Annotated in this window: 83 protein-coding genes and 1 riboswitch (1 of these 84 only partly in view); of the genes, 39 read left to right on the top strand and 44 right to left on the bottom strand. The window is 68.4% G+C overall.

Annotation, left to right across the window (positions count from 1 at the left end; translation table 11 throughout):
* The 5 genes from ACFFN1_RS05475 to ACFFN1_RS05455 all read right to left on the bottom strand — a co-directional run.
* Positions 1-130 (bottom strand): transposase (locus ACFFN1_RS05475; protein ID WP_376839373.1); only part of this gene is annotated, 130 nt, incomplete at its 3' end.
* A gap of 123 nt (positions 131-253) precedes the next feature.
* Positions 254-1,486, bottom strand: a complete 1,233-nt coding sequence (locus ACFFN1_RS05470) for a molybdopterin molybdotransferase MoeA (protein ID WP_376839364.1) — start codon at positions 1,484-1,486, stop codon at positions 254-256.
* Between the two features lie 83 nt (positions 1,487-1,569).
* The gene (locus tag ACFFN1_RS05465) at positions 1,570-1,884 is read right to left on the bottom strand and encodes a MoaD/ThiS family protein (RefSeq protein WP_376839362.1); all 315 of its coding nucleotides are present in this window, start codon (positions 1,882-1,884) and stop codon (positions 1,570-1,572) included.
* 2 nt (positions 1,885-1,886) lie between these two features.
* Positions 1,887-3,023 (bottom strand): GTP 3',8-cyclase MoaA, encoded by a 1,137-nt coding sequence (gene moaA / locus ACFFN1_RS05460; RefSeq protein ID WP_376839360.1) that lies wholly within the window; start codon positions 3,021-3,023, stop codon positions 1,887-1,889.
* Between the two features lie 166 nt (positions 3,024-3,189).
* On the bottom strand, positions 3,190-4,002 hold the full coding sequence (locus ACFFN1_RS05455; RefSeq protein WP_376839372.1) for an MT-A70 family methyltransferase: 813 nt from the start codon (positions 4,000-4,002) through the stop codon (positions 3,190-3,192).
* Positions 4,003-4,118: 116 nt separating this feature from the next.
* Here ACFFN1_RS05455 and ACFFN1_RS05450 point away from each other — a divergent pair, with 116 nt between their 5' ends.
* The 7 genes from ACFFN1_RS05450 (at position 4,119) to ACFFN1_RS05420 (ending at position 10,300) form a co-directional block, all read left to right on the top strand.
* Positions 4,119-5,036, top strand: coding sequence for a BglII/BstYI family type II restriction endonuclease (locus tag ACFFN1_RS05450; RefSeq protein ID WP_376839371.1), 918 nt, complete (start codon positions 4,119-4,121; stop codon positions 5,034-5,036).
* Between the two features lie 80 nt (positions 5,037-5,116).
* Entirely contained in the window at positions 5,117-6,406 is a 1,290-nt protein-coding gene (locus ACFFN1_RS05445) for a molybdopterin molybdotransferase MoeA (RefSeq protein WP_376839358.1), read from the top strand.
* On the top strand, positions 6,399-6,893 hold the full coding sequence (moaC, locus tag ACFFN1_RS05440; RefSeq protein ID WP_376839356.1) for a cyclic pyranopterin monophosphate synthase MoaC: 495 nt from the start codon (positions 6,399-6,401) through the stop codon (positions 6,891-6,893). Before ACFFN1_RS05445 ends, moaC begins: the two co-directional genes overlap by 8 nt.
* Positions 6,890-7,930, top strand: a complete 1,041-nt coding sequence (locus ACFFN1_RS05435; RefSeq protein ID WP_376839355.1) for a molybdenum cofactor biosynthesis protein MoaE — start codon at positions 6,890-6,892, stop codon at positions 7,928-7,930. The genes moaC and ACFFN1_RS05435 overlap by 4 nt, the downstream gene beginning before the upstream one ends.
* Entirely contained in the window at positions 7,927-9,036 is a 1,110-nt protein-coding gene (locus ACFFN1_RS05430; protein WP_376839354.1) for a ThiF family adenylyltransferase, read from the top strand. Before ACFFN1_RS05435 ends, ACFFN1_RS05430 begins: the two co-directional genes overlap by 4 nt.
* Positions 9,036-9,896, top strand: coding sequence for a formate dehydrogenase accessory sulfurtransferase FdhD (gene fdhD, locus ACFFN1_RS05425; protein ID WP_376839352.1), 861 nt, complete (start codon positions 9,036-9,038; stop codon positions 9,894-9,896). Before ACFFN1_RS05430 ends, fdhD begins: the two co-directional genes overlap by 1 nt.
* Positions 9,896-10,300 (top strand): VOC family protein, encoded by a 405-nt coding sequence (locus ACFFN1_RS05420; RefSeq protein WP_376839369.1) that lies wholly within the window; start codon positions 9,896-9,898, stop codon positions 10,298-10,300. Before fdhD ends, ACFFN1_RS05420 begins: the two co-directional genes overlap by 1 nt.
* Before the next feature lie 165 nt (positions 10,301-10,465).
* Here ACFFN1_RS05420 and nadC read toward each other — a convergent pair whose 3' ends face one another.
* The 3 genes from nadC to ACFFN1_RS05405 form a co-directional block, all read right to left on the bottom strand.
* Entirely contained in the window at positions 10,466-11,326 is an 861-nt protein-coding gene (nadC, locus tag ACFFN1_RS05415; protein WP_376839350.1) for a carboxylating nicotinate-nucleotide diphosphorylase, read from the bottom strand.
* On the bottom strand, positions 11,323-12,300 hold the full coding sequence (gene nadA / locus ACFFN1_RS05410; RefSeq protein ID WP_376839348.1) for a quinolinate synthase NadA: 978 nt from the start codon (positions 12,298-12,300) through the stop codon (positions 11,323-11,325). Before nadA ends, nadC begins: the two co-directional genes overlap by 4 nt.
* A gap of 98 nt (positions 12,301-12,398) precedes the next feature.
* Entirely contained in the window at positions 12,399-13,307 is a 909-nt protein-coding gene (locus ACFFN1_RS05405) for an NUDIX hydrolase (protein ID WP_376839347.1), read from the bottom strand.
* A gap of 131 nt (positions 13,308-13,438) precedes the next feature.
* Here ACFFN1_RS05405 and ACFFN1_RS05400 point away from each other — a divergent pair, with 131 nt between their 5' ends.
* A complete protein-coding gene (locus tag ACFFN1_RS05400) occupies positions 13,439-13,993 on the top strand; it encodes a flavodoxin domain-containing protein (RefSeq protein WP_376839345.1) in 555 nt (184 codons plus the stop codon).
* Here ACFFN1_RS05400 and ACFFN1_RS05395 read toward each other — a convergent pair whose 3' ends face one another.
* The 3 genes from ACFFN1_RS05395 to ACFFN1_RS05385 form a co-directional block, all read right to left on the bottom strand.
* The gene (locus tag ACFFN1_RS05395) at positions 13,994-15,550 is read right to left on the bottom strand and encodes an L-lactate MFS transporter (RefSeq protein ID WP_376839343.1); all 1,557 of its coding nucleotides are present in this window, start codon (positions 15,548-15,550) and stop codon (positions 13,994-13,996) included.
* Positions 15,551-15,764: 214 nt separating this feature from the next.
* Positions 15,765-16,673 carry a glutamate racemase gene (locus tag ACFFN1_RS05390; protein WP_376839342.1) on the bottom strand — a complete coding sequence of 303 codons (909 nt, stop codon included), beginning with the start codon at positions 16,671-16,673 and terminating at the stop codon, positions 15,765-15,767.
* A gap of 1 nt (position 16,674) precedes the next feature.
* Positions 16,675-17,433: an HAD domain-containing protein gene (locus tag ACFFN1_RS05385; protein WP_376839340.1), complete on the bottom strand. Its 759-nt coding sequence runs from the start codon at positions 17,431-17,433 to the stop codon at positions 16,675-16,677.
* A gap of 89 nt (positions 17,434-17,522) precedes the next feature.
* Here ACFFN1_RS05385 and ACFFN1_RS05380 point away from each other — a divergent pair, with 89 nt between their 5' ends.
* Positions 17,523-19,004: an amidase gene (locus ACFFN1_RS05380; RefSeq protein WP_376839338.1), complete on the top strand. Its 1,482-nt coding sequence runs from the start codon at positions 17,523-17,525 to the stop codon at positions 19,002-19,004.
* A 19-nt stretch (positions 19,005-19,023) separates the two neighbouring features.
* On the opposite strand, the gene ACFFN1_RS05375 is transcribed toward ACFFN1_RS05380, so the two are convergent.
* Complete coding sequence (locus ACFFN1_RS05375) at positions 19,024-20,493, bottom strand: APC family permease (RefSeq protein WP_376839336.1); 1,470 nt, start codon at positions 20,491-20,493, stop codon at positions 19,024-19,026.
* A gap of 151 nt (positions 20,494-20,644) precedes the next feature.
* On the opposite strand from ACFFN1_RS05375, the gene ACFFN1_RS05370 reads away from it, so the two are divergent.
* From ACFFN1_RS05370 to ACFFN1_RS05360, 3 genes are read left to right on the top strand one after another with little or no spacing between them, the layout of a single operon-like run.
* Positions 20,645-21,088, top strand: coding sequence for a potassium transporter TrkG (locus tag ACFFN1_RS05370; protein WP_376839334.1), 444 nt, complete (start codon positions 20,645-20,647; stop codon positions 21,086-21,088).
* Complete coding sequence (locus ACFFN1_RS05365) at positions 20,994-21,791, top strand: potassium transporter TrkG (RefSeq protein ID WP_376839332.1); 798 nt, start codon at positions 20,994-20,996, stop codon at positions 21,789-21,791. Before ACFFN1_RS05370 ends, ACFFN1_RS05365 begins: the two co-directional genes overlap by 95 nt.
* A 40-nt stretch (positions 21,792-21,831) precedes the next feature.
* Positions 21,832-22,026, top strand: coding sequence for a hypothetical protein (locus ACFFN1_RS05360; protein WP_376839329.1), 195 nt, complete (start codon positions 21,832-21,834; stop codon positions 22,024-22,026).
* Between the two features lie 72 nt (positions 22,027-22,098).
* Here ACFFN1_RS05360 and ACFFN1_RS05355 read toward each other — a convergent pair whose 3' ends face one another.
* Positions 22,099-22,881, bottom strand: coding sequence for a DUF4352 domain-containing protein (locus ACFFN1_RS05355; RefSeq protein ID WP_376839326.1), 783 nt, complete (start codon positions 22,879-22,881; stop codon positions 22,099-22,101).
* On the opposite strand from ACFFN1_RS05355, the gene ACFFN1_RS05350 reads away from it, so the two are divergent.
* Complete coding sequence (locus ACFFN1_RS05350; protein WP_376839323.1) at positions 22,880-24,568, top strand: sensor histidine kinase; 1,689 nt, start codon at positions 22,880-22,882, stop codon at positions 24,566-24,568. The genes ACFFN1_RS05355 and ACFFN1_RS05350 overlap by 2 nt on opposite strands.
* A 73-nt stretch (positions 24,569-24,641) precedes the next feature.
* Positions 24,642-25,355, top strand: a complete 714-nt coding sequence (locus ACFFN1_RS05345; RefSeq protein ID WP_259854934.1) for a response regulator — start codon at positions 24,642-24,644, stop codon at positions 25,353-25,355.
* On the opposite strand, the gene ACFFN1_RS05340 is transcribed toward ACFFN1_RS05345, so the two are convergent.
* Together ACFFN1_RS05340 and ACFFN1_RS05335 are read right to left on the bottom strand one after the other, a co-directional pair.
* Positions 25,282-26,700 carry a site-specific DNA-methyltransferase gene (locus tag ACFFN1_RS05340; protein ID WP_376839319.1) on the bottom strand — a complete coding sequence of 473 codons (1,419 nt, stop codon included), beginning with the start codon at positions 26,698-26,700 and terminating at the stop codon, positions 25,282-25,284. The two genes, ACFFN1_RS05345 and ACFFN1_RS05340, sit on opposite strands and share 74 nt — an antisense overlap.
* 200 nt (positions 26,701-26,900) lie before the next feature.
* The gene (locus ACFFN1_RS05335; protein WP_376839316.1) at positions 26,901-28,544 is read right to left on the bottom strand and encodes an HNH endonuclease signature motif containing protein; all 1,644 of its coding nucleotides are present in this window, start codon (positions 28,542-28,544) and stop codon (positions 26,901-26,903) included.
* Positions 28,545-29,065: 521 nt separating this feature from the next.
* Here ACFFN1_RS05335 and lhgD point away from each other — a divergent pair.
* Positions 29,066-30,298: an L-2-hydroxyglutarate dehydrogenase gene (gene lhgD / locus ACFFN1_RS05330; RefSeq protein WP_376839314.1), complete on the top strand. Its 1,233-nt coding sequence runs from the start codon at positions 29,066-29,068 to the stop codon at positions 30,296-30,298.
* An 80-nt stretch (positions 30,299-30,378) separates the two neighbouring features.
* A complete protein-coding gene (locus ACFFN1_RS05325; RefSeq protein WP_376839311.1) occupies positions 30,379-30,708 on the top strand; it encodes a transposase in 330 nt (109 codons plus the stop codon).
* 76 nt (positions 30,709-30,784) lie between these two features.
* On the opposite strand, the gene ACFFN1_RS05320 is transcribed toward ACFFN1_RS05325, so the two are convergent.
* The 3 genes from ACFFN1_RS05320 to ACFFN1_RS05310 form a co-directional block, all read right to left on the bottom strand.
* Complete coding sequence (locus ACFFN1_RS05320) at positions 30,785-31,348, bottom strand: DUF4333 domain-containing protein (protein WP_376839308.1); 564 nt, start codon at positions 31,346-31,348, stop codon at positions 30,785-30,787.
* Positions 31,349-31,502: 154 nt separating this feature from the next.
* The gene (locus ACFFN1_RS05315; protein WP_376839307.1) at positions 31,503-32,138 is read right to left on the bottom strand and encodes a class I SAM-dependent methyltransferase; all 636 of its coding nucleotides are present in this window, start codon (positions 32,136-32,138) and stop codon (positions 31,503-31,505) included.
* Positions 32,139-32,235: 97 nt separating this feature from the next.
* A complete protein-coding gene (locus ACFFN1_RS05310; RefSeq protein ID WP_376839305.1) occupies positions 32,236-33,711 on the bottom strand; it encodes a helix-turn-helix domain-containing protein in 1,476 nt (491 codons plus the stop codon).
* 221 nt (positions 33,712-33,932) lie between these two features.
* Between ACFFN1_RS05310 and aceA the strand changes: the two genes are divergently transcribed.
* Both aceA and aceB read left to right on the top strand, forming a co-directional pair.
* Entirely contained in the window at positions 33,933-35,222 is a 1,290-nt protein-coding gene (gene aceA, locus ACFFN1_RS05305) for an isocitrate lyase (RefSeq protein WP_376839302.1), read from the top strand.
* Positions 35,223-35,373: 151 nt separating this feature from the next.
* Positions 35,374-37,011 carry a malate synthase A gene (aceB, locus tag ACFFN1_RS05300; RefSeq protein ID WP_376839300.1) on the top strand — a complete coding sequence of 546 codons (1,638 nt, stop codon included), beginning with the start codon at positions 35,374-35,376 and terminating at the stop codon, positions 37,009-37,011.
* A gap of 124 nt (positions 37,012-37,135) precedes the next feature.
* On the opposite strand, the gene ACFFN1_RS05295 is transcribed toward aceB, so the two are convergent.
* The 5 genes from ACFFN1_RS05295 to ACFFN1_RS05275 form a co-directional block, all read right to left on the bottom strand.
* Positions 37,136-38,101, bottom strand: coding sequence for a siderophore-interacting protein (locus tag ACFFN1_RS05295; RefSeq protein ID WP_376839298.1), 966 nt, complete (start codon positions 38,099-38,101; stop codon positions 37,136-37,138).
* Complete coding sequence (locus ACFFN1_RS05290; RefSeq protein ID WP_376839295.1) at positions 38,098-40,281, bottom strand: iron ABC transporter permease; 2,184 nt, start codon at positions 40,279-40,281, stop codon at positions 38,098-38,100. The genes ACFFN1_RS05295 and ACFFN1_RS05290 overlap by 4 nt, the downstream gene beginning before the upstream one ends.
* A complete protein-coding gene (locus ACFFN1_RS05285) occupies positions 40,278-41,255 on the bottom strand; it encodes an ABC transporter substrate-binding protein (protein WP_376839294.1) in 978 nt (325 codons plus the stop codon). The genes ACFFN1_RS05290 and ACFFN1_RS05285 overlap by 4 nt, the downstream gene beginning before the upstream one ends.
* Positions 41,252-42,142 carry an ABC transporter ATP-binding protein gene (locus ACFFN1_RS05280; protein ID WP_376839291.1) on the bottom strand — a complete coding sequence of 297 codons (891 nt, stop codon included), beginning with the start codon at positions 42,140-42,142 and terminating at the stop codon, positions 41,252-41,254. The genes ACFFN1_RS05285 and ACFFN1_RS05280 overlap by 4 nt, the downstream gene beginning before the upstream one ends.
* Before the next feature lie 251 nt (positions 42,143-42,393).
* A complete protein-coding gene (locus ACFFN1_RS05275; RefSeq protein WP_376839288.1) occupies positions 42,394-43,227 on the bottom strand; it encodes a carbon-nitrogen hydrolase family protein in 834 nt (277 codons plus the stop codon).
* A 188-nt stretch (positions 43,228-43,415) separates the two neighbouring features.
* Here ACFFN1_RS05275 and ACFFN1_RS05270 point away from each other — a divergent pair, with 188 nt between their 5' ends.
* A complete protein-coding gene (locus tag ACFFN1_RS05270; RefSeq protein WP_376839286.1) occupies positions 43,416-43,805 on the top strand; it encodes a universal stress protein in 390 nt (129 codons plus the stop codon).
* Positions 43,806-43,820: 15 nt separating this feature from the next.
* Here the strand turns inward: ACFFN1_RS05270 and ACFFN1_RS05265 are convergent, their stop codons facing one another.
* Positions 43,821-46,808 carry an FAD-binding and (Fe-S)-binding domain-containing protein gene (locus tag ACFFN1_RS05265; RefSeq protein WP_376839284.1) on the bottom strand — a complete coding sequence of 996 codons (2,988 nt, stop codon included), beginning with the start codon at positions 46,806-46,808 and terminating at the stop codon, positions 43,821-43,823.
* A gap of 346 nt (positions 46,809-47,154) precedes the next feature.
* Between ACFFN1_RS05265 and ACFFN1_RS05260 the strand changes: the two genes are divergently transcribed.
* From ACFFN1_RS05260 to ACFFN1_RS05240, 5 genes are all read left to right on the top strand, one after another.
* Complete coding sequence (locus ACFFN1_RS05260; RefSeq protein WP_376839283.1) at positions 47,155-47,391, top strand: hypothetical protein; 237 nt, start codon at positions 47,155-47,157, stop codon at positions 47,389-47,391.
* 35 nt (positions 47,392-47,426) lie between these two features.
* Entirely contained in the window at positions 47,427-48,419 is a 993-nt protein-coding gene (locus tag ACFFN1_RS05255; protein WP_376839281.1) for an inositol monophosphatase family protein, read from the top strand.
* A gap of 146 nt (positions 48,420-48,565) precedes the next feature.
* Positions 48,566-49,318 (top strand): amidohydrolase, encoded by a 753-nt coding sequence (locus ACFFN1_RS05250; protein ID WP_376839278.1) that lies wholly within the window; start codon positions 48,566-48,568, stop codon positions 49,316-49,318.
* Complete coding sequence (locus ACFFN1_RS05245; RefSeq protein WP_376839276.1) at positions 49,306-50,232, top strand: amidohydrolase; 927 nt, start codon at positions 49,306-49,308, stop codon at positions 50,230-50,232. Before ACFFN1_RS05250 ends, ACFFN1_RS05245 begins: the two co-directional genes overlap by 13 nt.
* A gap of 213 nt (positions 50,233-50,445) precedes the next feature.
* The gene (locus ACFFN1_RS05240) at positions 50,446-50,985 is read left to right on the top strand and encodes a phospholipase A2 (RefSeq protein ID WP_376839274.1); all 540 of its coding nucleotides are present in this window, start codon (positions 50,446-50,448) and stop codon (positions 50,983-50,985) included.
* Between the two features lie 417 nt (positions 50,986-51,402).
* Here ACFFN1_RS05240 and ACFFN1_RS05235 read toward each other — a convergent pair whose 3' ends face one another.
* The 3 genes from ACFFN1_RS05235 to ACFFN1_RS05225 all read right to left on the bottom strand — a co-directional run bounded on the left by ACFFN1_RS05235 (position 51,403) and on the right by ACFFN1_RS05225 (position 56,929).
* Positions 51,403-52,371 carry an FkbM family methyltransferase gene (locus tag ACFFN1_RS05235; RefSeq protein ID WP_376839272.1) on the bottom strand — a complete coding sequence of 323 codons (969 nt, stop codon included), beginning with the start codon at positions 52,369-52,371 and terminating at the stop codon, positions 51,403-51,405.
* Positions 52,372-52,591: 220 nt separating this feature from the next.
* Positions 52,592-53,986 (bottom strand): MBL fold metallo-hydrolase, encoded by a 1,395-nt coding sequence (locus tag ACFFN1_RS05230; RefSeq protein ID WP_376839270.1) that lies wholly within the window; start codon positions 53,984-53,986, stop codon positions 52,592-52,594.
* A gap of 276 nt (positions 53,987-54,262) precedes the next feature.
* Positions 54,263-56,929 (bottom strand): choice-of-anchor M domain-containing protein, encoded by a 2,667-nt coding sequence (locus ACFFN1_RS05225; RefSeq protein WP_376839268.1) that lies wholly within the window; start codon positions 56,927-56,929, stop codon positions 54,263-54,265.
* A 249-nt stretch (positions 56,930-57,178) separates the two neighbouring features.
* Positions 57,179-57,268, top strand: a riboswitch (glycine riboswitch).
* 142 nt (positions 57,269-57,410) lie between these two features.
* On the opposite strand from ACFFN1_RS05225, the gene gcvP reads away from it, so the two are divergent.
* The 4 genes from gcvP to ACFFN1_RS05205 all read left to right on the top strand — a co-directional run bounded on the left by gcvP (position 57,411) and on the right by ACFFN1_RS05205 (position 63,704).
* Entirely contained in the window at positions 57,411-60,437 is a 3,027-nt protein-coding gene (gene gcvP / locus ACFFN1_RS05220) for an aminomethyl-transferring glycine dehydrogenase (protein WP_376839265.1), read from the top strand.
* Positions 60,434-61,582 (top strand): glycine cleavage system aminomethyltransferase GcvT, encoded by a 1,149-nt coding sequence (gene gcvT, locus ACFFN1_RS05215; RefSeq protein ID WP_376839263.1) that lies wholly within the window; start codon positions 60,434-60,436, stop codon positions 61,580-61,582. The genes gcvP and gcvT overlap by 4 nt, the downstream gene beginning before the upstream one ends.
* A gap of 85 nt (positions 61,583-61,667) precedes the next feature.
* Complete coding sequence (gcvH, locus tag ACFFN1_RS05210; RefSeq protein ID WP_376839262.1) at positions 61,668-62,066, top strand: glycine cleavage system protein GcvH; 399 nt, start codon at positions 61,668-61,670, stop codon at positions 62,064-62,066.
* Positions 62,067-62,243: 177 nt separating this feature from the next.
* Positions 62,244-63,704 carry an L-serine ammonia-lyase gene (locus tag ACFFN1_RS05205; RefSeq protein ID WP_376839260.1) on the top strand — a complete coding sequence of 487 codons (1,461 nt, stop codon included), beginning with the start codon at positions 62,244-62,246 and terminating at the stop codon, positions 63,702-63,704.
* A 3-nt stretch (positions 63,705-63,707) separates the two neighbouring features.
* Here ACFFN1_RS05205 and ACFFN1_RS05200 read toward each other — a convergent pair whose 3' ends face one another.
* On the bottom strand, positions 63,708-64,310 hold the full coding sequence (locus ACFFN1_RS05200; RefSeq protein ID WP_376839259.1) for a DUF3267 domain-containing protein: 603 nt from the start codon (positions 64,308-64,310) through the stop codon (positions 63,708-63,710).
* 40 nt (positions 64,311-64,350) lie between these two features.
* Entirely contained in the window at positions 64,351-64,857 is a 507-nt protein-coding gene (locus ACFFN1_RS05195; RefSeq protein ID WP_376839257.1) for a VOC family protein, read from the bottom strand.
* Positions 64,858-64,946: 89 nt separating this feature from the next.
* Here ACFFN1_RS05195 and ACFFN1_RS05190 point away from each other — a divergent pair, with 89 nt between their 5' ends.
* Positions 64,947-65,732, top strand: coding sequence for an AraC family transcriptional regulator (locus ACFFN1_RS05190; RefSeq protein WP_376839255.1), 786 nt, complete (start codon positions 64,947-64,949; stop codon positions 65,730-65,732).
* A 25-nt stretch (positions 65,733-65,757) separates the two neighbouring features.
* Here ACFFN1_RS05190 and ACFFN1_RS05185 read toward each other — a convergent pair whose 3' ends face one another.
* Positions 65,758-66,969 (bottom strand): aminotransferase-like domain-containing protein, encoded by a 1,212-nt coding sequence (locus tag ACFFN1_RS05185; RefSeq protein ID WP_376839253.1) that lies wholly within the window; start codon positions 66,967-66,969, stop codon positions 65,758-65,760.
* Positions 66,970-67,286: 317 nt separating this feature from the next.
* On the opposite strand from ACFFN1_RS05185, the gene ACFFN1_RS05180 reads away from it, so the two are divergent.
* From ACFFN1_RS05180 to ACFFN1_RS05165, 4 genes are all read left to right on the top strand, one after another.
* Positions 67,287-68,759: an APC family permease gene (locus tag ACFFN1_RS05180; protein WP_376839251.1), complete on the top strand. Its 1,473-nt coding sequence runs from the start codon at positions 67,287-67,289 to the stop codon at positions 68,757-68,759.
* Positions 68,756-70,465 (top strand): serine hydrolase domain-containing protein, encoded by a 1,710-nt coding sequence (locus tag ACFFN1_RS05175; protein ID WP_376839250.1) that lies wholly within the window; start codon positions 68,756-68,758, stop codon positions 70,463-70,465. Before ACFFN1_RS05180 ends, ACFFN1_RS05175 begins: the two co-directional genes overlap by 4 nt.
* Before the next feature lie 5 nt (positions 70,466-70,470).
* Positions 70,471-71,259: an ABC transporter permease gene (locus ACFFN1_RS05170; RefSeq protein WP_376839248.1), complete on the top strand. Its 789-nt coding sequence runs from the start codon at positions 70,471-70,473 to the stop codon at positions 71,257-71,259.
* 139 nt (positions 71,260-71,398) lie between these two features.
* Positions 71,399-74,266 (top strand): immunoglobulin-like domain-containing protein, encoded by a 2,868-nt coding sequence (locus tag ACFFN1_RS05165; RefSeq protein WP_376839246.1) that lies wholly within the window; start codon positions 71,399-71,401, stop codon positions 74,264-74,266.
* A 32-nt stretch (positions 74,267-74,298) separates the two neighbouring features.
* Here ACFFN1_RS05165 and ACFFN1_RS05160 read toward each other — a convergent pair whose 3' ends face one another.
* From ACFFN1_RS05160 to ACFFN1_RS05150, 3 genes are read right to left on the bottom strand one after another with little or no spacing between them, the layout of a single operon-like run.
* Positions 74,299-74,439, bottom strand: a complete 141-nt coding sequence (locus ACFFN1_RS05160) for a hypothetical protein (RefSeq protein WP_376839244.1) — start codon at positions 74,437-74,439, stop codon at positions 74,299-74,301.
* On the bottom strand, positions 74,436-75,011 hold the full coding sequence (locus ACFFN1_RS05155; RefSeq protein ID WP_376839242.1) for a CDP-alcohol phosphatidyltransferase family protein: 576 nt from the start codon (positions 75,009-75,011) through the stop codon (positions 74,436-74,438). Before ACFFN1_RS05155 ends, ACFFN1_RS05160 begins: the two co-directional genes overlap by 4 nt.
* Complete coding sequence (locus tag ACFFN1_RS05150) at positions 75,008-75,946, bottom strand: ABC transporter substrate-binding protein (protein ID WP_376839240.1); 939 nt, start codon at positions 75,944-75,946, stop codon at positions 75,008-75,010. The genes ACFFN1_RS05155 and ACFFN1_RS05150 overlap by 4 nt, the downstream gene beginning before the upstream one ends.
* Positions 75,947-76,447: 501 nt before the next feature.
* Here ACFFN1_RS05150 and ACFFN1_RS05145 point away from each other — a divergent pair.
* Together ACFFN1_RS05145 and ACFFN1_RS05140 are read left to right on the top strand one after the other, a co-directional pair.
* Positions 76,448-77,830, top strand: coding sequence for a C45 family autoproteolytic acyltransferase/hydrolase (locus tag ACFFN1_RS05145; protein ID WP_376839239.1), 1,383 nt, complete (start codon positions 76,448-76,450; stop codon positions 77,828-77,830).
* An 84-nt stretch (positions 77,831-77,914) separates the two neighbouring features.
* Positions 77,915-80,242, top strand: coding sequence for a thioredoxin domain-containing protein (locus tag ACFFN1_RS05140; RefSeq protein WP_376839237.1), 2,328 nt, complete (start codon positions 77,915-77,917; stop codon positions 80,240-80,242).
* Between the two features lie 56 nt (positions 80,243-80,298).
* Here ACFFN1_RS05140 and ACFFN1_RS05135 read toward each other — a convergent pair whose 3' ends face one another.
* From ACFFN1_RS05135 to ACFFN1_RS05105, 7 genes are all read right to left on the bottom strand, one after another.
* Positions 80,299-81,099, bottom strand: coding sequence for a VOC family protein (locus ACFFN1_RS05135; RefSeq protein ID WP_376839235.1), 801 nt, complete (start codon positions 81,097-81,099; stop codon positions 80,299-80,301).
* Between the two features lie 11 nt (positions 81,100-81,110).
* The gene (locus tag ACFFN1_RS05130) at positions 81,111-81,590 is read right to left on the bottom strand and encodes a VOC family protein (RefSeq protein ID WP_376839233.1); all 480 of its coding nucleotides are present in this window, start codon (positions 81,588-81,590) and stop codon (positions 81,111-81,113) included.
* Positions 81,591-81,632: 42 nt separating this feature from the next.
* The gene (locus ACFFN1_RS05125; RefSeq protein WP_376839231.1) at positions 81,633-82,436 is read right to left on the bottom strand and encodes a VOC family protein; all 804 of its coding nucleotides are present in this window, start codon (positions 82,434-82,436) and stop codon (positions 81,633-81,635) included.
* 112 nt (positions 82,437-82,548) lie between these two features.
* On the bottom strand, positions 82,549-83,274 hold the full coding sequence (locus tag ACFFN1_RS05120; RefSeq protein WP_376839230.1) for a helix-turn-helix transcriptional regulator: 726 nt from the start codon (positions 83,272-83,274) through the stop codon (positions 82,549-82,551).
* A 167-nt stretch (positions 83,275-83,441) separates the two neighbouring features.
* Positions 83,442-83,990, bottom strand: coding sequence for an endonuclease domain-containing protein (locus ACFFN1_RS05115; RefSeq protein ID WP_376839228.1), 549 nt, complete (start codon positions 83,988-83,990; stop codon positions 83,442-83,444).
* A 614-nt stretch (positions 83,991-84,604) separates the two neighbouring features.
* Positions 84,605-85,525: a class I SAM-dependent methyltransferase gene (locus ACFFN1_RS05110; protein WP_376839226.1), complete on the bottom strand. Its 921-nt coding sequence runs from the start codon at positions 85,523-85,525 to the stop codon at positions 84,605-84,607.
* Between the two features lie 98 nt (positions 85,526-85,623).
* Positions 85,624-87,078, bottom strand: a complete 1,455-nt coding sequence (locus ACFFN1_RS05105; protein WP_376839224.1) for a M18 family aminopeptidase — start codon at positions 87,076-87,078, stop codon at positions 85,624-85,626.
* A gap of 20 nt (positions 87,079-87,098) precedes the next feature.
* Here ACFFN1_RS05105 and ACFFN1_RS05100 point away from each other — a divergent pair, with 20 nt between their 5' ends.
* Both ACFFN1_RS05100 and ACFFN1_RS05095 read left to right on the top strand, forming a co-directional pair.
* Positions 87,099-88,454 carry an MFS transporter gene (locus tag ACFFN1_RS05100; protein WP_376839222.1) on the top strand — a complete coding sequence of 452 codons (1,356 nt, stop codon included), beginning with the start codon at positions 87,099-87,101 and terminating at the stop codon, positions 88,452-88,454.
* 58 nt (positions 88,455-88,512) lie between these two features.
* Positions 88,513-90,015, top strand: coding sequence for a DUF1684 domain-containing protein (locus ACFFN1_RS05095; protein ID WP_376839220.1), 1,503 nt, complete (start codon positions 88,513-88,515; stop codon positions 90,013-90,015).
* A gap of 192 nt (positions 90,016-90,207) precedes the next feature.
* Here the strand turns inward: ACFFN1_RS05095 and ACFFN1_RS05090 are convergent, their stop codons facing one another.
* Positions 90,208-92,166, bottom strand: coding sequence for a M13 family metallopeptidase (locus tag ACFFN1_RS05090; RefSeq protein ID WP_376839218.1), 1,959 nt, complete (start codon positions 92,164-92,166; stop codon positions 90,208-90,210).
* A 157-nt stretch (positions 92,167-92,323) separates the two neighbouring features.
* Entirely contained in the window at positions 92,324-92,839 is a 516-nt protein-coding gene (locus tag ACFFN1_RS05085; protein ID WP_376839216.1) for a mycothiol transferase, read from the bottom strand.
* A 141-nt stretch (positions 92,840-92,980) separates the two neighbouring features.
* Between ACFFN1_RS05085 and ACFFN1_RS05080 the strand changes: the two genes are divergently transcribed.
* Together ACFFN1_RS05080 and ACFFN1_RS05075 are read left to right on the top strand one after the other, a co-directional pair.
* A complete protein-coding gene (locus ACFFN1_RS05080; protein ID WP_376839214.1) occupies positions 92,981-93,511 on the top strand; it encodes a low molecular weight protein-tyrosine-phosphatase in 531 nt (176 codons plus the stop codon).
* Between the two features lie 126 nt (positions 93,512-93,637).
* Positions 93,638-94,276 carry a copper resistance CopC family protein gene (locus ACFFN1_RS05075; RefSeq protein ID WP_376839212.1) on the top strand — a complete coding sequence of 213 codons (639 nt, stop codon included), beginning with the start codon at positions 93,638-93,640 and terminating at the stop codon, positions 94,274-94,276.
* A gap of 79 nt (positions 94,277-94,355) precedes the next feature.
* Here ACFFN1_RS05075 and ACFFN1_RS05070 read toward each other — a convergent pair whose 3' ends face one another.
* Positions 94,356-95,501: a glycerate kinase gene (locus ACFFN1_RS05070; protein ID WP_376839210.1), complete on the bottom strand. Its 1,146-nt coding sequence runs from the start codon at positions 95,499-95,501 to the stop codon at positions 94,356-94,358.
* Positions 95,502-95,785: 284 nt separating this feature from the next.
* Positions 95,786-96,072, bottom strand: the final stretch of a protein-coding gene (locus ACFFN1_RS05065; RefSeq protein ID WP_376839208.1) for an MFS transporter. Its footprint extends 1,033 nt past the window's final position; 287 of the gene's 1,320 nt are visible here — the last part of the coding sequence; its start codon lies beyond the right edge, outside the window; the stop codon is at positions 95,786-95,788.

Here is a 96,072-nt window from a genome sequence, read left to right as displayed (position 1 = left end):
CGATGCCGGTGCGGTAGCGGTAGATGATGCCTTCGATCATCTGCCTGGGATCGGAGAAGGGGCGTCCGCGCTTGCCTGTTGGTGCTGGCAGGTAGTCAGCGATGACAGCCCATTGGTCATCAGTGAGCAGCTAAAATCGAGACATGACTCAAGAGTTTCAGAAACCAACCGTAAAATTTGTCAGACACGCCCTAGGCCTGAGGCTGCTGCAGCGGTGCGGGCAGCGGAAGCTCAGCGTCACCGCTGCTGACCGTCACCGCTGCGGCCACGGCAGGTCGAGCAACTGCGCCGGCTGACCTGCTGACAGCCCGGCCTTCGGGACGGTGAGGAACCCATCGGCCTCGGTGAGCCCGCGGAGCATATTGGCTCCGCGGGCATCGCAGGGCTCCCAGCGCCCGTCGGCGCGCCGGCGCGCCGGCATGATCGTGCTCATGCGCACCGGCCGCACCGCGACGGCCACCTCCACCTCGTGTGCGGCCCGCAGCGGCATCCCGAGCATCCCGCCGAGCAGCGGTTCGACGACGACGCGCAGCGCTGTCATCGCCGCCAGCGGATTGCCCGGCAGCCCGACATGCCAGGCCCCCGGGTGCCCGCCGAGCTGCGCGAACGTCGTCGGATGTCCTGGCCGCATCGCCAACTCCGGGAACAGCAGCTCACAGGCCAATCGTGCAGACACCCGCTTGACATGATCGGCATCCGAATGTCCTGTCCCGCCGGTGGTGAGCACGACATCCGCGGCAGCCAGCGCCTCGCGGAGCGCGACCCGGGTCTCCTGCGCATCATCACCGATCCGCCGCACATCGACGACCGTGCCGCCCAAACCTGCGACGAGCCCCGGAAGTGCGGGTCCGAAGGTGTCGCGCACCTGTCCGGGACCGGGCTGACCTGCGGTGATGACCTCATCGCCGGTCATGAGCAGCGCGACCCGCGGCCGCGTGCGCACCGGCAGCGCATCGAGCCCGGCAACGGCCGCATAGGCCAGATCCGCCGGCGAGAGCACACGCCCGCCCTCCAGCAGCACCTCACCGGCGCGGGTCTCCCGACCGGCTTTCCGGATATTGCGCGCCGGCGACAGATCGGACTCCGGGGCATCAGCGCGCAGCTGCAGCACGGCCTGCCCGGCCGCACCGGCTCCCACCACCTCGGCGTGTTCGCTGCGCACGATGCTCGTGGTGCCTGCCGGCACCGTGCCGCCGGTGAGGATCGGCCGCGCCCACCCTGCCTTCAGCGGACGGGCGCCGGATGCGGCGTGGACATCCGCTCCCGAGGCGGTGGCCGCCTCGAGCTGCCAGGGGGGTGGGCCGGACACGGCGAAGCCATCCATCGCCGAGGAGTCGAAATGCGGGATGTCACGGCCTGCTGTCAGCGTGTGGGCGAGCACCCGGCCCAGGCAGTCGGCCAGCGGCAGCGACGTGGCCGGCTGCAGCGTGGCAGCGCCGGCGCGTGCGGCGATGTCGATCGCCTCGGCCCAGTCGGGGTGCGTCATGGCCTCATTCTCACATGACCGCGGCCAGGCGCAGGCGAAGCCGGCCGGGCGCAGGCGAACCGGCCAGGCGCATCGGCTGCCCGTCACCCGCCAGCGAACGGCGGCAGCACATCGACCCGCTGACCAGGATTGATGAGGGTGCCGTCGAGCACGACGAACCCATCGACGAAGCTCGAACTCTCCGCCAGCACCGTCGAAAGCGCAGGCTCCCCAGCCGGCGGATCCGGGTGCCGGTCTGCCAGCAGCGCGAAGAGCTGCGCCTCGGTCACCGGCTCAGCCAGCGGCACCTGCTCCTCGGCGATCCCACCGGTGGCAGCGCGGGCGGCGGCGAAGTACCGGACGGTGACCTCCCCGCCGGCCCCGGGCCCCGCCTCGGGTGCGGCGTGCTGCTCATCCATCCTCACCCTCCGATCGCGCTCATCGAACGCTCCGGCTGGACATAGTCATCGCTGTCAAGGCCCGGCCGGCCCATCCCGTGGGCGCGCGGTTTGAGCCACATCGCCTGCCGCCACGCCTGCCCGACGGCCGCGTCATCGGCGTCCGAGCGCAGCAGCAGCGAGAGGTCGAACTCCTCATGCGAGAACAGGCACGAGCGGATCTTGCCCTCGGCGGTGATGCGGGTGCGGGTGCAGTCGCCGCAGAACGGTTCGGTCACCGAGGCGATGATCCCCACCCGGCCCAGCGGCTCACCGGCCGCGTCCGGGCCCGAGGCGGTGGTGCCGTGCGGATAGACCCGCCACCGCTGTGCCGGGGCGCCGCCGCGCGGGACGTCATCGGCGACGAGATCCCAGCGGGCGCTCAGCTGCGTGCGGATCTGGGCGGCGGTGACCATATTCGCCCGCGTCCAGCCGTGGTCGCCGTCGAGCGGCATCTGCTCGATGAACCGCAGCTCAAGCCCGCGGGCGAGTGCGAAGTCGAGGAGCTCTGCGGCCTGGTCGTCATTGACTCCGCGCATGAGCACCGCGTTGATCTTCACCGGTGCGAGCCCTGCCGCCTGCGCGGCGTCGATGCCTGCGAGCACCTGGGTGAGCCGGTCGCGGCGGGCCAGCTGCGCATAGGTCTGCGCGTCGATGGTGTCGAGGGAGACGTTGATCCGCGACAGACCGGCCGCAGCGAGCCGCCCGGCGCGGGCGGCTAAGCCGATCCCGTTGGTGGTGATGGCGATCGGCAGCTCGGGATGCTCGGTGCGGATCGCGGCGATGATCGCCTCCAGATCCGGGCGGATGAGCGGTTCGCCGCCGGTGAGCCGCAGCTTCTCGACCCCGAGGTCGCGCACGGCGATGCGCACGAGCCGCACCACCTCGGCGGCGGTGAGCAGGGAGTCCTGCGGCATCCAGTCCATGCCCTCAGCAGGCATGCAGTAGGTGCAGCGCAGATTGCATTTGTCTGTCAGAGACACGCGCAGATCTGTGCCGGCCCTGCCGAACTGGTCGAGCAGCGGCCCGGACGCAGGGGCATCGGCGGCCCGGCGTGCCAGCGATGCGGCGACGCTGCCGGCAGTGGGCCTGACGGTGGGAAGTCCCAGCTCAACAGACATGCATCAAGTCTAGCAACGGCGCATGTGTCGCGGCTAGCAACGACCAGACCGTGACATGGTGACGGTCCCGCGTCGACCCACAACACTTTGACGGGCCGGGGTGCAAGGCCGGCTCTCTGTCGGACTCCGACCTCGGTTCGATGGTTAGCGGGTCATTGTGAATGAACTAGATTGCTTCTTCAGGCGCCGCCGTGCGCGCACGACCTCGCCTCCGGAGTACAGTCCCGGCCTCTTGTAGCAGACCGCGAACCCGGGACTCAGTCAGTCCGTGCTGGTCTACGAGATCTTTGAGGCTCGCACCCAATTCGTACTCTGACCGCAGTTGCTGGCCGAGTGCTTTCCGAGTTCGGGACGTGAGTCGCTCATGTGGTTTGAGTTCGATGGAACCTCCTGCATAACCGCGATGAACGATTCCGCGGGGTGTTGTCTCAGGATCGGATTCGTCGCCCCAAACAGTCCAACCTGGATGGGGGTGTCGCGCAAACATCTCAAGTCGAGGACCGGGGCTGCAGTCTTCGATGAGTGCGTACTGCTCATCTGGCTTCCGCGAATGTTCACGCTTGCGGGTTTCAATGATGTTAACCTGGCGGCGGGCCGGTGGAAGGGTGCGCATTGAACCTTTCACACCAAACAAGATCAGCTCGGTCGTATTTCGAAAATAGAACCCGACCCCACGGCCGTCTGGACCACCGTCTTTGCGACGCTTTGCCCAGACTAGATTCGAGACATACCGAAATCCCCAAGCCTTCATTACGTCGAGACCGTCCGGGAGTAGTGCGTTCGGCACCCAGAGGTACAAGTGTGCGTTAGGCGCGGTGACATCGTCGACGGGCAGTTCTTTAATGTCCTGCAGGCTCATCGTCGAGTATCGGTCGAGTCGGCGGTGCTCGGGAGCCACTTTGCCTGTACGGTTGGCGAAGCGCCACGGGGGATCGGCCAAGACCGTTTGAAACCCACCCGCGACCGTCGGGAGAGGCATGATGGGCGAGTCGGGGCGTAGAGGCTGCACTGTCATAGAGCGATCATACATCAAGTGGATCTTTGAGTGGATCTTTTTAAGCGTGCGTGGCGAGTGAGGTGGAGCACGTGTCTTGTATGCTCGGCTACATGGTAGAAGCTTCCGACGATTCGCACGATGTTGTTGAACCGGTTGACGCACCCGAGGGCGGCACAGTCAACATTGCGGGTGAGGTTCGTGAACTCACAACGGAGGGTTGGCCGACTGGGTACCAGTATGGAGCCACGAGGTATGCTGACGTAATTCTCAGGCAGTCTTTTCCTGATCGGTTTTCCGACCTGGTCAAGGCCCTCAAAGAGTTTTCTCCAACCTTAGACGAGCTTCGAGCAGGGGGCGGTGGCCGCACTGTGTTTGTTGCGCGTTTCGACAAGTCGTTAGAGGACATGGTGTCACCTGAGGGTGAGCAAGTGTGGGGTAAGCAGAATATTACTATCGAGAAATCCGTCAGCCTCGACGGAAAGAACCTTCGAACCGCTCGCACCCGCGGTCATGAAATCGACATGTTTGGTAAGGGGTCTTCTGACGACCCGATACCGGGCATTGCTGTAGAGATGGAATGGAATAATAAGGATCCGTTCTATGATCGGGATTTGATTAACTTCCAGGCGCTGCACTATGAAGGCGCCATTGCGGTTGGAGTGATCGTGACGCGCGGGCCTAGGCTGCAAGCGCTCATTGGCCCTAATATTCGCTCGAAGGATAATGGGTACAAGTTTGGTCCATCGACGACGCATTGGGACAAGCTCATTCCCAAGGTGAATCTCGGCGGAGGCGGAGAATGCCCTCTGATTCTAATTGGAATCGAGCCTGAGCGGATCGCCGATCGAGAGCTCCTAGAGAGGTCTGAAGAACTCCGACAACTGGCGGAGGGCTTTCGTAGTAATTGGCGCAATGATGACTCGTTCGAGCGCTGGGCCGATGCGAGACCAGTTTATGATCAGTTGAAGAAAGACTGGGAAGACGCGCTTCCTCCAGTGAAGGACTCGAAATCCTAGAACATTCTGCCTGACGTGGTCTCCCACCCCACACCCGCACACCCACCGGGCGTGGAGCTTCGGGCACTAGGCTTGAGTCCATGATCACGACTGCAGACGGCTGGCCGGCGACGGGTGCACGCTCGATCACCGCCCACACCCGTGCCGTCGCCGAGGCGGTGGCCGCCCAGGCCACATCCCGCACCGACGGCGGGGAGCGCGTGCGCACCGAAACCCTGCCGCTGGCGGCGGCCGCCGGCCGGGTGCTCGCCGCTGATGTCACCGCCAACCGCGATCTGCCCGGTTTCGACAACTCCCAGATGGACGGCTTCGCCGTCTGTGCAGCCGACACGCCTGCCACCCTGCCGCTGGCTCCGATGATCCCGGCCGGCCACTGGCCCGACCCGCTGCCGGAAGGCCACGCCGCCCCGATCATGACCGGCGCGCCGGTCCCCGCCGGGGCCGATGCGATCATCCCGATCGAAGACACCGACGCGGCGAGCTTCGATGCCGCCGTGAGGGCCGGTCAGATCACCATGCCCGAGGTGTCAGCTGGGACATTCGTGCGGCCCGCCGGTTCCGATGCCCGCACCGGGGATCTGCTGCTGGCCGCCGGCACCCGCCTGACCGTTCCGGGCCTCGGCACCATCGCCGCCCTCGGCCAGACCGACGTGAGCGTCCACGCCCAGCCGCGGGCGGTCATCTACACCGGCGGTGATGAGGTGACAGCCCCGGGCACCGAACCGCTGCCGCCGGGTGCCCTGTACGACGCGAACCTCACGATGCTCGCCGCCTGGCTGGACCGCAACGGCGTCGCCGTCGTTACCTCCCGGCTCATCTCCGACACCGTCGCCGACTTCGCTGCCGTCCTCGAAGCCGATGTCGCCGCCCACGCGCCTGATCTCATCATCACCTCCGGCGGGATCAGCGCCGGCCGCTACGAAGTCATCCGCCAGGCACTCGAAGGCTGCGCTGACTTCGGATCGGTGACTATGCAGCCCGGCGGCCCGCAGGGGCTCGGAACCCACACCTCGGGCGCGGTCATCATCTGCTTCCCCGGCAACCCCGTGAGCACCTGGGTGTCAGCCGAGATGTTCCTGCGGCCAGCGCTCGCCGCAGCATACCGGTGCACGTCGGCCCACCGCTGGCAGCCGGCCGCACTGACCGAAGACGTCACACCGCTGGCCCGTCGCGAGCAGATCCGGCGCGGCACCTGGCACACCGACGAGACCGGCAACACCACCGCGACGACGTTCTCCGGCACCAGCTCCCACCTGCTCGCCGGTGCGGCCCAGGCCACCGCCCTCATCCGCATCCCCGCTGGTGACGAGGTCGTCCCGGCCGGATCCACCGTCCAGATTCTGCCGCTTGAGGAGGCCCACGGTGAGTGAGCTCAGCCATGTCCGCGCCGACGGCACCGCCCATATGGTCGACGTGTCGGCTAAGCCGGTGACCGCCCGCAGCGCCACCGCCGAGGCGGTCGTCGCCACCACCGGGGAGGTCGTCGAGCAGATCTTCGCCGGCACCGCCCCGAAGGGCGATGTGCTCGCCGTCGCCCGGGTCGCCGGGATCATGGCGGCGAAGAGGACCCCGGAGCTCGTGCCGCTGTGCCACCCGCTGCCCATCAGCGGGGTCACTGTCGACTTCGCCCGGCTGCCGGCCGGCGTGCACATCCGCACCCGCGTGAAGACCACTGCTGTGACCGGGGTGGAGATGGAGGCGCTGACCGCCGCCTCGGTCGCGGCACTGACCGTCTACGACATGATCAAGGCCCTCGACAAGGCCGCCGAGATCACCACCACCCGCGTTGTGGCCAAGACCGGCGGCAAGAGCGGCGACTACCACCGCGCAGCTGATGAGGAGAGAGGTCGCGCATGAGCAGGGCTGATGCGTTCGCTTTCCAGCCTGGCCGTCGCGTCAAGCGCAGGCCGGACTTCGGGGCCGGTGACTGGGCTGCCGTCATCGTCGTCTCGACCGCCGCCGCCGAAGGTCGCGCCGCTGATACGACCGGGCCGCTGCTGGCCGAGTGGCTCACCGGCCACGGCTACCGCGTGCCCGCGCCGATCGTCGTCGCCGACGGCAACCCGGTGCGCACGGCACTGCACCGCCTGCTCGTCGACCTGCCGGCAGACGAGCGCCCGCGGTTCATCTTCACGACCGGCGGGACCGGCACCAACAGCGACGACACCACCCCCGAGGCGACGGCTGAGTTCATCGACCGGCCCGCCCCTGGGATCATGCACGCGCTGTGGGCCTACGGTCTGCAGAAGCTCGACGAGGCGATGATGAGCCGCGGGAGGGCGGGGCTGTGCGGGCAGACCTTCATCTGCAATCTGCCCGGCTCACCCGGCGGGGTGCGCGACGGCATCACCGTCCTCGACTCCGTCCTCCACCACCTGCAGGCACAGCTGGCCGACGTCCGCGACCACGACGACTCCCACCGCCACCCACCCCAGCCGGCCCCCGCCTCGGGACCGGCGACCGGGGTCGTCCACACGAGCATCACCGAGGACCCGCTCACGGTCGACGCCGCCGCGGCGGTGCTGAGCCCGCAGATGGGTGCGGTTGCGAGCTTCCGCGGGGTCATCCGCAACCACGACTCCGGCCGCGCCGACGTCACCGGCCTCGACTACACCGCCCACCCGCAGGCCGGCGAGATCCTCGCCGCCACCTGTACGGCCGTCGCTGAGGAGTTCGCGGCTGCCCCCGGTGGGGTGCGGATCTGGGCCGCCCACCGGATCGGCAGCCTCGCCGTCGGCGAGGACGCGCTCTTAGTCGCGGTTGCCGCCGCCCACCGGCGTGAGGCGTTCGCCTGCTGCGCGGCACTCGTCGACCGGATCAAGGCCGAGGTGCCGATCTGGAAGCAGCAGCACTACGCGACCGGCGACCACGATTGGGTGGGGATCGGCTCATGAGCCACCCCCGCTATGCGCGGCAGATCACCGTCCCCGGCGTCGGGGTGGCAGGCCAGCATGCGCTCGGCCGGGCACGCGTGCTCATCATCGGCGCCGGTGGGCTCGGCTCGCCGGCAGCCCTGTATCTCGCTGCCGCCGGTGTCGGCACGATCGGCATTGTCGATGACGATGAGGTGGAGCTGTCGAATCTGCACCGGCAGATCCTGCACACCACCGCCGACGTCGGCGTCGAGAAGACCGTCTCGGCTGCCGCGACCGTCAATGCGCTCAACCCCAACGTCACCGTCGAGATGCACCCGATCCGCCTCGACGCCGGCAACGCGTACGAGATCATCAGCGGTTACGACATCGTCATCGACGGGGCGGACAACTTCGACACCCGCTACCTCGTCTCCGATGCCGCCACGGTCGCCGACATCCCGCACGTATGGGCGTCAGTGCTGACGACCGGCGGGCAGCTGAGCGTCTTCCACGCCTCCCGCGGGCCCATCTACCGCGACCTGCTGCCCAGCCAGCCGGCCCCCGGCGCGATCCCCAGCTGCGCAGAAGCCGGCGTGCTCGGCGTGGTCCCCGGCATCCTCGGCGTCGCCCAGGCCGGCGAAGCGCTCAAACTCATCCTCGACTTCGGTCAGCCGCTCATCGGCACTGTGCTCATCTACGATATGCGCACCGCCGGCTGGGAGCGGCTGCCGCTGCGCGCCAACCCGGCCGTCCGCCGCCCGGCCACCGCCGCCGAGGTGGGTTTCGACCTCGTGCCCGCGCTCAACTGCACCCAGCTGCAGGAGGAGGTCGATGCCCTTGAAGTGCAGGGACGGCCGCTTGTGCTCGTCGATGTGCGCGAACCCTATGAGACCGAGACCGGGATCATCCCCGGTGCCCGCCTCATCCCGGTCGGTGAGTTCACCGAGAATCCTCCCGCCGGCAGCGGGGCGGTTGCTGACCTCATCGACGAGGCGAAGACCTCTGACGCCGAGGTGGTGCTGTACTGCAAGTCCGGCGCCCGCTCCCAGGCCGCCGCCCGCGTCCTCCTGCAGTCCGGCGCCCAGGTCAAGCACCTCACCGGCGGGATCGACGCCTGGTACAAGCACCTCGACGAGGGGCTGTGATGCGCCGGGTCGTCCGCTCCCGCGTCCATCGCTTCGACGCCTCCGGCGAGGTGCGCGCCCGCGCCGACGCACTTGCCGGTGAGGAGCCGCTGGAAGTCCGCCTCGACGGTGAGCAGTTCACCGTCACCATGCGCACCCCCGGCGACGACGTCGAGCTCGTCGCCGGCTTCCTGCTGACCGAAGGCGTCATCACGTCGATGGCTGACATCGTCGAGATCGACTTCGCCTCCGGACTCGACCCCGATGGCAGCCGCAACTACAACGTCGCCGCCATCCGCCTGCAGCCCGGCGTGTGGGACCGCAAGACCTTCCGAGCCCGCCAGGTCTACACCTCGAGTGCCTGCGGCATCTGCGGCACCGCCTCGATCGAAGCCGTCCGCAAGGAATCCGCCTACCCTGTCGCCGCGCCGGAACCCGGGTTCATCAGTCCATCCGCGGTGCTCGCGCTGCCCGAGCTGCTGCGGTCGCACCAGGGTCTGTTCGATTCCACCGGCGGGGTGCATGCGGCAGCCCTGTTCGCCGCTCCCGAGGCGGGGGAGGATGGCAGGGAACCGGACCTGCTGGTTCTGCGAGAGGACGTCGGCCGGCACAATGCCGTCGACAAGGTCCTCGGCTGGGCACTGGAGCAGAAGCTGCTGCCGGCTGACCGGGCTGTCCTGCAGGTCTCGGGCCGGGCCTCCTTCGAACTCGTGCAGAAGGCCGCGATGGCCGGCATCCCGATGCTCTCGGCAGTCTCGGCCCCGTCAGCACTCGCCGTCGACCTCGGGCGAGAACTCGGTGTCACCGTCATCGGCTTCAACCGCGGTTCCACCTTCAACGCCTACTCCCACGAACAGCGCCTGAAGGAGGGACGGCCGTGATGTCCTCACCCGTCGGCGGCATCCACCACAGAGAGCTCTGGGTTCCCGATGTGGAACGAGCCGCCCGGCAATGGGGATGGCTGCTCACGCAGCTGGGATATCGTGACTACCAGCAGTGGGAATACGGCCGGAGCTGGCAGTGCCGAGACGTGTACATCGTCATCGAACAGTCACCAGCCATGCGTGGGCTCTCCCACGACCGGCTGCGGCCGGGCCTCAACCACCTTGCCTTCCACGCAGGCGCCCCGACCGCTGTCGAAGCGATCACCACATCAGCTGCCGAGCACGGGTGGACGCTCATGTCCGCTGACAAGCACCCGCACGCCGGCGGCGAGCACACCAACGCTGCCTACCTCGTCAACGACGACGGTTTCGAGGTCGAGCTGCAAGCTCATGATCGTTGACTGCCGCATCCAGGACTCTGAACTTTGCAGTCAACGACTATGAATCGGCCGATTCATAGTCGTTGACTGCAAAATCCGTGAGCGTCGATTCGGCACTCAACGTCGACGGCGCCTCACACGTGGACGTCGAGCCTGCACCTCATACCTGGATGTCGAGTCCGCACCTTAGATCTGGATGTCCAGCCCGATGTCGAGTACCGCAGCCGAGTGGGTCAGCCACCCGGCGGAGATGAGATCAACGCCGGTCTCAGCGATCGCCGGTGCCGTCTCGACTGTGATCCGCCCTGAGGCCTCTGCTGTCAGGCGGCCGTCGATGAGCTCCACGGCTTCTCGCAGCTGAGCTGGCTCCATATTATCCAGCAGCACCGCGTCAACACCATCGGAGACCTCCAGTAGCTCGCGCAGCTGATCGAGCGTGTCGACTTCAACTTCGATGGCGACGAGATGTCCGACCTGGGCGAGCACCTGCTCGACTGCGGCCGTCACGCCGCCGGCCAGCGCGATGTGGTTGTCCTTGATGAGGATCGCATCGTCGAGCCCGGTGCGGTGGTTCATTCCGCCGCCGCAGCGCACTGCATACTTCTCAACCGCCCGCAGTCCCGGCGTCGTCTTCCGCGTGCAGGTGACAGCACACTTCCCGGCGACCGCATCGACGAGTGTGGCCGTGGCAGTGGCGATTCCCGACAGATGTCCGAGGAAGTTCAGCGCCACTCGTTCACCGCTCAGCAGCGCGCGGGCATCGGCGGTGATCGTGGCGATCTCCTCACCAGCACCCACCCGGCAGCCGTCGCCTTTGGCGACCACCACCTCGGCGGCGGGGTCGAGCAGCGTGAAGGCGAGAGCGGCGAGGTCGAGACCGGCGACCGTCCCGGGCTGGCGGGCGTTAAGGACAGCGCTCGCCTGCATCCCGGCAGGCACCGTCGCGGTCGTCGTCAGGTCACCCGCGCGGCCGAAGTCCTCCAACAGCGCCTGACGGACGAGGCCTTCGAACATGATCTTCGGCAGCGCGGCCAGCTCACCGGTCATGCGATCGCAAGCATCCGGTCGACGGCGGTGCGGGCGCGGTCGGCGACCTCGGGGTCGATCCTCACCTCGTGCTGCATGCCTTCGAGCGCGGCCCGGATGTTGGCCAGCGAATTGCGCTTCATGTGCGGGCACAGGTTGCACGGGCGGATCATCTCGACGTCGCGGATCTCGGCGGCGATGTTGTCGCTCATCGAGCATTCGGTGATGAGCGCGACGCGCTTGGGCCGCTGCTGCGCGACGTGGGCGAGCATCTGCGCGGTCGAACCGGCCATGTCGCTCGCGGCCACGACATCCGGCGGGCACTCCGGGTGGGCCATGACGAGTACGCCCTCGTGGTCGCGGCGCACCTGTTCGATGTCGGCGGCGGTGAACCGGTCGTGGACCTCGCAGCGGCCCGGCCACGTGATGACCTCGACGCCGCAGTCGCGGGCGATGTTCGCCGCCAGGTGTTCGTCCGGGATCATGATGACCCGGTCGGTGCCGAGGGACTCGATGACTGCTTTCGCATTACCCGAAGTGCAGCAGATGTCCGATTCTGCCTTCACCGCCGCCGATGTGTTGACGTAGGTGACGACGGGAACGCCGGGATTGTCCGCCTTGAGCTGCCGGACGTCGGCTGCGGTGATCGATTCGGCCAGCGAGCAGCCGGCGCGCAGGTCGGGGACGAGGACGGTCTTCTCCGGATTCAGCAGCTTGGCGGTCTCGGCCATGAAGTGCACACCGGCGAGCACGATGACATCGGCATCGGCTCTCTCGGCCTCGCGGGCCAGTGCCAGGGAGTCGCCGACGATGTCGGCAACCCCGTGGAAGATCTCCGGGGTCTGGTAGTTGTGGGCGAGGATGACGGCGTTGCGCTCTTCCTTGAGTCGCCAGATGGCGGCGATGTCGTCTTCCATCGTCGCCCACTCGATGCGGGGGATGACGGAGTCGACGCGCTGGTACAGGGCATCGGTGTCAATCGTCACGGTCGGCATGCGGCTCCTTCGCTCGGGCTGCCGGAACTTATTATGCTCAGTATGAGCATAAAGGTGTGAGGGAGCAAACCGGCTGGTCAGCGTGGGTGGGCTGACGGTTACTTCACGCGGGGGATCGGCAGCTTGGTGCCGGCTGCGGCGCGCTCATCGAGGACGCTGCGGCGGAACCGGACGAGTTTGGCGGGCCTGCCGCCGGTGCTGGAGGCGACCTGACCGGAGTCCTCGACGAGCTGCTGCTGGGCCACGAGCCGGCGGAAGTTCTGCGTGTGCAGCTCCTGGCCGGCGATCGCCTCGACAGCGGTCTGCAGCCCGGTGAGGGTGAAGGTCTTCGGGAGGAGTTCGAAGATCACCGGCTGATACTGGATCTTCGAACGCAGCCGAGCGATCCCGCTGGCGAGGATCCGGCGATGATGTGGCGTCATGGACCGGCCCGGCACCAGCGAAGCGGCCTCTGCAGGGGACTCTGCCTCGGGAATGAGGCCGGCTTCGTACAGCAGCTCATAGCGGGCTAAGGTCATGTCCGGATGCCAGGGCCTGCCGGCCAGCCCGAATGCCGCCTCGCAGCGGGACCGCCGATGCTCCTGAGCGGCTGCATCATGACCGGCTGATGCCACCCAGTCCTGCAGGGCCGGGGCGATGATCTCGTCGACGACCACAGTGCCGTCCCGGCGGTCCTCCCAGGGGAAGAACTCATACCAGCTCAGCCACGCCTCGGCTCCGGGCTGCATGGTCGTCAGACCCAGATAGGAGACTTCGAGCGCGGGGCCGGCGCCGCGGTTGCGGTCGGCGAAGGTGTAGAGCTGTTCGATGTAGCCGAGCTCGCAGCCGGTCTGGCGCAGCACCCAGGCGCGCATGCCCTCCTGCATCGAGCGGTGGCTGCGCTGCAGCGGACCGGCCGGCAGGGTGGTGCCGCCGCCGGTGGTGAGGACGAAGGGGACGCCGTCGCGCACGGCGGTGATGACGGCGACGAGGTTGCCGCTGACGAGGTAGGACCCTCCTGCGCTCACAGTGTCATCTCCTCTGCGTGGTGCGGCCGATCCGGTTCGGCAGGCGTTCACCAGTGATTCTACGGGCGGACGGCCGGCGACCCTTTGATGAGGATGACAGCTGCTGCTTCAGCCTGAAATGAGGACGTGCGGTGAGCAAGGGGATCGTCGTCTACCGCTCGAAATATGGTGCCGCCGAAAGCTACGCCGGCTGGCTGGCGGAGGCCGTCGGCTTCGATCTGGCCGATGTGAAGAAGGCGAATCCCCGCACGCTCAGCGGCTGCGACACGATCGTGCACTGCGGTGCCGTCTACGCCACGGGAATCTCAGGTCTGCGCTTCCTGCGCACCGCCCTCGAGCATGCTCGGGATGCCCGCGCGGCGACCCTCGCGGTCGGTGCCTCCCCGCCGAGCGATGAGGGCTGCGATGCTCTGCGCGAGCGCAATCTGACCGGGCCGCTGGCCGAACTGCCGCTGTTCTATGCCCGCGGGACCTGGGATCTCAGCCGCATGTCGTTCATCGACCGGACGCTGTGCCGGACCTGCTGCGCTCGGTGGCGAAGAAGGATCCGGCCAACCGCGAGCCGTGGGAGGACGCGCTCGCCGGTGCCGGTGACGAAGACGGCGACTGGACCGACCCCAATGCGCTCATTCCGCTCATCGACTGGGTGGAAGCCGGCCAAGCCTGAACAGATCAGACAATCCTGATCAGAACAGTGCGGCGGCCTTGATAACCGTCTGCACGAGCCCGTAGAGCAACCCAGCGCAGACGACACCGGCCAGCGCCAGCGCGGCGACAGTGTGGAGGCCGCCGTTCGCACCGGCCGCCGCAGCAGGCGCAGCACCACCAGCGCCAGCACCTGCCTCAGCCGGTTCAGCCGCTGTACCCGCACGTTCTGTGGCATCTTCGCTGCCCACCTGCGCTGCGGCGACGGTCTCCTCGGGTTCGTGGTGCTTCGCGTCGATCGGGCGGACGAGCGCATTGGCGATGAAGCCCATGGCCAGCACGCCGACCATGATGTACAGCGACAGGCTGTACAGGTCCTCGCCGGTCTTGCCGGCAGCGGCCTGCGACTCAACCACGAGGTTGACGATGAGCGGGCCGGCGACACCGGCAGCCGCCCACGCGGTCAGCAGCCGGCCGTGGATCGCACCCACCTGGTAGACGCCGAACAGGTCGCGCAGATACGCCGGGACGGTGGCGAAGCCGCCGCCGTAGAACGACAGGATGACGAGCGTGGCCAGCAGGAACAGCAGCAGCGAACCGCCGCCGACGACGGCCACCGCGAGGTACAGCAGCAGTCCGAGCCCTAGGTAGAGGATGTAGATGTTCTTCCGGCCGATGTAGTCCGACAGACTCGACCATACGAATCGGCCGCCCATGTTCGTCAGCGACAGCATGCCGACGAAGCCGGCTGCGGCAGCGGCGGTGATCTCCGGGAAGTAGTCCTGAATCATCGGCGCGGCGTTCTCCAGGATGCCGATGCCGGCGGTGACGTTGGTGAACAGCACGATCCACAGGAACCAGAACTGCGGGGTCCTGATGGCGTTGTTGGCCGAGACGTTGTTCGTCGTCTGCAGCGGCTTGGCCTTCACCTGCGAAGGATCCCAGCTCTCGGGCTTCCAGTCCGGGTGCGGCACCCGGATGCAGTAGGCGCCCACGGCGATGACGACGGCGTAGACGGCCGCCAGGGTGATGAAGGTCGGGATGATGCCGTTGACGAGGTTCTCCGGCTCCGGCCCGCCGCCGTAGGCTGCCATGAGCGAGTTCGACGCCGGACTGGCGATGAGCGCACCGCCGCCGAAACCCATGATCGCCAGGCCGGTCGCCAGTCCCGGCCGGTCGGGGAACCACTTGATGAGCGTGGAGACCGGGGAGATGTAGCCGATGCCCAGCCCGATCCCGCCGATGAAGCCATAGCCCACATAGACGAGCCACAGCTGCCCGGTGGCGATGCCGAGCGTGGCGACGAAGAAGCCTGCAACCCAGCAGGAGCCGGCGACGACCATCGACTTGCGCGGCCCGGCCTTCTCCACCCAGGTGCCGCCGAAGGCCGCCGAGAGCCCGAGCATGAGGATGCTGAGCGAGAAGATCCAGCCGACAGCCACCTCGCGCACCCCGAAATGGTCCATGAGCGGAGCCTTGAACACGGAGAACGCGTACACCTGGCCGATGCACAGGTGGATCGCCAGCGCGGCGGCAGGGATGAGCCACCGGTTGAACTGCGGAGGAGCGACGATGGCTTCGCGGTCGAGAACTCCCATGAGACGAACCTTTCGAAAGCAGGCGGAACGCGCGCAAGCGCCGCCATCTCACAACGCTGTGACAGACGCCGGCTGAGGCGCTGAGTGGACCCTATCCAGACTCTCGGAAATCGCTCACCAGGTCAATGATCCCTGTGGTTACGAATCGGCAACCGCGCCAGCTGACCCGCCGCGCAGCCTGACCAACCGCGCAGCCTGACCAGCCGCGCAACCCTCAGTTCTCGATGGCGCGCAGCCGCACGCCGGCCGGGTAAGCGTCGAGCGTATCGGGCAGGCCCGCGCGCCGACCGGACATATAGGTTGCGAGCACCCGTCCCTCGCTGGGGCGCAGCCGGGCCCCGGCCGTACCTGCCGTTCCCGAGGTGCCGGGCGCCTGGGCGGCCTCCGGAACCGGGGACAGGCCGAGACGGGCGAGGGTCTGGCGGGCTACCGCGTGCGGGGAGTCGAACAGGGCGCTCGTGCCCGGGCGCTGCTGCAGGATCCGGTCGGCGACCAGCCCGAAGTGCGTGCACCCGAGCACGATGCCCGAGACGGCCGGGGGAGTGGCGGCCACTGCAGCGGCGATCGTCTCGTCGATGCGCTGCTCATCAGCGGCGTCGATGGCATCGGCGAGCCCATAGCAGGGCACCTGGTGGACGGTGGCATCGCCGGCGAACTCGGTGATGAGGCTCTCCTGGTAGGCCGAGCGGGTCGTCGCCCGGGTCGCCCAGACGGCGAACTCCTCGCCGGTGGCTGCCGCGGTCTTGATCGCCGGGACGGTGCCGATGATCGGGGTGCGCGGCTCATAGGCCTCGCGCAGCCGCTCGAGTGCGTGGACCGAGGCGGTGTTGCAGGCCACGACGATCGCATCCGGCTCCCACGGGCTGAGCGCATTGGCCGAGCTCAGCGCCCGCTCCGCCACCACCTCGGGATCGAGGGAGCCATAGGGCATCCAATCCGGATCCATCGCCAGCACCAGGTCCGCCTCCGGGTACTGGTGGTGCAGCGCATCGGCATAGCTCACGAGCCCGAGTCCCGAGTCGATGAGGCCGATGACCGGGCGCGTGCGGCTGCCGGGATGGGCAGAGCTCTCAGCGCGGGCGGGGTTCTCAGAGCGGTCGGGGGTGCCGGGGCTGGACGTCATATCAGGCCTTTCCGTGGTAGGTCGTGCCGATGCCGGCCGGGAAGTCGTTGTCGACGCTGTCGCGGGAGTCGGCGATCGAGTCGGTGCTCGTCTTCCCGGCAGGCGGGGCGGCCACCGCCTCGGGCGCGGCCCCGGCCCCAGCGGCGGCATCCTGCTGGGAGGCGAGGCGCGCGCGCCGGATCTTCTGCGGGACCGCGCGCCGGTAGGTGAAGTCGCGGATGAGCTCGAAGTGCTTCTCGTTGAGCCCGTGGGTGAACTCCGGGGCGATCATGAGCAGCCGAGAGCCGTACTTCTTGCTGAAGTACTCGCGGGTGGCCGGATGCGTGAGGTCGTCGTCGATCCAGATCGCCCGCCCCTCGTCATTGTCGGCGAACCAGGCGTCGACGGCGCGGGCCTTCCACCATTCGTGCGGGTCGTTGGCGAAGCGATTGTAGGAGGCGTCAGGCATCGGGATGATCTCGAAGGTCGAGCGGAACCCGAGCTTCGGTTCGATCTCCGTGCGGCAGCGCTGTGACCAGGTCGAAAGCCAGACGATGTCGACGAGCCGACGGCGGGTGAGCCGGTCGAGGAAGCGGACCACGCGCGGCCGGAAATGCAGCTCATAGTGCCATGCGCGGACCTTCTTGCGGCCCTCCCGGAGGAACCGCAGACCCGTGACGGGAAAGGAGTTGAGCACCCCGTCGACGTCGAGGAACAGGGTGACATGGCGGGTGGCACGGCGCGCTGAGGCACCGGGCCTGCTCATCTGCGTCTCAGTCACCGCACTCCCTCCTCACCACTAGGGTAGTCGGCGCCGCAGACATCGCTGCACACCTGCCCACACCGCGCCGAGTGTGTCAGACTGCAGTCATGACGATCGACGCTGCTCGCCTCCACACCCTGACCCTCACCGAGGTGCTGGCCGTCTTCCGCACCGGAGACCTCACCCCGACGACGTATATGGAGGCGTGCATCGCGCGCATCCACGCCCTCGACCCCACCTACAACGCGGTCATGGACATCATGGAGGAGCCGGCCCGGCAGGCCGCGGCAGCCGCGACCGAGGCATACCGCCGTTCCAGCACCAGCGCCCCCTCTGCAGGCGCCTCCGCCGGGGACCTGCCGCCGCTGCTCGGCATTCCGCTGCTCGTCAAAGAGCAGCACGATGTCGCCGGCTGCTCGGCCACCCGCGGCTCACGCGCCCGCGCCGGTCAGGTCGCTGCCGCCGACCACCCGTTCGTCGCCCGCCTGCGGGCCGCCGGCGCGATCCCCTTCGCCCGCACCACCACACCTGAGTCCTCATGTGCGACCTTCACCCAGACCGAGGAGTGGGGCACCTCGCGCAATCCCTTCAACCTCAAGCGCACCCCCGGCGGGTCCTCCGGCGGCTCCGGTGCCGCCGTGGCGCTGGGGTATGCGCCGCTGGCCACCGCCAGCGACATCGCCGGCTCGACCCGGATCCCGGCGGCCTTCTGCGGACTGCCCGGCTTCAAGACGCCCTTCGGCCGCACCCCAGCGGTGCCGCCGCTCAACCAGGACTGGTACCGCGGCGACCACATCCTCGCCCGCACCGTCGCCGACACCGCCTTCGCCACCGGCATCAGCTGCGGCATCCACCCTGCCGATCATGCGACGACCCCGACCCCGCAGCCCTATCTCGCCGACCCCGAGGTGTTCTCCGGTGACCTCACCGGCCTGCGGGTGGGGGTGAGCCCGGACCTGGGCTGCTATGCCGTCGACCCGGAGGTCGCGGCCGGCCTGCAGCGGGCCGCCGAGGCACTCGCCGCCGCGGGTGCCGAGGTCGTCGAGGCCGATGTGGCACTCAGCCTGGAGGAGATCACGGCGGCGTCGATGTCCCATTACGGACACTTCATCGCCGGCAACATCCGCCGGATGTGCGATGGCCGCATCGACCTTCTCGAACCGTACACGCAGCTCTTCCTGCAGCTGACCGAGCAGTGGGCACAGCGCATCCCGGTCATCGAATCGCTCGTGCTCGAGAACCGCATCCAGACGACCCTGGCCACGGCACTGGATGCTGTCGATGTGCTGCTCACCCCCACCTCGGCGGTGGCGAGTCTCGCCGCTGACGACCACCACCTCGACGGGCTCGACGGGTGCGAGTTCTACTGGCAGCGGCATATGACGGTGCCCTTCAACATCGCCAACCGGCTGCCGGTGATGGCGATGCCCACCGGTGTCGCCGATGGCAGCCACGGCGGCTCCGCCCACGGAGTGCCGACGAGCGTGCAGATCGTCGGGCGCGCCTATGACGATGAGACGGTCTTCCGGGTCGCTGCCGCCCTGGAGTCCCGGTTGCCGGCGCCGGTGGCCCCGGCCATGCAGGACTGAGCAACCACCTCGGCGGCGGTCACCGCAGGTAGTCGTCGCCGCGGCGGGCGCGGATCTTCTCCAGCAGCCGCTCCTCGGCGTCCGGGCCCGGGTGGACGCCGCTGGGCACGAACAGCATGAGCACGATGCCTGCGAGCATCCACACCCCGAACATGAGGTACGACTGCCATTCGAGGGTGACCGACAGCGGCGTGAGCTTCGGGATGTAGAGAATGAACAGCACGGCGGTGAGCACCACGGAGATGACGCCGATGACGATGCCGCCGCTGCCCGCACCGCCGATGCGCATCGGCCGCTCCATGTTCGGCTCGCGGCGGCGCAGGATGAGGAAGGTGATCGAGACCATGCAATAGGTCAGCACGATCATCGGCGAGCCGGCGTCGACAGCCCAGCCGAGCATCGCGGTGCCGAGGAACGGCGCGACGGCGGAGAGCACGCCGATGAACAGCAGCGCGTTGACCGGGGTGCCGTACTTCGGATGCAGCACGGCGAACCACTGCGGGATCATGCCCGAACGGGCCATCGCCCACATGAGACGCGAGGAGCCGATGAGGAAGGCGATCCACGAGGTGATGATGCCGGCTAGGCCGCCGGCGATGACGATCTGGCCGAAGATCTTCGCCCCGAACATCGAGGCCATCGCATCGGCGGTGGCGAGATCGAGATTCACGAGCTCATCGGCCGGGAGCGCCAGCGAGGTCGTGAAGATGACGACGAGGTAGAAGGCCACGGCCATGAACACGGAGAACACCACCAGCCGGGCGATCTTGCGCGGCGGGATGCGGATCTCCTCAGCGGACTGCGGGATGACATCGAAGCCGACGAAGAGGAACGGCACCGCCGCCAGCACGATCATGAATCCTGCGGCACCGCCGTTGAACAGCGGTTCGGTGTTGGCGGTGTCGCCGCCGACGAAGGCACCGGCGATGAGCACGACCGCGACGAGCAGCAGGAAGGACACGACGAAGGTCTGCACGAGCGAGGTCATCTTGATGCCGCGGATGTTGAGCCAGGTCAGCAGGATCGCGGTGACCGAGCCGATGAGCGCCCAGGTCAGGTGCACGTCGAACTCCGCGATCGTCCACAGCTTCACATGCTCGATATTGGGGATGAGATAGGTCATCGTGCGCGGCACGGCGACGGCTTCGAACATGACGACGCCGATGTAGCCGCCGGTGATGCCCCATGAGCCGAGCATTGCCACCCGCGGGCCCATGCCGCGCATGAGGTAGTTGTGCTCACCGCCGGCATGCGGCATCGCAGCGACGAGCTCGGAGTAGACGACGCCGACGAAGGCCATGATGATGCCGCCGGCGGCGAAGGCGAGCAGCGCACCGAGCGTGCCGGCATCATTGAGCCAGCCGCCGGTCAGCACGATCCAGCCGAAGCCGATCATGGCGCCGAAGCCGATGAACAGGACATCGACGGAGCCGAGAACCTTGACGAATCCGTGGCCCCGATCCTCGGGTGCAGAGTGTTCGTGACTCATGAATCCAACTTCCTGCTCGTCTCTCCCGCACGGCAGCTGATGAGCCGCTGAGAGAATCCCTGTTCTGCTGCGCACATCGACGTCGATGTGACTAGGATTACGCTGTGCTGAGAGAAACCATAACGCATGACATATTCCGGTCGGCACCCTGATGTCCCCTCCCGGACGGATCATCATCGGATTCGCGGTGGTGATCGGCGTCGGCACCATCCTCCTCATGCTTCCTGCCGCCACCACGGCCCCGGGCGGCATCGACGCGCTCTCCGCTCTCTTCACCATCACCTCGGCGTTCTCCGTCACCGGTCTCGTCGTGCTCGACACCGGCCGGGACTTCACGCTCTTCGGCCAGCTCGTCATCCTCGCGCTCATCCAGATCGGCGGGCTCGGCGTGATGGTCTTCACGATGCTGCTCGGGATGCGCGTTGCCCGCCGCACCGGCATGCAACTGCGCCAGACGGTCGCGGCGGAGACGAAGAGCGAGGACTTCGGCGGACTGCGTGATGCGGATCCTGGCGTTCTCCCTGACGACCGAGGCGGTGGTCGCCTGCCTTCTGAGCGTCCGGTTCGCTACCCGCTACAGCGACACCGCCGGTGAGGGCGTCTACGCCGGGATCTTCCACGCAGTCTCCGCCTTCAACAACGCCGGCTTCGGCCTGCAGCCCGATTCGATCATGCCCGACGCCAGCGACCCCTGGATCAATCTGCCGATCTGCGCGGCCGTCATCATCGGCGGGATGGGCTTCCCGGTGCTGACCGAGCTCGTCCGCCGCTACCGGCTGCCGATGCGCTGGTCGATGACGACGCGCATCGTCGTGTACCTGACACCGCTGCTGCTGCTCGCCGGCACCGCGTTCATCCTCGTGCAGGAGTGGAGCAACGCGGCGACGATGGGCGAGCTGACCGGCGGGCAGAAGGTACTGGCGGCGATGACCTGGGCGGAGATCACCGGCCGTCGCACTGTGGCGCTGTTCGGCAGGCGCGTCTGCCGGTTCGTCCACCGGCAGGCCACCACCGTCATCGTGCTCGCCCTGACGCTCATCGTCTCGTCGACGCTGGCGATCATGCTGATGGAGCCGAGCTTCGCCTTCGACCAGGTTCTCTTCGAAGTCGTCTCCGCCTTCGCGACAGTCGGGCTGTCCACCGGCATCACCGCCGATCTGCCCGGCGGGGCGCAGACGGTGCTCATCTTCGTCATGGCCACCGGACGGATCGGCCCGGTCATGCTCGCCTCGGCGCTGGCGCTGCGACAGCACCGCGAGCACCACGAACTGCCCAAGGAACGCCCGCTCATCGGCTGAGCCTCCCCGCTTGCCGACCGCCCCCTGAAAGGATCCGCCCATGAATGACACCCACGTCCCGTGGCGTTCGAAGGCCCGCACGTTCTTCACCGGCGGCCCGACCCCGATGGCCGAGCACGGTGCCGGGTGGGCGAACACGGACGGTGGGACCGTGCTGGAGGCTGATGATGAGATCATCATCGCCGGTGCCCCCGATGCCGTCGAGCGCTTCAGCGCCCTGGACGAAAACGTCTGAGCCTGCGGTGCAGCTGAGCCCGCCGCGACCTCGGCGGCGGGCTCAGCGCAGGTGGACTCGGCGAACGAGTGCTCAGGACAGCGCGACCTCGACGGGGGTGGAGAAGAACCCGCCTTCGAAGATCAGCCGATCGGGCGTCACATCGGCGGGGACGTCGAAGACGATCGTGCCCGAGGCGGTGTTGCCCGGATTGATCTCCTCGAGCAGCAGCGAATCCTCCCCGGCGTAGAGCCCGGCCTCGGAATCCGAGGAGTAGGTGTTGCCGGCGTCGTCTGCGAGCTTGATGCTGTCCTCGAAGAAGTACTCCGGTGAGCTGGAGGTGTTCTTCACCGACATCTTCACGGTGACGAACTGTCCCTGCGCCTGCGCGTTGAGGAACTCGTCACCGACTGTCGAGATGCCGTCCTCGACGCTGCCGACGGTGATCTCCCAGCCGTCGGCTTCAACGGTGTCGCCGATGCCGTACGTCGCTGCCGCCGGCTCCTCGTCGGCAGCGTCGGCCTCACCGGCTCCGGATTCCTCGGCCGAGGTGTCGGCTTCCTCCGCAGCGCCCTGCTCGTCGGCTGTCCCGCCGGCGTCACCGGAGGTGTCATCGCCGCCGGCGATCGAGCTGATGATCGCGATGAGGACGATGCCGATGATGAGCCAGAACCACCAGCGCTTGAACAGCGGCTTCTTCTGCTTCACCGGCGGCTGCGCGCCCCACTGCTGCTGAGTGCCCACGGGCGCGGTCTGCCCATCGACCTGCCCGTACGGGCCCTGCTGACCATACGGTCCGGTCTGCGCGTACTGAGGGTGCTGTGTGCCCGGCTGGGAATCCGGCTGCGGCTGTGCGGGGTCGTAGGGGTTGGACATGACGCTCCTTGATCGAGTCGAGCCCGGTGCCGCCGAGTGGCTGCGCTGCGGGCGCTGGCGGCAGCTGAAGTCCAGCTGCCGGGGTGATGATTCTGACCTCTCCAGCCTCATCGAGCGCCGGGTGCTGCGCGTCCGCCGATCGGCTCGACTGCGCGAGCTCAAAGGTGGACACAGCATGAGCCGGTTGGCCGACTGGCAGGTCTGTGCCGGCGGATACGATGCAGTTGTGTCAGGTCATCCACCCCAGCCGCCGCGCCGCAGGCCAGCAGCCCCGCGGTATGCGCCTCCAGCTCACGGTCCGGAGGCGCCTGCTGGCGCGCCAGCACCTCCGTCCCGGATGGCGGACCGGCAGCTGCCGGGCAGCCGGTTTCCGCGCTGGCTGCGCATCGCCACGAGCATCGTCGTCGGCATCGTCACCTACCTCATCGGCCTCATCATCTCGATGATGGCGCTCATCGCTGCGCCCTGGGCCTTCGATGGCGGGCAGCTCGGCAACCTCGGCGTGATGACCGTGCTCGTCCTCGTGCCGCTGTGGGCAACCGTCTTCGTCCGGCATCGGTGGTCGTGGGCGCCGTTCATCGTCGGTGCGATGCTCGCCGCCGGCTGGGGTGACTGCCTGCTCATGCTCATCGGCATGTTCCACCTGCTCATCCGCAGCCCCCGTCGGCAGGCTCTCATCGCCGCCATCGCAGGCGGCCTGCTCACGACGATCTCCACGCTCCGGCTGTGCCTGAACCGCACCGAGCTCAACCCGTACTCCATCCTGTTCATCGACCCCGGCATCCAGCCCACCGGGCTCGCCACCGCCGCGCCGCCCCCGGAGTCTGCCACTGCCGTCAACGGGCTGACGATCGCCGTTGCGGTGGTGGCGTTCGGGCTCAGCCTGGGATTCGGTCTGCTGCTGCGCCGCACCCGCCGGATGCAGGCCGTCGAGGCCTTCGCCTCCCATGAAGTCGAGCTCAACGCGGCACTGACAGCCGAACTCGCCCGGCAGTCCGAACGCGAACTGCTCGCTCGCGAACTCCACGACACGCTCTCCCACCGGCTGGCGATCATCTCGCTGCACAGCGGCGCATTGGAAGTCGGCTCAGACTCCGCAGCCGATGTCACCTCCACCGCCTCAGCGCTGCGCCGGGAGGCGCACGCCTCGCTTGAGGAGCTGCGCCACCTCGTCGGCGGGGTGTGGGCTGGGACGCTAGCCGGCGTGCAGGCCCGGCGCCACGCATCGACCCCGCCCAACCTCGCCTCGATGCGGTCCCTGCCTCAGCTCATCGCCTCCGTGCAGGCGACCGGCACCGTCATCCGGCAGACGATCATCATCGAAGACCTCGACAGCGCCCCGACTCCCGTCGACCGCGCCGCCTATCGGATCGTGCAGGAGGCGCTGACGAACGCGATGAAGCACGCGCCCGGTGCGCCGGTCGAGCTGAGTGTGACCGCCTCGGCGGCTGCCGGGGTGCGGATCCGGGTGTCGAATCCGGTTCCCGCGGCCGAGGCGGCAGGCACCTCGGATCTCTCGCACACCGGTTCAGGTGCGGGGCTGGAGACGATCCGCGAGCGTGCGGCCGCGTTCGGCGGGCACGCCCAGCTCGGGGTGCACGGCGGCGAGTTCGTCGTCGATGTCGTCTTCCCGCCGTTCAACCGGCCGGCACCTCCGCTCGCCCCGGCCGACCCTTCGGGCCCCTGACCTGTCTCCAGCCAGTCCTCGCACCTCCCGTGCTGCTCCGGAGTGGGCCGGGTCCTCCGGTAATGTTGCACTCATGACCGACACCGATGCCCCGATCCGTGTCGTCGTTGTCGACGACGATCCGATGGTCGTCACCGGCATCAAAGGCATCCTGGCCGCCGCTGCCGGCATCGATGTCGTCGGCTCGGCGCTCAGCGGCGAGGAGTCTCTCGAACAGGTCGCCCTGCACTTTCCCGATGTGGTGCTCATGGACATCCGGATGCCGGGCATCGGCGGCATCGAGGCGATCGAACGCCTCGTCAACGGAGTCCGCCCGCCCACTGTTGTGGCACTGACGAGCTTCGACAGCGACGACTACCTCTTCCGCGCGCTCGAGGCAGGGGCCGCGGGCTATCTGCTCAAGGACATCGGCCCGGCCGACCTCGCCGAGGCGATCCGCACCGTCCATCGGGGCGAGCCGATCCTCTCACCGCATTCGCTGCGGCAGGTGCTCAACACCGTCGTGGCGAACCGCGATCAGCAGCTGCAGCGCGACGCCGTCGAGCTGCTGGCCGAACTGACGGACCGGGAGCTGGAGATCGCCGCGCGGGTGGCCGAAGGGCTGTCGAATCAGGAGATCGCTGAGGCCACCTTCATGAGCCCGGCGACGGTGAAAACCCACCTCAACCGGATCAACGCCAAGCTCGACACGAGCAACCGCGTCCACATCGCCGTCATGGTTGAGCGGGCGCGGATGTCCGGAGCTGCCCCGCCGCGGCTGCGCACTGCGCCTCGTCGGCAGCCCTGAGGCTCGCAGCATGCAGGTCGCAGCCGGCCACCGCGTCTCCGGCAGCGTCAGCCTCACTCTCAGCTCGGCCCTCAGCCTCGCCAGCCGTCACGGTCACCGCGATGAAGTCTCCGCCGGCCCGCTTCACCCGCTCGGCCATGAATGCGCTGATCGTAGGGAACTGCGCGACCGCCTCAGCATCGGCGTGTGCCCCCACCCGGGCGCCGCTGGCGGCCCGGATGGGCTCGGGCTGCTGGATGAGCACGAATCGGCGCGAACCGCCGTCACGTCTGTTGAGCTCGATGACGGCCTGCGCGGTCGTGCCGGAGCCGGCGAAGAAGTCGAGCACGATCGCCTCGGGATCGAACATCGTCTGTGAGGCGATGAGAGTGGTGAGCAGCTCGACGGGCTTGGGGTAGGCGAAGATCCCGCCGAGACCGAGTTCGATGAGGTCCTGACGGCCGGTCTCGCCGAGTGCGCGGATGATCGAGTACATCTTCGAACTCGCCAGATGCGCCGGCGTCAGCCGCACCACCGCGTGTTTGCCTTCGCCCCATGGCCGCAGCTGGTAGCGCCCGGCGGCGATCCCGGCATCGACCTCGTCCTTCTTCGCCTGTCCGCGCACCGCGACAATGTCCTCATACATCAGCCGTCGCTCGGTTCCGCGCGTGTATTTGCCGAAGCTGACCCTGAGCACATCGTCTTCGACGAGCATGAGCTGTCCGTCGATGCGCTCGTACTTGGCTGGCGGTCGCTTCTCAGTGGTGAAGCCGCTGGCCTGCGCGGCGTCCTTGGCCCAGACGTGGACGTAGTCGTGGCCGCGGACGAAGAACTTCGCATTCCCGCCGCCCTTGGCACGCTGATGGACGAACGTGCCGAGGAAGTTCTCTTCGCCGAAGATCTCATGGCACAGCAGCTGCACAGCTGCCGATTCCCGGTCGTCAATCGAAACGAAGATGACCCCGTCGGCGCGCATGAGGGCACGGGCATGGACGAGTCTGGGATACATCATCGCCAGCCACGCGTCCCTGCTGGTGACAGCGGCATCTCCACGTGCGCGATCGGCGTAGCTCAGGCTGCTGCCGGTGTTGTACGGCGGGTCGATGTAGACGACCTTGACCCGCCCGGCAAGCGTGGGCTGCAGCAGCTTGAGGGCCGGCAGATTGTCGCCTTCGATGAGCAGGTTCGCTTCCGCACCCACCCCGGTTTCCGCCTCGGGTTCCACGGCCGCTTCCGAGGAGGTCTCAGGAACCTGCCAGCCGGTGAGCCGGGCGCCGGCCGGGGAGCGCACCTCGGCTGCGGCCTGCTCACGCAGCGGCCACAGCAGCTGCGGGCGGCCGATCGGTGTCAGCTCCTCGTCAGTCATCTGGTTCATGATACGGCGACGTGCATTGCTCGGATCTCCGCTGGGGTGCATCTGACTGTCGGGGTGCGGTCGGGCGGCGCCCCAGCTGGGCGACGCCCGACCGTTGCCTCATCTCTATGGAGTTGCTGAAGAACCATCTGTCACTGCCGAGTGTGGGCAGGCAGAAGCGTGGGGTGTGGAAGGGGTGATGGAGGTGACGGCTACGCCCGGCTGAGTTGCTTGGCATGCGCCTGGTTGATGGGGTTGCTGGGCGGCTCCGACGTGGTGGTGATACCTCCGGGCAGCTGCCAGCTCAGCAATCCAGTCAGAGAGTCACGGGTGACAGAGATCTTCCGCTCGGTCTTCATCTGGTGGTGCTGGCGGCAGAGCGGGTGGAGATTCTGCATCGTCGTCAGCCCGCCTTCCCTCGGGTTGCTGTGGTTGAACGGGATGATGTGGTCGAGTTCGGCCTTGACGGCTGAGCGGTCGCACCCCGGAAGCGTGCAGAACTGCCACTTCTCGACGAGGGCGGTTCTGAGCGAGTCGGGAATCGTGTACTTTTCCGCTGCGTGATCCAGCACGACTCCAGTCACCGGGTCGGTGAGGAGACGGTACACGGTCGAGTGGCCGCTGCCCACCAATTGCCGGGCGACGTCCGGTGCCACAGGGGCGCCGTTGACGGTTCCCGGCACCCCGACTGCGGATCGGTCTCCTGTGCTGCGTTCGGTGCTCGGATTGTCACTGAGGAGCGTGAGCGCCGGTACGGTGATCGTGACGCGCGCCTGGCGCTTGAGCCAGTCGGATTCCGTCGGGCAGGTGATGCCGACCTCGCGGTAGTGCCTGCTGTAGTTCTCAGCCGTGGCATCGATGTCGATGCCGGCCGGATTCGCCGCCGGCACCGTCAGCCTGTCTGCGTCCGGCCGATCACCCGTGGCGCCCGTACGAGCGGAGTCACTCGGACTGGCAGAGACGCCGTCGTCGGCGGCAACCGTGACGGTTCCGGCCGGCAGGGAGTTGGCGAGGAAGTCGAAGATGAGCTCGCGCAGGGAACGATCGTCAGCGAGTTCGCCTGTGTCGATGATGCCGAGACTTGAGGTGTTGCCGGTGATGATCGCCCGGGCGACACCGGTGAGGCGAGCTTCGAGGAGGGCGATGGCAGGTGAAGGTCCGCGGGCCACCATCGTGGCTTCACCGTGCGGGTCGTAATGGAAGCTGACACCGCGGCGCTGCCGGATGTGCTTTGTGTGGGATTCGCGCGTCGAGAGTCGCGCAACGAGCTGGCTCACAGCACGCTTGAACGCCGCCATGTCAGAAGCACGGATGCGCACGAGCCCATCGTCATACTCCGGCAGCACCGACGTATCGAGACTGCGCGCTCGCCGAGTCGCATGGACGTAACGCTCGAACGAGAGCAGGTGCTTGGCAGCCAGCCCGGTCGTCTGGGGCAGACAGATCATCCCGAGTGCTGCCGACCGAACCCGGTTGCCGATCTCGATCGGCGTCACGTCAAGCAGCTGAGCTGCATGGATGAGGCTGGTGGCAGGAATGAGGGACTCAATCCATTCGTAGGCGGCGCGGCGCCGGGCGTCGACGGCCTCGCGTTCGGTCGGTGCCGCACTGAGGGAGGGTGTCATGAGTTCGCGCACAGCGGCCAGCTGTTCAGCATGACTGTCAGGGCTGTCAGCACTGATGCGGCTGAGGAAGAGTTCGAAGAGGTTCTTCAGCTGCGCGAGGAGGTGGCTGTCAATGCTCCTATGTGTGAGCTCAACCGTCGTCAGTGCGGCGCTGAAGTCCGAAAGCTCGTCGAAGGCGGGGTCATCGCGGTGGGTTCTGCGGGTGAGTGTCGGCACGTCCATCAACTCCATCGTTCGGCTCATGCGTTCGATAACAACAATCGTACAGCGATGGCAGTGTCATGTCTATGTTTATCGTTGAATCTCTCTGACTCTCATAAACTCACATATTGCAATGTGAGTGGACTAGGTGTTGTGGATAAGGAATCGCTGTGTGACCGGAACGCCGCAGGATTCCGCCGACGGATGCGAAACAAGGCCATCGCTCCAGGTGAACGAACTGCTGCGGAAGGGCTGCCGGGACGCCCAGGGGGTCGGAGTGCTGTCCGCACGCTGGCGCAGCCCCGTTTCAAGGCAGGGAATCGGGCTGTTCATCCACACCCACGCACCGCTGCATCCACACCCACGCACCGCTGCATCCACACCCCGCGCCGTCGCATCCACACCCGCTAACCGCCGCATCCACACCCCCGCACCTCCTGCGCGATGCCGACCACCACCTCGGGCGCGGTCGGACTCACGGCCCGTGGAGTCGGTTCTGGACAGGTGGGATGACTCTGGCAAGGGAGGAGGGCGGGTGACATGATGGCGTCATGAAGATCTCACGCATCGCCGTGGTCGGCGGCGGCATCATCGGCACCGCTGTCGCCCGCGAGCTCGCCCACCGCTTCGATGAGGCCACCGTCACCCTGTTCGAGAAGGAACCGCATCTGGCCGCCCACCAGACCGGCCACAACTCCGGTGTCGTGCACGCCGGCCTCTACTATGAACCCGGTAGCCTCAAAGCCACGCTGTGCCGGCGCGGAGTCGAGAAGCTTGTGGGCTACGTCCACGAGCGGGGCGTGCCGTACCAGGAGTGCGGCAAGCTCGTCGTCGCCCACGACACGATGGAGGTCGAGCGGCTGGAGAAGATCCTCGAACGTGCCAAGGCCAACGGCGTGCCGAACGTCAAGCTGCTCGACCGGAACCAGATGCGCGAGGTCGAACCGAATGTGCGCGGCGTGCTCGCGCTGCACTCGCCGCACACCGCGATCGTCGACTTCGCCGCCCTGACCGAGGCGCTCGGCGCCGATGTCGAGGACGCCGGCGGCCAGCTGCGCTTCAACTCCGAGGTCGCCCAGCTCGATGCGCTCGGCAATGAGGTGCGCATCCGCCTGGCGATGCCCGGGGCCGCGGACTCGATGGTCACCGAGGACGCCGGCGCCTACGATCTCGTCGTCACCTGCGCGGGCCTGCAGTCCGACCGCCTGGCCATCAACTCCGGCCTCAGTGCGGTGCCCAAGATCGTGCCCTTCTACGGCGACTACTTCGTCATCGATCGTCCCGCCGCCGAGGTGGTGCGCGGCCTCATCTATCCGGTCCCGGACCCCAAGTATCCGTTCCTGGGAGTGCACCTGACCCGCCGCGTCGACGGGGCGCTCATGCTCGGACCCAATGCCTTCCTGTCGATGGGCCGGGAGAAGTACTCCAAGGGCGGCTTCGACCTCAACGACATCGGCTCGACGCTGGGCTTCAAGGGATTCTGGAAGTTCGCCTCCCAGAACCTCGGCGCTGCCGCGCGCGAGGTGCGCACTGCGCTCAGCCCCACGGCCTTCATCGAGGAAGCCCGCAAGTTCGTGCCGGAGATCGACCCGATGACGGTGCGGCCGGGCCCGCGCGGTGTGCGCGCCCAGGCGATGGACGCCGAGGGCAACCTCGTCGACGACTTCGTCATCACCACCCGCGGCCGCCTCACCCAGGTGCGCAATGCGCCCTCGCCGGGAGCGACGAGCTCGCTGGCGATCGCCGAGCACATCGTCGACCAGGCACTCGAGGCACTGCGCTGAGCGGCCGGCCGGCAGCTCGCTAGACTGAGAGCCAGACCACACCCGTACACTGCAGACCCGAGCACAACAGGAGCGCCGCGATGGCAGGAACCCGCCAGAACTATTCCGCCGAGTTCAAGGCCGATGCCGTCAGACAGGCACAGTCCTCCGACCGCCCGGTCGCCGAGGTCGCCCGCGATCTGGACGTCAACCCCCGCACCCTGCGCGGCTGGGTGGCAGCTGCTGAACGGAAGGCGGCCGGCACCTCGGGCGCGGCCAGCGGGACAGACTCCGAGGCGTTGCGCGCCGAGGTGGCATCCCTGCGGGAGGAGGCGGAGAAGCTCAAGGCGGAGAACGCCGAGCTGCGCCGCAAGCTGGAACAGCAGCAGCGCTCCCGCTCTGCCGATCAGTATCGGCTGCGGAAGCGCTGAGCTGCTGACTGTCAGCTGGTCGGGGTGACCCTCAGGTAGTCTGGGGTGTCACGGCCAGCTGGCCGGGGCTGGTCGATCAGAAGTCGACGCCGGGGAACTCCAGCTTGTACTCGACGTAGTTGCCGTTGATGCTCGTGACCTTGGCGATCGGGAAGTACTTCTTGTCGCCGGGCACATCCATGGTGCAGGTGGTCGTCGCGCCGACGCGGGAGGCGCGCAGATCATTGCACTCGACGGTGATGCCGCTGATGCCCGACTGCTGCTCGGCCTGTTCCTTGATCGAGGCCTCCAGCTTCGAAGCTTCGATGATCGGGTCGGCGCCGCCACCGGAGCCGGTGTCAGTACCCGAGCCGCTGCCCGAGCCGGAATCGCTGGAGCCCGAACCGCCGGAGCCTGCGCCGCTGTCGCTGCCGGAACCATTGCTGATGCCGCTTCCGTCGGCGCCCTCGCTGCTGTCGGGCTGCTTCTGATCCTGCTGGGTGTCCTCCTCGCCGTTCTGCTCCTCTTCGGTGGACTGCTCGTCATCCTTGTTGGGGTTGTCGAAGCTGATCTCGATGCCGCAGGCGGACAGCGACAGGGCGGCTGCTCCGCCGGCGAGGACGGTGGCTGCCTTGATGATGATGCTCTTGGTGATGCGCATGTGCATGTCTCCTCACGTGGGCGGAGGAGCCGTCTCTGCCCTCCGCAGGTTTTCCTTCTGCTTCCACGTTAAGGAGTGAAGACGTGCTCGCTGCGCTGGAAGTGTGTCTGTCGCGTGTTCGATGTGTCAGCCTCGTGACACGGCCTGCACACCCTCAGGCGCGGCGCGTGGCGGTGAGCACGATGTCGGTGAAGCGCTCATCGCGGACCACCGTGTCAGCCCGCACATCGGTGAGGACGTCGATGCCGGCGGCTCCGGCGAAGACCTCCTCGGCGCTCGGCCGGTGGATGTGCGGCGGCGGGCCGTGCGGTGACTCCGGCGCATGCAGGATCCACAGCAGCCGCCCGCCGGGCTCCAGCAGCCTGGCCGCCTGGCTGAGCGCACCGTCGAGGCCGTGGATGTAGCCGGCGACGACGAGGTCGTAGCGCTCCGCGGTGGTCTGCATCCAGGTCACCAGATCAGCGGTGATGCCGATGAGGCGCTCATCCCAGCCTTCGGCTGCGGCACGTGCACACAGCCGGGCGATCGCCACCGGAGAGAAGTCCACCGCCGTCGTCTGCAGACCCGCCCGGGCCAGCGGCGCAGTGTTGCGCCCGGCGCCCGAACCCAGATCGACGGCCCGCAGCGTGCTGAGCGCATTGCCGCGCTCCTCACTCCCCGGGCGTGCGGAGGCATCCGGGAACAGGCCGGCGATCGCCTCCTCCACCTCGGGATTGGGATCGGTGCCGTCGACATCGGAGTCGTGATCGGCCCAGCGTTCGTTCCACTTTGCGCGCAGGTCTCGGTCCATGCCCCGATCCTACTGGCCGAAGCTGAGGGGCACGGGTGGTCCGGCGCTGGCGAGTGCGGCTGGCCGAGCGTGCTGAGCCGGGCAGGCTCGCGGCAGCTCAGCTGGTGGCGTGCCGGTCGAGGAACTCATACACCTCGGTCGTGTCGACACCGGGGAACACACCCGGCGGCAGGGCGGCCAGCAGGGAGGCGTGCATCCGGGCAGACGGCCAGGAGGCATCGGCCCACTTCTCCTCCAGCTCATCGGGTGCCTCCCGGCAACAGCTGGGGTCAGGGCAGCGTGACTGCGAGCGCTGCGGGGTCTCGCGGCCGTCGAACCAGCGCACATGCTGGAACGGCACACCGAGGCTGACGGAGAAGTCGCCGGCGCCGGGCAGCACCCGGGCGGTGCACCAGTAGGTGCCCTTGGGGGTGTCGGTGTACTGGAAGTACGGGCTGAAGCGGTCGGAGACGGTGAACACCTGCCTGGAGGTGAACCGTTTGCACCCGTACTGGCCCTCGATCGCCCCGAGCGGGTCGGTGGGGAACGGCAGTCCGTCGTTCGAGTAGGCCTTGTGGATGGTGCCAGAGGAGTGGACCTTCATGAAGTGCACGGGCAGGCTCAGGTGCTCGGTCGCGAGGTTGGTGAACCGGTGGGCGGCGGTCTCATAACTGACGCCGAAGAAGTCGCGCAGCTCCTCCAGAGAAATCCGGCGGTTCTTCTTCGCCTCGGTGAGGAACGGCACCGCGGCCGATTCCGGCAGCAGCAGCGCAGCCGACAGATAGTTCGCCTCGACCCTTTGGGAGAGGAACTCGCCGTAGTCGTGCGGCGGGCTGTGGCCGAGGATGTGCGAGGCGAGCGCGGTGAGCAGATAGGAGCGCGGATCGTGCTCGGCCAGGTCCTGGTTCGACAGGTACAGCCGCTTGTTCTTCGTGTCCGTCACCGACCGCGTCGACTTCGGCAGGTCGGAGACGTAGTGCAGGCTGAAGCCGAGGTGCTCAGCCAGGCGAGCAGCCTGCGCCTGCCGTAGCGGGCCGTCGGTGTAGCCGATGACCGAGAGCAGCTTACCGGCGGTCTGCTCGAGACCGGCGAAGTAGTTGTGGCGGGCGCGCATGTCCTCACGCAGCTGCTTGTTCGCCCGCCTCGCCTCCTCCGGTGTGGCCGCGCGCCGGCGCACCAGCTGGCTGAGCTGGCGCTGCAGCCCGACGATCGCCTCCAGCGCATCCTGCGGCAGCGACTTCGCCCGCACCTGCGGCAGCTGCAGGGAGGTGTACAGGGGAGAGGACTGGGCGCGCTCCAGCTCCAGCTCCAGGGCGCTGCGCTCATCGACCGGCTCCGGATCGAGCAGCGCATCGGTGGTCGTATCGAGCGCGGCAGCCAGCGCAGAGAGCATCGACAGCGAGGGCTCGCGCTTGCCGTTCTCGATCGTCGAGATCTGCGAGGCGGCGCGATCGACCCGCCGCCCGAGCTCATCGAGGGTGAGCTTCTTGCGGCGCCGGTAGTGGCGGACCTTCTGGCCGATGCTCAGCGCATCGGCTGCGCGGCCGGCACCCGGATCCGAGGCCTCGGCTGGGTTCGGTGGGGTGATGCTCATGCCCCACATTGTGGCACAGGGCACAGAAAAGCACGCAGAACGCCCATAATTCTGCTGTGCAGAAGATCGTCGAATCTTCTGTTGAATTTCCCTCGATTTCCCTCCTGCGGTGGCACCAGACTGGTGAGCACACCAGAAGAAACCGGCCACCGCCTCGGCGGCGGCCAGACGGAACGATACGCACAGCGCCGGAAGCGGCGCGGCCCGCAACAGGAGGAATCATGGCACCGGAGAATCAGCAGAACCTGCACGACGTCGACGCGCTGCGCCGCGAATGGGCCTCGAGCCCCCGCTGGCAGGGCATCGCCCGCGACTACAGCCCTGAGGATGTCATCAAGCTGCGCGGCTCCGTCATCGAAGAGCACACTCTCGCCCGCCGCGGCGCCGAACGGCTGTGGGACCTCATCCACACCGAGGACTTCGTCAACGCCCTCGGCGCGCTCACCGGCAACCAGGCCGTGCAGCAGGTCAAGGCCGGCCTCAAGGCCATCTACCTCTCCGGCTGGCAGGTCGCCGCCGATGCGAACCTCGCCGGCCAGACCTACCCGGACCAGTCGATCTACCCGGCCAACTCGGTGCCGGCGGTCGTGCGCCGCATCAACAACGCACTCATGCGCGCCGACCAGATTGAGCGCTCCGAAGGCAGCTCCAGTGTCGAGGACTGGCTTGCGCCGATCGTCGCCGATGCTGAGGCCGGCTTCGGCGGGGCGCTCAACGTCTACGAGCTCATGCGCGGCATGATCGCCGCCGGTGCCGCCGGCGTGCACTTCGAGGACCAGCTCGGCTCGGAGAAGAAGTGCGGCCACCTCGGCGGCAAGGTGCTCGTGCCCACCGCACAGCACATCCGCACCCTCAACGCCGCTCGCCTGGCCGCCGATGTCGAGAACGTCCCGACCCTCGTCGTCGCCCGCACCGACGCGGAGGCCGCGACCCTCATGACGACCGACATCGACGAACGCGACCAGAAGTACCTCACCGGTGAGCGTTCGGCCGAGGGCTACTACAAGGTCACCAACGGTATCGAGCCCTGCATCGACCGCGGCCTGGCCTTCGCCCCGTACTCCGACCTGCTGTGGATGGAGACCTCCACGCCGGACCTTGAGGTCGCCAAGCGCTTCGCCGAGGCGATCAAGAGCGAGTACCCGGATCAGATGCTGGCCTACAACTGCTCGCCGTCCTTCAACTGGAAGGCGCACCTGGACGAGGACACGATCGCGAAGTTCCAGCGTGAGCTCGGCGCCATGGGCTACAAGTTCCAGTTCATCACCCTGGCCGGCTTCCACGCCCTGAACTACTCGATGTTCGATCTGGCCCACGGCTACGCCCGCGAGCAGATGAAGGCCTACGTCGAGCTGCAGGAGCGCGAGTTCGGCAGCGAGGACCGCGGCTACACCGCCACCAAGCACCAGCGCGAGGTGGGCACCGGCTACTTCGACCTCGTCTCCACCGCCATCAACCCGGAGTCCTCGACCACCGCCCTGAAGGACTCGACCGAAGCCGCGCAGTTCTGACCCCACAGACCCGGTCTGCCCCGAGCAGATCTGCTGCGCCGCCGGCCGGAGGAATCCGGCCGGCGCCCCCAGACTCGTCCGTCTCCGGCCCTGACGTTTGAAGGGGTTCCGTCAGGGCCGGGGCCGGACGGACACCAAGGAGAGAATTCCCATGTCACACATGATGATCACCGGCCCCATGCAGCGCGGCTACGAGGCTGTGCTCACGCAGGAGGCTCTCGATTTCGTCGCCGCGCTGCACGACCGCTTCCACAGCAGCCGCCGCGAGGTGCTCGCCGCCCGCGACGTCCGCCGCGCCGCCATCGACCGCGGCCGGATGCCGGAGTTCAAGGCCGAGACGCGGGAGATTCGCGAGGATCCCACTTGGCAGGTCGCCGGCCACCGCGGCGCCCCGGGGCTCGAGGACCGCCGCGTGGAGATCACCGGCCCGGCCTCGGCGCAGATGGCCATCAACGCGCTGAACTCCGAGGCCAAGGTGTGGCTCGCCGACCTCGAAGACGCCACCAGCCCCACCTGGGACAACATCGTCACCAGCATCGGGAATCTCAGCCGGGCCGTGCGCGGCACCCTCGCATTCACCAATGAGGACACCGGCAAGCACTACCAGATGACCAATCCGCACCCGCCGACGATGGTCGTGCGCCCGCGCGGCTGGCACCTGCCGGAGAAGCACCTGCGCTACGTCGACGACCACGGCTCCGACACCTCGGCTGCGGCCGCGCTCGTGGACTTCGGCCTGTTCTTCTTCCACAACGCCCAGGAGCTCATCGACTCCGGCCGCGGCCCCTACTTCTACCTCGCCAAGCTCGAAGCCGCCCGCGAGGCGAAGCTGTGGGATGAGGTCTTCAGCTTCGCGGAGGACTACCTCGGCATCGGCCACGGCACGATCCGCGCGACCGTGCTCATCGAGACGATCACCGCGGCCTTCCAGATGGAGGAGATCCTCTACGAGCTGCGCGATCACTGCGCCGGTCTCAACGCCGGCCGCTGGGACTACATCTTCTCGATGATCAAGAACTTCCGCCGCCACCGCGAGTTCGTGCTGCCGGACCGCGCGCAGGTGTCGATGACGTTGCCGTTCATGCGCGCCTACACCGAACACCTCGTCAAGGTCTGCCACAAGCGCGGGGCCCATGCGATCGGCGGGATGAGCGCCTTCATCCCCAACCGCCGCCAGCCGGAGATCACCGAGAACGCCTTCGCCCAGGTCAGGGCCGATAAGGACCGCGAGGCCGCCGATGGCTTCGACGGCTCGTGGGTCGCCCACCCGGATCTCATTCCGGTCGCCCGGGAGTCCTTCGACGCGGTGCTAGGCGAGCGGCCCCACCAGCTCGACCGCCGGCGCGAGGACGTCGAGACCACCGCCGCTGATCTGCTGTCGATGGAGGGCCTCGACATGGCGCCGACCGAGGCCGGGGTGCGCGCCAACATCCGCGTGGGGCTCGGCTACCTCAACGCCTGGCTCTCCGGCACCGGTGCGGCTGCGCTCAACAACCTCATGGAGGATGCCGCGACCGCTGAGATCTCGCGTTCGCAGATCTGGCAGTGGGTCCACCACGGCGTCATCCTCGATGACGGGCGCACGATCACCCGCCGGCTCATCGAGCGCTTCATGGCTGAGGAGCTCGCGACGATCCGCCGGCATCCGGCCGATCACTACTGCGATGCTGTGCAGATCTTCCGCGAGACCGCCCTTGACGACGAGCTGCCGGACTTCCTCACCACCCCGGCGTACACGCAGTTCCTCGTCCACCGCCACGCCCGCGACTACGGGCATATCGCCGCCTGAGTGCGGCCTGCAGCCGCCCCGGTCTGAGCGCTGAGCGTTCCGGCCGGGGCGGCTGTCGCCCGGCCCGAGGCGGTGCTCGCCCCTTCCGAGGCGGTGCTCGCCCCTTCCGAGGCGGCGGCTGGGTTCAGTTCCCGGAGACCCCGGGCTTCCAATAGCCCATGAACGAGCACTGCCGTTTGTCGAAGCCGTGCTCGCGCAGCAGGATCCGCCGCACCTGCTTCACCGTCGGCGCATCGGCTGCCACCCAGGCATACAGCGCCCCGGACGCCACGGACTCCTCCCACAGCAGCGCCTCGTCGCTGTCGGCTTCGGCCTCCTCCGCTCCCGAGGCGCCGGTTGCCATCCGTGCCGCGCCAGCTGCCGCCTCGGCGCCGGCTGCCGGAAGCGCAGCCGCCGGAAGCGCTGCTGCCCAGTCAGCGACGGCCGCACACAGCTGCTCCCCACGCGCGACGGTGGTGCCGTCGGCCCGCTCGCGCGGCAGCCACGTGAGGGCATCGCCGGACCGCCGGTCGAGGTCGAGGATGTCGCGCTGGGTGGGCACCTCGATGAAGGCCTGCAGGCGGGCCGTGCTCCCAGCACGCTGCTCGAAGGCATTGGCGATCGCCGGCACAGCGGTCTCATCGCCGATGAGCAGCACCTGCTCGGCGGCACCGGGCCGATAGGCCAGGCCGACGCTGTCATGGCCGGCGACCCGCGCATCGGGCCCGACGAGGATGACCTCCGCGCCGAGCGGAGCCTCGATCGCGAAGCGGCTGGCGGGGCTGGCAGTGCCGTGGGTGACGAAGTCGACGACGACCCGGCCGGCGGACTGGTCGACGGCGCGGACCGTATAGGTTCGGATCTGCGGACGCTTATCCGCCGGCTCCGCACGCCACCACGACAGCCAGTCAGCGGCAGCCATGATGGTGGCACGCTGTGCGGCATCGGTGAGGACGATCTTCATCCGCTGGTCGAGGCGGGTGGCGCCGAATGTCCGCAGCGCCGCATCGGCGAAGGTCAGCCTGGTGAAGTGCGGGCTGAGCTCGGTGCGCTCGACGAGGGTGGCGGGGAAGGCCGTGTAGGGGTTCTGGGGTTGGGCGGTGGTCGTCATGTGCGATGCATCCTCCACAGGGTCCAGATGAAGTACGGGCAGCCGATGACGGCGGTGATGAGGCCGGCCGGGATCTGCGCGGGCGCGATGACGGTGCGGCCGAGCGCATCGGCGACGGTGAGCAGCAGGGCGCCGAGCAGTCCGGACAGCGGCAGCAGGAAACGGTGCGTGCGGCCGATGAGCGCCCGGGCGGCGTGTGGGGCGACGAGCCCGAGGAAGGCGATCGTGCCGACGCAGATCGTCGCCGCGGCGACGAGGACGAGGGCGCATGCGACGAGCATGCCGCGCGAGCGGCCGACGTCGACGCCGAGCAACCGCGGGGTGGTGTCGTCGATCTGCATGAGGTCGAGGTCCCGGGCGGTGGCGGCGAGCACGATCCCGGCGGCGACGAGGGCGATGACCATCGGCAGGCACTGCGCGAAGGTCGCCCCATAGGTCGAACCGCCGAGCCAGGTGAGCGCCTTGGCCTGGTTCCACGGGTCCGTGCGCACAAGCAGCAGGGTCGTGAGGGCGGTGGCCACAGCCGAGATGGCGATGCCGGCGAGCACCATCGCCGCATGGCTGGTGCCGGCGCGCCCGGACAGGCCGACGACGATGCAGCCGGAGATCCCTGCGCCGGCCAGGGCGCCGAGCAGGATCATCGAGAAGTCCGCGGAGCCGGAGACGATGACCGTCACCGCGCCGAGCGCTGCCGCAGCGGAGATGCCGAGCACGCCGGGATCTGCCAGCGCATTGCGGGTCACTCCCTGCAGGATCGCCCCGGCGACTGCCAGGCAGATGCCGCCGAGCACCGCGGCGGCCACGCGCGGCACCCGGGCTTCGAGGACGATCTGGATGCGGACGCTGGCCTGCTGGGTGAGCCAGTTGACGACATCGCCGCCGAGCAGCATCGTGTCGCCGACCAGCACCGCACCGCCGATCGCGGCGGCCAGCAGTGCGCCGACGGTGAGGATGAGCAGCCAGGGGTGCCGCAGCCCGAAGGCGGTGCCGGCCCGCAGGGTGACGAGGGAGTCGGCATCGAAGCCGGAGCGGGCCGACCAGGCCAGTGCGGCGAGGAAGACAGCGCCGATGATCGAGGTGATGACGCCGGTGGGGATCGACACGCTGTCGCTGGCGCCGAAGACTGCGCGCAGAGCCACATCGGCGCCGATGATGAGCAGCGCGCCGAGCAGGCTGGAGGCGGTGATGAGGATGCGCTGCCGGCTGAGCATGGGGAAGAAGGGGGTGAGCAGGCGGGTGAGTGCTGGGGCGCAGAGGCCGACGAAGCCGATCGGCCCGGTGATGGTGACTGCAGCGGCGGTGCAGATGACGGCGATGATGAGGAAGATCGTCTGCCACAGCCGCACCCGCACGCCCAGGCTGGCGGCCGCATCATCGCCGAGCTGCAGCACATCGAGCCGCCGGCCGAAAATCAGCATCGCGGCGAAGCCGCAGGCGAGCACCGGCAGCAGGGAGGTGACCCCGTCGATGCCGGTCTGGCTGAGATTGCCGGCACCCCAGGCGAAGAGCCCCTGGGTCTGCCAGGAGAAGAGGAGCAGCAGCATCGAGGTGATGGCCCCGAGGCCGAGTGCGATGACTGAACCGGTGAGCACGAGCCGGATGGGGGAGCTGCCGGGCCCCGTCGAGATCGCCAGGACGAGAGCAGCTGCGGCCAGCCCGCCGGCGAAGGCCACCGCCGCACCGGAGATGAACGGCAGGCTGATGCCGAAGGCCGACACCAGAGTGAGAGCGAAGAACGCTCCGGCGTTGACCCCGAGGGTATCCGGTGAGGCCAGGGAGTTGCGGGTGATCGACTGCAGCATCCCGCCGGCCAGGCCGAGTGCGGCACCGACCGACAGCCCGGCCAGCAGCCGCGGCAGCCGGGAGTCGAGGACGACTGCTGCCGCAGCATCGCCCTCGGCACGGCCGAAGACGAAGGCCCACACCTCGGCGGCGGACAATTGCGAGGTGCCCTGCGTCAGATGCAGGACGCTCAGTAGCACGAGCAGCCCGGCGGCCGGGATGAGGAGCAGGCCCAGCCGCAGCGCCGCCCGGCCCGGCCGCGCCAGCTGCGCTGGTGTTGGCTGTCGGCCGGGTGCGTCCTGCTGTGCTGGTGTTTCCTGCTGGCCGGGAGCGCTTGGCTGGCCCGGTGTTGCCGTCGTTTCCGGCAGCACCGTGGCGCGCTCGCGGGTGCTGGTCACTTTTGTGTGATGGTGTCGGCGACGTTCTCGGCGAATGCCCCGAGTGAGACTGTGCCGCCGTAGATCCAGATGCCGTCCCCGGCCGCGGCGGCGTTGCCGGCCGTGACGAACGGCAGGCCGGTCCACACGGAGTTCTTCTCCAACGTGCTGATCGGGCTGTCCTGGGTCGGGTCGTCCCAGTAGAGGAACTGCGTGTCATCCGGCAGCTCCCGCAGCCCTTCGACATCGGTCGTGGAGATCCCGTACTCCTCGTCATCGCGCTTCGACCACGCATCGGTCAGGCCGATCGCAGAGCCGACGGCTGAGGGGGCCGAGCCGGGACCGTGCATCCGGAAGGTCAGCGAGTTCGCCTCCGCGAGCGGGTAGACGAACACCATCGGCGCACCCTCCAGGCCGGCTTCGGCGACCTTCGCCTTCGCATCGGCGAGCGTCTGCTCGAAGTCCTCATCGAGTTGCGCTGCCTCGTCCTCCTTGCCGAGCAGGGTGGCGACATCGTGCTGATTGCTCTTCACCAGTTCGAAGAGGTCATCGGTCGTCGCCGAGGTGAAGACGGCCACCGGTGCGATGCGCTCCATCTGCTCCATCGCGTCCTCCGGGATGGAGGAGACATCGGCGAGGATGAGGTCCGGTTCGAGACCGGCGATCGCATCGACACTCGGCTCGGTGCGCACACCGACATCCGTCGGATCGCCGGAGAGCTTCATGCTGGCGCCCCACTGCCCGTAGCCTTCCGGATCGGCAACACCGATCGGGTCGACGCCGAGGGCGGCGACGTACTCAGTCACCGACCATTCGAGGGTGACGACGCGCTCAGCGGGCGCATCGAGCGTGACCTCCTTGCCGCGCGAATCGGTGATCGACACCGGGCCGCCTGCCGCGTGAGTCTCAGCCGACCTCGGATCGTCGGTGGTGCCGCAGCCGGCGAGGGCCAGGGAGGAGATGAGCGCAGTGAGCGCCAGGGTGCGCAGCTTCATGGTGTTCCTTCTGTCGTCGGTGCCCCAGCGCTGGTGCTGGGGCGGGAGCGCCGGGATGGCGAGGCGCTGCTTCCGCTGTCGGAGCGGCGCAGCGGCCGGGGCTGAACGCTGATGCGACCGGATGCGTGGTCGGGTGCAGAGGTGATCTCAATGTCATAGACGCGGCTGAGCAGCGGCCCGTCGAGCACCTCGGCCGGGGCTCCTGCGGCGACAGCGCGCCCGCCGGAGAGCAGCACGATGTGGTCGGCGACGGCTGCGGCGTGGTTGAGATCGTGCAGGACGACGCCGATGCTGACGCCGTGGTCATGGGCGAGGCTGTCGAGAAGCTCCAGCAGCTCCACCTGATGTTTGAGGTCGAGGTGGTTGGTCGGCTCATCGAGCAGCAGCACCTCGGTGTCCTGGGCCAGGCACGAGGCGAGCCAGACGCGCTGCAGCTGCCCGCCGGAAAGTTCGTGCACGGCGGTATCAGCTACTGCCGCGACGCCGGTGAGCTCCATGGCACGCTCGACCACCGCCTGCCCGTCTCGGTCGCCGGTGCGGAACCGGCCTTGGTGCGGGTGGCGGCCGAGGGCGACGGCGGAGCGCACCGGCATCCCCTGCGGGACGGGGCGCGACTGTGCGAGCATGGTGAGCCGGCGCGCCAATGCCCTGGAGGGAAGTTCGGCGACATCGGTGCCGTCGGAGAACTCGACTGTGCCGGCGCTGAGCGGCTGGAGGCGGGCGAGCCCGCGCAGCAGCGTCGACTTGCCGGAGCCGTTGGGGCCGACAAGGGCTGTGATGCTGCCGGGTGTGAGGTCGACGGTCACATCGGTGATGACATCGCCGCGGGAGTACCCGAGGTGCAGATTGCGGCCATGGAGACCGGGCCGAGAAGGCGTCGTGATCACTCGAGTAAGTTAGGTCTTACTAAAAAAGGATGTCAACACTTCCAAAGTGTGAGGTGCGGCACGAGGGCAGGTTCGGGCGGTTGCTCGCGTGGTGGTTCTGGTGGTGGCTTGCGTGGTGACTCGGGAGGTGGCGCGGGCGCAAAAGGAAACGGCACCTGCAGATCACTGCAGATGCCGTTTCCGGCCGGGCCTGCCCCGGCTATGTCGGGCCGGGCCTGCCCCGGCTGTGTCAGCCCGGGGTCAGCCCCGTCTCAGGCGCGGGTGACTGCGTGCTCGGCCTCCAGGCGCGAGTTCTCCAGCACGGGGATCCGTGTGCGGGTGGCGGCCACCGCGTCGATGTCGAGCTCGGCGACGAGCAGCTCGGTGTCCTTGCCAGCCTGGGCGACGATGCTGCCGTTCGGAGCGCTGATGTAGGAGTGGCCCACGCCGGCCGGCGCCTTCGGGTGCACCTCGACGCCGGTGACCTGCGGGTCGGCCTGGTCGCAGGCGAGCACAAAGCTCGTCGAATCGAGCGCGCGGGCCCGGCCGAGCAGCTCCCACTGTTCGATCTTGCCCTCACCGGCACCCCAGGACGCCGAAACGATGATCACCTCGGCCCCGGAGCGCGCCAGCGCCGTGTACAGGGCGGGGAAGCGGATGTCATAGCAGATCGTCAGACCCACCGTGACGCCGTCGATGGCGACCGTCGCCAGCCCCTCACCGGGGGTGACGTCATCGGATTCCCGGTGGCCGAAGGCGTCGAAGAGGTGGATCTTGTCGTAGTGCGCCTCAACGCGCTCGCCGGCGGAGTCGACGCCGGTGAGGAACAGGGTATTGATGACCCGGCCATCAGCACCGGGGCGGAACATCCCGACCGCGGTGACGAGCCCGGCTTTTGCGGTGAGCTCCCGCAGCCGCTGGGCGAAGGGCCCGTCGAGCTCCTCGGCATTGTCCGCGAGCTTCGCGCCGAAGGGAACCATCGTCGCCTCCGGGAAGACGACGAGGCGAACACCCTGGTCAGCGGCCTGCTGCAGCTGGGAGCCGATGAGCTCCAGATTGGCGTTCTTATCAGGGGTCGTATTGATCTGGGCGATGGCGACCTTCATATGGCTCCTTCTCAGAGGCGGTGCGGCATGGCTGCCGCGCCGGCCGGGCAGGCGTCACTGCCAGATTAGGGTGAAGGAACAGGGGAATCCAGTGCGCAGGCAGCTCCAGTGCGCTGCCCCGCCGGACCGCCCCTGCGAGGCGGTGGACCCGCCCCGAACCTGTGGATCCTGCCCCATATACTGAGGCTATGACGATCCTCATCGGTTACCTGCCCGCGCCGGAAGGCGAAGCCGCACTCGAGACCGCATTCGCTGAGGCGAAGCTGCGCAACACTGACGTCATCGTGATCAACTCCCCGCGCCGTGGCACCGCCGACAGTGTCACCGCCATCCACCAGAAGGACACCGAGCGCATCCTCGCCCAGGCCGCCGACTGCGGTGTCAGCGCCCGGGTCGAGCAGCCGGCGCACGAGGACGATCTCGTGCAGACGCTCAACGAATGGGCAGAGAAGGAGAACGCCGACCTCATCGTCATCGGCCTGCGCAAGCGCAGCGCGATCGGCAAGTTCATCCTCGGCTCACAGGCGCAGCGCATCCTGCTCGAAGCCGAGGTCCCGGTCCTCACCGTCAAGGCCTGAGGCTCCCGCAGAGCTTCAGCGCCGGGGCGGGGCCTGCATCGCCTCTGCGTGCCAGTTCGGCGACAGGTGCGTGGCGAGCAGCTCGGCAAGATGCACGCCCGCGTGCTCGGTGAGGTCGCTGATCTGTGTGCGGCATGAGTAGCCGTCTGCCAGGACGATCGTCTGCGGATCAGCGGTGCGCAGCGCCGGCAGCAGCGCGACTTCGCCGACGGCTTGTGACACCTCGTAGTGGCCGTCGGTGACGCCGAAGTTGCCGGCGAGCCCGCAGCAGCCGCCGAGCACCTCGATCGTCATCCCGGCGCGCGTCATGAGTTCGCGGTCGGCGGCGAATCCCATGACGGCATTGTGGTGGCAGTGCGGCTGGACGATGGCGGTGGTGCCGCTGAGATCGGGCAGCTCCGCACCAGCGCCGAGGAGGAACTCCGCCAGCGTCTGCACCCGGCCGGCGACGCGGCCGGCGGCCTCGGTGCCGAGCAGGCGTTCGGCATCATCCCGCAGCGTGGCCGCGCATGAGGGTTCGACGACGATGATCGGCACCTCGGGCGGTGCATCCGTTCCCGAGGCGGTGCTCACCTCGGCAGCGGTGGCGTCGAGGGCCGCGATGGTCGAGTGCAGCCGGGTGCGGGCGGTGTCGAGCTGGCCGGTGGAGATCCACGTGAGCCCGCAGCATTCGGTGGTGGGGGTGACGTGGACGTCGACGCCGGTGCGGCGCAGCACCTCGACGGTGGCGGCCAGGATGCGGGGAGCGAAGAAGTTCGACCAGGTGTCGGCGAAGAGCACGACGCGCTCCGGCAGACCGGCATGCCGGCCGCCGTGCTCGCGGGCCGGCAGGGTGCGGTTGTGGCCGGTGCGCTGTGCGAACCAGCGGGTGAAGGGCAGGTGCGTGAACGTCGGGATGTTCCGGCGGGTGTCGATATTGGCGGTCTTCTTCGCCAGCTTTCCCAGCGGCGGCAGGCGCTGGGGGAGATTGGCCAGAGCGGCGATGGGTGAGGCGAGCTTGGCCAGGTCGGGCAGCCAGCCGAGCACATAGTGGTCCAGCGGACGCACGCGGCCGCGGTAGCTCTGGTTTAGCACCTCGGCCTTGTAGGTCGCCATATCGGTGCCGGTGGGGCACTCGGATCCGCAGGCCTTGCATGACAGGCACAGATCGAGGGCCTCATGGACCTCTGGTGACCGCCAGCCGCCGTCGACGAGCCGGCCGTCGACCATCTCCTGCAGCACGCGGGCCCGTCCGCGAGTCGAGTGCTTCTCGTCCTTCGTCGCCTGATACGACGGGCACATCACCGCTCCCGAGGCGGCGGCATCGGCCCGGCATTTGCCCACCCCGGTGCAGCGGTGGACGGCAGTGGCGAAGTCGCCGGAGTCCGAGGCGAAGGAGAAGCCGAGCTGCCGGCGGGCCGGTGGCATGTCCCCGGGCCTGATCGATGCCAGGCGGATGCGCTCATCGAGTGGATCGGGGTCGACGATGATCCCGGGATTCAGCAGCCCGCGCGGGTCGAAGAGGTGCTTGACGGCGGCGAACAGGCGCATCGCCTCAGGCGAGTACATGCTCGCCAGGAGCTCTCCGCGGGCACGGCCGTCACCGTGCTCACCGGAGACCGAACCGCCGTAGGCGGCCACGAGCTCGGCAGCAGCGAACATGAAGTCGCGCATCACCTGCCGCCCACCATCGGCATCCAGCGGGAAGTCCACGCGCATGTGCAGGCAGCCATCACCGAAGTGCCCGTAGGGCAGCGCCCACAGGCCGTGCTCCTCCAGCAGGCTCATGAGATCGCGCAGATAGTCACCCAGCTTCTCCGGCGGGACCGCGGAGTCCTCCCACCCGGCATGGCAGTCCCGCCCATCCGGGGTGCGCGAGACCAGGCCCGCGCCATCAGCGCGGATCTTCCAGATCGGACCGGACTCCTCCCCGGGCAGCACCATCGCATCATCGGCATGGGAGGCCTCGATGAGCTCAGCGGCCTGCCGCTCCAGTGCTGCGGGATCGTCACCGGCGAGCTCGACGAGCATCCAGCCCCCGCCGGCGGGCATCGGCGGGACGGCTCCCGGGCCCTTCTCCTCGATGAGCCGGTCGACCATCCGCCGGTCCATCCCCTCACAGGCGGTGACCGGGAACTGCGAGAGCACCGGCACATCATCAGCGGCGGTGGGCATATCCGCATAGCCGAGCACCACCGCAGTGACATGCGCCGGATCGGCCACCAGCCGCATCTTCGCCGCCAGCACCACACCCCAGGTGCCCTCGGAGCCGGCGAAAGCACGCCGGGCATCACAGCCGTTCTCCGGCAGCAGGTGCTCAAGCCCGTACCCGGAGACCTGCCGGGAGAAGGTCCCCAGCTGCGTGCGGATGAGCCCGAGGTGGTTGTTCACCAGCTCCTGCAGCCGCGGGAAGACATCGCCGTCGTCACCGGTGAGCGTGACGACCGAACCATCGATGAGCATGACACGCAGCGCAAGGATGTTGTCGACGGTGCGCCCATAGCCCATCGCTCGCGGCCCGCAGGCGTTGTTGCCGATCATCCCACCGATCGTGCACCGCGAATGCGTCGAGGGATCTGGGCCGAACCGCAGCCCGTAAGGCTTGACCGCCGCCTGCAGCTGGGCATGCACCACCCCTGGCTCCACCCAGGCCGCACGCTGCCCGGCATCGATGTCGAGGATCCGGTTCATGTGCACAGAGAAGTCCAGCACGATGCCCGGCCCGATCGCATTGCCCGCCAGCGTCGTCCCGGCCCCACGCGAGGTGACCGGCACCCCGAGGCGTCGTGCGACACTCAGCGCATCACCCACCTCGGCGGCGGTGCGCGGGAAGACGACAGCAGCCGGAACCACACGGAAGAGCGAACCGTCAGAGGAGTACGCGGCCCGCTCGACGGCCGCGGTGCGCACATCGGCGATGCCCGCCTCGCGCAGGGCGGCGCGGACCTCGCTCACGCGCGCGGCAGACGGCTCGGAATCAGAGGTCTCGCGGGGGAGTGCAGCGGCAGGTGCGTCGGCGTCCATGGCCTCATTGTGCCAGGCGGCAGCGGGAGTGGATTGAAATCTATATCATGCATGTGTCTCACCCGTCGAATCCGGGTGGCACCGAACCCCCAGTGTGACTATACTCCCTGTTCAACAATATTTCGATGTTCTCTCGGGCCGCAGTCGGGCCGGGCGAACACACAGCAACACGCGCGCGGGTCCCCTCCCGCAGGCCGGTCTCTGCGCCCCGACGGGCAGCTGGCGGTCACTGATGCAGCACTGAAGTGGGTAGAATAGAACCATGTCACGCCGACCTCGGGCACTGACGGCCGAACAGAAAGCCGTCGTTCAGGCGGTACGCCGGATTGCGAAACAGCGCCAACGCGTGAATTCCAACTACGTATCGGCGATCCTCAGAGCCCGGGAAGAGGGCGTCACCTACGCGGCGATCGCCGCGGCGGCCGGCACCTCCTCCCAGGCAGTCCAGGAGATCATCCGCCGGCACTCGTCCCGCCAGGCCGAACACCCCTCCAGCCTCTCCTCCGCCGGTGACATCGCAGCCGTCGCCAGCCCCAAAGTGGAAGACGACAAGGACAACCTCAACGGTCCGACCCTGCTGTGAGGCAGTGCGGTGCTGTGAGGCAGTACGGTGGAGGCGTGGACTCCGCCGATATCCTCGCCGACCCCCTGCTCGCCCTCTGCCGCGACGCCGCCCACATCGCCACCGCCCGGATGCGGCACTGGCGCCGGCAGCTCAGCGCCGCCGACGTCGAGGCCAAGGGCGAGCGCAACAACCTCGTCACCGCCGCCGACGCTGAGATCGAGGCGCTCGTGCGCTGGTACCTGGCCACCCGGCGTCCCGGTGACGCGATGATCGGGGAGGAGGATGCCGCAGCCCTGCCCGTGACCGGGGTGGCAGGCGGTGAGCAGATCGCCGCCGGCCTGTGCGTCCCACCGGCGGACGGTGCGGCTGCCGGGCCGCAGTCTTTGGACTGGCATGTCGACCCGATCGACGGGACTGTGAACTTCGTGCGCGGCATCGAGGACTACTCCTTCTCCATCGGGGTCCGGACCCCAGACCCAGGTGACCCCGATGCTGCTGATCCGGACACGTGGCTCGCCGGGCTCGTCGCCGGCCCGGAGCTCGGGAAGGTGTTCCTCGCCCGCCGCGGCCGGGGTGCCTGGATGTTCGCAGGACAGGTCAGCGATCTGCAGGCGATCAGCGGCGACTCCGGTGGGCAGCCCGCCCCCGAGGTGCCGCTCACCCGCCTGCGGGGCCGCAGGCCCGGCCAGCGCGGCCGGCTCGTGGCCACCGGATTCGGCTACGGGCGCGCTCAGCGCGATCAGCAGTTCGCGGTGCTGCCTGAGATCATGGAGCACTTCGATGACATGCGCCGGGCCGGCTCTGCTGCGATCGACCTGTGCCAGGCCGCCGCGGGCCGGGTCGATGTCTACTATGAGCGCCGGCTGGGCCTGTACGACTATGCCGCCGGTGCCCTCATCGCCGAGGAGGCCGGCCTGCACGTGTACCGCCCCTCCCACCACCACGGCACCGGTGACGGGAGCGATCTGTGCATCGCCGCCGGCAGCCTGGAGGACCTCGAGCGCATCGCGGCCATCCACCGCCGGCAGCGCGCTGCCCAGCACTGAAAACACTGCCCAGCCCCGAGAACACTGCCCAGCCCCGAGAACCGGTGCGTCCTCACCGACCGGCGGCGGGCCTGGAGTACCGTGAGCAGTGACGGCCGGCAGGCCCGCCCGCCCGGCCAGCCCTGACCGACGGAATCTGGAGACCCGTGCCCACACTCCTCACCGGTGCCAATGTGCACACGTTCGACCCGGCCCACCCCCATGCCACCGGCATCCTCATCGATGCAGGCCGCATCGCCGCGGTCGGTGACGCTGCGCAGCTGCGCGCCACCACCTCGGGCGCGGACATCATCGACTGCCGCGGCCAGACCGTGCTGCCCGGCCTCGTCGACGCCCACATCCACGCCACGATGTACGCCGACTCACTCGCCGAGGTCGACCTGCGCCAGGTGCGCAGCCTGCCCGACGCGGTCGAGGCGGTGCGCGCCCACGCCGCATCCCTGCCGCCGGGCGTGTGGGTCACCGGTGGACGCTGGGACTGCAACACGTGGCAGACGCCGGGCCAGCCCGACCGGGAGCTGCTCGATGCCGCCCTGCCGGACCGGCCGGTGGCGCTGTGGTCGATCGACTACCACACGCTGTGGTGTAACGGCGCGGCTCTGCGCGCAGCCGGGATCGACGAGCACACGCCCAGCCCGCGCGGCGGCGAGATCGTCCGCGACGCCGACGGGCAGGCGACCGGCATCCTGCGCGAGGACGCCGCGACCATCGTCGAACGCCTCGTGCCCGCCCCGCCGATCGAGATGCGCATGCAGCGGATGCGCGCCGCCCAGCAGCAGTGGCTGTCCGAGGGCCTGACCGGCATCCACGACATCGACGGGCAGTCTCGTCGGGCACCTGGGCGGCCCTGCGCGAACAGGGGATCGGCGCCGGCGGCGGGCAGCTCATGCGGGTGGTGAAGTACCTGCGCCTCGACGAGCTCGACTGGGCCAAGGGGATCGCCTGGCGCACCGGCGACGGAGATGCGTGGTTCACCCGCGGTGGGCTCAAGCTGTTCTCCGACGGGGCGCTGGGATCCCAGACCTCGTACATGTCGAGCCCGTATCCGGGCACCTGCGATCACTACGGGATGGAGATCGCCAGCGAAGACGTGCTGTGCGAGCAGATCACCGATGCGCTCATGTCCGGACTGTCGCTGGCCATCCACGCGATCGGCGACCAGGCCAACCACCACGTGCTCTCCGCCTTCGCCCGCACCCGTTCGATCTCCCGCGAGGCTGAGCGGATCTACTCGCGGCGCCTGCGCCACCGCATCGAGCACGTGCAGTTCGTCCAGCCCGATGACATCGCCCGCTACGCTGAGCTCGGCATCGTCGCCTCGATGCAGCCGCGGCACTGCATCTCCGATCTGCATCTGCTGGAGGCGCTCAGACCCGATCCGCAGCTGGCCGCCTACGCCTGGGGCGAGATGGCTGCTGCCGGGGTGCCGGTGGCCTTCGGCTCCGATGGGCCGGTCGAGCCCTCCAACCCGTGGGCGGCGATCTACGCGGCGATGACCCGGGCCGACATCAGCGGCGACCCGTCCACCACCTTCCAGCCGCACCGGCGGATCAGCGCCTATGCCGCCATCGAAGCCCATACCGCCGGTGCCGCCTACGCCGCCGGGCGGGAGAAACAGTCCGGGCGGATCATGCCGGGCATGGACGCCGACCTCATCGTCGTCGACACCGACCCGATCACCGGGCACGCCGGCTCCGACGGCGTGACCGGAAGGTGCGAGTCCGAGGAGGCGCTGTTCGAGCACGCCTGCGCGGTGCGGGATCTGCACGTCGACCTCAGCATCGTCGCTGGCGAGGTCGCCTTCGCACGGTGACGCAGAGCCGCGCCTGGCCAGGTCGATGACAATAGCTCCTGGTGTGGGGGCGGAGATGCCCCACGCGTCAGCCACGGCGGTCATCGAGTCTGGTCGGAGGCTTCCGCTTCAGTCTGGCTGGAGGATAGCACGAAGGGAGATGCGGAAACAGTAGGAGACCCGCTGTTTCTGTGCTACCGTTTTGCGAACCAATGCTGCGCAGTAAGAAGTATCATGAGAGTAAGCAGAATCCGTGGAGCCCTTGCCTCGGCATCGATGATCGCAGCAATGCTCTCTGGGATCGGAATAGCAGTTCCCGCGCAAGCGCAGATCCCAGTAGTAGAGGTGGGGTCTGCAACGGTGGATGAGCGTGACCTATCTGAAGCCGAGGCCCTTATTCTTTTGCAGAAGGCGCTTCGTGAACAAGGGTATGAGGGCGACGTGACAGAAGAGGCGCTTCGCCGTGAATCTGAAACTACTGGAATCGAGTCCGCGAAAGTGAATGGGTGTTCGACTCCAAAGGTGACTGAGCGTCTAACAAAGAAATGGGATCGAGTCTTCCGGCCGGCGTGTAACAAACACGATGTCTGTTATTCGAAGAACTCGCGCACCCCGCGGAAAACATGTGATTGGCGTTTCCGGGAAGATATGTACAAGATCTGCAAGGGGCGCTCTAAAGACGGGAATGCGTGCCGTCGAGCAGCCAGTACGTATTACTATGCTGTTCGGGCGTTTGGAAAGAACTATTACAAAGGGAAAGGAAGCAACGCGTGATGCCGAAAAGTAGGGGGGCGCGAATCGCCTTTTCCATCGTTCTTGCAGCAGCTGGAGTTCTCTTGCTCACGAGCATCGGAGTGACGATCTGGTCGCAGTCCGGTGAGGAGGGCTGGGTAGCTAAGGCAGTTATCGCCTTCATGTCCTGGGTCGTTTCTGTGCCCGTGGTGCTCGCTGCCTGCATTTGGACACTTGTGTTGTGGTTCCGGGACCGGGACAGCGGCCACCGGGAAACGCCAGCTGTTGAGCCTGAGGGTTCAGCTCACCGGAATTAGGCACTGTCCTCTATCGGGACATAGTTGACAGATGTCTTGGGGCATCGTTGACAACGAGGAAGGCTCTCAGGTCGCGGTGCGCGATCTGCAGGTCGACCTCAGCCCCGTCGCCGGCGAGGTCGCCTTCGCCCGCTGAGCCGGGTCAGTCCCGCACCGGCACGCCGGCGGAGGCGAGCTCCTGCCGGGCGGCGGGGGAGAAGAACCAGTCGCGGTAGTCGGGATCCGGCACGATCCGCTGCCGGTGCTCCAGCATCCCAGCGCGGACGAGATAGAACTGATAGCCGTGCGGGGCCAGCAGCGCTTCGAGCTCGCGCGGCTGCGCGCGGGCGGGCAGCACCTCGCACAGGATCTCCGGCCGGTGGGCGGCCAGCAGCTGCTGGCCGAAGCCGAACACGGTGTTCTCCGCACCCTCGACATCGACCTTGAGCAGCACCCGATCGTCTGGTTCGAACTGCTCGCTGAACCCATCGAGGCTGCGGCAGGACACCTCGATCCCGGCGGAGAACTCCATGTCGACCGAATAGAACGACGGCAGCGCCGAACCGCCGTCCCCGCATGGCACGCTGAGCACGACATCCGGGTCGCCGACCCCGATCCGGTGCAGCGTGATCTGCTCACCGGCATCGTTGCGCTCGATGTTCGCCGCACACGCATCGGCGACCGCGGGCACCATCTCGAAGGCGTGGATCCGCAGGCCGGGGTGTGCCGCTGCCAGGGCGAGGGAGAAGATGCCGGTGTAGGCGCCGATGTCGAGGAACACGTCGGCGCCAGTGGCGCGGGTGGCCATCAGGTCGACGGCGAAGGCATCGGAAGCCGAGGGGCGGCGGCCCTTGCCCCAGTACATCTCCTTGGCGATCTCGCAGCGGTCCGGGCGCAGCAGCACGAACTCTGCGCCAGCGTCCGGGGCAGGTGAGCCGATCACCTGGACGCGCCCGGTCACCTCGGCGAGGTGGGCCGGAGCCGGCAGGCGGCCGACGGTGATGCCCGGCAGGCGGGTGGCGGGTCGCAGCAGCGGGTGGATGAGAGGGCTGGCGAGCGCGCGCTTGGCCGCAGGCTTGAGACCGAACCACTGCTGGCGTCGGCCGAGGTAGGTGCGCCGGTAGTCACCCATGGGTGTCAGCTCCTGGTGCTGGATCCTGGTCCCGCCAGTCTATCGACTCCCCGGTCCCGGTGACAGGTGCGCCCCGGCCCCGGAGACAGGTGCGCCACCGCGCCCGAGGCGGAGACGGCGACAGCCTCCCGGCGCACCGTGGGTGCGGGGAGGCTGTCGTTGTCGTGGCCTCACCTGAGCTGCTCAGGTGACGGCGGGCCGATCAGGCAGTGGCAGAGCGTCAGGCGGTGGCCGAGCGCTTCCAGTTCGACCAGCCTTCGAAGCTGCCGTCGATCTCGATGACCTCGTAGCCGGCGCGGCGCAGCGCCTGGGCGGCGACGGAGTTGCGCATCCCGGTCTGGCAGTAGGTCACGATCGTGCCGTCCGCGGGCAGCTCGTCGAGGTTCCACAGCAGGCGGCCGACGTTGAGCTGCGCGGAGCCGGGGATGTGGCCCTCGGCGTGCTCGGTCTTGTTGCGCACATCGAGCAGCAGGTCGTAGTCGGTGTGGTCGAGCTCGGCGGGGGAGATGACCTCTGGCTTGTAGTCGGCGAGGGTGTCGAGCGAGGTGATGTAGCCGGAGACGTCGTCGATGCCGACGCGCACGAGGTGATCCCAGATGCGCTGAGCTTCAGCGGCATCAGGTGCCAGCAGCACGATCGGGGTCGACTCCGCCTCGGGGTTGTATGACCAGGCGCCGTAGGTCGCCGGCTTGTTCGCCGGGATGCTGAGCGCGCCCTTGACGGTGCCCTCGCGGACCTCATCGGGTGAGCGGGTGTCGGCGATGACGATCCTGCCGGCCTCGAAGTCCTTGCTGACCTGTGCGAGGTCGAGCTCGGTCAGCGGCTGGCGTCCGCCCATCACCTTGGGGCCGTCGCGGTTCTCCCGCTTCATCCGCCCGAAGTAGGCGTGCGCGTCCGGCTGGCCGTCGAGCAGCTCATCGACGAAGCCCTGCTCGTCATCGTTCTTCAGATGTTTGGCCCACCAGGCGAAGGCCTTCTCGTAGCCGACCGTCGACGTCGGCACGGCGCCGAGCGCCTTGCCGCAGGCCGAGCCGGAGCCGTGCGCCGGCAGCACCTGGATGTAGTCCGGCAGCGGCATGAACTTCTCCTTCAGGCTGCGGAAGAGGTCCTTCGCGCCCTGGAAGCGGGTGTCGACGCCGCCGGCTGCCTCGTCGAGCAGGTCGGGCCGGCCGAGGTCGCCGACGAAGACGAAGTCGCCGGAGAGCAGGAAGCCGGGCTCATCGGTGAAGCCGCCGTCGGTGAGCAGGAAGCTCAGGTGCTCCGGGGTGTGGCCGGGGGTGTGGACGGCCTCGAGGGTGAGGTTGCCGACGGTGATGGTGTCGCCGTCGTACAGGCGCTCGGCCTCGAAGCCGTACTGCCAGTCCTGGCCGCCTTCGCCGGAGACGTACATCTTCGCGCCGGTGGCCTCGGCCAGTTCGCGGGTGCCGGAGAGGTAGTCGGCGTGGATGTGGGTTTCGGTCACGGCCTTGATCGTCATGTTGTTCTTCTCGGCGTAGTCCTGGAAGAACTCGACGTCGCGGCGGCCGTCGACGACGATCGCCTCCCCGGTGGCCTGGCAGCCGATGAAGTAGGCGGCCTGCGCCAGGTCCTCGTCGTAGATCCGTTCGATGAGCATGTGTCCTCCTCGTCCGTCCCGCTGCACGGGCCGGAGGTTGATCACGGTTTCGCTTTCCTGTGCCACAACAATGATACCCCCAGAGGTATTCCCGGATGTGCTGCGGAGGGGGGCCGCAGGGCTGTGGCCGCGTGGCCGGTTGCCCTCAGTGTATCGACGCCGGAGGGGTAATGACCAGACATTTGCGGCGGCCGGATGAATGCATCTCGGCCGGCAGAAGCGTCTGCTCCTGCCGGCCGAGAATCCGGTCATGCCGCGGTGATCACTGCCGCGGCATCACCGCCTGCGGCGTCGGGCGGCGAGAAGGAGTGCGCCGCCGGCGCCGAGCAGCGGAAGGGCCAGCCCGAGGGCCATGAGGCTGCCGCCGGTGCGCGGCAGCGCACCGATGGAGTCACCACCCGCCGAACCGCCGGCCTTCGCATCGCCGTTGGAACCGGAACCGGATCCGCCGTTGCCGGAGCCGTCACGATCCGAATCGTCACCGTCCGGGCCCGAGGTCTCGGTCGCCTTGGGCGACTCAGACGGGTCGGCGGTGTCGGTCGGCTCGGCGCTCTGGCTCGGATCCGCCGTGGGCTTAGTGCTCTCGGTCGGCTCCGCCGTCGGTTCGGGCGACGGCGTCTCCGTCTCGGTTCCGGCACCCAGGCACTTCTCGATCGCTGCCTTGCCGACGTGCACGTGCAGCGTCTGCTTCTCACCGGTCAGCTTCTTGCCGTCTGCTCCCGTTGCCGAGGCCTGGAAGGTCAGCTCGTAGGCGCCGGGCTTGGTGAACACCCACATCGGGTGGGCGTGGGTGGCGAAGGTGACCGGGAATGAGGTCTTGTCCGTGCCCGACTGCAGGCGCAGCTCCGGCTTGCCGCCGAAGCCCGATCCCTGCTCCGCGAGCGCGAAGTGCGCGCCCTCCGGCGTCTTCGCATCCGTTAGCGACAGCGTCACTGGGCCCTTGAGCTTGGCGAAGTCGATCTCCTGGGTGTTGTATCCAGGCCACAGCAGCCCGCGTTTCTGCACGAACGGCAGCGCATAGTAGATATCGCCCTGCTTGCCGAGGAAGTCGAAGGCCGGATCGGCCTGATCGGCTCCGCGCTTGCCCACACCGGAGTCGCGCACGCCGAAGGCGACGTCGGAGACCGCGTGCTCAGTCGGCTTGCCCGAGGTGTGGATGCCGGAGTCGTCATGCATCTTCAGCTCGATGCCGGATCCGGCTTGGCGCATCTTCAGATCGACATGCCCGTCATCGAGCAGCTTCCGCCCGTCGGTGCACACCGGCGGGATCGTCGGATCCTCGGTCGGCGAGGCGGTCGGTGATGCCGTCGGTGAGGCGGTCGGCGGCGCTGTCGGGGAACCTGTCGGCTCAGCCGTCGGAGAGCCCGTTGGGCTCGGTGAGGGGGAGAGGTGCTTGTCCGGTGTCAGCTCACCGGAGTGCGTGATGCCCTTCTCCTTGGTGTACGGTGTGTCGAGCTTCATCGTCGCACCTTCGGCGCGGACCTGTGCGTGCGGGATGATCGTGATGTTCGGGGTGTATCCGGCATCGGGCTTGCCGATGAGCCAGTCGTCCTCGTTGTGCTCCCACACGCCGTTGACGAGCGTGCCCTGGAACTCCTCGGTCGGGTACTTGGAGTCTGGCGTCTCCATCATCCCGCCGGTGACATAGCCGCGGAAGCTCTTGTCATGCATCTCGACGCGGGCCTTGTAGGTGCCGTTGCCGTTGTCGGTCAGCGAGAACTCGTAGCCGAGGTCGTCAAGCGTGATGTCATCGGTGTTCAGCCGCGTATTGGCTGGGTCGTTGACCTTGCCCATGAGCTCAGCCGAACCCTGCGCGGAATCCACCTGGGTGCTCTGCTGACCCGGACCGTAGCCGAGCTTCGGTGAGATCCACTTGCCCGGCTTGCTCCCATCGGGGGTGAAGACGACCTGGAAGTCCGAGGTGCGCGGGCCGATGTGCTCATCCCACGTCCCAACGCCCTTCTCCACGCGCATATCGGTCAGGTGGTAGCCGTTGATGAGCACGGTCGCCGTGCCCGTGACCGAGGCGTCGCCAGCGTCGAAGGTCAGCGTCGTGAGCTTGTCGTCGCCGTCCTTGGCCTTGTCCGCCTTGGGTGCGGCGGTGAAGGTGTAGGTGCCGGGCACCGGTCCATCCGGGGCCGAGGCGTAACGGTCCTCTAGACTCGGGCTCGCCTCGGCGGCCGGTTCCTGTCCACCGACCTGCCAGCGGAACTTCGTGTCCTTCGAGGCGATGATCTTCCCGGACGTGTCGTCGCGGGCCACAGCCCGGTAGGTGATGTCGTAGGTGCCCGGACGGGAGAATGTCGTCGTGTTGTGGGTGTGGTCGCCGCCGACGAGGCGGGCCGAACGCAGGCCGTTCTCCGAGGAGGACATCAGCCGGTTGACGAACACCTTCTCCGGATACTCGTAGGTGGTGAACAGCTCGAAGGTGCCCGGCCCGTCGACGTCGAGGACATCGAGGCTGAAGGAGGCGTTGCGGAACTGCTTGGCCGGGATCCCGGCCTCGGAACCGAACCCGATCCACGTCGGCAGGTGGTTGCCCTCCGGCAGGATGGGCGCCTGATAGAAGGTCTCACCGGGCTTGCCGAGGAACTCCAGGCCTGGCTTGTTCGGCACCGTGAACTGGTACTGGGACTTGCCGCTGCGGGCACTCCACCCCTTGCCGACCCAGTTGACGGTCGTTCGCGCCTCATAGGCCTTCGAACCGACCTTCGTCTTGAGGTCGAAGCCGTTCGCCTCGGAATCCCAGTACACCTGGGGGCTGTCGATATGCGCGCGAGCGGCGACCTTCATGCCGTCGCTCGGCCCGGCGTGAGCCGGATCGGCCGTCAGCGGCAGGGTTGCTGCGGCCGGGCTGATGAGGGCGGCTGCCACCAGCGCCGCCGCGGCGACCCGGAGTCGCCTGGAGGGCGCACGGAGCGTGCGCGTGAGAGGAATTCGCATGATCTGCTTTCTGGCTCGAAGCCTGGCGCTCTGCCAGGCTCAGCTCGGCTGCGCCGCGTCGGCGCGGCCAGAGTATGAAGAGTATGAGCTGAAAGGTATCGGCTCAGCTCACCTATGGTCATGTCGTCATATGCCGATGGATACATGGACGCGTGATGCGCATGAGGCGGGGTCCCCGGCGGGGTGTCCGGTCTCACAGGAGCTCCTGTGAGACCGCCGCCGAGACGTGTAGACTCGTGGGAGCCGCGACGACATGCTTCGGGAGAGCCGCCCTCAGGCGGCGCCGTAGGTGCAATTCCCTCCCCGGGAAACTCTCAGGCCCAGTACCGGAGCATGCAGGCACCTCTGGAGGACTACCAGCAGGCGGGCAACCGCCTCACCGGCACAGGTTTCGCACCCGCGCAGGTCTGACAGAGTGGGGAGGAACTCCCGGTACTCGTGTGTTCGTCACCGCGACGGACCATCAAGCGTGAGGATAAGCATGACCACTGGTTCCCTTGCCCATACGACTCCCGCCGCCGGAGACGCTCCTCGGCCGTTCTCCGACCGGCACATCGGCCCCCGCGCCGCACAGGTCGAGCAGATGCTCGCCGCCCTCGGCTACGACTCCCTCGATGCGCTCGCGGCAGCCGCGCTGCCGCAGAACATCGCCCAGGATCAGGCGCTCAGTCTCGATCCGGCACTGACCGAAACCCAGGTCCTCGACCGGCTCAAGGAGCTCGCCGGCAAGAACGTCATGCGCACGCAGATGATCGGCCAGGGCTACTACGACACCATCATGCCGGCCGTCATCCGCCGCAACGTCGTCGAGAACCCCGCCTGGTACACCGCCTACACCCCGTACCAGCCCGAGATCTCCCAGGGCCGCCTCGAAGCGCTGCTGAACTTCCAGAACGTCGTCCAGGACCTCACCGGCCTCGACATCGCCAACGCCTCCCTGCTCGATGAGGCCACCGCCGTCGCCGAGGCGGTGCTGCTCATGCGCCGGGCGAACAGGAAGGGCTCGGTCGTCGTCCTCGACTCCGAGACCCACCCGCAGACCATCGCCGTCGTCCGCGCCCGCGCCCGCGCGATGGACTTCGAGGTCCAGGTCGCCGATCTGTCCCAGGGCCTCGTCGGCGAAGACGTGTTCGGCATCGTGTGCTCCCAGCCGGGCACCTCGGGTGTGATCCGCAGCTTCGACGCCGCCGTCGCCGCTGCCAAGGAGCGCAGCGCACTCGTCACCTTCGTCTCCGACCTGCTGGCCCTGACGATGCTGAAGGAACCGGCCGCGCAGGGCGCTGACATCGCCGTCGGCTCCGCCCAGCGCTTCGGTGTGCCGCTGTTCTTCGGCGGCCCGCACGCCGGCTTCATGGCCGTGACCGAGAAGCTCAAGCGGATGCTGCCCGGCCGGCTCGTCGGCGTGTCCGTCGACACCGACGGCAAACCCGCCTACCGGCTGGCCCTGCAGACCCGCGAACAGCACATCCGCCGCCAGAAGGCCACATCCAACATCTGCACCGCCCAGGCGCTGCTCGCCGTGTGCGCCGGCATGTACGCCGTCTACCACGGCCCCGTCGGGCTGGCGAAGATCGCCTCGCGCATCCACCGCCTCGCCTCCGCCTTCGCCGAGGCGGTCGGCACCTCGGGAGCGGCAGCCGCCTCCGGTGCGGTGAGCGTGGCGACCGCAGAGTTCTTCGACACCGTGACCGTGCGCGTGCCCGATGCCGATGCCGCGATCGCGGCTGCCGATGCCGCCGGGGTCAACCTCGGCCGCTTCGACGACACGCATGTCACCGTCTCCTTCGGCGAACCCCACACCCCCGCCGATGCCAATGCCGTGCTCGCCGCCCTCGGCCTCGAAGCGCGACTCGACGCGAACCTGCTCGGCACCTCGGGCGCGGGCACCACCGGGGCAGGCGGAGCCGGTCACGGCAGCTTCGGACCCGCCCAGGTGCCGGCGCCCATGTGGAGCGCCGCCCTGCACCGCGACAGTGACTACCTCACCCACCCGGTGTTCAACACCTACGGGTCCGAGACGCTCATGATGCGCTACCTGCGCACGCTCGCCGACCGCGACCTCGCACTCGACCGCACGATGATCCCGCTGGGCTCGTGCACGATGAAGCTCAACGCCGCCGTCGAGATGGAGGCCATCACCTGGCCGGAGTTCGCCAGCATCCACCCCTTCGCCCCGGAGGAGCAGACCGCCGGCTGGCGGGAGCTCATCGACGAACTCAACCAGATGCTCGTCGAGGTCACCGGCTACGACCAGGTCTCCATCCAGCCCAATGCCGGATCCCAGGGCGAGCTGGCCGGACTGCTTGCGATCCGCGGCTACCACCTGTCCAACGGCCAGCCGGAGCGCCGCGTGTGCCTCATCCCGCAGTCAGCGCACGGCACCAATGCCGCCTCTGCGGTGCTCGCAGGCCTGAGCGTCGTCGTCGTCGGCACCGCTGAGGACGGCTCGATCGACCTCGACGACCTCGATGCGAAGATCGACAAGCACCGCGACTCCCTCGCCGGCATCATGATCACCTACCCGTCGACCCACGGCGTGTACGAATCCGATGTGCGCCTCGTGTGCCAGAAGATCCACGACGCCGGCGGTCAGGTCTACGTCGACGGCGCCAACCTCAACGCGCTGTGCGGTCTCGCGCAGCCCGGTGAGTTCGGCGGCGATGTCTCGCACCTCAACCTGCACAAGACCTTCTGCATCCCGCATGGCGGCGGCGGACCGGGTGTCGGCCCGGTGGCGGTGCGTGAGCACCTCGCCCCGTTCCTGCCCGGCAACCCGCGGGCCGCTGAGCTGGTCGCCGGTGAGCGCGACAGCCTCAACCTGCCGGTCAGCGCCTCGCTGTACGGTTCGGCCGGCGTGCTGCCGATCTCCTGGGCCTACCTCAAGCTGATGGGCCCCGACGGCCTCGTCGAGGCGACGAAGACCGCGCTGCTGAGCGCCAACTACGTCTCCCACGCCCTGGCCGAGGACTTCCCGACCCTCTACGCTGGTGAGGGCGGACTCGTCGCCCATGAGTGCATCCTCGACCTGCGGGAGCTCACCGCCCAGACCGGTGTCACCGCCGAGGACGTCGCCAAGCGGCTCATCGACTACGGCTTCCACGCCCCGACGCTGGCCTTCCCGGTCGCCGGCACCCTCATGGTCGAACCGACCGAGAGCGAGGACCTCGGCGAGATCGAGCGCTTCATCACCGCGATGAAGTCGATCCGCGCAGAGATCGACGCGATCGGCGAGCAGTACACCTATGAGGAGTCGCCGCTGGCGGCCGCACCGCACACCGCGACCTGCGTGATGGACGACTGGGACGCCAAGTACTCGCGCGAGACCGCCGTGTTCCCGGTGCCGGGTCTGAAGCTGACGAAGTACTTCCCGCCGGTGCGCCGCATCGACGGCGCCTACGGCGACCGCAACCTCGTCTGCTCCTGCCCGCCGCCCGAAGCCTTCGAAACCGATACCGACACCGAGGCGGAGCTTGCCGATGCCGCCGATGCGAAAGGTGACAACGCATGACCAAGCACACCCCCCTGCATGACGTCCACGCCCGCCTCGGCGCCTCGTTCACCGATTTCGGTGGCTGGGACATGCCGCTGAAGTACGGCTCCGAGCTCGCCGAGCACCGCGCCGTGCGCGAAGCTGCCGGCATCTTCGACCTCTCCCATATGGGTGAGGTGCGCATCACCGGTGCCGATGCCGGTGCGCTGCTCGACTACGCGCTGGTGGCGAAGTACTCCTCGATGAAGGTCGGCAAGGCCAAGTACGGCGTGCTCGTCGATGCCGCCGGCGGGCTCGTCGACGACCTCATCACCTATCGGCTCGCCGATGATGAGTTCCTCGTCGTGCCGAATGCCTCGAACACCCCGGCCGTCCTCGAGGCGCTGACCGCCCGGGCAGAGGAGTTCCGCACCGAGGTGGTCCCGGATGCCGCCGCCGAGGTGGCAGACGAGTCCGCAGGCACCGCCCTCATCGCCGTGCAGGGACCGCAGTCCCAGGCCGTGCTCGAAGCCGCCGGCGCCGGCACCGCCGAGTCCGGCGGATCGCTCGATGAGCTCGGCTACTACGCCTGGCAGCCGCTCACCCTCGACGGGGTGGAGATCCTGCTCGCCCGCACCGGCTACACCGGGGAGGATGGCTTTGAGCTCTACCTGCCCAATGCCGCGGCTGAGAAGATCTGGGAGCTGCTCTTCGCCGCTGCCGAGAAGGTCGACGGCGAGGTGCTGCCCTGCGGCCTGGCTGCACGCGACTCCCTGCGCCTGGAAGCCGGCATGCCGCTGTACGGCAATGAGCTCAGCCTCGAGCGCACTCCGCTCGATGCGGGGCTGGGCCGGATGGTCGAGCTCAACGTCAAGAACAAGGAGCACCTCTTCGCCCGTGAGGCGCTCGAAGCTCTGCTCACCCAGCAGCCGGCGCGCGTGCTCGCAGGCCTGACCTCTGAGGGCCGCCGTGCCGCCCGCCAGGGCGCGAAGGTCATGCTCGACGGGCAGGAGATCGGCGAGATCACCTCCGGTCAGCCCTCGCCGACCCTCGGCCACCCGATCGCGCTCGGCTACCTCGACCGCGAGCAGGCCGAACCCGGCACCCAGGTCAGCGTCGACATCCGCGGGAAGTCCTACGACTTCACCGTGACCGAGCTGCCCTTCTACCGCCGCGAGAAGTGACAACCGCACCCTGACGACTGCACTCAGGCAACTGAACTCAGGCAATCGCACCCAGGCAACCGCACCCATCTGAAAGGAACCCATCATGGCCGAACTGCCTCCGCTGCCGCAGGACTTCACCTACTCGAAGGAACACGAGTGGGTCAACGCCACGGCTGAGAACATCGCTGGCAAGAACGTGCGCATCGGCATCACCGCCGTTGCCGCCGACGCCCTCGGCGAGGTCGTCTTCGTCGACCTGCCCGAGGTCGGCGACACCGTCACCGCTGGTGAGACCTGCGGTGAGGTCGAGTCGACGAAGTCGGTCTCGGACCTCTACTGCCCGGTGACCGGCACCGTCACCGCCGTCAACGACGCCGTCGACGGCAACCCCGGCCTGCTCAATTCCGACCCCTACGGCGAGGGCTGGCTGTTCGAAGTCGACGCCACCGAGGTCGGCGAGGTCATGGACGCCGCCGGCTACGCCGAGGCCAACAGCCTCTGACCGGGCAGGCGCACAGGCGCCGCCTCTGACCCGGCAGGCGCACAAGCGCCGCCTATCCGCGCCTCCGGTGCCGCCCCGATCGGCGGCGGCACCGGAACGGCCGGGAACCCCACCCCTGGGCACGTGCTACCCGCCCCCGGGCGCTCCGCCCATCCCTGAGCGAAAGTTGGTGTCACCATGGCGATCAGCGTGTTCGACCTGTTCACCGTCGGAATCGGCCCCTCCAGCTCCCACACCGTCGGGCCGATGCGAGCTGCCGCGACCTTCGTCGACCTCATCGGCGAGCGCCTCGACGATGTCGCCTCTCTCGATGTCGATGTCTACGGCTCCCTGGCCGCCACTGGTGCCGGACACGGAACCTTCGACGCGATCCTGCTCGGCCTGGAGGGCTGCCAGCCCGAGGTCGTCGAACCCAATGAGGTCGACGAGCGCACCGCACGCATGCACGAGACCGGCCGGATCCTGCTCGGCGACCGCAAGGAGCTCGACTTCGGCCTCGACGATATGCGCCAGCGTCCCCTGACGGTGCTCGAACGCCACACCAACGGCCTCAAGCTCGCCGCCCGCGACGCCGACGGCGAGATCCTGGCGGAGGAGACCTACTTCTCGATCGGCGGCGGCTTCGTCGTCAGCCAGTCCGAGGAGGAGGCGCTGCTGGCCGAAGCCCGCAGTGAGCACCCCGGTGACGACGACGTCTCCGATGACGAACTCGCCGCGGTGGCTGCCGCCCACGACGAGGGCCCGCAGATCCCGCACCTCTTCAGCACCGGCGCCGACCTGCTGCGCATCAGCAGGGAGACCGGGCTGGAGATCTGGGAGATCATGCTCGAGAACGAGAAGGTTCACCGCTCCGTGGCCGATATCCGCCGCGGACTGCTGCACATCTACGACGTCATGGACCAGTGCGTCATGAACTCCCTCGACCGCTCCGGCAATCTGCCCGGCGGGCTCAAGGTGCGCCGCCGCGCCCACGACTGGTTCCTCAAGCTCAAGGAGAAGGACCCGAGCGGCGATCCGCACTTCTACCAGGAGTGGGTCAACCTCATCGCGCTGGCCGTCAATGAGGAGAACGCCTCCGGCGGGCGCATCGTCACCGCCCCCACCAACGGCGCTGCCGGGATCGTTCCGGCGGTGCTCTACTACGCGCTCAACTACGTTCCCGAGGTGGCCGACGCCCCGGCTTCGTCGAACGCCCGGGAGAACGCGATCGTGAAGTTCCTGCTCACCGCCGGTGCGATCGGGGTGCTGTACAAGGAGAACGCCTCGATCTCCGGCGCCGAGGTGGGCTGCCAGGGCGAGGTCGGCTCGGCCTCCTCGATGGCTGCCGGTGCGCTGGCCCAGGTGATGGGCGGGACGACCGAGCAGGTAGAGAACGCTGCTGAGATCGCCATGGAACACAACCTCGGGCTCACCTGCGACCCGATCGCCGGTCTCGTCCAGGTGCCGTGCATCGAACGCAATGCGATCGCCGCCGGCAAGGCGATCAATGCGGCGAAGATGGCGCTGTTCGGCGACGGTGAGCACCGGGTGAGCCTCGATGAGGTCATCGCGACGATGAAGGCCACCGGCGAGGACATGAGCCACAAGTACAAGGAGACGGCACTCGGCGGCCTGGCCGTCAACGTCGTCGAATGCTGAAGCTCAGCCCGACGCCGAGGCAAAGCTGACGAACTTTAGGCCCGCCGGGAGCTCCTCGATGAGGGTTCCCGGTGGTTGCCGCAGTGCGGTGAACACCAGCGCGGCATCGCCGGCGCAGCCGGCCAGATACACCGCCGCCGGCAGCACCAGCCAGCCGCCGAACGGCACGACGGCCACGATGAGCGCACACCCGCCGCCGAGGAGCACGAGCGGTGCCAGCGCGATGATGACGTACTGGCTCTTGGTGAAACGCCGCCCGGGTGCGATGCAGTAGGCAACCGGAATCTTCCCGCCGATCCGCGTGAACCCGAACGTCGGCCGTGCACCGAAGATCCGCATCACCACGGCATGCACCGCCTCATGGACGACGAGCAGGATGGCGGTCAGCACCACGGTCACCGCGATGCCGATGAGCAGCTGTACGATGTCGAAGCTCCAGCCGCCGGCGGACTGGCCGCGCGCCCAGAGGAAGAAGTGCAGCGTCAGGCCGGCCGGCACCGCGAGCACCCCGATGATGTTGATGACGGCCGCGGCTGTGCGGCCGGGGATCCATTCCCGGGCAGGTCGGCCCGGTGCCTTGCAGTCGTCTGAGCCCAGAGCTCTCATCCCATGATGATAAGGCCCAGAAGGTGAACCGGTCGGAGGCTCAGCCCTCGCCCATCGACTGCGCCCACTCGGCGACGCGGGCGGCCGACTCCTCATCGGAGAGGTCCTCGACGCGGGTGAGGATCGCCCAGCGGCGGCCGAACGGATCGGCGATCGAACCGTACCGGTCCCCGGAGACGAAATCGGCGACCGGCTCGCGCACCGTCGCACCAGCCGCCTCGGCGGCGGCAACGATCGCATCGGCGTCGGGGCAGTAGAGGCACAGCGACGAACTCACCGCGTCCCCGGCCTCGGGGAGCACGAGCCCGTAGTCCGGGTTCGCATCGGCCAGCTGCAGGCGGCCCTGCCCGAAGTCGAGCTCGGCGTGCAGGACGCTGCCGTCGGGGGAATCCATGCGGCTGATGAGCCGGGCTGAGAAGACTCGGGTGTAGAAGTCGATGGCCGACGCCGCGTCGGTGACGACGATGAATGGGGTCAGTGAGGTGTACCCGTGCGGGATGCCGTTGGTCGTGTGTGCGCCGGTGGCCGGCGAAGCTGGTGCAGTCATGCCCCCATCGTGGCGCCGACCGGCGCGCGCGGTCTTGAAGATTCGCGACAGACCTCGCCACAGGCTGCAGGCAGGTGTTGAATGAGCGTATGAACGCGGGCATCGATGAGCGCGGGCACCTGACGCCGCAGGCGCTGGCGATGCTGCGCTGCCCCGTTCCCGAGGCGGTGGCCGACCGGGCGCGGTGGGCGTGGGTGCCCAGATGGTCCCTTCCGGATGGGCAGCCGCTGATCCAGCAGGTCATCGAGTTCCCCGGCGGCAACCTCGTCGTCGAACCGCACGAGACCCGCTTCCACCCGCCCGAACCGGCGATGTCGACTCGTGAGCTCGCCGGAAACGGCTGGGCTGTCGGGTTGCTGCTCCAGCCGGCGTGCGGGGCAGCGCTGCGCCGGGCCCGGGATCGTGGACAAGAGCTGGCGGTCGTGAGTGAGCAGATCCGAGCGTGCATGTCCGCCGACGCCGACGACAGCACCGCAGGCGCGGCGGCCGGTCTGCTCATCGACTGGGCCGAGCGTCACCTGCCGCGTCCGGATGCCGACGGTCGTCTGCTCAACGCGGTCGTCGACCATGTCGAGTCTGATCCCGAGATCCTCACCAGCAGACAGCTCGCCGCAGCAGTCGGGATCGGGCAGCGCCGGCTGCAGCGCCTCGTCGCCCAAGCGCTCGGCTATTCGCCGATGTGGCTCATCCGGCGCAGGCGCCTGCAGGATGCCGCCGCGCGCATCCGCGCCGGAGAGCCATCAGCCGATCTGGCAGCAGCCCTCGGCTATGCCGACCAAGCGCATTTCCAGCGTGACTTCAAGACCGTCACCGGGCAGACGCCGGGAGCTTACCGCCGCCTCGGGAGCGGTAACCACCGCCTCGGCGGCGGCTGACCAGGCCCGAGGCGGAGGCGAGAGGCTAAGCCGACTCGGCCAGCGGGCGGGCGTTCTGCAGCACGGCGGCGAGGCGGCGCACGCCCTCGCGCGTCGTCTCGACATCATTGGAGACGAACGAGAAGCGCAGGGTGCGCGGATCCGGGTCGGCGACGTAGAACGGCGGGCCGGGCACGTAGAGGACGCCGGCCTGCGCGGCCTCGAAGACGAGCTCCTGCGTGTCGTAGCCCTCCGGCAGACGCGCCCACACGAACATACCGCCGGCCGGCTGATTCATCACCGAACCCTCCGGCAACACGGCTGAGAGCTCCTCGACGAGGGTGAGCATCCGCGACTTGTACTCCGCACGCACCGGAGTGAGGGTGGCCTCCATGTCGTGCGTGTTGAGGTAGTGCGCGGCGGCAAGCTGGTCGATCGTCGAGGTCTGCAGGGCGGTGGCCTGCTTCGTCACGCCGATGCGTTCGCGCAGCTCGGCGTCCGGGCAGCGGATCCAGCCGATGCGCACGCCGGGGGAGAGGACCTTCGAGAGGCTGCCGAGCAGCAGCGAGCGGTCATCCAGGCGCGGATCGGCGCTGATCGGGGTCTGGATGTCGTCGGTGAAGCGCAGCTCGGAGTACGGGTCGTCCTCGATGAGCCACACATCGGAGCCGGCCAGCACATCGGCGATCTGCTGGCGGCGCGAGGCCGGCATCGAGATGCCGGTGGGGTTCTGGAAGGTCGGGATGAGGTAGACGGCCTTGGGGTTCCACAGCTCGATCGCAGCGGCCAGCGCCTCGGGCACGATCCCGGCCTCGTCGCGGTCGAGGGCCTTGAACTCCACGCCCTGCACGGCGAAGGCCTGCAGTGCGGACATGTACGTAGGGCTCTCGACGAGGACGACATCACCGGGGTTGAACACGGCGTGGGCGATGAGGCCCAGGCCCTGCTGCGAGCCGGAGGTGATGATCATGTCGTGGGCGGCGGTGGGCACATTGGCCTCGTGCAGGCGCACGGCGGCGGCCTCGCGCATCTCCGGTTCGCCGTCTGTCGAACCGTACTGCATGGCCCGCGGGCCAGCGGTGGCGAAGACATGGGCGTAGGCGGCCGAGAGCCCTGCGACGTCGAAGAGCTCAGGGGCCGGATGACCGCCGGCGAAGCTGATGATGGAAGGGTCGGCAGCGATCTCGAACAGCCGACGGATGGGGGACTCACCCACCGCCATGACGTGGTGGTTGAGCGTGTGGCGCAGTGGTGTCATGGGGCCATCGTAGGGCCGGGACCCGGCTTGAGACGAGACCTCTCGGCGGGATTTTCTGCGGCTGTCGGCCGGTGCCAAAAACGAGGCGGCGAAACTGTGGCCGAGCGCCTGGAAGTCGCGGTGTCGGTGGGGTGAGTGCGGGGCTCGCCGGGCGCCGGACGGCGCCCGCGGCGGGACCCGCGGCGGGGCTCGCGCGCCCACCAGCTCGGATGCTGACACAGCAGCGGGGGCGGTGTCTGTGGTGTGTGGCACGATAGTTCGGCAGGCATCCCCGACACCGGCGGACGCGGATCAGAACGAAAAGCGATGAGGACTCGATGGCAGAGCTGAAGAAATCCCTCGGCATGTTGCAGCTGCTCGCATTCGGCGTAGCAGGTGTGGTCGGCACCAGCTGGATCTACACGAACTCGACACTATTCAGCGAGTACGGCGCCGGCGGTGTCGTCTTCGGCCTGGCGGCCGGTGTGCTGCTGGCCGCCTGTGTGGCGCTGGCCTACTCGGAACTGACGACGACGTTCCCACGCGCCGGCGGCGAAGTCGTCTACTCCTACACCTCGATGGGCCGCGGGGCGGCGTTCTTCACCGGCTGGATGCTGCTGGGCGCCTATGTCTCCTCGCTCGCCTTCTACGTCACCGCCTTCGGGTTCCTGCTCGGCAACTTCTTCCCCGTCTTCAACACCATCCCGCTCTACACCATCAACGGCGAGACCGTGTACCTGCCGGTGCTGCTCATCGGCATCGCGCTCACCGCGCTGTTCTTCGCCCTCAACTGGTTCGGCATCGAGATCGGCGCCCAGGTGCAGCTGGCGATGTTCGCCGCGATCGTCATCATCGGCGCCTCCCTGGCCGTCGTCGGCTTCTCCACCGGCTCACCGCAGAACTTCTTCCCCGCTTACGCCCCGGACTCCGTGCCGATCGCCGACACCCTGCGCTTCATCATCCCCGGCATGACCTTCCTCGCCGGCTTCGGCCTCGTCGCGGTGCTTGCCGAGGACGCCAAGATCTCCGCCCGCAAAGTCGGCCGCGCCGTCGTGCTCACGGTGCTGGCCGCCGGCGGCTTCTACTGCCTCGTGCTCGCCGCCACCGCCTGGGTGCTGCCCTGGGAGGACGTCGCCGCGATGGATCTGGGCACCGTCTCGGCGTTCCGCGAAGCCGGCTTCCCGCTGCTCGGCGCCGGAGCCTACCTCATCGCCTTCCTCGGCCTGCTCACGAGCTTCCTCGGCCTCTTCGTCGCCAGCTCCCGCATCATGGTCGCGATGGGGCGCGCACACCTGCTGCCCCCGCAGCTGGCCGACATCCACCCCCGCCGCGGCACCCCGCACAAGGCGCTCATCGCCACCGCCGCCATCACGCTCGGCCTCGGCTGGCTCGGCCCCGGCGCAGTCGTGTGGTTCCTCGACACCGGCGGCGTCTACCTCGGCATCGTGTGGTTCATGGTGGTGCTCGCCAAATACCTCACCCCGCGCCGCTACCCCGAACTCGAACGCCCCTACCGCACCCGCCTCGGATTCCTTCCAGCACTCGGCGGCGTCGGCGCACTGCTCGTCATCATCTGGGCGATCGTGCCCGGCACCAGCTCCTCGCTCGTGTGGCCGGCCGAGTACATCATCCTCGGCGTCTGGTTCGCCATCGGCGCAGTCCTCTACTTCGTCGCCCGCGCCAAGCAGATCGACCGCACCACCGGACTCAAGGCGATCCTCGGCGACTCCTACGCCCACCTGCACCGCCACGAGGTCGCCGCCCAACAGCGCCGCGGCCAGGCCGGCGGAGAACCGAAAGGAGACGCATGACCTCCACTGATGCCGCGCTCACTGCCGCCGCCGAGGTGGTGGTCGCCGAAGCCGCCGCAGCTGCCGTTCCCGAGGTGTCCTACGGCATCCTCTCCGGCGGCCGCCTGGCCGCCGGGCAGGGAACCGACCGGATCTACCGCATCGCCTCGATGACGAAGTCCTTCACCGCAGCCACGGTGCTCGGGCTGTGCCGCGGGCTGGTGCCGACCCTCGGCCGCCGGCCCAGCCTGGACGACCGACTGGCCGACTGGCTGCCGGAGCTCAGCGCAGGGGAGTGGGCTGCAGAGCTCACCGTCCGCGATGCGCTGACGATGTCGACCGGCCTGCCCAAGGACGACCCGTGGGCGGACCGCCTCGAATCTCTGCCGAGCTCACAGATGCGGCAGCTCATGAAGGCGCCAGCGCTGAGGAACTTCCCGGCCGGCGGCGGTTTCGAGTACGCCAACTACGGATATGCGATGCTCGGCGCCTTCGTCGAGGCGGTCACCGGCCGTGGCTTCGCCGAGGTGGTGCACGGCACCCTGCTCGCACCGCTCGGCCTGGACTCGACCGGCTTCGACGTCCGTCGGCTGCCCGCCGACCGGCTCGTCACCGGCTACCGGCGCACGACGGAGGGTGAGCTTGAAGCCCAGCCGCTCAGCCTGCCCGGTGCGTTCTCTGCGATCGGCGGTCTGGCCTCGACCATCGACGATGTCGCCGTGTGGGTGTCAGCGCTCATCGAATCCGCCACCTCGGCGGAGCCGGGCGAGGCCTGCCGCGCGCTGGCCGGCAACGCGCTGGCCGACAGCGAGGACGATGCCCGCGCCTGGCGGCGGGTCCTCGCCGACCTGCAGCAGGCCCAGCGGCACGTCAGCATCCAGCACGCCCCCGATCATGCGGTGTCGCTCGGTTACGGCTATGGACTGCGCTGCTACTTCGACACCCGCTACGGTCACACGGTCGGGCACTCCGGCGGCTATCCGGGCTTCGGCCTGCACATGCGCTGGCATGCCGCCACCGGCACCGGTGTCATCGTGCTCGCCAACCTCACCGACTTCCCCGCCGAGGCGGTCGCCACCCGCGCGCTCAACACCGACCTGGCGCAGCTGCGTGCCGCGGACCCAAGCGCGAGCCGGTGGCCGCAACCCGAGCCGATCAGCCCGACCCCGGCGCAGAAAGCCGCCGGCACCTCGGGAACGGACGCGGCCGGCACCTCGGGCGCGGAGGCAACCACCACCTCGGGAACGGACGCGGCCACCAGCTCGGGCGCGGAGGCAACCACCGCCTCGGGAACGGCGCCCGCCGGCGGGCGCCCAGTCGCCTACGCGGTCGACGCGCTCGCCGCCTTCGCGCCCTCCGACCTCGCCCGCACCCGCCAGCGGCAGGCCGAAGCGATGATCGCCAGCGGCGACGACGCCGAAGCCGCCGAGATCTTCTCGGCGAACATGGACCTCGACATCCCGCGCGCCGAGCGACTGGCGGCCTGGGCCCGCATCCGCGAACACCTCGGCACCCCAGCCCCGGACGGCGCGGCCGCCGAGGTCGCATGGCTCACCGCGCTTTCCGCCCGGTGGGAGGTGTGGACGGCAGATGAGTCCGCGCCTCGGCGGGGTCGGCGCGTGGAGATGATGCTGAACCCGGCCGGCGAGATCCAGAAGCTCTCCGTCACCGCGCTCCCGGATGGGCGCGCTGGTGGGCCGGGCGCCGCAGTGAAACCGGAGGGCTGAGCACGGTGATCGAGCAGCTGTGGCCGACGATCACCGCCGTCGCCGTGCTGCTCGCCGTCGCCGTCACTGTGCTGACGCTGGCCGGTGTCCGCCACCGGTGGGCCGCGGCGGTCGCCGTCTTCCGCGGTGCGCTGCAGCTGGCCGCCATCAGCTTCATCCTCGCCGGCGTCATCACCGACCCGCGCTGGGTCGCACTCGCGCTCGCCGTCATGTTCACCGTCGCCGCTGTCACGGCGACGAGGCGGATCGGCTGGACGCTGCAGCGCTTTGGGCTCGTCGCCGCAGCGATGGCTGCAGGAGTCAGCATCACCCTGACAGCCGCGTTCCTCACCGGTGCGCTCGAACTCTCTGCCCGCTATGCGCTGGCGATCGGCGGGATCATCATCGGCAACGCGATGACGACCGTGACCCTCGCCGGCCGCCGCACCGCGCAGGACACAGACGACCGGTTCCCCGAGATCGAAGGTTTGCTGGCGCTCGGCGCGACTCCGCGGCAGGCGACCCTCGACATCGCCCGGGACGCACTCCGCGAAGCGCTCATCCCCGCAACCGACCAGACCAAGACGACCGGAATCGTGACCCTGCCCGGCGCGTTCGTCGGTGCGATCTTCGGCGGTGTCAGCCCGCTGGAAGCCGGCCGCTTCCAGATCGTCGTCCTCGCCGGCATCATGGCCGCCGGCGCAGTCGCTGCCGCCATCATCACCTTCGCGCTCGCCCCCACCCTTATGCTGCCGGCCGACACCGTGCGTCAGATGGCCAACCGCAACCACGCCCAGCCGGCGACCCGCAGCTGACCGCTGACCTGGGGTTCTCAGGTTTCTGTCGGTTTCCATCCGGCGTTCACTCAGAGTTCGTTCGTGCCGATCAGGCTCGAGACGGTGCTTTTCGAGCACCCACCAGCGAATGCACGCCTCTTGAGCCGAAATGAGAGACATGATCCGACTGACATCCCTCCGCGCAGCCTGCGGCGGACTGCTGTCCCTGGCCCTGGCCGGCGCCGGTGTCGCCGCGACCGCAGTCCCGTCCGCTGCCGCCCCCGACACCGAGCTCATCACCAGCGGCACCACCGAATGGCGCTACCTCGATGACGGCACCGACCCCGCCGACGGGCTGCCCGGCCGCACCGACTGGACCGCCGCAGACTTCGACGACACCGCCTGGCAGACCGCTGCCGGCAGCTTCGGTGCCCTGCGCGGTGAGAAGAAGCAGCTCTCCGGCGGGCACACCCCGGACAACCTGCTCACCCAGTACAAGGACGGCACGGTTGAGAACCACGAGGCGTTCTTCTTCCGCACCACCATCGACGTCGACGCCGCTGATCTCGAAGGAGACAAGCAGCTGACCGGTTCGGTGCTCTACGACGACGCCGCTGTGGTCTTCGTCAACGGTGAGAAGGTCGCAGGCTTCGACGACGGGGGCATCGACTACCCGGCCGACGGCGAGGGACGCAACCTCGTCTACGGCGGCTCGAACTCCTCGGCGCCGAAGACCGGCCGCATCGACGTCGACGCCGATGTGCTCACCGCCGGTGAGAACACCATCGCCGTTCAGCTCCATCAGGGCCGGGCCACCAGCTCCGACATCTACCTCGACGTCTCCGACTTGAGCCTGAGCGCACCGGAGGAGAAGCCGGTGCACCACTCGCTGCTGCTGGGCATCGGCTCCGACCCCAGCGAACGCTACATCTCCTGGTTCACCACCTCCGGTGTCGATGAGTCCGTGCAGTTCGCAGCCGGTGAGCACACCGAGATGCCCGCCGACGCGCAGACCGTCGCCCCGGTCACCCGCGGCAGGAGCGAAGTCGCCGGCGAAGAGTACGTCCACGCGACCCTGACCGGGCTCACGCCTGGCACCTATTCCTACCGGGTCGGTTCCGAGGCCGGCGGCTGGACCGACATCGAGCAGTTCCGCGTCTACGAGAACACGCTTGAACACGAGTTCACGTTCATGGGTGACGCCCAGATCGGCGCCTCGGGCAACGTCGAGAAGGACCGCGCCGGCTGGCAGGCCACCCTCGATGCCGCCAACGAGATGTACCCGAACGCCCAGTTCATGTACTCCGCAGGCGACCAGGTGCAGACCTACGCCGGTGACGCCGGCGAATACCGCGCCTACCTGGACCCGAAGCAGATGCGCACCCAGGCCTCAGCACAGACCCTGGGCAACCACGACTACAACCGCACGAAGATCCAGGAACTGTACGGCCAGCATTTCCATCAACCGAACATGTGGGACGGTGACCCGAGCAAGGGCACCTACTGGTTCAAGTACAACGGCGTCCTGCACCTCAACATCAGCACCGAGGACCGCGGCCGCTACGACGACTACCGCGCCTACCTTAAGCAGATCATCGCCGAGCAGTCCCACGACACCCACTGGACGGTGCTGACCTTCCATCGCTCGATCTTCTCCTCCGGTGCCACCCACTCGCAGTCGCTGACGACCAAGGGTCTGCGCGAGGGCATCGCCCCGATCGTCAAGGATCTGCCCATCGACCTGGTGCTCGCCGGACACGACCACAGCTACACACGCACCCACCTCATGGACGGCACCACCCCGGTGCTGCCTGAAGGCGACGGCGCAGGCGCAGCTGACTACGCGGCGACCCCGGACACCAACCCGGACGACGGCCACGACATCGTCCATCCCAAGGACGGCCAGGTCATCTACATCACCGCGAACTCCTCCTCGGGCTCGAAGTACTACGAGCTCGTGCCGGACGGACTGGTGCCGTGGAAGCACACGAACAGCCAGAACTACACCCCGCAGTTCACCAACGTCGACGTCAAGGAATGCTCGATCACCTCGACGACGATGACCCACACCGGCGACCAGGTCGACAAGGTCGAGCTCGTCAAGGACAAGGCAGCCCCGACGATCACCCACCCTGGTGACACGACCGTGCGCCTCGGCGCCGACTTCGATCCGATGGCCGGCGTCGAGGTCTCGGATGCCTGCAGCGACGTGACCGTCAGCGACATCACCGTCACCGGTGAGGTCGACACCTCGACCCCGGGAGACTACAAGCTGACCTACACGGTCACCGACTCCTCGGGCAATGAGGCCAAGGCCACCCGCACGATCACCGTGGCCGCCGGTGACGACCCGACCGAGAAGCCGACCGAAGACCCAACTGAGAAGCCGACGGACGATCCCACCGGTGAGCCGACGGATGAGCCGACGGATCCCTCGGATGACCCGAGCGAGCCGAGCGAGGATCCCACCGACCCGACCGACGACCCGACTGACAGCGTGCGCGAACTGACCGTCACCCCGGAGACGATCACCGCCGCCGACTTCGTCAAGGACGGTGCCGTCGAGATCGTCGCCCGCGGCTGCACGCCCGGCAGCACCGCAACCGTCACCGTCGAACCGGAGGGCTCAGGCGTCACGGCGTTCACCGACACGGCGACCGCCGATGAGACCGGCGCGGCCGCGTTCGCTGTCTTCGGTGAGAACGCCGAGACCCCGGAGGCCTACCTCGGCAGCTACGACGTCACCGTCCGGTGTGAAGGCGGAGACGATCTGACCGGCCGGTTCACCGTCGTCGCAGCAGATGACGGCGAAGACGACGGATCCGACGACGACGGCCGGGATGACAACGGCAAGGACGATGACGGCCAGGGCGGCGGTGACCGCGACGGCGACGGCAAGCGCGATGACCGTGACCGCGACTCCGACGGCCGTGAGCTGCCGCGCACCGGCAGCGACATCGGCTGGGCGCTCGCCGCTGGCGGCGGCCTCGTCGCACTCGGTGCCGGCGTCTTCGCCCTCGCCCGCCGCAGGACGAACCTGAGCTGATGACCCGCCAGCCACCAGCCTGAGCCACCAGCTCAGCCACGGCCGACAGAGACGCGGCCGCATCCACCGGTGCGGCCGCGTTCTGGTGCCTGGGCAACCCAGCCGGCCACCACCTCGGGACCGGTGACCACCGCCTCGGGACCGGTGACCACCGCCTCGGGACCGGGACTCACGCGGCGGGGCGCTGCCGGCCGAGGCGGATGAGCATGAGTGCGTAGTGGATGCCGGCGGCCAGGTGCAGCACGACGCCGACGCTCAGCAGCGCGAGCGCGATCGCGCCGACCGGGGTGTCGGCCAGCACGCGGGCGGTACCGGCGAGCAGCAGCGGCAGGCCGGTCATGATGAGCGCGGTGCGGATCTTGCCCAGCCAGGTCACGCGCGAGGACGCGGTCGCGTGGAGGCGGGTGGCGCCGACGATGCCGAGGCCGACGTCCGTGAGCACGATGACGAGCAGCATCCACAGCGGCAGGATCCCGAAGACCGTCATCGCCAGACAGATGAGGGCAATACCCAGGCGGTCGGCGACGGGGTCGAGGATCGCGCCGACCCGGGAGGTCATGTCCCAGCGGCGGGCGATGAACCCGTCGATCCAGTCGGTGGCGCCGAAGACGGCCAGCGCGACGGTGGCGAGGATGCGGCCGTCGGGGTCGCGCATGAGCCAGATGACGAGGGGCACCAGCAGCACCAGGCGGGCGACGCTGATGAAGTTCGGCAGGGTGAAGACGCCGTGGCGTGAGAGCGTCATGACAGCAGCTCCTTGTCCTGCAGCCAGTCGCGGGCGATCGGCCCGGTCTCATTCATACCGTAGTGGCTGAGCCCGTTGAGGTGCTGCAGCTCGGTGGTGTCGAGGCGCAGGTTCACCCGCGCGAGCGCTTCGGTGAAGTGCGGATGCAGGCTGGGCACGACGAGCGGGGTGATGAGCTGCGCGAGGACGAGCATGCGGGGATCAGCCAGCGGCAGGAAGGTGTCGCTCTCCAGGGCCGGGTCCGCAGCGGAGATGAAGGCGACCTGCACCTCACCACTGGTGAGCATGTCGCGGGCGGCGATCGTGTCCCCGGGAATCGTGTCGATGTACTCCGCCTTGACCCCGTAGGTCTCCTCCAGCCCGCGCGGGCCGTACGGGCGGCGGCGCACATGCGCTCCGGCGGCGATCTTCAGCGGCTCGTCGAGATCGCGCAGCTCGCCGATGTCAACGAGCCGCCGCTCGTGACCGAACTCGCGCAGGACGACGAAGCGCTCGTGATCGGCCGCCTCGGCGGGGGTGAGCACGCGCAGGTTCGTCGGCAGCGCCGACTGCAGCGCCAGCTGAATCTGGGCGGAGTCCACCTCGCGGAGGTCGGGCCGGAAGTACTGCAGCAGATGCCCGCCGTACTCGGGGAACACCTCGAGCCCGCCGGCCATGAAGGTCGGCAGATAGTCCTCCCGCTGCCCGAGCATGAACTGCCGGTCCACCTCGGCGCCGGCATGCTCCAGGGCCTGTGCGTAGATCTCCGCGACGACGACGCTCGAATAGTACGACTGCGACCCCACCCGCACGCGTGTGCCCGGCTCCGGCCGCGACTCCTGCGGCGGCTGGACGAGCGGCTCGGTGAGCACACACCCGGACAGCAGGGTGCTGCCGGCTGCCGCGGCAGTGAGTCCGGCTGCGGTGAGGAACCGCCGCCGAGGCAGTGGGGCCATGGCCTGGACACCTGCCTTTCGTACGCGGGATGGTGGGTGATTCTCCGTTTCTGAGTGTATCGACGGCAGATGAGCAGAACCTGGCTGAGGTGGGGTGGTGCGGGGCTGTGGGGCGCTGCGGTGCTGCCGGGACGTGAGCTGCAGCGGGGCGCTCATTCTGCGGCGGGGCTGCCGGGACGTGAGCAGCAGCGGTGAAGGGCTGTCGGGATCGCCGGTTCCGGCGCCGGAAAGCGGCCCGCCACAAAAGAGTGTTCAAACTTCGATGGAGAATCGGCCTTTTCACCATCGAAGTTTGAACACTCTTTTCACCAAGCCGGCCAGAATGCCGCTCGACAGCCGCCGGAGCCTCAGCCACGAGGGCCGTACCTCCCAGGGCTGCGCGCAATCCACATCAGCCGCGCCGTCCAGCCACCTAAGCCCTACCGGCCGCCTCAGCCCCGCCAGCCCGGGCGCTGAGACGCCCCCTTGACCAGGCCGAACACTCGCTGGAAGCATGAAGCCATGGATCCTGCGCAGATGTTCACCCAGCCCCTGGCCCCACCCGCCGAAGCCACGCCCCGCACGCTGACGATCAGCGGAGGCACACCTCGGGAGCGGGGGCAGGCACGCGGGCAGGCAGCCAGCGCAGACATCGCACGTGCGGTTGCTGGCTATTCGGCGCTGTTCACCGCCTGTCAGATCCCGCTGCAGGCCCAGCGCTACGCCTCTGAGGCCTCGCTGACCGCACTGCAGGCGTGGGATCCGGCGCAGGTCGAGGAGCTGCGCGGGGTGGCGGAGGCCGCAGCCGAGACAGGCGCCGCCTTCGACGGTCAGCCGCTTGAGCTGTGGCATGTGGGGCTCGTCGTCGCCCGAACCGAGATCCTCACCCTGGCCGCGGACCCGAGCGCGGAGTGCTCGACGGTCGTGTATTCGGCGCCGGGGCAGACGGTCGGCGTGCAGACCTGGGACTGGCATGCGGAGTTCGCCGATCTCTGGCACTACCAGCAGGTCGGTGCGCACACCAGCAGCGATGCGCCTGACGACGCTCCGAGCCTGGCCTATGCCGGCTTCGCCGAATACGGCATGCTCGGCAAGATCGGGCTCAACTCCGCCGGCGTGGGCGTCATGCTCAACATCCTCAAGAACCGCGACGACGCCGCCGGTGGGGTGCCGGTCCATGCGATCCTCGCCGGCGTGCTCAACCGCGCCCGCAGTGTCGCGGAGGCGTGTGCGATCATCGACTCCGCCCACACGACCTCGTCGTCGATCATCACCGTCGTCGGCCCGGACGAAGCCGTGATGGCGGAGATCAGCCCGCACCGTACGAGCTTCCTGCGCTCCGACACCGAGGTGGTGGCCCTCGACGGCGCGCCGGTGACCCCTGGCGGCCCGGTCCAGAGCCCCGTTCGCTTCCCGCGCGGATCCAGTGAGGGGTCCGGCGGCTACCTCATCCACACCAACCACTTCATCGCCGTGGACCAGCAGGAGGGCGCGCTGCCGCTGTCCGGTGAGACCAACTCGGTGGAGCGCATCGGCCTGCTGAGCACGCGGCTGCACCACCATGTCGCTGCCGCCGGAGCCGAGGACGCCGTGCACCCGAGCACCGAGCAGCTCCAGCGGCTCATGTGCACCGGCGGGGATGACGCCCCGGTGTGCAAGAGCCCCGATCTGAGCCTGGGCTTCGGCGAGCATGCGGCCACACTCGTGAGCGTTGCCATCGACCCGAACGCCGGCACCATCCGGATGTCTCCGGGCAGCCCCGCCGACCTCTTCGGCACAGACGGCACCGGCACCTCGGGCCCGGCGGCAGCGACCAGTACCGGAGACCCCGCGGCGGTAGCGAGCGGCACCGGCACCTCGGGCCCGGCGGTGACCGAGTTCCAGGTGCGCGACATCCCCGCGTGAAACTGCGTGAGACACTGAACACCCACAGCGCGGCGGCCTCGGCGCGCGGCCGGGGCGCAGCCGCACGAGGGAAGGAGGCCGGTCGTGGCCAACAGACTCCGCGATTCCCGCAGCCCGTACCTGCGCCAGCACGCCGATAACCCCGTCGACTGGTGGCCGTGGTGCGCGGAGGCCTTCGCCGAGGCGCGGAGGCGCGACGTCCCGGTGCTCGTGTCGATCGGCTACTCCACCTGCCATTGGTGCCACGTCATGGCCGCCGAGTCCTTCGCCGACGCGGAGACCGCCGCCCAGCTCAACGCCGACTACGTCAGCATCAAGGTCGACCGCGAGGAGCTGCCGACCGTCGACGCCTACTACATGGACGCGCTGCAGGCGATGCGCGGCGCCGGTGGCTGGCCGATGACTGTCATGGTCGACCACGACGGCCGGCCGTTCTTCACCGGTACGTACTTTCCGCCGCGCCCGCGGCCGGGGCAGCCCGCTTTCCGGCAGGTGCTCTCGGCGGTGTCCGAGACCTGGCGGACCGAACGCGAGCGCGTCGACGGGATCGCCTCGCATCTGACCGATGCGTTGGCAGCTGTGCATGAGAAGGTCGCCGCGAGTCTGCCCGCCGGTGCCGCCGCCGAGGTGCCGGGAACCGAGGAGCTCACCGCAGCTGTCGAGATGCTCGAGGGCGGCTTCGACTCGTGCACCGGCGGGTTCGGGCAGGCGCCGAAGTTCCCGCCGCTCATGACGATGATGCAGCTGATCGCGCATGTCGCTCGGGTCGGGGGCGCTGGCGGCGGTGGCGATTCCGGCGGTGGAGCCGAGGCCGGCAGCGGGGCGCGGGCGCTGCGCATGGTGCGCACCACGATGTCCCACATCGCCGCCGGCGGCATGCGCGACCAGGTCGAAGGCGGCATCGCCCGGTACAGCGTCGACGGGCAGTGGCATGTGCCGCACTTCGAGAAGATGCTCTACGACAACGCCCTCTACATCCGTGCGACCACCGCCTGGTTCCGACTCGAGCAGTGGCTGGCCGACGGGGGAGGAACCGGTGCCCAGCTCGCCGCCCGGTACGCGACGCTGGCCGCCCGCGAAGCCCGCGAGACCATCGCCTATCTGCGCACCACACTCACGCCCGAGGGCACCTTCGCGGCGGCCATCGACGCCGATTCGCTCGACGACCACGGCCGGTCAGTCGAAGGCGCGTACTACACCGTCGCCGCTGCCGACATGCAAGACGCCTTTCCCACCGGAAGCCTCTTCACCGCCGCCGGCAATGTTGAGAGCCGCAGCGTCGTCACCGCCCCGGCGATCCTCGACTGGCTGGACTCCGCGCAGGATGCCCAGACCCCGCCGTGGGAGGGCGAGCAGGTTGAAGCCGACCGGCAGCTGCTGCTCGATATGCGCGCCGAGCGGGCCTTCCCGCATGTCGATGACAAGACGGTCACCGAGTGGAACGCACTCGCCGTCACCGCCCTGGCCGAGGCCTCGCTCGTGTTCGCAGAGCCCGATTACGCTGACACCGCGCGCGAGGTGTTCACCGCCCTGCTGGCCACCGCCGACCTGCCGGCCGGTCGGCTGCCGCGCAGCTCTGCAGCCGGCAAGCCGGGGGACAATGCCGGCGGGCTGGGCGACTGGGCTGGCGTGGGCCGGGCCGCGATCGCACTCGAGCTCCTCGACGCCGGCCGCCGCCACGCAGTCGGCGACAACCTCGGCATCGCCGTCGCTGCCGCCGGGCATATCCGTGCCCACTTCGTCGATACGATCAGCGAGCCGATGCGCTGCACGGATGGCACCGATCCGGTCATCGGCATCAGCACCTCGGACCCGGTCGACAACGCCACCCCGGCAGGCCGCACCGCAGCAGCGGAGCTGTTCCTGCTGCTGGCCGAACTCATCGTCCCGGCCACCGGCTGGCGGGAACCCGGTGCCGGAGAGGCCGGTGACGCCAATGATCGCGAGAGTGATGGGGACGACTACGACGACCGTTGCAGTGACGGCGACCGCTCCGGCGACGGAAGCCGGCCTGGGGGAGGCACGCGCGGCGACCGTGCCGAGACCGGTGGAAAACCGCGGCCGCGCGGCGCCGCAGAGCTCGGCGCTGAGGCCAGCGACATCGTCTACGGGCTGCTGAGCGTCTACCGCCCGCTCATCCAGGAGGCCCCGCGCGGCTGCGGCTGGGCGCTGTACCTGTCCGAACTCCTCGAATCCCGGATGGTGCACGTCACGACCGCCAGCCGCACGCTCGCCGAACGCGCTGCCCGGTATCCGCTCGTCGCCGTCGTCGAGATCGCCGCAGAAGGTCCCGGCGGATCCGTGCCCAAATCAGGGGCCACAGTCTGCCGGGACGCCATCTGCCTGCCGCCGCTGTCCGACGAGCAAGCACTCGGCCGGCAGCTCGACCGGCTCTCCCCGCCGCGCAGCTGAGCTGAGCGGGGAGGTCACCGCCGCCTCGGGAACGGTACCGAAGCCGAGGGCGCCGGTCACTGCCCGTTGAGTACGAACTCCGCCCCACACGGGTCAGTGACATGGGCGAACGCCCCGAACGGGGTGCTCCCGGTCGCCCCGATCGCGGCGCCGAGGCGCTCGGCTGCCTCGCAGCCGACGGCGACCTCCGGGGTGTGGAAGTAGATGAGCCAGCGGGAGGACTGCTCCGGGTCCGGCATCGTCGCGGCATCGGCGAGCCCGCACACCACCGGGCAGGGCGTGCCGCCGTCCAAGGTGCCGGTCGGAGAGCCGTTGGTGACATAGCGGGCGCCGCCGTGGACGGCGCCGGTGCGATCGACGAGCGCCCAGTCGAAGACATTGCGGTAGAACTCCGCGGTGGCGTCGAAGGCGGTGCTGCGGCACTCGAACCAGGCCGGGGTGCCAGGCGCATGCGGCAGGTCGAAACCGGTGATGGTGCCCGGCTGCCACACGTTGACCGTCGCGCCGCCGGGATCGTCGACGAAGATGAGAGCACCGGTCTCGCCGGGGCTCGGGGCCTCGTGCGGCTGCGCGCCGGCCGCCCGGGCGCGCTCGGCGGTGCGAGTGAGGTCATCGGAGCGCAGGTACACCCCGAAGCTGCTCGGCCACTGCTGCCCGGCAGGATCGGTCATCCCGCGGGTGTCGACGAAACCGCCGACAGTGTGGCCGGCAGAGGTGATGATGGAGAACTCGTCGGGCCCGGCCGGCGGTGCGAACTCCCAGCCGAAGAGACGGTGGTAGAAGTCCTGCGAGCGGTCGGGATCGGGTGAGCCGAGGTCGAGCCAGCACGGTGCTCCGGAGCGGAAATCACCAGTCATGGACCGTCCTTTCACGCGCCTCGGCCAGCGGCTTCGAGGGCGGTGATGTCGAGCTTGTGCATCTGCATCATCGCCTGGATCTGCTCATCCGTCCGCACGAGCTCGGACATGTTCGCCGGTACGATCTGCCAGCTGAGGCCGAACCTGTCCTTGCACCAGCCGCACTGCTCGGATTCGGGCACGTGCGACAGCGCGCTCCAGTAGTAGTCGATCTCGTCTTGATCTTTGCACTGGACGGCGAAGGAGACCGCCTCGGAGAGCCGGAACGCCGGCCCGCCATCGAGGAAGATGAACGAGACCCCGTTGAGGACGAACTCCCCAGTGAGCACTTTGCCCTGCATTCCAGCGAAGTGCTCACTGAGGGACTCATCGGGGTATTCGGTGATGGAGATGATGCGTGAGTTGGGGAAGACGCTGACGTAATGCTCCATCGCCTCCCTGGCGTTCGAGTCGAACCACAGGCATGGGCTGATCGGGAGGGTGGAGGTCATGGCGTTTCCCTACAGGTGATGGGGTGGCTGCGGCCGGGCTGGTCAGAGCTCGTTGAGCATGAAGTCGGCGCCCTGCGGGTCGGTGACCTGGCAGAAGCGGCCGAACGGCGACTGGCCGATCTCCCCGGGTGTGGCGCCAAGACGCTGGGCGGTCTCCAGCGTCGCGTCGAGATCCTTCGTGCCGAAGAAGACCGACCACGTCGACTTCTGGAATTCCGGTGGCATGGCGGCGGCGTCGACGAGTCCGCAGACGGCTTCGCACTGGGTGCCGTCGGGCAGCGTCCCGGTGGCCGAGCCGTTGGTGGCATAGCGCGGGTTGCCTTCCGGCATGCCGTCCATCTCTACGATGGCCCAGTCGAAGACTTCGCGGTAGAAGTCGGCTGAGGCGTCGAAGTCGGTGCTGCGGCATTCGAACCACACCGGCGTGCCGTGGGTGAGCGGCAGTTCGAAGCCGGTGACCTGGTTCGGCTGCCAGGCGTTCAGGCATGCGCCGGACGGATCGGCCATGACGGACATCGAGCCGGCATCGCCCGCCTGCTCATGGTCGATGTACACGGTGCCGCGTTCGCGGGCCTTCGCGACTGTCGAGGCGAGGTCGTCGGTGTGGAGGTAGACGTCGAATCGTGTGGGGATCTCGCCGCCTTCCGGGCAGGTCATGCCGGAGACATCCATCAGCCCGCCGACGGTGCTGCCATCTGCGGTGATGAGGTGGTAATGGTTCATCTCGGCGCCGAGGTCGTTGAACTCCCAGCCGAAGAGCTCGCGGTAGAAGTCGAGGGAGCCGTTGAGGTCATGGGTTCCGAGGTCGAGCCAGCAGGGAGCGCCGGTGCGGTACAGAGGTGACATGATGCAATCCAATCGCAGTAGGGCCATCGGTCACGGCCTGGTGATGCCAATCTATGGCGGCGGAGCGTGGTGATGTGTGTCCGTTTTTGCGGTCTTGCCGCTCAGCGGAACATCAGTGCGACGGAGCCAGCGCCGGCAGGGCTGCCAGCAAGGGGACCGACGGCTGCGGGGCCGGGCCGAAGGTCAGAGTGATGTGCTGGGCTGAGGTCACCGGTTGCCGGTGGACGGCGACGACGGGAGCCGATGGTGCCAGGTGGTCAACCACCTCGGCGGCGGCATCGACACTGAAGCCGAGCAGCCACGGGGCGCCGGCGCACAGCGGCAGGCGGATGCGCTCCTGACCTCGGCACAGCACACCGGCCAGCGGCAGGCCGATGGGCGCTGGCGTTGGGAACCAGCCGATCCACATGAGCGGTGGCAGGCGCAGCCCGGACGGCGGAGCGTCGATGTCGATGGTGACGTGTGCGGCTTTCGGATCCCCGATGGAGAACGGGGCCGGTGAGCGGTCGGCGACCTGGTCGGCGAGGGTGCGGAAGGCCGCCGGGCTGGTGCCGACTGCCTTGCGGAACCGGCGGGTGAACGAAGACACCGAGGTGAAACCGACCTGCGTGCACACGTCGACGACGGCGTCATTGCCGGTCAGCAGCAGGTTCTTGGCGGCGTGGAAGCGCAGCGCGGCGAGGAACCGGCCAGGCGGGGTGTGCGTGGCGGCGGCGAACGTGCGGGTGAAGTGGAAGGGACTGTAGCCGAGGTGGTCGGCGATGTCGGCAACGCTGATGTCCTCCGCAAGGTGTTCCATGGCGAAGGCAACGGCGCGCATTGCCATGTCGGTGCTCACATCTGTGACAGTACTCCGTGGGCGGGCGCTTGTCACTGGTCGATTCGGATGGTGGGTGGCCGGGCGGCGGGTGCGAATGGATGGTGTGGGCCGTGGGTGGTCAGCTGGCGGCTGGTGTGCACGGTGCTGGCAGCCGGTGTGCGGCTGTGGGCGGTCAGCTGGCGCGGTCAGCCTGGGTGGGGGTGGGCGGCGGACTTCTGGCGCCGGCGGATGAGCGCGGCGCGAACATCGTGGACGACCCTGCTCATGTCGCTGCGACGGGTGACCCGGATGACTGTCCAGCCAAGCTGCTCCAGTGTCTGCAGGCGGGTGATGTCGCGGTTGTACTGGTCTTCATCACCGCGGTGGTGATCGCCGTCGTATTCGACTGCGACCTTCTCTCGCCGATAGGCCATATCAAGCAGGTAGTAGTAGCCGGTGGCGGGATTGTCGACGCTGACAGACACCTCGGGTTCGGGCAGGCCGGCGTCGATGAGGTTGAGGCGCACGCGGGTCTCCTGCGGCGAATCGACTCCGGGTCGGGCGCGGTGGAGCGCCTCTATGGCGAGCTTGCGGCCGGGATAGCGTCGGGTTCCGACGATGAGTCTCGATAGCTCGACTGGTGTGAGCTGGGGCGGGCCGTGCCAGCGGCCGAGCACAGCGTCGAAGCACTGGACGAGTTCAAGGAAGCCGAGCTGACCGGCGAGGTCGAGAAGAGTCTGTTTGATGGTGGCCAACCGGAAGGCCGCAAGTGTGACGTGGCTGGTGTTCGCTACATGCCTGCACATGACCCATGGCCGTCTGATGATCGGCTCTGATCGATGAACGCTGATCTCAAGCTTGCGCGGACGGTGACGAAGCGGCAGGCCGTGCAGAATTGCTGCCGAGCGTCCGGCGACCACAGCGTGGGGTGAAACGGCCGCCAGCGCTGAGGCCGCTTCGTATGTGTTCAGCCAGTCGTCACCGGCCCAGGTGGGGACGAGTAGCCGGACTGGGCCGGCAGGGTGTGCGAAGATGCCGCGTCCGAACCGAGTCTGGAGTTGGGTCCGGCGGCGCCGGGATACTGGGTGCGCCGCGAAGTAGTCTCCGGACACGAATCGCGGAATGTCCGCAGGTATTGACTGCTCAGACCTGTTTCGACTGCTCATGGAGCTAGGATCGCCGCTCTACGGTGAGAGTGGGAGGCGTCTGCTGAATCTGTGGATAAGTCGCCTTCGCAGCAGTATGTGCAGTTCGTGTGGAATCGAGGACTCTCCATTCCACACGAAAAGCACGCGGATGAGCGGTTTCGTGTGCATTTCGTGTCGAAACTACACCCGTAGATTCTGCACGAAGCGCACACCGGGGGAATCTATACCGGTCGGTGCCCGATTCCGACGAGCGTGCTGGTGTTGAGCGTGGTGAATCCATCGCGGTGGAGGCCAGCGAGGAAGTCCGATCGAACCTCTTCGATCTGCTCATCGCTCAGCCCGGTGAGCATGCTGCGGAACCCTGACCCGGTGATGACCAGCCAGGCAAGCTCGTCATCGAGCTCCAGGTTCCGTTCCTGCACGGTGACGGTCACGTCGATCAGGCCGAGACCTTCCATCCACAGGCCGAAGGCGTCCTGGGTGTCGATCTGGTCGAAGCTGAGTTCGGTCTTGTTACCGGCAACCGTGTCGCCATCAGTCTCACCGGCCGCAGTGTCGCCGGCGCCATCCCCTCGGGCATGGGCATCCGCTCCATCGTGCCCGTCATCCTCTCGGGCAGACTTCGCGTACGCAGGGTCGGGCAGCTTCTCGTCTCTCACCCGCTGGATCGAGTGGAAGGCCCGCATGCCGATGTCGGCCATGACCCCGTGATCCCACACTGACAGCATCAGTCGCCCACCAGGCCGCAGCCGGCTCACCAGCTGGTGTGATCCCGCCGTGAAATCCGGGAAGAACATGATCCCGAGCACGCACTGCACGAGGTCGTACTCACCGGGCTGGCCGAATTCCAGCACATCCGCCTGGTGTGCATGCACCTGCTCCAGCCTGCGCTCGCTCACCTGCTGACGCAGCGCATCGAGCAGCCCGCCCGCGAGGTCGACGGCGTCGACGCGTCCATCGCCTCCGACCGCGGCAGCTGCCGGCAGCGCAGAGGAGCCGATCCCGGAGCACGCGTCGAGAACCCGCTCACCGGGTTGGGGGTCGGCGGCCTGGACGGCGTCCGTGCCGATGCGATCCCACAGGTGCGGGGCGAGGCGGGAGTAGTCAGCGGCGGCGTCGGTGAAGTGCTGCGAGTCGACCATGGTTGCACTGTAGGAGCACGCCGCCGCCGGCGCTAATGCGCCGACTGGCATATGTGGCCCCGGAGTGCCGCCGTCTCAGCACCGAGTCAGTCGCCCCCTCAGGCTCCGCGCATGTAGGCGTAGGCGACGGCGAACATGTCGTGCACGTCGGTGACCGCGCACATCTCGCGTGCCGAGTGCATGCTCCACAGCCCGATGCCGATGTCGACGGTCGTCATGCCCAGCCGGGTCGCGGTCAGCGGCCCGATCGTCGAACCGCACGGCATCGAGTTGTTCGACACGAACTCCTGGTAGGCGACGTCAGCAGCATCGCAGGCGGCGGCGAACCGGGCGGTGCCGATCGCATCGGTGGCGTAGCGCTGCTGGGCGTTGATCTTCAGCAGCGGGCCGGCACCCAGGCGCGGCCGGTTGACCGGGTCGTGCCGCTCCGGATAGTTCGGGTGCACGCCGTGGCCCGTGTCGGCGGAGAAGCAGATGGAACCGGCCATCGAGCGCAGGTACGCCTCCCGGCCGCCACCACCAGCACCACCAGCACCGCCAGCCCCGGCAGCCCCAGCCCTGCCACCCCCAGCCCCAGCACCAGCACCAACAGCCGCCGCGACGATCCGCTCGGTCACGTCGGCGAGGAACGGCCCGCAGGCACCGGAGCGGGTATTGGAGCCGACCTCCTCATGGTCGAAGGCGGCCAGCAGCGGGATCTCGCTGATCTCAGCCGGGTCGATGAGTGCCAGCGCGCTCATCCCGGCATGCACCGACGACAGGTTGTCGAGTCGCGGGCTGGCGAGGAACTCGTCGTGCAGCCCGAAGGTCGCCGGCTCCTGCGCAGCGATCGTGACGACATCGAACCCGGCGACATCGGCGGCCTTCACCCCGGCCGAGGCGGCGAGCACTTCGAGCACATCGTTGCTCTGCAGCCCGTCGGCTGCCCGCAGCAGTCCGGTGAGGTCCTCCAGGCCGATGACCGGCTGCAGGTGGCGCTGCTTGTCGAGGGCGAGCTTCTGATTGACCTCACGGTCGAGGTGGATCGCCAGCTGCGGGATCCGGGCGATCGGTTTCGTGCGCGCGAGCATTGTCTGCCCGTCGCGGGTCACGAGCCGCCCGGCGAGGCTGAGCTCCCGGTCGAGCCACGAGTTCAGTAGCGGCCCGCCGTAGATCTCGACGCCGATCTGCAGCGCACCCTCGGTGGTAAATCCGGGGTTGGGCTTGAGCTTGAAGGCCGGGGAGTCGGTGTGGGTTCCGAATACCCGGAACACCGGAGCCGAGGCGCCGCCCGCCTCGCGAGCACCGGCCCCAGCACCACTGCCAGCCCCGGCCTCAGCACCACCAACCACCTCGGGCATCACCCAGGCGATCGCCGCACCATCGCGGACGACGACGTACCTCCCGCCGGCCCGCAGGTCCCACGCCTCGGTCTCGGCCAGCTCGGTGAACCCGGCGGCCACCAGCCGCTCGCGCACATTCGCGGCGGCGTGGTACGAGGAGGGGGAGGCGCAGACGAAGGAAGCAAGGTCCGCGGCAACGGTGCTCGGCGCTGATTCAGTCGTGATGCTCATAAGTAGTAGCGTAGTCAATCGTGCTCTCTGTTCTCCTGCGCCTGTTCGGATGGACGTACATTCCGATCTCCGTCATCGCGAAGCTGCCCTTCGCGATGTCGGTCGTCGCCGTGCTCACCGCCGTCGCCGCCACGCGCGAGAGTTACACCCTCGCCGGCTCGACCGCCGCGCTCGTCGGGCTCGGCACCGCGATCTCCGGCCCGCTCATCGGCGCCGCCGCCGACCGCTGGGGGCAGCGCATCGTCCTCATCGTGACCGCGCTCGCCAACGCCGGCGCGCTCTTCGGCCTCGCCGTCGCCCTGCGCTCCGAGGTCGCCACCCCCGTCGTGCTCGCCGCCGGCGTGCTCATCGGTCTCACGAGCCCGCAGGCCACCTCGATGATCCGCACCCGCTGGCTCTACGCCATCCGCGCGACGCTCGCCGGCGCCGAGGCCCGCAAGGTCACTTCGAAGGTGCTCTCCTACGAGTCGATGACCGACGAGCTCGTCTTCGTCTTCGGCCCCGTCATCGTCGGCGTCATCGCCGTCGCCCTCGGCGTCGTCGTGCCGCTCGACTTCGCCGCCGCGCTCACCGGCCTCGGCGTCCTCGCTTTCGCCGTCCACCCGTCGGTGCGCTTCACCACCGGCCACGCCCGCCAGCCCGCCGCCGCTCCCGAGGCGCCAGCCGCCTCCCAGCAGGACCCCGCTCCCGAGGCGCCAGCCGCCTCCCAGCAGGACCCCGCCTCCCAGCCCGCCACTCAGCCAGCCCCCACCCCGCGGCGGCCGGCCCCGGTGCGCGAGATCTACCGCCTCGTCGTCATCGTCCCGGTGCTGGGCATGACGAGCATCGGCGTGTTCTTCGGCGGCTCGCTGACCTCGCTGAGCAACTTCATGGGCAGCTTCGGCCAGGCCGACGCCGCCGGCATCTACTACGGCATCATGGGTGTCGGCTCAGCAGTCCTGGCGCTGTCGGTCGTGCTGCTGCCGGAGCGCTTCACCTTCACCGCCCGCTGGATCGTCTTCGGCGGCATCTCCCTGACCGGTTCGCTCATCATGCACACCGTGTCCCGCCCGATCGACGTCGTCCTCCCGCTCGTCATCATGGGCTGTGGCATCGGCCCGGCGCTCGTGACGCTGTATTCGATCGCCTCCGAGGTCGCCCCCTACGGCCGCACCACCACGGTCATGGCGATGATGTCGACCGGTGTCGTCGTCGGCCAGTCGGGATCCTCGGCACTCACCGGAGTCATCATCGACCGATTCAGCTATTTCGAAGGCTTCCACATGATCACCGTCGCCACCGCGCTGCTCGTCTGTCTGGGCGGTGTGCAGGTGCTGTTAAACCGATGCGATGCCCGGCGCCGCGGCACCCGCATCACCTATTATGGTGATGAGTGATCGGCTTGTCGGACGCCGGCGTCTGACCGCTAACCCCTAAGCGAGTTCGAGGAGCCCTGTGGAACAGTACAGTGCCGAGTGGCAGGCGTGGCATGACGCCCGCATCTCCGATCTCGCCACCCCGTTCGGGTGGCTGAGCGTCACTGGACTCACGTGGCTGACGTCGTCGCAACCGATCACCTGGCCCGAGGCGCCGGGCACCTTCACCGTTGACGGAGACTGGGTGCACTTCACCCTGGCTGACGGGGTGTCCGCCGGTCCGAGCAAGGCCGCGCTCGAGGTTATGAGCCGTCCGGCCGGGGAACGCTCCGGCGGGGATGCCGCCCATGATTCGATTCCAGCGCGGGCCTCCCATCCCGCCGCCGAGGTGCGGGTCGACTCATCGCAGTCGATGTCGGCCCGGCTCGATGACGGGGAGTCGCTCAACTGGTTCGTCGTCGACCACGCCACCTATGAGCTCATCCGCCGCGACGGGAACTACGGGATCCGCCGGCGGGATTCGAAGGCCCCGCTGCTGCAGCGCTTCATCGACATCCCGGCTTTCCCGCTGAGCCAGGAGTGGATCGTCTCCGGTGCTTTCACCCCGTATCCCGAACCGGAGCCCCGCCGCATCGCCACCGCCTGCCCGGGCCTGGAGCTCGACGAGCAGCTGACCGGTGAGGTCCGGTTCACGCTGTGCGATGTCGAGTACGTGCTCAAGACCTCCGGCAGCCCAGAGCACGGCCTGCACATCAACTTCCACGACTACACCAACGGGCGCACAACGGCGACCTGGCGGCGCATCAACCTCGGCCTGCCCGACGCGCAGGGCCATGTCATCATCGACTTCAACCGCACGATCAACTACCCGTTCGCGTTCATCCCGCACGCCACCTGTCCGGCGCCGGTGCCGGAGAACGTGTTGCCGATTGAGCTGCAGGCTGGCGAGCGCCTGCCGACACAAACGCTGTCGGAGTCCGGGATCAACACGCCGGTGCTGTTCATCGACCTGTCCCCGGAGATCGAGATCGGCGGAATCATCGACCTGTGGACCGAACTCGGTCTCGACGTCACGCTCGTCAACCGCGACGAGCCGCTGCCGCCGCTGCCCGGCTTCGCCGCCCTCGTCGTCTTCTGCTGGGGGCCCACAAGCGAGGTCCGCACTGGGCTCATCACCGAGATCGTCGAAATGGTCTCCGATGCGATGGCCACTCGGATCCCGGTCGTCGCCGTCGGCACCGCCACCACGATGCTCGCCGCCGCTTCGCTCGACGGCTCGCTGACAGCCGGGCGGATCACCTTCGAGAAGACCGCCGACAGCCTTGGGCCGATCCCGCTGGCTGTCACCGACACCGTCGCTGAGGACCGGCTGTTCCGCAACAACATCTCCCGACTCGACCCTGACGGGGTCGGCTACATCGTCATCGACAGGGCCGAGGGCGAAGAGCTGCCGGCTGGGCTCAGCGGCGACGCGGACCGTGCCGAGACCCGCCGCGAGGCGCAGCGGACCTTCGGCGCTCATGAGGTCGCCTGGCGCGATCTGGCTGAGCGCTTCGCCCGCCTCCTGCACACCACCATGTGACAGCTCCTGCCAGTACCATCTGCCAGTGCTGGCGGACCCCGGCGTCAGCGGTTGACCAACTGGTGTGACAGAACCCGGCCCGCGAATCGCGGACCGGGTTCTGTCGGGTTCGAGGTCAGCAACCTGCGGCCGCCTGACGCACAACCTGCGGCCACCTGACGCGCGGGCGCCGGCGCAGCCGCAGGCACAGACTCACGCCCAGATGTAGACGCGCTCCTCCGGCGGCAGGTACATCGCATCGCCTTCGGTGACGTCGAAGGCCTCGGCGAAGGCGTCGATGTTCTTGACTACCTGGTTGCAGCGGAACTCCTCCGGGGAATGCGGGTCGATGCTGAGCCGGCGCAGCCGCTCCTCCTTGCGCATCTTCACCCGCCAGGCCTTCGCCCAGGCGTAGAAGAACTGCTGCTGCTCCTCGCGCGTGACCTCGCGGCCCTCATCGGCAGCGGCGATCGTCAGCGCCTTGTACGCAATCGACAGTCCGCCGACATCGCCGATGTTCTCGCCGATCGTCAGCGCGCCGTTGACGGTGTGCTTGGATTCGAAGCCGGCCGGCACGAGCACATCGTACTGGTCGATGAGGGAGCGGGTGCGCTCCTCGAAGCGCTGCCGATCCTCGGCCGTCCACCAGTCGACGAGGTTGCCGGTGCCGTCATAGCGGGAGCCCTGATCGTCGAAGCCGTGACCGATCTCGTGGCCGATGACCGCGCCGATCGCTCCGAAGTTCGCGGCATCGTCAGCGTCGACGGAGAAGAACGGCGGCTGCAGGATCGCGGCCGGGAAGACGATCTCGTTCATCACCGGGTGGTAGTAGGCGTTGACCGTCTGCGGGGTCATGAGCCATTCGGTGCGGTCGATCTCCTTGCCGATCCGCCCGACGTGCCGGTCGTGCTCAGCCTCGGCCGAGCGGCGCATATTGCCGAGCAGGTCGTCGGCGCGGATCTCCGCCGGGTACTCCCGCCACACATCCGGGTAGCCGACCTTCGGCGTGAACTGCGCGAGTTTCGTCAGCGCCCGCTCCTTGGTCTCCTCACCCATCCAGTCGAGGTCCTTGATCGCGGACTCATAGGCGCGGATGAGCTTGTCGACGAGATCGCCGATCGCCTCCTTGGCCTCCGGCGAGAACTCCTGGGCCACATACAGCTTGCCGACCGCCTCACCGAGCAGCCCCTCGACGAGGCTGACGCCGCGCTTCCAGCGCTCACGCAGCTGCGGGGTGCCGGAGAGGATCCGGCCGAAGAAGTCGAAGCTCTCCTCGACGAACTCATCGCTGAGCGCACTGGCCGAGGCGTTGAGCAGCCCGAACATCATCCACCCGCGCAGCACGCCGATCGGCGCGTCCGCCCACACCTGGCCGGCCCCGGTGAGGAAGGACGGCTGGCTGACGATGAGGTACTCGGCATGTTCGATGCCGGCCCCGGCCCGCCACGCATCCAGGTCGAATCCGGCCGCCAGTTCGGCCGCCTCGGCAGCGGTGAACCGGTTGTAGGTCTTCTCCGCATCGCGGCTGGCCACCCGGTCCCAGTGGTGGGCGGCGAAGGCGGTCTCGAGTTCGAGGATCTTGTCAGCCAGCTCCTCATCGGTCATGCCGGTGTGCTCCTGCAGCCCGGCCAGCTGGGACATCTTCGCGATATGGGCGCGGAACTTCTCGCGCAGCTCGGCGTTGTCCTCGCCGCGGTAGTAGGACTCATCGGGCAGGTGCAGGCCCGCCTGCACGATGTACATCGCATAGACATCGGAGTCCTTGGCGTCCGCGCTGACGAAGCCGCCGAGCAGTCCGCCGCAGCCCTCGCGGTCGAGTTCGCCCATGAGGCGGGCGAGCGCGCGGTGGTCGGCGGCGGCCTTGATCCGTTCGAAGCCCTCGCGCAGCGGGGTCACGCCGAGCTCGCTGATCCGCTCGGTGTCCATGAACGAGGTGAACAGGTCGGCGACCTTCGCCGCTTCGCTGCCGGGCTCCGGCGTCGCGTCGGCCAGGCCGGTGATGATGTCGCGGACCTTCTCCTCGGCGGCGTCGTAGAGTTCGCGCATCGCTCCGTCGCCGGCCCGGTCGTCGGGGATCTCGAAGGAGTCGAGCCAGGCGCCGTTGACGTGGCGGAACAGGTCATGGGAGGCAGCGACCTGCGGGTCGCTGTGGGGCAGAGAGATCTCAGTCATAGTCCCAACCTATCGTCTGCAGGCCGGGAACTGCGGGGACGACCAGAAGATTTCCTGCTCCCGAGGTGGTGGGCGCCTCGGGAGCAGATCCCCGCTTCGGGAGCAGATCCCCGCCTCAGGTGCGGGCGCAGATGGGCACCCAAACAGCGAGCCCAGGTCAGGGGCGTGGGGCATCCCAGCCGAGGGCGCCGCGGATGAACGCAGCCTGCCCGGCGTGCTGGGCGGCGTCGTCGATGATCGAGACGAGCCGGGCGCCGCGGGTGACCGGCGGATCGTAGGAGGTGTCGATGACCGCGTCGAGATCCGCCGGCTGCAGCCGCTCGAGGTAGGCGGCCAGCGCCTCCTCAACGGCGGTGAGATAGTCGCCCAGGGTCGCCGGATCCTCGATGCGGACGGCGGCGGCCTGCTCGGCAGTGTGCCCGAACCCGAAGCCCTCAGCCGGCAGCCCGAGGCGGGCATGGAAGGCCTGCGCGGTCCACACCTCGGGCGCGGAGGCCAGGGCGGCCAGCTGCACATCGGCCTCCCGGCCGGTGTGCCACAGCAGCCAGGCGATCGAGTTCGTGCCGGCAGCGAGGTGGGCGTTGAGCTCGGCGGTGGTGATGCCGTCGAGCACCTGGCGGGCGACGGCGAAGGGTCGGGTGAGCATATCGGCGAGCACGGCGCGTGCGTCCATGGGAACCTCCTCCAAGGCGGCGGGCTGGCGGCGGGGCCGCCAGCGCTTCCGAGTCTAGGCGCCGGCGCGGCTATCCGGCAGGGCAGCCAGCAGCGGCGAGGTCGCTACAGTGGAGGCGAGGACGCTGACGAGGGAGGACGCATGAGCGCACCAGCAGACACCGGCCAAGCTCCGACGGGGGACGTGAGCATCGTGTTCGTGTGCACCGGCAACATCTGCCGCTCGGCGATGGCGGAGCGGATGACGGCCGGGGAGCTGTCCGATCTGCCGGTGCACATCGACTCGGCCGGCATCAGCGATGAGGAGCACGGCAACCCCATCGACCCGCGCGCAGCCCGCGTGCTCGCCGAACGCGGCTATGACACCTCCGGCCACGCCGCCCGCCAGCTCACCAGCGAGTGGCTGGCCGCCCGCGACATCGCCATCGTCATGACCGACCGGCATCGGCAGGCGACCCAGCGGCTGCTGGAGTCCGTTCCCGAGGCGGACCGCCCCGAGGTGCGGATGCTGCGGTCCTATGACCCCGCCTGCGCCGGGCTGACCGGCACCGACCTCGACGTCTTCGACCCGTGGTACGGCCACCAGGACGGGTTCTACGAGACCTATGACATGATCGCTGCCGCGCTGCCGGGCATCCGGGCGGCCGTCGAAGAGCGCGCCGGCCGCCGGTGAACCCGGTGCCGGGACCGTAACCGGATCGTAGTGAAGCCGTAACCGGTCGCGGCCGCAGGGATCCAGCTCGCCTGGAGGTCGATGGGGAATAATGGGGTAGTGAGTCCGTCTGATTGGAGTATCCCTTTGACCAACCGCACCTTCTCGACTTCCCTGCTGGCGATCCTCGCAGCTGTGGCCCTGGGCTTCACGCTCCTGTGGTCCGCCCCCGCCAGCGCCCATGACCGGCTTGTCAGCTCGAACCCGGAGCACGGCGCCGAACTCGATGAGCAGCCCGAATGGCTGGAGATGGAGTTCTCCGGCGACGTCCAGGACGTCGGCGCTGAGGTCAAGGTCATGACCGGCGGCACCGATGTCTCCGCAGGCGAGATCACCGTCGAAGGCCACACCGTCACATCCGCGCTGCCCGATGACCTCGCGCCCGGCGACTACACCGTCAACTGGCGGGTCGTCTCCGAGGACGGCCACCCCATCAGCGGCACCTTCGACTTCACCATCACCGATGAGGGCTCCGGTGGCGGCGAAGCACAGTCCGGCGAGGACGCAGCCGCCGACGGTGAGTCCGCAGGCCTCGGCGGATCGGCCGTCGACGCCCCGGACCGTGAGGCTGTTGAGCGCGGCGAGCTCACCGGCGATGACGCCACCGGCCTCTCGCTGCCGATGATGATCCTGCTGGGCATCGGCGGACTGGCGGTCGTCGCTCTCGTGCTGCTGCTCCTCATGCGCAAGCGCCAGGGCCTGCCCGGCACCGAAGGCGACAACTGATCTGATATCCGGACTCCCACCGATCCCCGGTCGAGGAGGTGCACACCCGCACCGCCGCCTCGGCCGGGGATCGGTCGATTCAGCGGGTTTGCGGTGCCTCCGGTGACGGCAGCTCAGCGGCGATCTGCTCAGCCAGCCGGCGCAGAACGGCTGCGGGTTCGGCGAGGCAGTCGTCAAGGGGAGCGAGGTCGGTCATCTGATGCAGCCGCACCCGAGGCGGTGGCGGGCTTCCGGCGCCGAGCTCGCTGAGCTGACTGGCCGATACGGCCGCGCTGCCGCACACGACGATGCGCTCCAGCCCGCGCTCGCCGGCGGCCGCGAGCACGGCGCCGGGGCCTTTGCCTGACAGGGTCTGCTCATCGATGCGGCCCTCGCCGGTGATGACGGCGTCCGCCCGGTCGAGGGCTGCGTGGAAGCCGATGAGGTCGAGGATGTAGTCGGCGCCGGGAACCGGCTGCGCGCCGAGCACGCCGAGGGCTGCGAAGCCGACGCCTCCGGCGGCACCTGCGCCGGGCCTCTCCGCCGCCGAGGCGCCGGCCGCCTGCTCGACACGTGGGGCGAAGCGAGCGAGTGCGGCATCAAGCCGAGCGACCTCTGTCGGCCCGGCACCCTTCTGTGGGCCGTAGACAGCAGCAGCCCCGCGCGGCCCGCACAGCGGGTTGTCGACATCGAAGGCCAGCCGCAGGTCGGTGAGCCGGGGATCGAGCCCGGAGAGATCGACGCTCTTCAGCTGCTCCAGGCCGGCCCCGCCGGGCGGTACGGGTGCGCCGTCGGCGGTGAGCAGACGGGCCCCGAGTGCGGTGAGCATTCCGGCGCCGCCATCGGTGGTGGCCGAACCGCCGACGCCCAGGATGACCGTCGTGCATCCGGCATCGAGTGCGGCGGTGATGAGTTCTCCGGTGCCGAAGCTGGTGGCCTGCAGCGCGGTCTCCGGTGTCGGATCGAGCAGATTGATGCCCGAGGCCTGTGCCATCTCGATGACGGCTGTGCTTTCGTGCCGGGCCCATGTCGCTTCGACCGGGGTGCCGAGCGGTCCGGTGACAACAGCGGTGTGCGCGCTGAACCCGCAGGAGGTGACGGCCTCGATGGTGCCGTCGCCGCCATCGGCCAGCTTCAGTGCGGTGACGGTGTGGCCGGCGCGGATGAGCGCACGGGAGAGGAGCGCGGCGATCTGTGCGCTCGAAAGAGTGCCTTTGAAGGAATCGCAGGCGAGTAGGAGATGCATGGTCTCACGCTACCGCCCGCACGCATCATTACCGGGAGGTAATAGCAGGGCCGGTGTCTGTCAGACGGCCCAAGGGCCAGCCGGTGGCTGCGTACGCAGCCCGCTCACCGCTTCGGGAACGGGGAATACCCACAGGCCAGCGGGGCATGGGGGAGAAATGTTGAATGCCATGGCAGCCACGCATTCTTTCAGCCTGACCACCACGGCTGATTTACTATAACCGCCCGGTAATCATTTAGGCGAATCGTTGAACGTTGTACCAGTGATGGGCCGCAGTTGAGTTTTCAGCTCTGAGCGGAAGCCGCATCGTCGTCGCCGGCAGCCTCGCTGCCATCCGCATGGCCGCCGTCCCCGTTCTCGCTGTCGGCATCGGTGATGGTGTTGATGACCGTGCGGTTCTGGCGGGCGGCGTGGCTGCGGGTTGCCGGGTCCATCTGCCGGTTGAACGCGATCGCCAGCAGCGCCGCGAGCGTCGCGCAGACGGCCGGCAGAATGAGCGCCTCGCGGGCGCCGAGGGTGTCGATGACGACGCCGGAGATCGCCGAGCCGATCGCCACGCCTAAGCCCAGCG

Origin of the sequence: Brevibacterium otitidis (assembly GCF_042429315.1) — a bacterium.
Lineage (GTDB): Bacteria > Actinomycetota > Actinomycetes > Actinomycetales > Brevibacteriaceae > Brevibacterium > Brevibacterium otitidis.
The sequence above is the reverse complement of the archived record's forward strand: the minus strand, read 5'-3'. Positions and strand labels throughout refer to the sequence as shown.

Excerpts from the sequence above, each read along its gene's own strand:
- gcvH (WP_376839262.1), top strand. The coding sequence starts at position 61,668 with ATGGCCGAACTGCCTCCGCTGCCGCAGGACTTCACCTACTCGAAGGAA.
- ACFFN1_RS05370 (WP_376839334.1), top strand. The coding sequence starts at position 20,645 with ATGTCCCCTCCCGGACGGATCATCATCGGATTCGCGGTGGTGATCGGC.
- ACFFN1_RS05345 (WP_259854934.1), top strand. The coding sequence starts at position 24,642 with ATGACCGACACCGATGCCCCGATCCGTGTCGTCGTTGTCGACGACGAT.
- ACFFN1_RS05310 (WP_376839305.1), bottom strand. The coding sequence starts at position 33,711 with ATGAGCATCACCCCACCGAACCCAGCCGAGGCCTCGGATCCGGGTGCC.
- ACFFN1_RS05265 (WP_376839284.1), bottom strand. The coding sequence starts at position 46,808 with ATGGACGCCGACGCACCTGCCGCTGCACTCCCCCGCGAGACCTCTGAT.
- aceB (WP_376839300.1), top strand. The coding sequence starts at position 35,374 with ATGTCACACATGATGATCACCGGCCCCATGCAGCGCGGCTACGAGGCT.
- ACFFN1_RS05190 (WP_376839255.1), top strand. The coding sequence starts at position 64,947 with ATGAACGCGGGCATCGATGAGCGCGGGCACCTGACGCCGCAGGCGCTG.
- ACFFN1_RS05450 (WP_376839371.1), top strand. The coding sequence starts at position 4,119 with ATGCTCGGCTACATGGTAGAAGCTTCCGACGATTCGCACGATGTTGTT.
- moaA (WP_376839360.1), bottom strand. The coding sequence starts at position 3,023 with ATGTCTGTTGAGCTGGGACTTCCCACCGTCAGGCCCACTGCCGGCAGC.
- ACFFN1_RS05085 (WP_376839216.1), bottom strand. The coding sequence starts at position 92,839 with ATGGACGCACGCGCCGTGCTCGCCGATATGCTCACCCGACCCTTCGCC.
- ACFFN1_RS05465 (WP_376839362.1), bottom strand. The coding sequence starts at position 1,884 with ATGGATGAGCAGCACGCCGCACCCGAGGCGGGGCCCGGGGCCGGCGGG.
- ACFFN1_RS05130 (WP_376839233.1), bottom strand. The coding sequence starts at position 81,590 with ATGACCTCCACCCTCCCGATCAGCCCATGCCTGTGGTTCGACTCGAAC.
- aceA (WP_376839302.1), top strand. The coding sequence starts at position 33,933 with ATGGCACCGGAGAATCAGCAGAACCTGCACGACGTCGACGCGCTGCGC.
- ACFFN1_RS05080 (WP_376839214.1), top strand. The coding sequence starts at position 92,981 with ATGAGCGCACCAGCAGACACCGGCCAAGCTCCGACGGGGGACGTGAGC.
- ACFFN1_RS05320 (WP_376839308.1), bottom strand. The coding sequence starts at position 31,348 with ATGCGCATCACCAAGAGCATCATCATCAAGGCAGCCACCGTCCTCGCC.
- ACFFN1_RS05350 (WP_376839323.1), top strand. The coding sequence starts at position 22,880 with ATGACGCTCCTTGATCGAGTCGAGCCCGGTGCCGCCGAGTGGCTGCGC.
- ACFFN1_RS05245 (WP_376839276.1), top strand. The coding sequence starts at position 49,306 with ATGCGGGTGGTGAAGTACCTGCGCCTCGACGAGCTCGACTGGGCCAAG.
- ACFFN1_RS05145 (WP_376839239.1), top strand. The coding sequence starts at position 76,448 with ATGGATCCTGCGCAGATGTTCACCCAGCCCCTGGCCCCACCCGCCGAA.
- ACFFN1_RS05180 (WP_376839251.1), top strand. The coding sequence starts at position 67,287 with ATGGCAGAGCTGAAGAAATCCCTCGGCATGTTGCAGCTGCTCGCATTC.
- ACFFN1_RS05230 (WP_376839270.1), bottom strand. The coding sequence starts at position 53,986 with ATGCTCATCGAACGGATCTACGACGAGGACCTGGCGCAGGCCGCCTAC.
- ACFFN1_RS05295 (WP_376839298.1), bottom strand. The coding sequence starts at position 38,101 with ATGACGACCACCGCCCAACCCCAGAACCCCTACACGGCCTTCCCCGCC.
- ACFFN1_RS05240 (WP_376839274.1), top strand. The coding sequence starts at position 50,446 with ATGAGAGTAAGCAGAATCCGTGGAGCCCTTGCCTCGGCATCGATGATC.
- ACFFN1_RS05205 (WP_376839260.1), top strand. The coding sequence starts at position 62,244 with ATGGCGATCAGCGTGTTCGACCTGTTCACCGTCGGAATCGGCCCCTCC.
- ACFFN1_RS05365 (WP_376839332.1), top strand. The coding sequence starts at position 20,994 with ATGCGGATCCTGGCGTTCTCCCTGACGACCGAGGCGGTGGTCGCCTGC.
- ACFFN1_RS05430 (WP_376839354.1), top strand. The coding sequence starts at position 7,927 with ATGAGCCACCCCCGCTATGCGCGGCAGATCACCGTCCCCGGCGTCGGG.
- ACFFN1_RS05285 (WP_376839294.1), bottom strand. The coding sequence starts at position 41,255 with ATGAAGCTGCGCACCCTGGCGCTCACTGCGCTCATCTCCTCCCTGGCC.
- ACFFN1_RS05375 (WP_376839336.1), bottom strand. The coding sequence starts at position 20,493 with ATGAGTCACGAACACTCTGCACCCGAGGATCGGGGCCACGGATTCGTC.
- ACFFN1_RS05470 (WP_376839364.1), bottom strand. The coding sequence starts at position 1,486 with ATGACGCACCCCGACTGGGCCGAGGCGATCGACATCGCCGCACGCGCC.
- ACFFN1_RS05110 (WP_376839226.1), bottom strand. The coding sequence starts at position 85,525 with ATGGTCGACTCGCAGCACTTCACCGACGCCGCCGCTGACTACTCCCGC.
- gcvT (WP_376839263.1), top strand. The coding sequence starts at position 60,434 with ATGACCAAGCACACCCCCCTGCATGACGTCCACGCCCGCCTCGGCGCC.
- ACFFN1_RS05200 (WP_376839259.1), bottom strand. The coding sequence starts at position 64,310 with ATGAGAGCTCTGGGCTCAGACGACTGCAAGGCACCGGGCCGACCTGCC.
- ACFFN1_RS05150 (WP_376839240.1), bottom strand. The coding sequence starts at position 75,946 with ATGGCCCCACTGCCTCGGCGGCGGTTCCTCACCGCAGCCGGACTCACT.
- ACFFN1_RS05235 (WP_376839272.1), bottom strand. The coding sequence starts at position 52,371 with ATGGGTGACTACCGGCGCACCTACCTCGGCCGACGCCAGCAGTGGTTC.
- ACFFN1_RS05105 (WP_376839224.1), bottom strand. The coding sequence starts at position 87,078 with ATGAGCATCACGACTGAATCAGCGCCGAGCACCGTTGCCGCGGACCTT.
- ACFFN1_RS05455 (WP_376839372.1), bottom strand. The coding sequence starts at position 4,002 with ATGCCTCTCCCGACGGTCGCGGGTGGGTTTCAAACGGTCTTGGCCGAT.
- ACFFN1_RS05395 (WP_376839343.1), bottom strand. The coding sequence starts at position 15,550 with ATGGGAGTTCTCGACCGCGAAGCCATCGTCGCTCCTCCGCAGTTCAAC.
- ACFFN1_RS05340 (WP_376839319.1), bottom strand. The coding sequence starts at position 26,700 with ATGACTGACGAGGAGCTGACACCGATCGGCCGCCCGCAGCTGCTGTGG.
- ACFFN1_RS05165 (WP_376839246.1), top strand. The coding sequence starts at position 71,399 with ATGATCCGACTGACATCCCTCCGCGCAGCCTGCGGCGGACTGCTGTCC.
- ACFFN1_RS05195 (WP_376839257.1), bottom strand. The coding sequence starts at position 64,857 with ATGACTGCACCAGCTTCGCCGGCCACCGGCGCACACACGACCAACGGC.
- ACFFN1_RS05335 (WP_376839316.1), bottom strand. The coding sequence starts at position 28,544 with ATGGAGTTGATGGACGTGCCGACACTCACCCGCAGAACCCACCGCGAT.
- ACFFN1_RS05270 (WP_376839286.1), top strand. The coding sequence starts at position 43,416 with ATGACGATCCTCATCGGTTACCTGCCCGCGCCGGAAGGCGAAGCCGCA.
- ACFFN1_RS05360 (WP_376839329.1), top strand. The coding sequence starts at position 21,832 with ATGAATGACACCCACGTCCCGTGGCGTTCGAAGGCCCGCACGTTCTTC.
- ACFFN1_RS05420 (WP_376839369.1), top strand. The coding sequence starts at position 9,896 with ATGTCCTCACCCGTCGGCGGCATCCACCACAGAGAGCTCTGGGTTCCC.
- ACFFN1_RS05325 (WP_376839311.1), top strand. The coding sequence starts at position 30,379 with ATGGCAGGAACCCGCCAGAACTATTCCGCCGAGTTCAAGGCCGATGCC.
- ACFFN1_RS05090 (WP_376839218.1), bottom strand. The coding sequence starts at position 92,166 with ATGACTGAGATCTCTCTGCCCCACAGCGACCCGCAGGTCGCTGCCTCC.
- ACFFN1_RS05135 (WP_376839235.1), bottom strand. The coding sequence starts at position 81,099 with ATGACTGGTGATTTCCGCTCCGGAGCACCGTGCTGGCTCGACCTCGGC.
- gcvP (WP_376839265.1), top strand. The coding sequence starts at position 57,411 with ATGACCACTGGTTCCCTTGCCCATACGACTCCCGCCGCCGGAGACGCT.
- ACFFN1_RS05315 (WP_376839307.1), bottom strand. The coding sequence starts at position 32,138 with ATGGACCGAGACCTGCGCGCAAAGTGGAACGAACGCTGGGCCGATCAC.
- nadA (WP_376839348.1), bottom strand. The coding sequence starts at position 12,300 with ATGCCGACCGTGACGATTGACACCGATGCCCTGTACCAGCGCGTCGAC.
- lhgD (WP_376839314.1), top strand. The coding sequence starts at position 29,066 with ATGAAGATCTCACGCATCGCCGTGGTCGGCGGCGGCATCATCGGCACC.
- ACFFN1_RS05355 (WP_376839326.1), bottom strand. The coding sequence starts at position 22,881 with ATGTCCAACCCCTACGACCCCGCACAGCCGCAGCCGGATTCCCAGCCG.
- fdhD (WP_376839352.1), top strand. The coding sequence starts at position 9,036 with ATGCGCCGGGTCGTCCGCTCCCGCGTCCATCGCTTCGACGCCTCCGGC.
- ACFFN1_RS05155 (WP_376839242.1), bottom strand. The coding sequence starts at position 75,011 with ATGACGCTCTCACGCCACGGCGTCTTCACCCTGCCGAACTTCATCAGC.
- ACFFN1_RS05185 (WP_376839253.1), bottom strand. The coding sequence starts at position 66,969 with ATGACACCACTGCGCCACACGCTCAACCACCACGTCATGGCGGTGGGT.
- ACFFN1_RS05380 (WP_376839338.1), top strand. The coding sequence starts at position 17,523 with ATGACGATCGACGCTGCTCGCCTCCACACCCTGACCCTCACCGAGGTG.
- ACFFN1_RS05225 (WP_376839268.1), bottom strand. The coding sequence starts at position 56,929 with ATGCGAATTCCTCTCACGCGCACGCTCCGTGCGCCCTCCAGGCGACTC.
- nadC (WP_376839350.1), bottom strand. The coding sequence starts at position 11,326 with ATGACCGGTGAGCTGGCCGCGCTGCCGAAGATCATGTTCGAAGGCCTC.
- ACFFN1_RS05445 (WP_376839358.1), top strand. The coding sequence starts at position 5,117 with ATGATCACGACTGCAGACGGCTGGCCGGCGACGGGTGCACGCTCGATC.
- ACFFN1_RS05175 (WP_376839250.1), top strand. The coding sequence starts at position 68,756 with ATGACCTCCACTGATGCCGCGCTCACTGCCGCCGCCGAGGTGGTGGTC.
- ACFFN1_RS05070 (WP_376839210.1), bottom strand. The coding sequence starts at position 95,501 with ATGCATCTCCTACTCGCCTGCGATTCCTTCAAAGGCACTCTTTCGAGC.
- ACFFN1_RS05125 (WP_376839231.1), bottom strand. The coding sequence starts at position 82,436 with ATGTCACCTCTGTACCGCACCGGCGCTCCCTGCTGGCTCGACCTCGGA.
- ACFFN1_RS05275 (WP_376839288.1), bottom strand. The coding sequence starts at position 43,227 with ATGAAGGTCGCCATCGCCCAGATCAATACGACCCCTGATAAGAACGCC.
- ACFFN1_RS05435 (WP_376839355.1), top strand. The coding sequence starts at position 6,890 with ATGAGCAGGGCTGATGCGTTCGCTTTCCAGCCTGGCCGTCGCGTCAAG.
- ACFFN1_RS05390 (WP_376839342.1), bottom strand. The coding sequence starts at position 16,673 with ATGACGTCCAGCCCCGGCACCCCCGACCGCTCTGAGAACCCCGCCCGC.